Origin of the sequence: Peptoniphilus ovalis, from assembly GCF_018919265.1 — a bacterium.
Lineage (GTDB): Bacteria > Bacillota > Clostridia > Tissierellales > Peptoniphilaceae > Peptoniphilus_A > Peptoniphilus_A ovalis.
Map to the genome: position 1 here is coordinate 1 of NZ_JAHLQO010000001.1, position 115,343 is coordinate 115,343.

Genomic DNA, 115,343 nt, shown 5'->3' on the forward strand with positions numbered 1-115,343 from the left:
ATCTGTCATGTAGTGTTTTTGTTATTGCTGCTGTAAGTGTTGTCTTACCGTGGTCAACGTGACCGATTGTTCCAATGTTAACATGTGGTTTATTTCTTTCAAATTTTGATTTAGCCATTTTATCCTCCTCGAGTTTTATAGATATTTTCATAATACATCAAATCTCACTTTTTTTCAAGATTTTAGAGATTTTAAGTTAAATAAGGTCTAGTTTTTTCTTGACAAAAGTCCTCATAAAATAAATAACAAATAATACCGATGCAAACTCTGCAATAGTGTATCCCCACCATACTTCATTGATTGAGAAATATTTCACTGCGATATAAGCAACTGGAAGTAAGATTACAATTTGTCTTAGTATGGAATCGATTAAAGATAGTATGCCATTTCCAAAGGCTTGGAATATACTTGTGCCGACAATTGAAATTCCTGCAAAGATATAGGACGTTGCACAAATCCTAAGCATTGGAACACCTATTTTAATCATCTCATCAGTTGCAGAGAATATCGATAAGATTTCCCTTGGGAATATCATAATAATCGAAGAAACTACAATCATCATCACAGTTACTGCAGCAAAGGCAAGTTTAATTGTCTTTAAAATTCGATCTTTGTTTTTAGCTCCATAATTATATGCAATTATTGGAACGACACCGTTGTTTATACCAAAGGTTGGCATAAATACAAAGGACTGAACTTTAAAATATGCTCCAACAGCTGCAATGGCAGATGTGGAAATGCCTGATAATAATCTATTTAATACATAAATTGTAAATGATTGAATTGTAACAGTTATAGTAGAGGGAATTCCAACTGCATAAATTCCCTTTATAATTTCTAAATCAAAGCTTGGCTTTTTAATTTTAAGCTCCGGATTTAATTTGTATTCAAAAATTGCTCCGCAAATTGCTCCAATTATTTGACCAGTTACAGTTGCAATTGCAGCTCCCCTTACTCCCATTGCAGGTAGTCCAAAGTATCCAAATATAAAAATTGGATCTAGAATTATGTTAATCACTGCACCAATAAGTTGAGTTAGCATTGTCAAAACTGCACGACCTGTAGACTGCAAGACTCTTTCAAGAAATATCTGCATAAATACTCCCATTGAAAGACCCATTACAACTTGAAGATAGTCTACAGTATATCCTATGATTTCAGCATCATCGACTTGTGCTGATGCATAAGGAAGTGGAATAATTCTCGATAATAAAAATAATATAATTCCGTAGCAAAGTCCTAAGAAAAGTCCAACTTCTGCAACTTTATTTGATTTTTCAAAATCTTTCTCCCCTAAATGTCTAGAGAGCAGTGAGTTCATACCAACGCCTGTACCAACTGCAACTCCTACCATTATGTTTTGGACAGGAAAAGCAATTGAAATCGCACTAAAGGCAGCTTCACTAATTTTTCCAACATAATATGAATCCACAAGATTATACATGGATTGTATAAACATAGAGATGACAATTGGAAAGGAAACTTGAAATAGCAACTTAGGAATGGGCATAGTTCCCAATTTATTTTCTTTATTCTCCATCTTTTCACCCTTTCAACCATTTTATTATATATGAATATATATCTTTTTAAAAGAGCTTGAAATAATATAAAGAACTCTAAAATTCTTTAATAATTTATCAATAAGAAATAATTAAAATTTTTATTTATTTTTATCGATAAATTAATATATGATACAATGTATTCGAGGTGATTAAATGAAATTATTAATTACAAGCGAAATACCAGAAAATATATACAAAGAGCTTGAGGAAAATTTTGAAATAACTTACCACGATTCAAATATTCCTCTAAGTCATGATGAAATTAAGGAAAAGATTAAGGGTCATGATGCACTTCTTTGTCCACTATCAGATAAAATCGACAAAGATATTATCGACTCATCTGAAAATCTTAAAATAATTGCAAATTATGGTGCTGGATTTGACAATATAGATATAAATTATGCAAGAGAAAAGGGTATAGTTGTAACAAATGCACCTGCTCCTGCTTCTGCAGTGTCTACTGCTGAACTTACTTTTGGACTAATGCTTGCAGCTGCAAGGAAAATTGTATCAGGAGATAAGGTTACTAGAGCAGGAGAATTTTATGGTTGGAGACCTACATTTTATTTAGGATCTCAACTTGAAGGCAAGACTCTTGGCATTATAGGTCTTGGAAATATTGGAAAAAATCTTGCAAAAAGGGCTTGTGCCTTTGGCATGAAAGTTTTATACTATTCACGAAATAGGAAAGAAGATTTTGAAAAAGAGTTTCCCGTTATTTACAAGGATAAAGATTATGTAATTGCAAACTCAGACTTTTTAAGTCTTCACACAGCATATGTAGATGAGGTTCACCACATGATTTCAACTAAGGAACTGGAAATGATGAAGGATTCTGCGATTTTAATAAATGCTTCAAGAGGACCTGTCGTAGATGAAGAAGCTCTTGCTGATGCATTAATTAATAAGACAATTGCAGGTGCTGCTCTTGATGTTTACGAATTTGAACCAAAGGTAAATGAAAAACTTTTAGATTTAGATAATGTAATTCTTGCACCTCATCTTGGCAATGCAACTTTTGAAGCAAGACTTGAAATGGGAGAAAATGCAAAGGACAATCTAATCCAATTTAAAAATGGAGAAACTCCTAAGAATAAAGTTAATTAATAGAGGTGTTAAATGATTAATTATTATAGTCCACAAGATATGTCAGTTTGGTCTGGCCGTGTTGATGATGAAAACGACTACTATTCTTATAGATGGCATCAATGGGTTGAACCAATTGATTTAAATAGTGAAGACAACGAACCCTTCACTGGTAAGCTTGGCTTTGGAATTTTAGGATTTGAATCTGACCAAGGTATTGAGCTTAACAAGGGAAGATTTGGTGCAGCAGCTGGACCTGAAGCAATTAGAAAGGAACTTGCAAAACTTCCTTGCCAATTTTCTCAAGAAGTTAAAATCTACGACTGCGGAAATGTTTCAAGTAAATTTACAACACTTGATGCAAGTCAAAAAGAACTTGGAAGAGCAGTTGAAGAAATTTTAAACCTTGGACTATTCCCATTAGTTCTAGGTGGCGGACACGAAACTGCTTATGGTCACTATCAAGGCCTAAGCAATTACCTTGATGATAAAGATGACAAAAAACTTGGAATAATAAACTTTGATGCTCACTTTGACCTAAGACCTTATGAAAAAGGCAAGGGTACAAGTGGTACAATGTTTAGACAAATTGCAGATTACACTAAAGAAAAGGGAACTGACTACGGTTACTATGTGTTAGGAATTCAAAGACATTCCAACACTCTTTCACTTTTTGAAACTGCAGAAGAATTAGGTGCAAAATATGTACTTGCAAAGGATATAATCAATGGAGATTTCTTCCACATTGTACATCAACTAGATAGATATATTGCAAAGCAAGATCATCTATACGTTACAATTTGTATGGACTGCTTTACTTCTTCCTTTGCGCCAGGAGTATCTGCTCCACAACCACTTGGTCTCGACCCAGAAAAGGTAATACTTTTCTTAAAACACATTTTCACTTCTAATAAGCCAATTAGTTTTGATATTTGTGAAGTATCGCCAAGATTTGACCACGACTCTGTAACAGCAAACTTAGCTTCTATTTTAGTTTATACAGTAGTTACAGCATCCGCTCAGTTTATCCTTGGAGAAGACAACGATAAGTTCATTCACACAAGTAAACCAAGTAGAATAGATTAAAAAAATCTATTATTTATATACCCTCTTTGCTTAACAAAATAGTAAGGAGGGTATTTTTATGGAAATACTTAAAAATAATTGACAACAACTTTTGAAAGCATTATAGTTTAATTAAATAAATCGGTAAATTTTTATTAAAGGATTATTCTATGATTAAAAAAGTTCTTATTTTGACTTTTATTTTAATTTTTACAACATCTTGCTCAAAAGCTAATTTATATTCTTTAAAAACTGACTTAAGCCACAAGGAAAAGGTCGAAAAATTAATAAATCAATTGGATTGGGAGAACAAAGACCCCTACAAAATAGAAATAAAAGATAAAACAATTACCATTATTTTTGACAATGATGAAGATTATTATAAAATGAATTTAAAACCCTATTTTGTGAATTCATTTTACCTATTAATATTAACAGATGCAAGGGAAATAAATTATAAAAATAATGTTGGAACTATATTTTCCTTTGATGATTACTTAGCAAATGAATTTTTATCTTACCAAACTAAAAAGAGCATAGATGATTATAAAAATAGCGAAGAAGAATTCCACAAATTAGAAAAGTTTATGAAAAATTTAAAAGTCAATTAATAATTCTATATTCTAGAAAGCTTAAAATTTTTTGAGTTTCTGCTCAAATGTATAGTAAAAAGAAAATAATTTTTGAATTAATAAGAAAACCTCTCTTCCATATAAAATGGTTGAGAGGTTTTTTAAGATTAGAGAGAGTTTCCTGACTCAATACTTATTTCATAAAATTTATCAAGTATATCATCTAGATTTGTATTTTTCTTTTCTTCGCCAGATTTATCCATAACTGCGTGGCCCTTGTGCATCATTAACATTCTGTCGCCATATTTTAGAGAGTATTTAAGATTGTGTGTTACCATAAGTGCTGTCAGATTTTTTTCTCTGACAATTTTATTTGTCATTTCCATTACTATATCTGCAGTCTTTGGATCAAGAGCCGCTGTGTGCTCATCTAGGATTAAGAATTCTATAGGCACAAGTGTCGCCATAAGAAGTGCAACAGCTTGTCTTTGTCCACCTGAAAGGGAACCAACTTTATCTTCAAGTTTATCTTCAAGTCCAAGACCTATTGGTCTTAACATTTCCTTGTACTCGTCGATTTTCTTTTTGTTGATTCCTCTAGTCAAATTCCAAGGTTTTCCTTTGTTATCAGCCATTGACATATTTTCAAGAAGTGTCATTGAGGGTGATGTTCCAATTTTAGGATCTTGAAAGACTCTACCCATTAATTTATATCTTCTGTGTTCTGGAATTTTATTTAGATTTTTGCCATCCACATAAATTTCGCCAGCATCAGGTAGAAGAGATCCACAAATTAAATTAAGCATCGTACTCTTGCCTGATCCATTGGATCCAATTATGCTTACAAATTCTCCCTCGCCGATTTTTAAATTAAAATCATTGAAAAGAGTCGTCTCATTAACTGTTCCTATATTAAATGTTTTATCAATAGATTTTAGTTCAAGCATTTTTTGCCTTCTTTCTATTCTTTCTTCCAATTACAAGAATTATTAAAAATATCATTGCAGTTATGAGCTTCATTGAATTTGTTGAGAAACCTATTGCTATTGCAATTGCAATTGATGCCTTGTAAAGAATTGATCCAATTAAAACCTTTGTAGTGTCTTTCATTACATAAAGATTTTGTAAAAGCTTCATTCCAAGTACTACTGCAGCAAGTCCCATTACCATTGAGCCTGTACCCATTGAGATTTCAAAAAATCTCTGCTCTTGTGCTACAAGTGCTCCACTAAAGGCAACAAGTCCATTGGAAAGTGCTAGTCCCAAAATTTTAACAACTCCCGGGTCGACTGCCATTGTTCTTACAAGTGTTTCGTTATCTCCACAAGCTTTAAGTATAAAACCTGCCTTTGTCTTTAAAAATTCATCAAGCAAAATTTTTACAATTATTACTATTGGAATCATAGTAATTAAAACTGTGTACTTGTTTAAATTCGCTGGAATTAAATTTGCAAGCCCTGTTGTGAAAATTGTTTCTTTGTTAAAAATTGGTACATTGGCTTTTCCTGCCACAGTAAGGTTTATTGTCCAAAGTGCAGTTTGCATTATAAGTCCTGCAAGTAGGTCTTGTACTTTTAATTTTATGTGAATTACTCCTGTAAGCATTCCTGCAACGGCGCCTCCCAAGAAAGAAAGCACAAGTGCAAGTGCTGGTGGGATTCCAGCTAGGACTGCAAAAACTGTAATTGCAGCTCCCAGTGGAAATGATCCATCTACTGTTAAATCTGGAAAATCTAAAATGCTATAAGCTATATAAAGTCCCAGTGCTAGAAATGAGTAAGTGAGCCCCTGCTCTATCACTCCTAAAATTATATCCATTATTCTTCCCTCTAATCTCTAGTTTTTAAAATTATTTTGCTTCAGGCGCAGAAATTTCTTCAAATAATTCTGTTGCTCTACCTGTAAGTGCATCTGATAAAGTTACTCCAAGATTATCTGCAACTTTTTTATTTAAATAAAGGTTTGGCTCAAGTATTGTTTCAAATGGCATTTCACTAGCTTTTGCTTCGCCCTTTAAAACTTTTGCAGCCATTTTACCAGTTTGATTTCCAAGAGAAATATATTCAATACCTTCAGATCCGATACATCCTATTCTAACTTGTTCAATTTCAGATCCATAAATTGGAATCTTTTTAGCATTAGCTTTGTCTAAAATTTGTGGAAGTGAATTAACAACTGTGTTGTCTAGTAAGTTTGTCATAACATCAACTTTTGTAAGAATGTTGTCAGTTGCTAGAGGAATATCAGAAGTTGTATTAATTGCTTCATCAACTATTTCAAAATTGTATTTAGGTGCAATTTCTTTATAAGTTGCAAGCATTGAATCTGAGTTTGCTTCACTTGAAGTGTGAAGTATTCCAACATTTTTAGCATCTGGTAGCATTTCTCTTATAAGTTTTAATTGAGCATCAACTGGAAGTACATCACTTGTACCTGTAATATTTCCAACAGATTTTCCATCTTCAGTTGCAAGCTGTGCTTCAACTGGATCAGTAACTGCAGTGTAAATTACTGGAATGTCAGTGTTCATTGCAGCATTATAAGCAGCCATTGCTGATGGAGTTGCAATAGAAATAATCATATCGTATTTATTTGATACGAAAGAATCAGCAATTTGAGAGTTGATTCCCATATCAGCTTGAGCATTTTGGTAATCAATTTCTAAGTTCTTGCCTTCTTCAAATCCAGCTTCTTTCAATCCTTCGATAACTCCAGTTCTACAGTTGTCAAGAGAACCGTGTTGAGCAAATTGAAGTATACCTACCTTATAAACCTTATCATCAGTAGCTGTAGTAGCCTCAGCCTTATTTGTTTCTTCTACCTTAGCATCATTTCCCTTAGGTGATGAGCATCCAACTAACATAAGCATTGCGATAATTAACATAATTTTTTTCATTTTTCTTTCTCCTTTTCTTTTTGTGTGAGAAGGATGGAATAAAAAAAGACTTCCATCCTATAATTAGGACAAAAGTCATAACTTCTGCGGTACCACCTAAATTTGCTTAAAGCACACCTCACATCAATACTATCATATTGGTCTTATTTTAACGGCTAAGTCCCGTCGGGTATTACTTTAAACTAAGTTTATTTCTTCCCGCCCTCAGAAGTCCATTCATTTAAAAAGCCTGTATACGATTCTCACAGCAAATGAATCGCTCTCTTAATACCTCTTTAAAAACTACTACTCTTCGTTATCGGTTTCGCTATTTGAAAAATATAATACTATCTTTTAAAAACTTTGTCAATACTTTTTGTTTTAATTTTTTATTTATTTTATCAGAACATTTAAAAAATGAATAAACTAAAAAACTGGTGTTATAAATAGCATAATAATTTTTATAAAAGCTTTCGTATTACAACGTCTTCTAAAAATCATCAATATAACCAATTTCCTTTGCCCTATTAATTGCCTGAACAGTATTACTTACATCAATTTTTTCGTAAATATTTGCAATGTGATTGTAAAGAGTTCTTTCACTAATAAATAAATCGCTTGCTGTTTCTTTTTTAGTTTTTCCTTTGGAAAGCTCTTTTAAAACTTCAATTTCTCTATCTGTAAGTCTATCAACTAACTCTTCTTCTTCAAAAATATTTTCTCCCTTGTAAACTTTATGAATTTCTGCGACAAGATTATCCACATCTACGGATTTATTTATAAAAGCATTTGCTCCATATTTATGTGCCAATTCTTTGTAATTCATCAAATCATAGGAAGTTAAAATAATTATTTTCAATTCTTCATTTAATAATTTTACATCTTTAATTAAATCAAGCCCTGTCTTTTTATCTTTTAAGTTTATATCAATAATAGCAATTTCATAGGTCGAATTTTTTAATTTACTTAAAAATAAATCGATATCGGAAACATAATCAATTATAAAATTTTCTTCCCGTTCTTCTAAAAGCATTTTTAGGCTCTCTCCGAAAATCTTATGATCATCTATAAAAATTATTTTCATTATTAATCCCTATCCTAACTTCAGTTGTAAGAATGTCTTTGTCCAATTTATATTTTATATCCCCTTTATTTTCAAGAAGAAGCTCAATAAGTAGAACTACTCTTTTTGAATTTTTAATCTTATCCAAATCTTTTTTATCATTGCCATTACTTTCAGTGTAAATATTTATATCATCTTCTATTGAAATCTTGTAGATTAAATAGTTCCCATTGGAATGTTTGTAAATATTGTTAATCAACTCTTTTGTAACAGTATTAACTATTTTCTTTAAATCCTTATTTTTAATGTTTTTAATTTCATCTGAAATAATTATTTCTATTTTAAAACTCTTATCTGGATATAAAATTTTAAGATTTTCAAAAATACTTACAATATTTTCTTTCAAGTCTAAATTTTCAAATAAGTAGTTTTGATAAAATTTCATAATATTTCTGGATTTTTCTTCTAAATTACTTAATATTTCCTTGGAATAATTAATGTCTGGATTTTTAAGAGATAGGTAATTTCTCGTCGCATAAATATCCTGTATAATATCATCGTGAATAATTCTTGCAAATTCATTTCTCTCCTCAGCCATATAATCAGAAAGATAATAAAGTTTTAAGTTTTTCTCGTAATTATTTTCTTTTTCAATTAAGAACAAATTAAAACATAATTCGAAAATTAAAAATATAATTTGATAAAAAATATTCATAATAAAAGAGTCTAAATTCAAAAAATAAATCAAAAGAAAACTAAATAAAACTAATGCAATAACAAAAAATTTAGTCATATTCTTAGAAATTGGAAGAATATTAAAATTATTTATAACTTTAAGGTCAATAAATTTTTTTGAATATATTGCGGTTAAAATTATGCTAATAAAAATTAAAATAAAATTAATTTTTATTAATTTTAAAACACTAATTGTAACAAGTAATAAAGATAGCAAAATCAATAAGTTTGAAAATTTAAAACTTTCTTTTTTTGAAATTTCTGCACCATAAAAAAAATATATAGAAAAAAATAGAGTTATCGAAGCTAAGTTTAAAACTCCTTCATTTTCAGTTATTATACCTAACTTAAATAAAAAACTCCAAAACAAAATTATGAATATGTGGATAATTGTAATTTTAAATAATCTATTTTTCATTAATAAAAACTCACTATAATCCTTTCGATGTCAGTTCTCTTTACATAAAACCTTAAAATTAAAAACAAAATTAAATACTTACTAATCATATATAATTCTATTATATAAGTTGATGTATAAATTATCACTGAAATCATCAAAATTATTATATACATAAGTAAAAAACGAGTTTGCAAGGAATTTATTTTATTCATATCTATCGTTGATAATATTTTAAAAATTAAAATAAATACATAAATAGCTGTTACAAATATAAAATTTAAAGAAAAAGCTAACCCTAAATTTAAGCTAAATAAACATAATGAAGGAAGTAAAATTATAAATAAAGTAGTAAAAATTACTACAAAATATGACCTTACTATTTCATTTTTTGAAACTCCGTTTGCAAGGACGAATTCTAATCTCTTACTTATTTTATCTTTAACAACTGTACTTTTTGCAAGCTCAATAGAAAATATTACAGCTAAAAAAGTAAAACCTTCAAATTTCATTAATTTATCAAAACTTGTAACTGTCTTTGAAGTATTTATCGCATATAAAATAGACAAAAAAGCAATAATTCCCATAAAAATAGCGTTTTTATCAAACAGCTTTCTATACAATTTAAGATCTATCATGTCCATTCCCCTTTTGTACTAATAATTTTCTCATTATTTAACTTCTTCAAATTATAAAAACTTAATAATGCAAAGATAAGTAAAAATAAAATATTAAAAGCATTTATAAAATGAATCAAATCTATGTCATAAACATTGAGAAAATTAAGTATATTTTCAGAAAATGTCCCAACTGCATAAATTGAAATTGATGTCGCGAAGAATAAAATATTTTTAAAGAATTTAAAATTTTTTTGATTTAGAGAAATTATATTAAAAAATAAAATTTCAAAATATAGCATTGCTGCAGCTGATATATAATTTAATATAACTCCACTAGGTCTTGTGAAATCATAGATAAAATATGTAAATAAAAACAAATAGTAAGTTGATACAGATGAAATTCTCCACATTTCAAATGTGTAAGTCTTAATTAAGTCCTTAACATCTATCCCTGAAGATAATATAAATTCAATTCTATTCTTTAGTTTGTCTTTTACAGTTAAATCAATAATCATTGAATTTGAAATAATTAATGTAAATCCAATAATTAATGTCCATAAGATTAAAGTTATAGATTTTTCGCCTCTATTATTTAAAAATCCTTTATAAATTATGTATTCAAACCCTAAAATCATAATTCCAAATAAAATAATTACTGAAATTACATCCTTACTCCTGCAAATATAAAATCTAGTAGCTTTTCCAATATTTTTCTTTTTCATCATTTTAATCCCTCTTCAATAAATAATTCTTCTAAACTTTCCCCATTAATGTCTAAAATACCTTTTGTAAATAAAAGCTTTCCATCTTTAATCATTGAAACATAGTCTGCGACTTTCTCAATTTCTGCTAAGTCATGAGAAGTGATAACAACCGTCTTTTTGCTCTCTTTTAAAATTGAAATAATCTTTCTTATTTGGACTCTTGAAATTGGATCTACACCACTGGTAGCTTCGTCTAAAAAAATAATATCTCTGTCCATCAAAATAATTATTAGAAGTGACAACTTTCTTTTCATTCCCTTAGAGTATGTAGAAACCTTTCTATCTAAATCTTCATTAAGACCTAGTAAATCAGAAAAATTTTTGTATTTATCCAAATTATATCCAAAATAAAACCCATAAAGTTTGAGATTTTCAAATCCAGTTTTATCTTCATACAAATAATCATTTTCTAAAAGCATAGAGTGAGTTCCTTCTACTACAACTTCTCCACTGTCCTTTTTATAAAGTCCTGTTAAAATTCTAAGAAGACTTGTTTTTCCAGAACCATTTGGTCCTACAATTGCATGAACTGTATTTTTCTCAATTTCTATTGAAAAATCCTCAAATATTACCTTATCATTAAAAGATTTACTCATGTTTCTTACAATTACTGATTTCATTAATACCACCTCTTTATTTAAATTTAATCTAAAATCATGAATAAATCATGAGTAAAATCTGCAATTTTTGCAAAATAATAAACTAAATTTAGTATTTAAATATTATAAAAATCCTATTTTTAGACGAATAAAACGTTGACAACCTTTAATAAAAGTAATATTCTAATAATATAAGTTTGTATTTAAGTTTTTCATTCTTATATACGGATATTGTGCATTATTTTAGGAGGTTATTTATGACAAAAAGAATTATTTTAAATGGTACTTCATATCACGGAAATGGTGCTATTAAAGAAATAGTCCCAGAAATAAAAAAAAGAGGATTTAAAAAAGCCTTTGTTGCTTCTGACCCTGACCTTGTTAAGTTTAATGTTACTTCAAAGGTTACAGATTTACTTGATGCTGAAAATTTTCCTTACGAATTATATTCTGACATTAAACCAAACCCAACAATCGAAAATGTCCAAAATGGTGTCAAAGCTTTTAAAAATTCAGGAGCTGATTTTATTATTGCAATAGGTGGAGGTTCTTCTATGGACACTTCGAAAGCTATTGGAATTATTATTACTAACCCAGAATTCGAAGATGTGCGTTCACTTGAAGGTCTTTCTCCAACTAAAAAACCTTGTATTCCAATAGTAGCAGTTCCAACAACAGCTGGAACTGCAGCAGAAGTTACAATTAATTATGTAATTACAGATGTTGAAAAAGAAAGAAAATTTGTATGTGTTGACCCACATGATATGCCTATAATTGCTGTTGTAGATTCAGAAATGATGTCCTCCATGCCTAAAGGCTTAACTGCTGCAACTGGAATGGATGCTCTTACTCACGCAATTGAAGGATATATTACTAAAGACGCTTGGGAAATGACTGATATGTTCCATATAGAAGCAATTCGTTTAATTGGAAAACACTTAAGAGGTGCTGTTGAAAATACTAAAGAAGGTAGAGAAGGAATGGCTCTTGCTCAATACATTGCTGGTATGGGCTTTTCAAATGTAGGACTTGGAATTGATCATTCAATGGCACATACTCTTTCAGCTCATTATGATACACCTCATGGAGTTGCATGCGCAATGTTTTTACCAATTGTTATGGAATTTAACAAGGACTATTCCGGAGAAAGATATAGAGAAATTGCAAGAGCATTAGGAATAGATGGAGTCGACAAAATGACTCAAGAAGAATATAGAAATGCAGCAATTAATGCTGTTTCAAAACTTTCAGAAGATGTTGGTATTCCAAAGACGCTTGATAAAATTAAGGAAGAAGATCTTGATCAACTTGCAACTGATGCTCTTAATGATGCTTGCTATCCAGGAAATCCTAGAGAAGCAACAAAAGAACAAGTAATTGAAATGTTTAGAAAATTAATGGTATAGATAAATATAAAAACCTCTCCTATTATTTAAAATAATTTGGAGAGGTTTTCTTAAATTAAGTCTTCATCTTTGAATTTTGTATACTCAAGGGCATCTTCAATTATATTTTTATGCTTATTTAAAATTTTTAAAATTTCATCAAATTTTTCTTTATCACTTCTATAAGCGGGTACAGAAACGCTCATGGCACTAATTACCTTATTATCTTTTACAATAGGAACAGCTACACACATTGAGTCTAAACTAGTTTCTTTTAAATCATAGGCATATCCATTAACTCTAACTTTATCTATTTCCTCTAAAAACATATCCATATCTGTAATTGTATTTTCTGTAAGTGGTGTCATTTCATTTCCAATAAGTTTTCTAATTTCATCATTAGTCATATTTACAATTAAAACTTTTCCCAGTGCTGTTGAATATAGTGGTAAAAACTTCCCTACATAACTCACTAGCTGAATAGACTGTTTAGGTTCTTTCTTGGCTATATAAAAAACTTTGTCTTGTTGAATAATACCTAATTGACAGATTTCATTGCATTCTTTTACAATTTCATTCATATTTGATTTAATCATCTCAAGAATAGAAGTGCTTTCTATATAGGTTTCTCCTACTACAAAAGTATTAATTCCTGTTTTATATTTCTGGTCATCTTTTTTACTTAAAAATTTCATTTCAACCATTGTAGAAAGAATTGGCGAAATTGTGCTTTTTGGGATATTAGTTTTCTCAGAAATTTCTGTTAATGTTAATTTTTCTTTTTCGGATGCTAAAGTTAAAAGTATTTTAAGAACTCTTTCAGTTGGTTTGTGCATAATTCTCCCCTTAATTTTTATTTAATTATTATTATAAACAATTTAAAGTTTAAGTCAATAAATGCGATTTTATAAATTAATTAAAAAAGAGCCCTAAGGCTCTTTAAATATTTTATACAAAGTTAGCTGCTCTAGCTATAGCTGTCTCAGTATATCCAAAAACTTCTGACTTTGTAAGCTTTCCATTTGCTACTTCAATTAGTTCAGAAAAAAGCTCCTCTCCTTGTTGTTTCATTGTCTTTTCGCCATAAATCACAGGACTTGCATTGTAATCTAAATTATCTTTCATTATTTCCCATGTTTCCCTATTTCCAGTAATCTTTACAACTGGTGCTAATGGATGTCCTGTAGGTGTGCCTCTACCTGTTGAGAAAAATACAACTTGAGCTCCTCCAGCAATCATTCCTGCTACAGAAGAAGGATCATTGCCTGGAGTATCCATTATAACAAGCCCTTCCCCTTTATTCATCATTTTTCCATAGTCGTAAATATTATTTACAGTAGTAGTTCCACCCTTGTGGATACATCCTAGTGATTTTTCTTCTAGTGTTGTAAGTCCACCCTCTTTATTTCCTGGAGATGGATTGCCTTCTCTTACTGATAATCCTGTATTTCTATCAATATGATCTTCATATCTATAAATAATCTCATATAATCTATCATGAACTTCTTTGTTTTTAGCACGTCTTGCTAATATATGTTCTGCTCCAATAAATTCTGTAGTTTCAGAAAGTACAGCTGTTCCACCTTCTGCAACTACCAAATCACTTAATTCTCCAATACTTGGATTAGCTGCAAGTCCTGATGTCGGATCTGAACCTCCACACTCAGTAGCCACTATAAGTTCTGATACTGGGAATTCTTCTCTTCTCAATTGTACAGCTTCTTGAACCATTTCTCTTGCTATATTTGTAGCTTTTGCAATAGTATTTAATGTCCCGCCCTCTTCTTGAATTATTAAAACTTTTAAAGGTTTATTTGTCTTCTTCTTTATTTCTTTTTCAACTAATCTAGCTTGATGATTTTCACAACCTAATCCTACGATTATAGTTCCATATACATTTGGATTAGCAGCATATCCTGAAACAACATTCATAGTCCATTCAAAATCTTCTCCTAATTGTGAACATCCCAATTGATGATTGAATGAAACTGCTCCCTCAACTTGATTAGCTATTATTCTAGTAGTATCTGATGCACAAACACTTGCTGGCAAAATTAAAACATGATTTCTAATTCCAACTCTGCCATCTGATCTTTTGTATCCCCAAAAAGTCCTTGTCATATCTTCACTCCTTATCTTTTAAATCTTCTCTTCTACCTTCTGTATTCGATGTATGCACATGATCGCCTTTTTTTATATCTTCAAGAGCTACTCCTATATGTTCGCCATATTTAATAATATTTTCTCCCTTTTTTATATCTCTATCTGCAATTTTATGATAAATCTTAGTATCATCATTTGCTTCAAATTTCTTTTCTGTTCCATCCAAATCTCTGTAGTTTATAATTTCTCCTTTTGTAATATTTTCTATTACAACCACTACATTATCTTTCTCACTAATCTTCAAAGCATTGATCATATTAACCTCCCAAAACTCTAATTAATTTATTTTAATAATCCTAGATTGTTTAAAATTGACATACCATGCTTATATTTATCTTCATCAATGTTTTCAAAAGGGAAGAATGTATAAGTGCTACACTTGAATTCTTTTTCATTTATAATCTTCTTAAATAAAAGAGAAAAATTACTATCTACTGAATACAATTTCATCAAGCTATCAATTTCTCTCATCTTTTTAGTTACATCATCAAATTTCTTATTATTTACAGCACTTACAAGCTTAGCCCAATAACTTGGTATTATATTTGATATAGCTGATATACAACCAGATCCACCAGATATTGCATTTATTAAAAAATGATTGTCAAATCCTGAATAAACTTCAAAATCTTTATTTATCATGTGAGATTTATATATAACCTCTTTAGTATGTTCTGCATCTGAAGTTGAATCTTTTAAACCTTTAATATTTTTATGTTTTTTAATGAGTTTTACCACATTATCCGCACTTATATTAAATCCTGATCTCGCTTCAAAGTTATATATATAAATGTTAGCTTTTGTATTTTTTGCTAATTCATCATAATAATGAAATCCTTCTTCTTGACTCATAGCAAAATAGTAAGGTGGAATCACTAAAACTCCATCAACCCCTAAATCATAAGCAAAGTTTGAAAGTTCTATAGTTTCTTCAAAATCCATAGAGCTTGTTCCTGCTATGAGTTTTATTCTCTTGTTATTTTCTTTTACATATAAGTCTATTAATTTTTTCTTTTCTTCAAAACTTATAAAAGGAAATTCTCCTGAACTTCCAAGTGGAGCTAATCCATCCACTCCATTATCTATTAAATAATTAATAAGCTTTTTATTATCTTCAATATTTATAGTTTTGTCTTCATTTAAAAATGTCACTGTTGGCGTAATTATATTACTTCTCATTATTCCTCCCTATAATTTTACTTAAAACTCTGTCCTTCTAAAGGCGCCTTAGGTGCCCCATGTTTCTTTACCCACCAAGCTGTTAAGATTGGAACTAATATAGCTGATAGTACTGCTGAAGCCGCTACTTGAGTAGTTGCTACTTCTACTATAGGCATAAGTGTTGGGTCTGCTGCTCCTACCATCGCAGGAACTGCTATAGCATTTCCCGCTGTACTAGCAACTGCCCATCCTGCATAACCAGGTCTTTTATTTATTTTTCTATCACATAAAACTATAAAAGCTCCACCAATAAATACAGTTACTAGACCTAGTATTAGACCAGACGCTCCACCTCCTAAAATGTTTTTTATATTCATTCCTGCTCCAAGTGTTATTCCAACAAACGGTAAAAGTAGTCCAACACCTGGTTCTAAAAATTCTTGCATTTTTTTATCTATATTACCTATCAACATTCCAAATAAAATTGGTACAATTACTGCAACTAATGCCATAATTGGAATGTTTGCCAATCCTGAAAGCCCTAATGCTAATAATGTAAAGAATGGTCCATCATTTATTGCCAATAAACTCATAGATGTTTGATCTACTTCATCTCCATACTCTGTCATAAGAGCTAAGTACATACTTCCATTTGAATTAGTAACCGCACAAATTATAGCCATGCTTGAAAGACCAAAAATACCAAGTGGTCCAAATATGTATCCAACGCCTATACCTAATATCGCCCCTATAAAAAACTTTGATAACAAAAGAACTCCGCCTCTTTTTAAAACTTTAAATAATTCATCTACTCTAAGTTGTGCTCCCATACATATAAGTTGCACTCCTAATATTGCTGCCATTCCTTGAGATGTAAAAACAGCTGTAGTAAAAGAACCTATCTGCAATATTTCTGGGAAAAATGTGTTTATAATTGCAGATATAAACATTGGAACTATCATCATTCCAGCAGGAACTTTTTTTAAAAAATTAATTATCATATGATTACCCTCCTTAATAATTCTTCTTTTTTAATTTTACTACCAATAGAAAATCTTCACATTATTATAAAAGATTTTTCACTTCCATTGTTTGTATTTACGTTCAATAAATGCATTTACGAATTTAATTAGATTATATACATCCACTTATTTTCTGTCAATATATTTTTTTAATTTTAATATGTTATCTTTGTATTTATATGTTTTACTAAAATATTTCAATTTAAAAAAGATCCCATCTACTATCTAGATAAGATCTTAAATAACTCTATTTTATTTATTTTTGTAAAAATTATATTGTTCTTCTAATTCATCTAATTGATGATTTTCCCAATACACTAATTCGTCATATAATTTCTTTGCATATGGATATTCTGATTTTTGTGAGGCTTTTATATAAAATGCAATCATTGTTCTCTTGATTTCCATTCCAATTGCAAATACATTTAGTGCTGCTGTAAGTTTATAGTCTTCTATTTCTCCCCAGTTGTATCTGTCGTCATCCTTATTTTTCTTTTTATCAACGAAGTCTTTTATTTTATCTATAAATGATTTGTCTTCGTATCCTTCAAGGGTTTTCTTAATTCCACTGAGATATGATACATGTTCATCTGATTGATGTGAAAGTGATTTGAAAACTTCTTCTGCATTGCCAAAAAGCATTTCTGCTGCTTTATCATAAAATTTTATGCACTCTTCTTCTATTGCAAGTGCTTCTTCAACAATTGACATATCGTCTTCGAAAATTCTATCATCTTCTGAATCTTTATATCTTTTCAATTCTTGCAAATATGCTATATCTTTTTTATCTTCTTCAGATAATTCCACATTTTCTGATATTAAAATTTCGTACTTACTATCTTTTGCCATAATGACCTCCTACTATTATTTTTCTTATACCCAATCTCTTGTTAAAATTTGACTATTTTACAAAAAAGTTGTATATTATTAGCAGATACTTTAATTGAGTGCTAATTAGAAAGGTGATCAAATGAAAAAGAAATACAATGCACAAACTGAAAGATTAATGGATCTAATGATTCATTCTATATACACAAATAAAGAAATATTCTTGAGAGAATTAATATCTAACGCATCTGATGCAATGGATAAGATGTACTACATTGCATTAAATGACAAGGATGTTAAATTCGATCACGATGATTATTACATTAGAATTGAAGCTGACAAAGATAACAGAACTATTACTATTTCTGATAATGGTATTGGTATGACTGAAGATGAGCTTGTTGAAAACTTGGGTACTATTGCAAAGTCAGGCTCTCTTGATTTTAAAAATGAAAATGAAAAATCTGAAGACCACGAAATAATTGGTCAATTTGGTGTTGGTTTTTATTCTGCCTTTATGGTTGCAGATGAAATTGAAGTTTTAACTAAGTCATACAAAGAAGATGAGGCACATATTTGGAAATCAAAGGGTGCTGATGGCTACACAATTGAAGATGCTAAAAAAGATGATCATGGTACAAGTATTAAACTTCATCTAAGAGAAAACACTGAAGATGAAAACTATGACGAATTCCTAGATGAATACAGAATTCGCGAGCTTGTAAGTCACTATTCAAACTACATCTCATATCCAATTAAGATGAAGGTCAACAAGAAAAGACCTGCAGCCGATTCAACTGATGACGACCCTAAGTTTGAAGATTATACAGAAGATGATGTGCTTAACTCATCTGTGCCAATGTGGAGAAAAAATAAAAATGAATTAAAAGAAGAAGACTACAACAATTTCTTTAAGCAAAGACATTTTGGATTTGAAGATCCTCTTGCCCACATTCACATTAGCGTTGAAGGAGTTATTTCCTTTAAGGCAATTTTGTACATTCCTTCAAGAAGACCTTTTGACTTCTACAATCCTGACAAGAAATCAGGACTTGAACTATATTCAAATGGCGTGCTAATAATGAATAAATGCGAAGATTTACTCCCAGATTATCTTTCATTTATAAAGGGTGTTGTTGATTCTGAAGATATTTCATTAAATATATCTCGTGAAATGCTACAAAAAACTCGTGAGCTTGAAATTATTAAGAAAAATCTTGAAAAGAAAGTTCTTGCTGAACTTGAAAAGATTCTTAAAAATGACAGAGAAAAATACGAAGAATTCTTTAAAAACTTTGGAGTTGTATTAAAATCTGGAGCTTATGAAAACTACGGTGCCGATGCAGATAAATTAAAAGATTTATTTATCTATCCATCTACAAAAAGAGATTCAGTTACATTTGCAGAATATAGAAAAGATATGAAGCCAGATCAAGATTTAATCTATTACGCAAATGGCGATTCAGCTGATGAAATTAAAAAACTTCCTCAAATTAAATCATTTATAGATAAAGACATTGAAGTTCTTATTTTAAAAGATGCAATTGATGAATTTGTAATTAAGATGATTGACGCATATGATGAAAAAAAATTTAAATCAATTTCTGAAACTTCAGCAGATGAAAAGGATGATAAAGAAGAATCACCTGAATATATTAAAAATATGAAAGAACTTTTAAAAGATGAAGTTGTAGAAATCAAGGAAAATAAAAATCTAACAGATGATGCAGCTTACCTCTCAAGCAAGGGCGAAGTTTCCATCGATATGGAAAAAACTTTTAAAAATATGCCAGGAAACCAAGGATTCAAGGCACAAAAAGTACTTGAACTAAATCCAAATCACCCAGCAGTAATGAAACTAAAAGAACTTTCAAAAGATGATGAAAAATTTAAATCTTATACAAATTTACTTTACAACGGCGCAAGACTTCTCGCAGGGTTATCAGTTGAAAATAAAATAGATTTTGTTAAGGAAATTTCAAAATTAATGTAAGAATATAAAAATTAAGACCACTTCAACGAGTGGTCTTTTTTGATGGATAAATGTAAGTACATCTGCTTTAAAAATTCTAAAGTTTTATAAACTTCTCAATGCCTAGAGGACAGCCCCTTTTTATCAATTTAATTTTTAATTAATTAAATTTTCTAAAGATTACATTTTTCTATTATTAACAAGGGACAGCCCTCTACATCTAAGTACTTCTAATTTAAAAATTCATTAGCTTTTCAGACTTCTCGATGCCTAGAGGACAGCCCCTTTTTATCAATTTAATTTTTAATTAATTAAATTTTCTAAAGATTACTTTTTCTATTATTAACAAGGGACAGCCCTCTACATCTAAGTACTTCCAATTTAAAAATTCAAAAGTTTTTCACACTTCTCAATACCTAGATAACAGCCCCTTTTTATCAATTTAATTTTTAATTAATTAAATTTTCTAAAGATTACATTTTTCTATTATTAACAAGGGACAGCCCTCTTTTTTTGCCCCTCCAAGCCTCCTCAAAACATCTTGACGCCGCTGAAAGTACAAAAATAAAACCCTTGCTAAATTTATAATTCTTCAATTGCCTCTAATATATTGCCATCGGGATCGTAGAAGTATATTGCTTTACTCTTTCCAAAGCCATCTCCTGTCATATCAAATTCTTGTGGTTCAGAGATTACTTCAATTTTATTTTCTACTAATCTTTCATAGAACTTTTCTATATCATCTACTCCAAAACAAATTTCAGAAATTGATGTTTTAAATAGGGATGGTTTATCTTTTTCTACTTCTAAGCTTTCATATTTTATAAGTTCCAATGTTGGTCCATTTGAATCTTTGGGTTTTAAATATGCAAGGCTTACATATAAGTCTTTTGCATCAAATAATTTATCTGTGCTTTCGCCTTCCATATGTGTTCTTCCAATAAATTCAAGTTCTAATACATCTCTATAAAATTCAATTGATTTTTCTAAATCTGTTACAGTTACTCCAATGTGTGCAAAATTTTTAATCATTTGTACCTCCTATTAATTACATACCCCATTAAAAAATAATAATTTATGATTTAAATTTTTTGCTAAAATAAGCCCCTAAAACAATGCTTATCCAGTAAGCAAATTCACCAATTATAGTTATAATAATTAAATTTATGTAATTTTCTTTATTTTCTTTAAAATTTAAGAGCGCCAAGGTTATCCAAAAAAGTAAAAAAATAATATTTAAATAAATTCCTCGTTTAATGATATATTTCATATTTACTCCAAATAATTCATAAATAATAATTCTTATCATATATTTTATTACATCTTCACTGATAAATCAAAATCTGCAATTAAAAAGAGCTGTCATGGAACAGCTCATATTTTTAAACTTCTAGATAATCTATTAATGCCATTGTTGTTTTAAATAAATCATCTAATACTATATATTCTTCTTTTGTGTGGACTTTTTCCATTCCCACTCCAACTATAAGTGAGTTAAATCCTTCCTCTGCAAAGAAGTTTGCATCAGATCCTCCACCTATTACAACTTCTTTTGCATCTACGCCAACATTTTTATATGAGTTTAAGATTTCTTTTGAGAAGCTCATATCTGTTGGCCTAAGTGCTGGATAGTCAAGCGTCTTTTCAAATTCATAATTTTCTGTAAGATTTTTTACAATATTTTCGTATTCATCGAGAATTTCAAATACATGGTCTTCATCATGACCTCTAATTTCTCCAGAAAACTCTACATAATCTGGCACAACATTGCTAGGGAAGTCAGATGAAATTTTTGAAATATTTGATGTTGTAAATTCATCTATTCTCAAAGTCCTAAACTGAGATAGAGCCTTAGCTGCAAGTATTATTGCACTAATTCCCTTTTCAGGTTCTATCCCTGCGTGAGCAGATTTTCCTCTTATTTTAAATGTAAAGGAATATGATGTCGGTGCCTTGTATGCAACTTTGTCACAAGATCCAGCATTATCTACTACTATCATATTTTTTGCAGGATTCATATTTTTATAAACTTCATCCCAATTAATATTTCTTGCTCCAAGCATTCCAACTTCTTCGCCCGGTGTAAATATTGCATAAATATCTCTGTGTTTAATATTATTTGTAATTATATGATAAATTGCATATAGAATAGCTGCAACTCCACCCTTGTCATCTCCGCCAAGAGTAGTATTTCCATCAGTCTTCCAAATTTTATCATCTTTAATAATTTTTAAATCTTTATTAGGTTCGATTACATCCATATGACTTGAAAATGTAACTCCCTCGCCTTCGCCCTTAAAGTGAGTAAAAATTGTAGGTGCATTTCCGCCGTATTTATCATAAGATTTGTCTAAATAAATTTCTCCGCCAAGCTCTTTTACAAAGTCGATAATGTATTTTGCTACATTTTCCTCTTTATATGAAGGTGAGTGAATCATTAATAATTCTTCAAAAATTTCTAAGAGCTTTTCTTTGTTAAAGTTTTTCATAATTCCCCCTATGAATTCTTGTTAATTGTTTCAAGTTGAGTTCTTGCAAAAAATATTGATGAGAAAACTGTCACAAGTGTAATTAAGAATGTTGCATTAAATGGTATAAGTGCAACTATCTTTGACATTACAAAAGCAATGACAAGTGCAAAAATTCCTGTTTTAAATGATTTTACAGAAAATTGTGCAAAGATTCCTCCATAAAGTGCAGGAATAATTAGTGTTAAAACTTCTTTGATATTTTCTGGAAGATTAACTATTACAGTTTGTGCAAAAATTGTAGAAACAATTACAAAAAATGTCGCAACATAAATTGAAACTGCAATTCCCATTGTTCCCATCATTGATCCTTCGTCTGTTCCTTGTTTATATCCTGATCCTGCAATTGCAGATACTGCTGCAGGTATTTTTAAGTTTACACTGTTTCCAGAAAGAATTGACATATAAAGTCCTGCGGCTCCAACTATTGGATAGTTAGCAATTGGTTCTGAAAAATAAAATGCTCCTGAAACTGAAATTTGTGAAATTGCCCCAGTTATAATTGCTGTAATTCCTGGATTAAATCCGAAGTAAAATGTCATTAGCATTGGTGGAAGAAGTACAGCTATCATACCTAGTACCATAGATAGTCTTCCAAAATTGTGAATTGATTTAGAAAATTTTTCGTAAGCTGTCATTTCATACCTCCTAAAATATTAATTGAGACGCAATTGCACCGATAAACATTGCAAATGTAAGTCCCCAGTCTCTAAGCCATGTGTATTTCTTACCAAGTTTTTGGCAGATAAACATAATTATAAAACCAAAAACAGTTGCAAAAGTAACTTTTGGATTTGTGCTAACTTTTGAAATATTATCTACGCAAAAGTATGCGAAAGCTCCTAGCATTGCTCCAACAGAAACTGCTGGAAGAAGTGCTTTTCTTCCTCCTGTAAGCACATGGTTAACTGATTCCATTTTATGACCAAATAAAACCATAAATATTAGCCAACCCATTACTCCAAGTGCTGGAGTCCAAAGGGCATTTGTAAACACTATAGGATCCATTGTTGTAGCAAGTTCTGCTCCCATTGCCTTTGCACCAAAGTTTGCAGCCATTGTTTCATAATTTGTTCCACCGATAACTGACATTCTAAGTGCAGTTACTGGTGCTCCTAATGTAACTATAAGTGCTAGTATTGAGCCACAAATTCCAAGTGCTGGTCCAATTGATGCTACAAGTGCTGTTGTAACACCTTTTCTAATTCTCTTTTTGTCCATTCCCATCTCTTCAGATGCCTTAAGTGCCTTTCTTAGTAAGTATGTTCCTTGGAACAACACTAAGATAATTCCCACTGAACATGCGATATACATCAGTGGATGATTTGCATAAAACCATTGATCTTTCATTTTCCATCCCTTTCTTTTTTTGAAATTTATATTTAGTTTAACACAATAATTATTGTGTTAAAAATAAATAACATGTTAATATATTTAAAATTTGTTTAATTCTGGATACAAAAAAAGATGCTGCAAATGCAACATCTTTAAAATATTTTCTATATATGGACATTCCCATATAAATCTCAAGACTAATCTTTCGATTTACTACCATTATAAAACTTTTGCCAAGAAACTTTTTGTTCTCTCGTTTTGTGGATTTCCAAATACTTCTTCTGGTCGGCCTTCTTCTACAATATATCCGCCGTCCATAAATAGTATTCTGTCTCCAACTTCTCTAGCAAATCCCATTTCATGAGTTACAACTACCATAGTCATACCATCATGAGCAAGGTCTTTCATTATATCAAGAACTTCTCCTACCATTTCAGGGTCAAGTGCAGAAGTTGGCTCGTCAAAAAGCATTACCTTTGGATTCATTGCAAGGGCTCTTGCTATTGCAATTCTTTGCTTTTGTCCGCCTGATAGCGAATTTGGATAAGAATCTCTCTTATCAGGTAGTCCAACTCTATTTAAAAGTTCCATTGCCTTTTTTTCTGCTTCTTCTTTAGATTGTTTCTTAACAAGTGTTGGCGCAAGTGTGATGTTGTCAATTATATTTAAATTGTTAAATAGGTTAAAGTTTTGGAATACCATTCCCATATCTTCTCTAACCTTGTTGATGTCAATGTCCTTTGTTGTTATTTCTTTATCGTCTACATAGATGTGGCCCGATGTTGGCTCTTCAAGTAAGTTAAGACATCTTAAAAATGTGGACTTACCCGAACCCGAAGGTCCAATGACTACAACTACTTCGCCATCTTTAATTTCTTCATCAATTCCCTTTAAGACTTCTAGAGAGCCAAAGGATTTTTTTAATTTTTCAACTTTAATCATTTGCTAGTCTCCTTTCTAAAAGTCCAAGAGCCTTTGATAAACTAAATACCATTATAAAGTATACAACGGCTGTAAATACAAATGGTCTTACGAGTTCATAAGATCCTGATGATATACTTTTACCTGCATACATTAATTCTCCAACACCTACAGTGTATGTTATTGATGATTCCTTTATAAGTGTTATAAATTCATTTACTAGAGCTGGTAAAATATTTTTAATTGCTTGTGGAAGTATAATATTTTTCATCGCTTGATTTTTGTTAAGTCCAAGTGAACGAGCTGCTTCCATTTGTCCCTTATCAATTGAATTAATTCCCGCTCTTATTATTTCTGCAATATATGCTGCAGAGTTAAGTGATATTGAAAGAGAACACAAGAACATTGGTGCTGTAAGTAGTGTGAAACTTTCAGGAATTATTTTCTTTAGTCCAAAGTATACAATCATAATTTGAACTAGCATAGGGGTTCCTCTAACAACTTCTATATAAATGCTTGAAAGTATATTTAATATCTTTACTTTTGAAGTTTTCATAAGAGCTAGACATACACCAAATGTAAATCCCAGGATTACACCTATAAAAGAAAGCTGAACTGTCGTTATTGCTCCATTTAAATAGGCTGGAAAATATCTCTCTATGAAACTAATTTGATTTGCTATAAATTCCATAATTACCTCAATTCCTAAAATAAAAAATTCCCCACATGATGTAGGGAATATTTAGTTACTATTTTGCAGCTTCCTTGTTAGATAGTTCAATATACTCATCAATCCATTTGTCGATTTGGTTTGAATCTTTTAATCCTTTAACTACTTCTGAAATAGCTTGAGTTAAGTCATCATTTCCTTTTTTAACAGCTACTGCATTTCCATCTTCTTTTGGAAGACCAATATCTCCAACTATTGCAAGACCATCTGCAATGTTTACAAATTGCTTTGCTGGAAGTTCAGAAAGTAGTGCAGCATCTATGGACTTGTTTTTAAGTTGCTCGATAATAACATTGTTAAGATCGAATCCCTTGCAATTGTCTCCAAATTTTTCTAATCCATATTTTTGTTGGATTGTTCCAAGTTGAGTTCCAACGATTTTTCCATTTAGGTCATCAACTGTTTTATATTTGTCTTTATTTTCTTCTAAAGTTACAATTACTTGATCCCCACTGAAATATGGTTCTGAAAAATCAACTTGCTCTTTTCTGTCAGCATCAGCTTGCATTCCTGCAATTACCATGTCAACATCTCCAGCCTTAAGAGAACCAATAAGTCCTTCAAAAGCCATGTTTTTAACTTCAAGTTCAACTCCTAGAGAATCAGCAATAGCCTTTCCTAGTGCAATATCAACTCCGACAAATTCTTCCTTGCCATTTTGGAAAGAAATCCATTCCATTGGAGGGAAGTCAGCTGAAGTACCCATTACAATTTTACCCTTTTCTTTAATGGCATCAATTGTAGGTCCCGTTGCTGTTACTTCAACTTTAACCGCTTCTTTAGCTTCTTCTGCAGGTGCTTCTTCTTTTTTGCCACAACCAAATAATAGAGTAGCAGCCATAAGTATAATTGCAATGTTAAATATCTTCTTCATAATAATCCTCCTTTTAAGTACAATGTCTTGGATTTTTGCCCAAGACATTTAAAATAATATTTTATAAAGATAAATTACAGTATATTATAAAGGAAAAAATATCCTAATGCAATGATTTTTTTATTCTTTTTCACTTTATATGATTAAAACTCTAATAATTCTCCTGCATTTACTTTTTCAATTTGCATCATAGGATCTTCGACAGATTTTTCTACTGGTTTTTCAACTGGCTTTGGTGCAGGCTTTTCTTTCATAATTCTTGAGTATTGATAAAGTCCCCAAGATTCTAATTCATTATCTGTTCCAAGCCAAACTGGTGCTCCAACAGGAACTATTGGGAATACATAATTTTCTATGTCGTAATTAAACATTCTAATGCATCCATTGGAATAATACCCTCCAATTTGATGAGGTTTAATATTTCCATGAATTCCGTATCCATTTTGTCCAGGAATTCTAAGACCCATCCATCTCTCTCCAAGTGGATTATTTGGATCATCTGCAGCAACTGGAGTGTATTTACCTCCCATGCCGCCCCATGCAGGGTTTTTGTGTTTGTTTTGCATTTTCGCCTTTGCACTAGGTGTTGGTGTTGCATTTGTCCCAAGTGTTACTGGGTACTTGCCTTGTGATTTTGAACCCTTGTATAATGTTAAAGTTCTTCTAGATTTATTAATTGCAATCCAATATCCCTTAGAAGGCGGATTTTTTATTTCATCATATGCTTCGTAATTTTCCGTGTAAAGAGCAGTCTTTGTCTTTTCATCAAGAGTTCCAGTGACAGGCAAATTCATAAGCGCCTGCCATCTCTTTAACTCATCTCTTCTCTCAACACCTGATTTATCCATAAAATTATTTTGTCTTACAAATCCCTTTGCAAAGGCAAAGTTTGATATGCAAGCTAAAAATACTGTTAAAAATATAATTTTTCTAATATTTTTCAAATTAATCCTCCAATTTTGGCTTTAAAAACTTTCCAGTAAAGGAGTCTTCACAATTTACTATTTCTTCTGGAGTTCCAGTAAATACAATTGTTCCGCCGCCATCTCCACCATCCGGTCCTAAATCAATTATATGATCAGCACATTTAATTACATCTAAGTTGTGCTCAATTGTAATTACAGTGTTTCCCCTTTCAACTAATTCATCTAGCACTTTTATAAGTTTGTTAATATCTTCAGCGTGAAGTCCAGTTGTAGGCTCGTCTAAGATATAAATAGTTTTACCAGTTGGTCTTTTTGAAAGCTCTGTTGCAAGTTTAACTCTTTGTGCTTCTCCACCTGATAATGAAGTTGATGATTGACCAAGTTTAATATAAGAAAGTCCAACATCTCTTAGCGTTTCAAGTTTTCTTAGGACTCTCTCATGATTTGCAAAATAGTCAATTGCTTCATCCACTGTCATTTCTAAAACATCAGAAATATTTTTGCCCTTGTATTTAACTTCAAGAGTTTCTCTATTGTATCTCTTGCCCTTACAAACTTCACAAGGCACGTAAACATCTGGCAAGAAGTGCATTTCGACCTTTAGGATTCCATCTCCCTTACAAGCTTCACATCTTCCGCCCTTCACATTGAAGGAAAATCTTCCCTTTTGATAGCCCTTCATCTTTGCTTCATTAGTATTTGCAAAAATATCTCTTATCATGTCAAAGGCACCAGTGTAAGTTGCTGGGTTTGAACGAGGAGTTCTACCAATTGGAGATTGGTCAATATCTACAACTTTATCTACATTTTCAAGTCCTTCAATGCTTTTATACTTTCCAGGTTTTATTCTAGATTTATTTATTTTTTGTGCAAGACTTTTGTATAAAATTTCATTGACAAGAGATGACTTACCTGAGCCTGAAACCCCTGTGACAACTACAAATTTTCCAAGTGGAAATTCAACATCCACATTTTTTAAATTATTTTCAGCTGCTCCAATTATTTTAATTGACTTGCCGTTTCCCTCACGTCTTTTCTTTGGAACTTCAATTTTCTTTCTGCCACTTAGATAAGCTCCCGTAATCGATTCAGAAACTTTCATTATCTCTTCCGCAGTTCCTTGGGCGACTATTTTTCCTCCATTAACTCCAGCAAGTGGTCCAATGTCTACGATTTGGTCAGCTGCAAACATTGTGTCTTCATCATGCTCTACAACAATTAAAGTGTTGCCAATATCAGTCAAATCTCTAAGAGATTCTAAAAGTTTTGAGTTGTCTCTTTGGTGAAGTCCAATGCTTGGCTCGTCAAGTACATAGATTACGCCAACAAGTTGGGAGCCAATTTGTGTTGCAAGTCTAATTCTTTGTGCTTCTCCACCTGAAAGTGTGCCTGCCATACGTGAAAGTGAAAGGTATTCAAGTCCAACATTTAATAAAAATTCAAGTCTTGATTTAATTTCTTTTAAAAGTTCCTCTGCAATTATTGATTCGCTCTTTGAAAGTTCAAGCTCATCAAAGAATTTAAGGGATTTGTCTATTGATAGCTCTGTTAGTTCATGAATGTTTAGTCCTCCAACTTTTATTGCAAGTGAGGAGCTTTTAAGTCTTGTGCCATGACATTTAGGACATGGTACTTCTTCCATAAATTCATCGATTCTATCGAGCATTCTATCGGAACTTGATTCAGTATATCTTCTCTTTAAATTTTTTAAAATTCCTTCAAAGCCACCGGAATACTTTTTATTTCCAGAGAAATAAGAATTAAAAGTAAAGGAAAGTTTACCGTCATATCCGTGTAAAATTGCATCCATAAATTCTTTTGGTGCATTTTTTATCGGCTCTTTAGTGCTAAAATCAAACTTTTTAGCAATATGAGCAATTATTTCATAATAATAAGTTCCTTTAGAATTTGAGTAACATGCAACTGCACCTTCATCTATTGAAAGTTCTTTGTTTGGAATTACTAAATCTTCTGAAACTTCTTTGGAAAATCCAAGTCCCTTACATTCATCACAAGCTCCAAGCGGAGAGTTAAATGAGAAGGATCTTGGAGTAACTTCTTCTATAATAATATTGCAGTGAGGGCAAGCAAGTTTTGTGGAAAAAATCATATCTTCCCCATCAATTACATTTACCTTTGCAATCCCTTCGCTCATATTTGTTGCAAGTTCTAAAGAATCTGCAAGTCTTGACTGGATTCCTTCTTTTACAATAATTCTATCTACGACAATATCTATATCGTGATTTTTATTTTTATCAAGTTCGATTTCATCAGAAATATCCATCATTTCGCCATCGACTATAACTCTTAAAAAGCCTTCTTTTTTTATTTTTTCAAAAACTTTTTTATGTTGGCCCTTTCTGTGTCTTACAATTGGAGAAAGAATTTGAATTCTAGTTCTTTCTTCAAGTTTTAAAATATCATCTACCATTTGGTCAATTGTATAGGATGAAATTTCTTCTCCACATTCAGGACAAAAGGCATGACCAACTCTTGCATACAAAAGTCTCAAATAGTCATAAATTTCTGTAACAGTACCCACAGTGGAACGTGGATTTTTTGATGTAGTCTTTTGGTCAATTGATATAGACGGACTCATTCCCTCTATATAATCAACTTCAGGCTTATCCATTTGTCCAAGGAATTGTCTAGCATAGGAAGACAAGCTTTCTACATATCTCCTCTGTCCCTCTGCATAAATTGTATCAAAGGCAAGAGATGACTTCCCGGAACCTGATAAACCTGTGAAAACTACAAATTTATTTCTAGGAATTCTAAGGTCAACATTTTTAAGATTGTTGACCCTAGCACCCTTTACTATAATATCGTCTTTCAATTAAACACCTCTATCTAAATTAGAGCTTCTTTTTTCTTCTCTTTTAATTCGTTGATTTTATCTCTAATTTCTGCAGCCTTTTCGAAATCAAGTTCTTCTGCTGCCTTGTACATTTCAGGTTTTAGAGCTTCAATCATTTCATTTAATTCATCTTTTGTAAATTCAGCATCATTTGCTTCAAAGTCTAGTTCTTCTTCAGCGGCAATTGTTGTGTAGATTACATCTCTTACACTCTTTTCAATTGTCTTTGGAGTTATATTGTGCTCTTCGTTGTACTTTTGTTGAATTTTTCTTCTTCTTGCAGTTTCATCAATTGTTATTTGCATTGAGTTTGTAATTTCATCTGCATACATTATAACTTTTCCGCCCACATTTCTAGCAGCACGACCTGCTGTTTGAATAAGTGATGTAACTGAACGAAGAAAACCTTCCTTGTCTGCATCAAGTATTAAAACTCTTGAAACTTCTGGCAAGTCAAGACCTTCTCTTAAAAGGTTTATACCTACTAGCACGTCAACTTTTCCAAGTCTTAAATCTCTTATTATCTCCATTCTTTCAAGAGTGTCAACATCTGAGTGCATGTAAGTTACTTTGTACCCAATTTCTTTTAAATGCCTTGACAAGTCCTCTGACATTTTCTTTGTAAGAGTAGTTACAAGGACTCTTTCTTTTCTCTCAAGTGCTCCATTTATCTCATTAATTATATCATCAATTTGATTTTTAATTGGTCTAACTTCTATAATTGGGTCGAGAAGTCCTGTTGGCCTAATGATTTGTTCAACTTGCTGCTCAGTGTGTTCAAGTTCATAAGGACCAGGAGTTGCAGACACGTAAACGCATTGATTCATCATTGATTCAAATTCAGTAAATCTAAGCGGTCTGTTATCCAATGCTGAAGGTAGTCTAAATCCATAGTCAACTAGAGTTTGCTTTCTCGATCTATCTCCATTAAACATCCCTCTAATTTGTGGAATTGTCTGATGGGACTCGTCAATTATTGTCATAAAATCCTTAGGAAAATAGTCAATTAATGTATATGGTCTTGAATTAGGAGCTCTTCCTGATAAATGTCTTGAATAATTTTCTATCCCAGAGCAAAATCCCATTTCATCAAGCATTTCTAAATCGTATCTCGTCCTCTGTTCAAGTCTTTGCGCTTCTAGAAGTTTTTCTTGATCTTTAAGTTCTTTAAGTCTTTCTTCAAGCTCTTCTTCAATTGTAACAATGGCTCTTTTTACTTTTTCTTCTGAAGTTGCGAAGTGAGATGCCGGAGTGATAAAGGCGTGATTTAAGTATCCAATCACTTGCCCTGTAAGTGCATTAACTTCAGTTATTCTATCTATTTCATCTCCGAAAAATTCTACTCTTATGGAATTTTCAGAAGATGCAGCTGGAAAGATTTCTAAAATATCTCCCCTAACTCTAAAAGTTCCACGGGTAAAATCATAATCATTTCTAACATATTGAATGTTTACAAGCTTAGTCATTATTTCGTTTCTGTCTCTAATCATTCTAGGTCTTAGAGAGATTGCCAAATTTTCGTAATCAATAGGGTCTCCCAAACCGTAGATACATGAAACAGAGGCTACAATTATTACATCTTTTCTCTCAAATAAAGCCATTGTGGCAGAGTGGCGAAGCTTATCTATTTCATCATTAATTGATGAATCCTTTTCTATAAAGGTATCAGTCCCAGGCACATAAGCTTCTGGTTGGTAATAATCGTAGTATGAAACGAAGTACTCAACTGCATTTTCAGGAAAAAATTCCTTAAGTTCTGAGCAAAGCTGATAGGCAAGAGTTTTATTATGTGCAATTACAAGTGTTGGCTTTTGAACTCTTTCAATAACATTTGCCATTGTAAAAGTTTTACCAGAACCTGTAACTCCAAGTAAATTTTGATGCTTATATCCCTTATTTATTCCATCTACTAATTTATCTATTGCCTGAGGTTGATCCCCAGTTGGTTTGTAATCTGAATGCAATTTAAACATTAAATCACCTTTTTTCTATTATTAATAAGCAAAAATATTTGAATCCGTTCTTTTTTCTGTGGCACCCATGTAAACATCGCCATTTTTTAGAATTATTTGACCTCTTCCCATATTTTTAAAATCATCTATTACATTGACATCGTGGCCAAAACTTTTTAGCTCTTCTATAAAATCCTTTGAAAAGTCACACTCAACATCTACGCTATTATCTTTGTTCCACATAACTCTTGGTGCATCAAGTGCAGCTTGTGGATTTAAATTAAAGTCAATCATATTCATCAACACTTGCACATGTGCTTGTGGCTGCATAAAAGCTCCCATAATTCCAAAAGCTCCAAGGGCTTCTCCATTTTTTGTCAAAAATCCAGGAATTATTGTGTGATAAGGAAGCTTTCCTCCGCAAAGTGAATTTGCAAGTCCCTTTTCAAAGTAGAAATTTGCAATTCTATTATTAAGTGCAATTCCAGTGTTCGGAACAACTACTCCTGACCCAAAACCTGAGTAGTTTGACTGAATCATGGAGACCATATTACCATATTTATCTGCCGTTGCAAAATAAACTGTGTCAGATGATTTGATGAGAGGACTTTTTGGAATTTGTGCAAAATCTGTAATGTCTTTTCTTCTCTTTTCTGCGTATTCATCTGATAAAAGTTCTTCCACTGTGATTTGCATATCATTAGGATCAGATACATATGCCTTTGCATCAGTAAGAGCGAGCTTAATTGCTTCTATTATCTTGTGATAAGTTTTGGCATCTCTATTTTTAAATTCATAATTTTCTAAAATATTTAAAGCCATTAAAACAGAAATTCCGTGTCCATTAGGTGGGATTTCCCACACATCTATTCCTCTGTAATTTGTTGTAATTGGCTCAACAAAACATGGCGAATAGTTCTTTAAATCATCTGTATTTAAAAATCCGCCTAAACTTTCTACATTCTTTGAAATTTTTTCTGCCAATTCTCCTATATAAAAGGACTCGCCTTTTGTGTCTCTAATTTCTCTTAAAGTGTTTGCAAAATCTTGGCATTTAAAAACTTCTCCAGCTTTTGGTGCATTGCCATCAATTGTAAAAGTTTTTAAAAGCTCATCATAGTCCTTTTCATTGCAGGCATTTTTGGCATCTCTATATTTTTTTATTTCTTCTCCCCAAAGATATGCAATTTGTGGTGTAACTGCAAATCCTTCTTCTGCGTATTTGATAGCAAGTTCAAAGATTTCATCAAGAGGTTTTGTTGCAAACTTCTCATGAAGCTTCATAAATCCACCGATTAGCCCTGGAGTGTTAATTACATTTGCTCCAAGATGAGGCATCTCTTTGCAGCCGCGATTAATTAATTCATCTATTGAAATATTTTTTGGACTTCTTCCCGATGCATTTATTCCATACATTTTCCCTTGATACCAAATAATTGCAAACATATCGGAACCAAGTCCATTTCCCGTTGGTTCTACAACTGGTAGAGTAATCGAAGCAGCAAGAGCAGCGTCAATTGCATTGCCACCATTTAAAAGCACCTTCGCTGCAGCTGATGTTGCATAAGGCGATGAAGTGGCAGCCATTCCCTCTCTTCCAAAGATTACTCTTCTCGTTGAAGGGTAAGGATATTTATTAAAATCAAAATTCATTTCTTCACTCATTTCATAAAAATTCACTAATTTAATTTTATAATTAAATGGTAATAAATTCAAACTTTAAAGGTCTTAGATACTTATTATACCCATTAAATATATTATTAAATATTTGTTCAATACAATCTCAGATTTTAATCCCCTTTATTTTTTATTAAATTGAGTTATAATTTATATATAAGATTTGATAAAAGTTATCAATAATCTTTATCAAAATTTTCTAAATCAAACATTTAAAAATAAAAAGGAGAATACTATGTGTACAACTATTCTTGTAGGAAAAAATGCTAGCTATGACGGTTCAACAATAGCAGCTCGTATAGAAGATTCTTCTGCTACAATGTTTAAAGCAAAAAAATTCATTGTAGTAAACCCAGAAGACCAACCAATAAATTATAAATCTGTGAGAACAGATTGCGAAATTAAATTACCCGACAATCCACTTAGATACACTTGCCTACCAAATGTAAATAAATGGCGTGGTGTATGGGGATGTTGTGGAGTAAACGAAAAAAATGTATCAGTTTCTGCAACAGAAACTTCAACAACTAATGAAAGAGTACTTGGAGCTGACCCTCTTATTGAATTTAAAGAAGGCGAAATCAAAAAAGGTGGCATTGGTGAAGAAGATATTGTAGCAATTGTCCTTCCATATATTAATACTGCAAAAGAAGGAGTAATTCGTCTTGGCAATTTACTTGAAGAGTACGGAACTTACGAAAGCAATGGAGTAATATTTCAAGATGTAGATGAAATTTGGTACCTAGAATCCATTGGTGGCCATCACTGGCTTGCAAGAAAAGTTCCTGATGATGCTTATGTAGTAAATCCTAATCAATTTGGCATTGACAGATTTGATTTTGAAGACGCACTAGGAGAACAAAAAGAATATATGTGCTCACCTGATCTTAAAGAATTTGCTGAAAAACATCATTTAGATTTAAGTTTAACTGATGAATTTGATCCAAGATCTGCTTTTGGATCTGACACTGCAAATGACCATGTTTATAACACTCCAAGAGCATGGGTTATGCACAGATATTTTAACAAAAATAATTTTGAATTTGATGGAGAATATGCTGACTACAGACCAGACAGCAATGACCTTCCATGGGCAATGGTTCCCGAAAAGAAAATTACCATTGCTGATGTAAAGACAATTATGTCAAACCACTACGAAGAAACTCCATATGATCCTTATATAAAACATGGAGACAAATCTCAAGCTGGAAAATTTAGACCAATTGGAATCAACAGAGATGATGTGCTTGCAATTGTTCAAATTAGACCATATATGCCTGAAGAAATAAGATCAGTTAAATGGCTTGCCTTTGGTTGCAATGTGTTTAATGCAATTGTTCCATTTTACTCAAATGTAAAGGACACTCCAGCTTATTTAAAAGATACAACTCTTACTCCAACAACAGAAAACTTCTATTGGATAAATAGACTAATTGCTTCAATGTCTGATTCACATTTTTCAGAAACAGGCGCTGCAAGAGATGCTTATCAACTAGAAGTTCACTCAAAGGGTTGTGAAATTTTAAATAAATACGATGAAGAATTCTTGAAAAATAAACCTGAAAATGTAGAAGGACTTTTAGAAAAAGCTAATGAAGAAATGACTGAATATTTAAAGACTAGAACTACTGAATATTTAGACGAAGTCCTATTTACTTCAAGTATGCTTATGAAGAATGCTTTTTCTAGATCTGATGCTTAAATTTATGAATTGAGGCGCTAGTTTTTGCTAGCACCTTTTTTTATTTTTGAAGTTTTAGGGCAGTCCCAAATTTTATTTATTTTTTATTTTTATTGCTTTTATTTTACTTAAAAATTTATTTTTTAAAAAAGTTTGGGACAGTCCCCATGCTGTTGCTCACTTCTTTGTGAGGTTTTGGGACAGTCCCCATGCTGTCGCTTACTTTTTTATTTTTGAAATTTTGGGGCAGTCCCAAATTTATTTATATTTTTATTTTTATACTTTTTATTTTAATGAAAATTTATTTTTTAAAACAGTTTGGGACAGTCCCCATGCTGTTGCTCACTTTTTTATTTTTCTTTTCATTATCTTTTTACTTTATTTTTTAGATTCAATAGATAGCTTTCTAAATCCTTCTATTCCACGGCATTAAAAAAGAGAGCTTATGCAAAGCTCTCCTTCTAACATTTTAAATCTTTTTTTAATAGGTTTCGTCCTATATTAAATTTTTAACATTTTAAATCTTAGGTATTCGTCCTAATTATTTATTTTTTTAATGGGACAGTCCCAAAATTAAATCCATTATTTTCTTATAATCTCTATAATCGCCTCCGTTATTTCACTACATTTTACAAAGTCTTTCCCGCTGGAAATGTCTTTTGTTCTCAAATTATTATCTAAAACTTTTTCAACTGCATTTCTAATTGTTTCTGCTTCCTTTTTCATATCAAAGGAATATTCAAGCATCATTGCAGCTGATAGTATTGTACCTATTGGGTTTGCCAAATCCTTGCCTGCTATATCTGGAGCAGATCCGTGAATTGGCTCATACATATTTACTCTGCTTACTCCAATAGAAGCTGATGGCTGCATGCCAAGTGAGCCCGTAATCATTGAAGTTTCATCAGATAATATGTCTCCAAAAATATTATTAGTTAATATTACATCAAATTGACTTGGATTTGCTATAAGTTGCATACTACAATTATCTACATACATGTAGTTAACTTCCACTTCAGCAAAGTATTTTGCAATTTCTCCAATTACTTTTCTCCATAGTTTTGATGAATCTAGAACATTTGCCTTGTCTACAAGAGTTAATTTTTTTCTTCTCCTCATTGCAGTTTTAAAGGCGTATTTTGCAATTCTTTTTATTTCATTTTCATTGTATTTTTCAATATCGTAAGCAGTTCTTATTCCGTCTTCTTCATAAGTTTTTCTTTCGCCGAAATAAATTCCGCCCACAAGTTCTCTTACTATTATTAAGTCAATTCCCTTTTCAACAATTCTATCTTTAAGAGGCGAATCATCTTTAAGTGCCGCATAGATTGTTGCCGGTCTTAGATTTGCGTATAAATCCAATTCTTTTCTCAATTTCAAAAGTCCTTGCTCAGGTCTTTTCTTTGGATCGACTTCATCAGAATCCCACTTAGGACCTCCGACTGCTCCAAGAATTATTGCATCAGAATTTTTACAAACTTCAAGAGTTTCATCACTTATAGGTGCTCCCTCGTTGTCGTAAGCAATTCCTCCCACAAGTCTTTCTATAAAATTAAACTCTTGTCCGAATTTCTTTGCAATTTCTTCGAGAACTTTCACTGCAGAGTCTACAATTTCTGGTCCAATTCCATCGCCCTTTAAAAGGACAATATTCTTACTCATGATTGTTCTCCTTTACGAAGTTAACAAGTCCACCTTTTTTAAGAATTTCATCCATAAATTCTGGAATTATTTGAGCCACATACTCTTCATTTTTTGTTTTGTTTTTTATAATTCCTTTTTTGTAATCTATTTCTATTTCATCGCCAGCTTCGATTTTTTCAGATGCTTCTTTTGATTCTAAAATTGGAAGTCCAATGTTAAAGGCATTTCTGTAAAAAATTCTCGCAAAGCTTTCTGCTATTACACATTCAATTCCAGAAGTTTTAATTACAAGTGGAGCATGCTCTCTTGATGAGCCTGAGCCAAAGTTTTTGCCAGCAACTATAAAGTCGCCCTTTTCTACTTTATTTACAAATTCTCTGTCAATGTCATACATTGTGTACTTTGCAAGTTCCTCTGCATCAGAAGTGTTAAGATATCTTGCAGGAATAATTACATCTGTATCAACATTGTCGCCATATTTAAAAACTTTTCCCATTATTTTTCTCCCCCTATTTCTTCTGGACTTACTAATTTACCTGCAACTGCAGATGCTGCTGCAACATATGGACTAGCCAAGTATATTTTTGAATCTTGGTGACCCATTCTTCCAACGAAGTTTCTATTAGTAGTTGAAACGCAAACTTCTCCTTCTGCAAGGATTCCCATGTGACCGCCTAGACAAGGTCCACAAGTTGGCGTTGAGAACACGCATCCTGCATCGATGAAAATATCTGCAATTCCTTCAGCCATACACTCTTTAAAAATCTTTTGAGTTGCTGGAATTATAATACATCTAACGTCGTCTGCAATCTTTCTTCCCTTTAAGATTTCTGCTGCTTCTCTCATGTCCTTCATTCTTCCATTAGTACATGATCCAATAACTACTTGGTCGATTTTAATTTCTTCTTTGACTTCATCAACTGTCTTTGTGTTTTCAGGAAGATGTGGGAAAGACACTGTAAGCTTTAACTCACTTAAATTAATTTCAATAACTTCTGTGTATTCTGCATCAGCATCAGCTTCAAACTCTTTCCAAGAATTTTCAGCCACTCCGTGATTTATCATATATTCTCTAGTTTTATCATCAACTGGAAAGATTCCGTTTTTTGCACCAGCTTCAATTGCCATGTTACAAATTGCAAGTCTGTCGTCCATTTCAATTGAGTGAACACCTTCTCCAGTAAACTCAATAGATTTGTATCTCGCTCCATCTACTCCAATTTTTCCAATTAGATGAAGGATTAAGTCCTTTCCTGACACGTACTTTGGAAATTCGCCAGTTAAATTAACTTTAATTGCACTTGGTACTTTAAACCAAGCTTTTCCAGTTGCCATGCCTGCTGCCATATCAGTTGAGCCTATTCCTGTTGAGAAAGCTCCAAGAGCTCCGTATGTGCAAGTGTGTGAGTCGGCACCAATTATTACATCTCCAGCTTTTACAATTCCCTTTTCTGGAAGAAGAGCGTGTTCTACACCTGACCTTCCAACTTCATAGAAGTGAGTGATGTCTTGCTCCTTTGCAAAGTCTTTACAAGCTTTAACTTGCTCAGCTGATTTAATATCTTTTGCCGGTACAAAGTGGTCCATTACAACAACAACCTTGTCCTTGTCAAAGATTTTTTCTTTTTCCATTTTTCTAAATTCATTTATTGCAACTGGTGTTGTAATATCATTTCCAAGCACTATGTCAAGATTTGCCATGATAAAGTCATCTGCTTTTACAGAATCTCTTCCTGCTGCTTGTGCCAAGATTTTTTGAGTCATTGTCATTCCCATAATTTTTCCTCCCAAATAGATTTATATTATTTCTTTTCTTCTCTCGCTAAAATATTCCATGTGATTGACTGCATTTATATATGCATCAATACTTGATTTAATTATGTCATTGGAAAGTCCCTTGCCTGAGTATTTTGAACCATCCTTTGAAATAATAATTTTTGTTTCGCCAAGTGCATCTCTTCCCTTAGTAACAGAATTGATTTTGAAATCTTCTAGTGTAATTGATCCTCCGAATAATTTTCCTAAACTGTCGAAAGCTGCATCAATTGGTCCTCTTCCTGATCCAACAACTTCAGTTTCTTCATCATCTTTTGAAACTTTGATAATTGTCTTTGAATCTTTTCCTTCACTTGTAGTTGTTTGATAATCAAGAAGTTTGTATCCGCCCTCAACTTTTGCCATTTCACCAATCATTAATGCTTCAATATCTTCATCAAAGATTTCTTTCTTTTCATCTGCAAGATTTTTAAATTTATCGAAAATGATGTTTAATTCTTCATCACTTATTGTATAGCCAAGTTCTTCGATTTTATCTCTAAGTGCATGCTTGCCTGAGTGTTTGCCAAGTACAAGATTTGTCTTTGTAAATCCTACTGACTCTGGTGTCATAATTTCGTAAGTTTGTTGATTTGCAAGCATTCCATGTTGATGTATTCCCGATTCGTGAGCGAAGGCATTTGCACCAACTATTGCCTTGTGAGGTTGAACTTTAACACCTGTAATAGTTTGAACAAGGCTTGATGCCCTTGCAATTTCTGTAGTCTTTATATTTGTCTTGTCTTTGTATACGTCGTATCTAGTTTCAAGAGCCATAACCACTTCTTCCATTGCTGTGTTTCCAGCTCTTTCCCCAATTCCATTAATTGTACATTCGATTTGATTTGCCCCTGCCATTACACCTGCAAGTGAATTTGCAGTTGCCATTCCAAGGTCGTTGTGGCAATGAACTGCAAGAGTTATGTCATCAATTCCCTTTACATTGTCCTTTAAAGCTTTAATCATCTTGTAGTATTCAAAAGGTTCAGTGTATCCAACTGTGTCAGGGATATTTACATTAGTTGCTCCAGCTTCTATTGCTGCTTCAACCATTTCAATTAAGAAGTCGATATCTGTTCTTGTTGCATCTTCACAAGAGAATTCAACTTGATCGCAATAGCTTTTAGCATGTTTAATTGCTTCGATTGCCATATTTTTACATTCTTCTCTTGTAATTTTTAATTTGTATTCCAAATGAATGTCAGAAGTTGCTATAAAAGTGTGAATCATTGGATGTTTTGCATGCTTAACTGCATCCCATGCAATGTCGATATCTTTTTTAGTCGCTCTTGAAAGTGAAGCGACTGTTGCATTTTCTACGACTTCGGCAACTTTAGAAACCGATTCAAAGTCTCCCTTACTTGAACAAGCAAATCCAGCTTCGATAATGTCAACACCCATCTTGTCCAGTTGTCTTGCAATTTGTAATTTTTCCTCTAAATTCATTGAACATCCTGGAGATTGTTCGCCATCTCTAAGTGTCGTATCAAATATTTTTATCATTTTCTTCCTCCCAAACATTTAAAATTAAGTATAAAAAAACGTCTCTGCAAAATACAGAGACGAAAGTTCGCGTTACCACACTGTTTCCCATAATAAATTATGAGCACTCAAATCTTTAAGGCAGATATACCTCACTTCTTACTGATTTCAGAAATGAACTGTAATAGGCGAGAAATTATTTTTCCAGACTGCTGACTTTCACCAACCGTTAGCTCTCTAAAAGTCGAAACAAATAATGCTCCTATTAATTAGTTTAATTAATTATAAATTGTATTAGTAAATAAATTACTGATACTTTGTAAAATTATTGTATAATTTTCATACAATCCTTTTTTTGATGTTAGAAAGTATTTTAACACAGAGAAAAATAAATGCAAGCACTTTTTTAAAATTTTTTATTTTTTTTAATTTAAATAATTTAGAATATAAAAATTAAAAGCTTAGCATATTTAAGGACTGCTGTGTATCCTGTGGGTATCTCTGACAAGAAAAATTGGGACTGAACCCTATGAAAACACAAGGTACAGTCCCATAACATCATAAATATTTAAACCATATCTGCCACAGCAAGATAAAGTAAAATAATTGACCAATCATATAAAATATGCACCACATAAGTCACAGTTAAATTTTTCGACAAAATATAACTCATAGAAACTGCAACTCTCACAAGAGAAATCACAACAAGTGACTGTGCAATATTAAAATTATAAGTGGAAAGATGCATTGCTCCAAAAATTACAGAAGAAAAAATTAGTGCAACTACAACTTTTAAAAATTCATTTTCAGTCTTCATTTTATTTATCACAAATAAAAATGGAACGATAAATAAAATTTCTTCAGCAATAAATTGAATGCAAGATGCAATAAAAAACTCCATTAAGTTTTCATCATTAAGCATATCAAAAATTGGATTTGCTGAGGTTTCTATATTCCACTGACTCATTAAAATTGAGAGAAGCATTATCCCAAATATTGAAATTAAAAATCCAACTATTGTGATAATTATATCCTTACCCTTTGGCAACAAAAATACTTTCTTTGCAAAGTTTTTATCTATGATTCTTAGCGACAATAGACAAAGTATTGATAAAATAGCTGCAATAATTATTTGATTTTTGATTTTAAAAATTACTGCAATTAAACCAGTTACAAAAATTATTGCAAAATATGAAATCATTGCGAGAATCCAGCGCCAAGTTTTAGCTTCTATTCTTGGAAATTCACGTTTCTCCATTAAAAGTTCACAAGTCCTTCATCTGTTATGAGATAATCAAGTTTTTTGTCATACTCTTCATGTGGCACTTCTTCAACTTTTTGATCTGAATAACCAATTCCCATTTTAATTGTTTTCACTTTTTCAAAAAACTTATCGTAATAACCTCCACCGTATCCAAGTCTGTATCCGTCCTTATCGAAGGCAAGTCCTGGAGCAAGTGTAAGGTCAATATTAGTTTCAGGCTCTCCATCTTCTGGCTCTAATATTCCCATTTTATTTGGCTTTAGGTTCTCAAGTGATTTTATCTCTACAGCAATCATTTCATCTCCCTTTACAATGGGAACATAAACTTTTTTGCCATCTTTTAAAATCATATTTATAATTTCTTTTGTGTTCACTTCAGTTCTGTAAGAAACAAAAATAAAAATTGATTTGGAATTTTTATAAATTTCTAAATTTTTTAAATTTTCTAAAATCTTTTTTTCTTTTTCTTCTCTATTTTCAATATTTTTTCTAACTTCAGTGTATTTTTTTCTAAGCTCCTTCTTGCTCATTTCTTCCTCCTTTTAAATTTTTACATATATCTGTGTAATTGCAGTATTTGCAGTCACTTTCTGATTCGAAGTTTCCACTTTCAACTTCACTAACTAGTCTATTTATTTCAACTGTAAATTCTCTTAAAAGATTTTTTATTTCCCCATCACTCATATAAGATTTTTTCTGATCATTCTTAGCCAAAATATCTTGATTTTTTATAACTGTTGAAATTTCTCCTCGCTTTATACTTCCATAGCTTGCCTTTGCAAATTTTTTACCTTTAGCAACTCTTGATATTGCATAAATTGGCATTTGAAAAGATTTTAAATCTGTAATTTCTTTTTTTGTTTTAACAGAACTTCTCTTGTAATCAACAAGGCCTTCTCCCTGTTGATTTGAGTCAATTCTATCGATTCTTCCTACAATCTTTACTCCATTTAAATCCATTTTAAAACCTTCTTCAAAAGCACTAGGATATAAATTATCTTTTTTCTGCTCTTCTAAATCAGCTTGAATATAATCTTTTAAAATCTCATAAGTGTTTTGGCAGTCAATCTTTTCAAAAAAATCCAGTTCAGAATAATTTCTACCCTCTCCAATTTCTTTTAAGATTAAATTTTTTAAAGTCTTTTCAGAAAATTCTTTCTCCAGCTTAAAATATTTTTCTAAAATATTGTGGTACCTATCTCCCATTTTCAAATAAAACTTCTCGTCGTATTCCTTTGCAAGCTCCTCAAGTTTGTACACTCTTTCGAAAATAAATCTCCTTGGACAGTCCTTTAAAATGTCAAAATCTGTGACAGAATAATATCTATCTTTTATTTTTTCTCTGATATTTTCGTAATTATTTCCTCTAAGGTTGTAATTATTTTCATCTCTATTAAAATCAATATCCAAATCAGAAGTATTGTATTCTTTTATAAATTCGCAAGCTTTAAAATTCAATTTATTTATCAAAGTGTTTAAAACTTTGGAATAACCCTTTTCTTCGTCCTCCGTTAAAATCAGAGTATTTTCTGAATTCAAAATCGCATAGACAAGAGTTATGTAGTCAATTTCAAATTCATCTTTAATAATACCAATTTCTGTCATAAATTCTTCAGTGTCTCTGTTGTAGATAAAATTATTTTTTGAAGATTTTTCAAAATTATTGTCAAGACCAATTAAAATTAGATTTTTAAATCTTCTGTAGTAATTTGCCTTTAAATCTGAAAGCTCTATTGCCTCAAGATTTGTCACCCTTTGAGTGCTTGACTCCTCAATGTATTTTCTAAGAAGTAGGATATATTCTGAAAGTGAAATTTCCTTGTAAAAAGGCTTTAAACTTTTCATGTTATCTAAAATTTGAATGAGTTTATCCTTGTAAATAAAGTCTCTTAAAAAAGTTGAATCTGGATTTAATTTTACTTCAGATTCAATTTTTTCTGATGCAAATTCAATATAATTTATAAAAAAGTTTGAATAATAATCAATGCTTTCACTTTCCTTTAATTTTTCAGACTGCATAAAGTTTACTGCATCATAAAAATTATCAAAATCTGTTTTTTCGCCATCAGCTTCAGTCATTTTCGAAAAATCAATTTCATCTAAATGCAAAAAATCTGTTGCAAGCATAGTTTTTTCTGCACTTAAAATATTAGTATTCACTGAAAAATATTTAAGCCTTAATCTTGCAATTGAATTTTTCTTGTTTTTATTTTCAAAGTAATCGAGAAGCTTTAAAAATTCTCCTCGAAGCATTGCATTTTCTTTTTCCTTAAAATTAAATTCCAGTCCTTCAAAATCTTCACGAACTTTAATACTCTTTGCAAGTTTTTTTGATGAATACAGAATTTTTAAATCGCTGTAATTATTTTTCTCCAAAATCTTTTTAACTTTTGTGAAAAACAAATTATAAAAATTATCTTTGGAATAGAGGACTTTTAAATTTTTTACACTTTCTTTGTAATCAATAAATTCATCTCTAATTATTTCAAAATTTAAATCTTCTAAATTTCTTAGAGTTTCATCAAGTAAATCTGATTTTATAAAATTAAAGGGCATGTGAATATAGATATTTTTATCTTCCATTAGCTTTTCAATTAATTTGTATTCAGATCTTCTAAAGGCAGCAAATCCTGAAATAATAATTGTGTCAAAATTTATCTCACTTGGAACTATGCTCTCTATCCCAGGAGAAAGTCTCTGATTTTTACTTTTAAAATAGTTATTGTAGTCTGTAAAAGATTTTTCTAATACAGATACAATTTTTGAATCAAATTTAGAAATTTCTTCACTTCCCAAATAATTGTCAATCATTGAATCGAAAAAATCCAGCACAATATCAACAGTTTCTGGAAAAATTTTTATATTGGAAAGATTATTTTTTAAAATTCTACTGAGCACGATAAACTTTGTCACAGAATCGGGAGAACTTAGTTTTCTGTACTTTTTTATAATTTTATCAAAAGTTTCAAACTCTGTATTTCTAATGTCTATTTCATTTTCTAAAAAATCTCTAATAGTAAAATTAATTGCAGACTCTTGAGGTAGAATGACAAGAGTCTTTTCTCCCTTAAATTCTTCAAAATTAAATTTGTCTTTCGAATTATTAAAAAATACTTTTTTCATTTAAGATTTCTCCCAAGTCAACATCAAAAATTTCCTCTGCAATTGAAGTCATCTTTTCATTTGGAAGGAAAATAAAATTCTTTCCCTTTAAATTTTTAAGCTCATCAATATTAAACTTAACTTCGTAGTTGTGAAGATACTGCGAATCAAGTCCCATATTTCTAAATTTATTATTTTCCGCTGCACTTCCATATTTTCTGTCGCCAATTATACTAAGACCCTTCTCTTTAAGAGAAGCTCTAATTTGATGAGTTCTTCCAGTGATTAGATTAACTGCAATTAAAGTGTAGCCCTTTCTTCTTGCAAGCACTTTAAATTCAGTAATTGATTTTTTGCCGTCACTTGATTTAACCATTACATTATTTCCAGTTTTCTTTAGATTAATTTCAACATCAAAATCATCTTTCACTTCTCCTGAAACAATTGTGATGTAGTGCTTTTCGACTTCGTGATTTTTTATCCCCTTATTCAAAACTTGCAGCGTGTTTAAATTTTTCGCACCAATTAAAATCCCCGAAGTATTTCTGTCTAGTCTATTGACAAAGGCAGGTCTAAAGGATTTTTCCATCCTTGGATTGTACTCACCATTTGCAATTAGATAATCCACCATTCTATCAAGGGCATTGTCCTTATAAGCACCGCTGTCGTTATGAGTCAGCATGTTTATAGGTTTTTTTACGAGTATCACATTTTCATCTTCGTATAGCACATCAGGTCTTTTAGAATTTTTTGATACCTTGACTGATTTTTTAAATTTATCAATTGTATCATCTGCAATGTATAGCTTAATAACATCTCCAGTTTTTAAAATATCTTCTGGAGATGCTTTTTTGTCGTTTAATTTTATATTTTTCTTTCGCAAATTTTTATAAATAAAAGACAGTGGCGCCTTTTCGAAATAAATTTTTAAAAATCTATCAATTCTTCTTCCACTGTCGTTTTCATTTATCTTAATTTCTCTCATCTTATCGCCCACTTTTATTTCTTTAGCATTCTTGATATAATTATATCAAATAGATTAGAAAAGAGGTTTATTTTGAATAATTTTAACAAGAGATCTATTATATTAAATAAAATCTTTCGTCTACTTTTATTGCTAATATTTTTCTTAGCACTAGTCTTCATTATTAAATGGAGAATTGACAATATGTACTTAAAATCTATGGGTAAAGAAAAAACTTCAATTAGTGCAGTAGAAGAATTTAGAAATATAAAAGATGAAATAATGATTGCCACAGGAATGAAAGAAGAAAAAGTGAACACTCCTGTTGCAGTAGATGAAGAGGATATAAAAAGTAAAGAAAATATTCTGACAATTCCAGAAGGAACTGATGGAGATGCACTTGGCACTATCTTAATGGAAAAGGGACTTATAACTGATATAAATGCTTATAACTTTTTGCTAGATGATATGCAAATAAGAGATAAAATAGTTCCTGGAAATTATGAAATACCTGAAGGCATAAAGGCAAAAGAAGTCCTTGCACTTGTAACAAATACAGAACTTAAAACGTACTCTTTTACCATTCAGGAAGGTGCAAGCATTGAAGATGTAGGTAGAATGTTTAAAGACCTTGGAATAATTGAATCACCTCCAGATTTTGTAATAGCTTGTAATAATCTTGGAGTAACACAATTTAAACTTGGCGAACATACAATTGTTAAACCTACAAGAGTTAATACGATTATTAATGAGTTAAAAGCAAATTAAGAAAAATTAAACCACTGGAATCCAGTGGCTTTTCTTTTTATTTTTATTAAATCTAAAAAATATATTTTAAATAACTATCTTTAATTAAAATTATGAGGTCTGCAACTTTGTATAAAATAAGCAAAAAAATTGCCCTTGCGTAAAAAATTTTCAACTTGTTTGAGCGAGCGAAGCGAGTAAGTTTTGAAAATTTAGCAAGGGTGATTTTTTTGGACTTTCAGTGCGTCGTGGGGTGTTTTGGGGTGGCTTGGAGGGGCAAAGGGGCATTACAAGACGCCCCTAATGCCCCTCCAATAAAAATAAAAGTTTTCCAATTTAATAATAATTCATTAATATATTATTTATTAAATAATAAAATTATCTCCTAACAGAACCATCTGATTCCATTGTTATTATATCCCCAGTTTTTATTTTATCTGTTATTCCATCTACTCCAACAATGGCTGCTTTTTCTAATGATATTGCAGTGATTGCGCCATGTGATGTAAATCCTGCTTCTTCTGTTATAAATCCTGAAGATTTTTCCATAAAGCTAATCATGCTTGCATCTGTAAATCTCGTTACAATTATATCTCCATCAAAGAAGTTTTCTAAATCTTTTTCTTCTCTTATTACAATAGCTCTTGCTTTCTTTTTCTTCTTTCCAATTGCAGTTCCGCGTCCAAGTATTTCCGATACATTTTCTATTTTTAAAAGGTTAGTTGAACCCGCAATTCCTGCTGGTACTCCGGCAGTTAATACAATTAAATCTCCTGATTTTAAATAACCTTTACTCACTGCTACATCAATTGATGCGTCAATTAAATTGTCAGTATCTTTAAAACTTGGCACCTTCACAGGATTTACGCCCCAAACAATGCTAAGTTGATTTTTAATTTTTTCAAATGGTGTTGAAGCAATTATTTCTGTCTTAGGTCTAAATTTTGCAATTGCCTTTGATGTATTACCTGAAGTTGTGGCAGTTATAATCGCCTTTGCATCAAGATCCTTTGCAACTTGACAAGCTGATTTGCCAATGGAATTAGTCATTGAAGTTTCCACATCTTTCATTCTATTTTTAAGAATTTCATCGTGGTCAATAGTCCTTTCAGTGTATTCCAAAATCTTTCTCATAGTTCTCACTGATTCAACTGGATATTTCCCACTTGCAGTTTCACCTGAAAGCATAACTGCACTTGTTCCATCTAGCACCGCATTTGCAACATCATTTGTCTCAGCTCTAGTTGGTCTTGGGTTTCTCATCATTGAGTCAAGCATTTGTGTCGCCGTTATTACAAATTTTCCTGCAATATTACATTTTCTAATGATTTCTTTTTGAATAATTGGCACAGCTTCTGTTTCGATTTCAACTCCAAGATCGCCTCTTGCAACCATTATTCCATCGGAAACATCAATTATTTCATCAATTAGTTCAACTGCTTTTTTTGATTCAATTTTGGAAATAATTTTAGTAGTGTAGTCTTTTGATTCTTCTAAAACTTTTCTAATTTCTATTACATCTTCCTTGCTTCTAACAAAGGAAGCTGCAATAAAATCCACATCTTCCTCCACGCCAAACTTCAAATCAGAAACGTCTTTTTCTGTAAGTATTGGAAGATTTAAGTCAGCTCCAGGCACATTAACTCCCTTGTGAGAAGAAATAAGTCCTGAGTTTTGAACTTCTGTGACAATGTCTTCGCCTTTAATTGCAGTAACTTTAAGCTCAACAAGTCCATCGTCAATTAAAATTCTATCTCCGGTTTTTATGTCTTTGTAAAGTTCCTTGTAGGAAATGCTTCCAATATTTTCATCGCCCATTATATCTCTTGGAGTTAATGTAAATTCCTTTTCAGGTTTTAAAAGTATTTCTCCTTCAAAGTCTCCAAGTCTAATCTCTGGTCCCTTTGTGTCAAGCATTATTCCCATTGGAATGTCTAATTCTTTTCTAAGCTTCTTTATAAGAAGAATCTTTTTTCTGTGTTCTTCATGAGTTCCGTGAGAGAAATTAAGTCTACAAACATTAATTCCCTCGTCTATTAATTTTCTAAGAACCTCTTCATTTTCACTTGCAGGCCCAATTGTCGCAACAATTTTTGTCTTTTTCATCACTCACCTCTATATTGAAACAGTCTTTAGAATTTCAAGTAAATCTTGTCTAAATTTTTTCTTTATATTAAATACATCTTCAAAGCTTTCCATAATAATTTTGCCCTTTACACTTCCAAGTGCTCCAGACTTTTTATCCTTTGCAAAATAAACTGCGTGATATCCAAATTCCGATGCCAAAATCCTATCAAAAATACTTGGAGCTCCACCTCTTTGAATGTAGCCAAGAACTGTAACTCTCGTGTCAATTCCAGTTAGCTTTTCAAATTCTTTTGCAAATTCAAAGGCCGAACCGCAGCCCTCTGCCATAATTATTATGTGATGTCTCTTGCCTCTATTTTTTCCAACAAGTGCCTTTTCTGCAATTTCATTTATATTCATTGGAAATTCTGGAACGATAATTGATTCTGCTCCAGATGAAACTCCTGAGAAAAGTGCAATGTCTCCGCACTCTCTTCCCATAACTTCAACTACATTTGCCCTGCCGTGAGCTTCTGTAGTATCTCTTATATTTGAAATAGCTTCTGTTACGGTTCTAACTGCAGTCATAAATCCAATTGTGTAATCAGTATAACCCATGTCATTATCTATGGAGCATGGAATTCCTACAACATTTATTCCTGCTTCGCAAAGTTTTTTAGCACCCCTTAAACTTCCATCGCCACCAAGGACAATTAAAGCATCAATTTCAAAAATCTTTAAAGAATTCAATGCCTTTTCAAAGCCCTCATCTGTTTGAAATCTCTCTGAACGAGTTGTAGAAAGTATTGTGCCGCCTCTTTGGATGATGTCAGCGACAGATGCTTCAATTAGCTTTTCAAATTTTGCATCGATTAGTCCTTCGTAGCCGCCCATTATTCCATAAACTTCAATACCTTCAAAGATACAAGTTCTGACAACAGCTCTAATTGTAGCATTCATGCCTGGTGCGTCGCCACCACTTGTTAAAATTGCAATTCTCATAAACACCTACTTTAAAATTATTTTATCCATATTGTTTTCAGTAAAGTTAACTAATTTATATTTGAGCTCATCGAGAGATTTTTCATCAATCCACAAATCTGAATCTGTTCCAAATCCTTTTCTGCTCCTTTCGTCAAAAAGAACTACGGGCGTGTTTCCGCTGTATTCTTTTAAAATATTTTTCACATTAAATAAATTTTTATCTTCCATTGAAGAAAGTGAAATGTATAATTTCTTGTCGCTTGGAACTTTCACTCTGCTTAAGGAATCTACTAAAATCTTCGGATCTTCAACTTCTGACTCTGAGAAATGTCCTTCAACTAAAAGCACAATTTCTTCCTGAATTAAGTCTCTATATTTTGAAAAAACATTTGGAAAAATTACAAGTTCAATAACTCCATATAAATCTTCTAAAACTCCAAAGGCCATCATTTTATTATTTTTCGTAATCATTGACCTCTTAGATTTTAAAATTCCGACAATTTTTACCTTGCTATTTCCAAGTAAATTTTCTCTGTATTTTTCAAAAATTTCATTTGTGTTTGTCGTATTTAGCTTTTCTATAATTTCTCTGTAAGGATCAAGTGGATGACCAGATATATACATTCCTATGACTTCTTGCTCCATGTCGAGCTTGTCCTTTTGAGAGAAGTCTTTTAGTTCTGGCAAATCTTCATTCATCTTAACATCTTCAAAAATTGAAAATTGTCCCGTTACATTATTTTTTGCCGTTGATGATGAAGAAGATAGAACTTTTTCATAAATTGCAAGATATTGTGCTCTATTTCCTTTAAAGTCATCCATTGCACCGCATCTAATTAGGGATTCAACTGCTCTTTTGTTAAGAGCTTGCTTGTCATAAGCATTAATTCTGTCGACAAAATCTTTAAGTGAAGTGAATTTTCCATTTTCACGAACTTTTTCAATTGTTCTAATTAAATTATTGCCCACATTTTTTACAGCTTTAAGCCCGAATCTTATTTTACCATCTTCAACTGTGAAGTTTTTATAGGAATAATTAATATTTGGCGGCAAAATTTCAATATTTAATCTCTTAATCTCTTCAATATAAAGACTAACCTGCTTTATATCTTGAGTGTAAGTTGAAATTTGCGCTGCCATAAATTCCTTTGGATAATAATATTTTAGCCAAGCAGTTCTGTAAGCAACAACTGAATATGCAACAGAGTGGGATTTGTTAAAGGCATAATCTGCAAAGTCTATGATTAAATCGTAAATTTCATTTGCAGTCTTTTCATCTACTCCATTTGCAATGGCACCGCACACTCCTTCAGCAGCATTTCCATAGATGAAGTTTTGTCTTTCCTCTTCCATTACCTTCATCTTTTTCTTAGAAATTGCACGTCTTACAATGTCGGCTCTGCCAAGGGAGTAACCACCAATTTGTTGCACGATTTGCATAACTTGTTCTTGGTAAACAATACAGCCATAAGTTGATTTAAGTATTGGCTCAAGCATTGGGTGTAGGTATGAAATCTTAGATTTGTCGTGCTTTGATGCTACAAATTTAGGAATTTGCTTCATTGGTCCTGGTCTGAAAAGAGCATTGGCAGCAACTAAGTCAGAAAATTCATCAGGTTTTAGTTCTTTTAAGAATGCTCTCATTCCACTAGATTCAAATTGAAAAACTCCAAGAGTATTTGCACGTGCAAACATATCAAGTACTTTTGCATCATTGTAATCGAAGTTGTCAAAAGAAATTCTCTTGCCATAATTTTTTTCGATTAAATTTAGTGCATCTCTAATTACAGTAAGAGTTCTAAGCCCTAAGAAGTCCATTTTAAGTAGCCCTAACTCTTCAAGTTCAATCATATTAAATTGAGTGGCAATTATCTTGTCATTTCTCGTAAGTGGAACATATTCAGTTAGCTCATCTTTAGAAATTACAACACCTGCTGCATGAGTTGAAGTGTGTCTAGGAAGTCCCTCAAGCTTTAACGCCATGTCAATTAATTCTCTTGAATCCTCTTCTTCGTCGTAAATTTTCTTAAAGGATTCAGAAATTTCCAGAGCCTTTTCTAAAGTCATGTTGAGAGCATGAGGGACTTGCTTTGCAATAAAATCAACCTTTGCATAGCTCATATCCATGGCACGACCCACATCTCTTATTGCATTTCTTGCAGCCATTGTTCCAAAAGTTACAATTTGTGCAACATGGCTCTCGCCGTATTTTCTATTTACATAATCAATAACTTCTTCACGTCTTTCGTAGCAGAAGTCGATATCAATATCAGGCATTGAAACTCTTTCAGGATTTAAAAATCTTTCAAAAAGCAAATCAAACTTTAGTGGATCCACATCAGTTATACCAAGGCAAAATGAAATCATACTTCCAGCAGCTGATCCTCTTCCTGGCCCAACTTCGATTTGGTGCTTCTTTGCATATCTTATAAAGTCCCAAACTATTAAGAAATAATCCACATAGCCCATATTTTTAATTGTGTTAAATTCAAATTCAAAACGCTCTTTTATCTCATCAGTAATATTGTCGTAGCGCTCATTCATTCCATCTATTGCAAGCTTTCTTAGATACTCTTCATGAGTGTAGCCTTCAGGCACAGTAAATTCTGGAAGGTGCAAATCGTGAAATGCAATCTCTACATTACATCTATTTGCAATTTTCACTGTGTTTTCTAATGCTTCAGGATGCTCTGGAAAAAGAGCCGCCATTTCATCGGGTGATTTTAAATAAAACTCATCTGATGGAAACTTCATTCTGTGATCGTCATTTAAAGTTTTGCCTGTTTGAATGCACAAAAGCACATCGTGACTTTTTGCATCGTCTTTATTTAAGTAGTGGACATCATTTGTAGCAATTAGAGGAATATTTAATTCTTGAGATAATTTTGAAAGCTCTCTATTAACTCTTGCTTGTTCAGGAATCCCGTGATCTTGAAGCTCTAAAAAGAAATTATCTTCTCCAAAAATATCTCTGTATTCAAGAGCGGCAGCCCTTGCTTCTTCCATATTTCTGCTTGAAATTTTTCTCTGAACTTCTCCACCAAGGCAAGCTGAAGTTGATATAATTCCCTTAGAATATTTTCTAAGAACATTTTTATCAACTCGAGGCTTATAATAATATCCATCAACAAAGCCAACAGATACGATTTTCATAATATTTTTAAAGCCTTCGTTGTTTTCAGCCAAGAGAATTAAGTGATATCTCTTATTTGATTTATCTTTAAAGGTCATGTCCTTTTCAGAAACATATATCTCACAACCAATAATTGGCTTTACATCTTGTTTTAAACATTCTTTGTAAAAGGCAATCATTCCATACATATTGCCATGATCAGTTAAGGCAACAGAGTCCATATTCAGTTCTTTAACTCTCTTTGCAAGCTCTGATATTCTCGTTGATCCATCTAAAAGAGAATACTCGCTGTGCAAATGAAGGTGCACAAAATTATTCATATTATCATCCTCTATCTTTCTTAACTATATTTTATCAAAGGCTTCAGACAAATAAAAGGACATGAAAAAAGAGTTTTTCAAAGTCCTTTATAAAGATTTTTTTATTTAATTTTATTAAAGATTATATTTTTGTTTTTATTTGGAGGGGCATTAGGACGTTGCGATGAAGCCCTAGCCAAAATCTTTGATTTTGATGCAGGTCTCATGCCACTATTTGTCCAAATCTATGATTTGGTTACAAATATCGGCTCGTCCTTTGCCCCTCCAAGCCACCCCAAAACACCTTGACGCTCTGGAAGTCCAAAAAAATAGGTCATGCTAAATTTTCAAAACTCACTCGCTCCGCTCGCTAAAACAAGTTGAAAATTTTTAACGCATAACCAATTTTTTTGCTTATTATATACAAATTTGCTTCCCTTACAATTTATTTATGCAAGGGTAATTTAAATATTTAAATTTAAAGTATTATTTTAAAAAATTATAAGATACTATGTACGTGGCAAGACCACATCAAATATTAACAAAATCTTTTTCTATAATATGAGTAAGTCTTGCAACGGCTTCTTCTTCATCTGGACCTTCTGCATATATTACTACTTCTTCGCCATTAAATGCACCTAATGACATAATTCCAATAATACTTTTCCCGTTAACTTTATCACCATGAGCCTCTAAGTTTATATCGCAAGAAAATCTATTAGCCTCTCTTACGAAAAGCGCCGCGGCTCTTGCATGAAGTCCATCTTCATTGTTAAGAACAACTTTATTACTTTGCATCTTGAACACCCCTTAACTTATTTGCAATTCTTTTTAACTTCTTAAATCTGTAGTTTATTGTCGACTTAGATACCTTTGGCTCTAAAGAATTTGCAATATCACTAAGACTCATAGATCTATTATTCATCCTTATATCTGCCAACAATTTTAATTCATCATCGAGATTTTCTAGTCCAATCTCTCTATCTATTAACTTAATATCCTCTACTTGATCCAAGGAAGACTTAACTGTCTTATTTAAATTTGCTGTCTCACAATTTACAATTCTATTTACATTATTTCTCATCTCTTTTAAAACTCTAATATTTTCAAATTTTAAAAGAGAATTAAAAGCTCCAATCACCGAAAGGAAATCAGAAATTTGTTCAGCTTCCTTGATATAGACAATATATTTATCTTTTCTAGTTGTGACCTTAGAATTAAGTCCAAAATCATTAATCTTTTCTCTTAAGAAGTCCGCATTTTCTTCGTCACTACACACAAATTCCAAATGATAAGATTTTTCTGGATTTGTTATAGAACCTGCTCCCAAAAAAGCTCCTCTAATATATGCTTTTTTCTCTCTAATACTTTTTGTAATCTCCACAGGTCTGTAGTTTTTTATAAATACGTTTTCATCCCTAATATATTTTAACTCATCTAAAAGCAACCTGCAAGATTCATCTTCATCAACATTTATAATGTATAAATTTTTCTTAAGCTGCTTCGACTTTGCATTTCTTACTTCAACATCAAAACCAAAGGACTTTCTTAGAAATGTAAAAATTCTCCTTGCAACAGGAGCATTTTCCGTCACATATTCCATTGAAAGGTTGAAATTCTTGTATTTCAAGACTCCACACATTGGAGTGATGCCTGCTAGTTCGGAAATAATAATATTATAATCTTCAACGCGAATTTTTGCAACTTCATTTTTTACATCAGATGAAAAACTCATAGAGTCACCTCTTTCATCTATCACACACTAATCTAGTTTTTATTATAACAGATAATGAAATAAAATGATAAGCTTTTCTCTCAATTTATTTAAAACTTTTTTATATTCTTTACAAAAAAATTTTTTAAAAAAAGAAGACCCGAAGGCCTTCTTGATTTTATTTTGCTTTTTCTGCAGTTTCTTTTACTTCTTCAGTTGCTTTGTTTGCAGCTTTATTTGTTTGTTGCTCAGCTTCTTTGACTGCTGTATTTGATTCTTTTTGAGCTTCTTGTTGTTTTGATTTGCCATAGTTTTTGTATTCTTCTGGAACTTCAAAGTCCTTAGAAGGATCTACATAGTTTTTAGTCTTTGATTTTTTTGTTAAGTCTTCCATGTATTTTTGGAATTTTTCTTGTTGTAAAGTTGCTTTAATTTGATCTTTAACTGCATCAAATTCTGCTGGTTTCTTTTCTTCAAGTTTAATTACATGGTATCCAAATTGTGATTGGATTGGTTCAGAAATTTCTCCAACCTTCATTTTTTGAATTGCTTCGTCAAATTGTGGCACCATTTGTCCGTTTTTAAATTCTCCAAGTGATCCACCATTTTGAGCTGAACCTGTATCTTTTGATTTTTCTTTAGCAATTTCAGCGAAGTCTCCACCTTTTTGGATTTCTTTTCTGATTACATTAGCCTCTTTTAAGTTATCTACTAAAATATGAGATGCCTTAGCAGTATAGAATTTGTCTTTGTTGTCTTCGTAGTATTTTTTAACTTCATCTTCAGTTGGTTCAAGTTCTTTTTGCTTAGTTTCTACATATTTTGAAAGTAGCATTTGGTTTTTAAGATTATTAACTACAAATTCTTCTTCTAAACCATTGTCTTTTAAGAATGCGTTAAAGGCTTCTTGTCCGCCAAGTTGAGCTTTAATTGCTTCAAGTTGTTTGTTTACTTCTTCATCTGAAACAGTGATTTTAGATTTTTCTGCATCTTGTTTTACCATTTCGATTTGTGTAAGGTCTCTTAAAGCATTTTCTCCTAAAAGTTGTTTATAAGTCTTTTGTGTTGTAGGTTCCTTTTCTGCAAGGTAATCTTCTCCATATTGTGCTACTAATTGGTTAGCACTTGCAGAGTAAGATTTGTAGAATGATTCTATTGGAATTTCTACTCCATTAACTTCTGCAGCAACTCCTTCTTTTTTGCCACATCCTGCAAGTGAACTTATTAATACAGCTGATAAAGCTATTGTGCCTAATTTTTTAAAAAACATAATTCTCTCCTTTTCTTACTTTGTTTTATTATACACTAGTTTTCCGTTGTTTTTGTGTCCATTTTGTGTAAAATTAAAATACTTATAAGTTTTTTTAACTCTTCTAGAGGATATTTTAATTTTGTAAGAACTATTTCATTTTCTTCTCCAAGTGAATAAGAAATATTTTCAAATTCATTATTTAATTCAAGTACTGTCTCGACAGAAATTTCTCCATCTAGTTTAATTCTAAACTCGCCATTTCTCTCTGTAATTGATTTAACATTCGCTCTTTGAGCTCTATTTTTTAGAAAAGCTATATCCATAAGGTTTGAAACTTCTTCTGGCAAGTCTGAAAATCTATCTATTAATTCATCTACTAAATCAGAGTATTCTTCATCACTTGATATAACGGAAATCTTTTTATAAATTTCAAGTCTAATTCTGTCATCTTCTATATATTCTTTAGGAATGAAAGAGTTGATTTTAATATCAATTGATGTTTCAACTTCTTCTTCAACTTCAATTCCCTTTAATTTAGAAATTGCATCTTTTAAATATTTCATATATAGGTCATAACCAATTTGGTCGATGTGACCTGATTGTCTTGATCCTAGTATTGAACCCGATCCTCTAATCTCCAAGTCTCTTTGTGCAATTTTATGGCCAGATCCAAATTCTGTAAATTCTTTTATTGCCGAAAGTCTTTTTTGTGCAACTTCTGAAATTGATGAACTCTTGTCATAGGTAAAATACGCATAGGCAATTCTTGATGACCTGCCAATTCTACCTCTTAATTGATAAAGTTGTGAAAGTCCAAGTCTATTGGAGTCGGTAATAATCATAGTATTTGCATTTTTTACATCCATTCCCGTTTCTATAATTGTAGAACAAACTAATACATCAATTTCTCCATTTATAAAATCAATCATGGTATCTTCCAAAACTTTTTCGCTCATTTGACCATTTGCCATGGCAAAAGTTGCCTCTGGCACAAGTCTTCTAAGTTCCAAAAGTTTATTTTCCATATTTTGTACTCTATTATACAAGAAGTAAACTTGTCCATCTCTGTCGATTTCTTTTAAAATCGCTTCACGAATCATAAGATCATTGTACTCTAAGACATAAGTTTCAACTGGAAATCTCTCTTCAGGTGGATCTTCAATAACAGACATATCTCTTATACCAATCATAGACATTTGTAAAGTCCTTGGAATTGGAGTTGCAGTAAGAGTTAAAGTGTCCACATTTTCTTTTAACATTCTAAGTTTTTCTTTATGGCGCACTCCGAATCTTTGCTCCTCATCAATTATTAAAAGCCCCAAATCTTTAAATTTAACATCTTTTGATAAAAGTCTGTGAGTTCCAACGATGATGTCGATGTTTCCATTTTTTAGGCCTTCTAAGTCTTCTTTAATTTCTTTCTTACTTCTGAATCTTGAAAGAAGGCCAACTCCCACTGGGAAATTTTTAAATCTATCAATAATTGTGTTGTAATGTTGCTGAGCAAGTATTGTAGTTGGCACTAAAAATGCAACTTGCTTGCCATCAAGTATTGCCTTAAAAGCAGCTCTAAGTGCAACTTCAGTCTTTCCGTATCCAACATCTGCACAAAGAAGTCTATCCATTGGAACTGGTCTTTGCATGTCCCTTTTTATTTCTTCTGATGAAACTAACTGACCATTTGTCTCTTCGTAGATAAAGGCATCTTCAAATTCTCTTTGATACTGACTGTCTTCGCTAAATTGATAGCCTTCTGTGTTTTCACGAACTGCGTAAAGTTTAATGAGTTCATCTGCCATGTCGTCAATGGATTTTTTCGCCCTTTGCTTTTTCTTGGACCATTCAAGAGAATTTAGTTTGTTGACCTTTGGCTTTGAATTTCCATCATGCACATATTTGTAAATTAAATCTAAGGATTCAATTGGAAGGAATAATTTATCCTCACCGCCATATTCAATGACTATATAGTCTCTAGAAATCCCTGAAACTTCAAGCCTTTCTGTGCCAACATATTTCCCTACACCATGGGTTTCGTGAACTACATAATCTCCAATTTCTAAGTCCTCGAAGTTTAGTTGTTTTTTCTTTTTTACCTTAGGCTTTTTCTTTTTGGAAATTGAGCCATAAATTTCAGAGTAATTTATAAAGACAATTTTAGAGCTTGTAAACTCAACTCCAGAATTTATTGAGCCAGTTGTGACAACTAAGTCCGAAGATTTTTTTGTATCGTCATAAGTTTTTGCAAAGTCAGGGGAATATCCAAGCTCTACAATGTGCTCAAAAAGTCTCTTGGCTCTTTTTTCTGTGGCACCAAGTAAAATCACCTTGTAATTATTTTTTCTATAATAATCTAAGTCTTCTTTGAAAAGTTTAATCTTAGACATGTAATTAGTTACATTTTTTACTGTAATATTTACAATGTCTTTTGGCTTAAACATCTTAGGTGGTTTTAAAAGTGCATTAAAAGTCGCTATCTTTTCTTCATTTAGTCTTTCGACAATATCAAGATAATTTATAACTGCATCTTCGTGAGACTTTGTGACTTCTCCACTTTCACAAAGTGCTGCAATTTTTTCATTGTTGTTTACAAAGATTTCTTCTTCTCTTTCAATAATTCTAGTTGGCTCATCTATAAAAAATATAAAATCATCTAAGTAATCTAAAAATGATGAGTATTCGCCTACATAGGGAAGTATTAAATCCTTATTTAGTACATTTTCTCCGTTTTCAAGCTTGTCAATATATTTTAGAAACTTCTCTGAAAGTCTATCTCTTTCTTTTCCTTCAAGTTTAGATGAGTCTAAATCATTTCGTATTCTCTTAGAAATTTCTAATTTTTCCTTGGAATCTAATATTAAATCATCAATAGGAAAAATATTTATCTCATCAAGTTTTTCAATTGACCTTTGACTTTCAATTTCAAAGGTTCTTATTGAATCAACTTCGTCATCAAAAAGTTCTATACGGTAACTCGTGTCATGAGTTGCAATATCAATAATTGAACCTCTTATCGAAAATTGCCCTGCACCTTCAACAAGAGGATATCTTTCATAACCCATATCTACAAGTTTTTCTCTAATTTCTTCAATATCAATTACAGAATCAAGAGATATTTCTATTTTATTTTGTCTAAACTTATCAGGCGTTGAAATCTTTGAAGTCAGTGCATCAAGTGTTGTAATAACAACCTTCGCATCACCAGTAACAGTCTTCTCCATAGCATGAAGTCTAAGCTTTGTGTTTTCCTTAGACTTTGAATCTCTGTCGTAGAAAAATAAGTCCTTCTCAGGATAATAAACTGTGACTTCATCTATTAGATTAGAAATATCTTCATAAGTTTTTCTTGCAGAAATTCTATTTTGACTGATTACGCAAATCTTTTTTCCTTCATCTGAAAAAGCAGAAGAAAGAAGTGATATAACAGATTCTTCTGAACCAAAGACACCAGTATTAGAAGAGCTTTTTAGAGAATTATAAAGATCTTTAAAAGCCTTTGTAGATTTTACAGTTTCTATTAAAAAACTCAAAAAATCACCTCTAATATATATTATTGTTATAATTATTCATTGCAACATCCACTCCATCTCTAGCTGCAAGAATTATTGCATCTGCACATGCATCTACTGCATCTTCAATATGCTTTTTGTCCTTTGACGGAAAAGTGGACAGCACAAAATTTGCCAAATCTTCATTGGGGTGTTTTTTTCCAACACCAATTTTAAACCTGGCAAAGTCTTTACTACCTGTTAAATTTACTATTGATTTAAGTCCATTGTGAGTGCCTGCCGACCCATTTTTCTTAATCTTAATCTGAGCAAACTCAATGTCTATATCATCAACTACTACTATTAAATCTTCTGGTTTTAATTTATAGAAATTTAAAATTTCAACTATTGACTCTCCGGAATTATTCATAAAAGTATGGGGCTTTAGAAGAATTACCTTATCTCCAGCAATTCTTCCTTCACCTACAAGCCCCTTAAATTTAATCTTATTAACTTTTATGTTTAATTTGTCCGCAAGCACATCTATAGTCTTAAAACCTACATTATGTCTGGTATCCTCGTATTTTTTACCAGGATTACCAAGGCCTGCTATTATATACAATTATTTCTCCTATCTATTATTCAAACATTTCACTTACTGATGTAGAAGTGTTAATTCTCTTAATTGCTGATGCAAAAATTGGAGCAACTGAGACAATATCTATATTGTCAATTTTCTTTTCTTCAGGAAGCTCAATTGTATCAGTAATTACAAATTTTTCAAGAGAAGAATTTTTAATTCTCTCAATTGCAGGACCAGATAGCACTCCATGAGTTGCTGCTGCATATACATAAGTTGCACCATTTGCCTTTAGAGCATCAGCTGCCTTTGTAATAGTTCCTGCAGTATCTGCAATATCATCAACTAAAATTACAGATTTACCATCAACATCACCTATAATGTTCATAACTTCACTTACATTTGCCTTTGGTCTTCTCTTTTCTATAATTGCAATTGGAAGATTTAATTCATTGGCAAATCTTCTAGTTCTTGTAACTCCACCTAGGTCAGGCGAAACTACAACGAAATCGTCTTTTTTAACAATATCTTTAAAATATCTTGCAAGATATGGAATTGCTGTTAAGTGATCAACTGGGATGTCAAAATATCCTTGGATTTGTCCAGCGTGAAGATCCATTGCAACAACTCTATCAGCTCCAGCCTTAGTTAAAAGGTCTGCTACAAGTTTAGATGTGATTGGTTCTCTTGCCTTTGTCTTTCTATCTTGTCTTGCATATCCGTAATATGGAATAACTGCGTTGATTCTACCTGCAGAAGCTCTCTTTAATGCATCGATTAAAATAAGAAGCTCCATTAAATTATCATTGACAGGTGAAGAAGTTGATTGAATAATATATGCGTCCTTACCTCTTACAGAAATTCCAATGTCAATGGAAATTTCTCCATCTGAAAATGTAGAAACGCTACATGCGCTCTTTTCAATTCCAATATGTTCGCAAATTTTGTCTACCAGACTAATATTAGAATTTCCAGTAAATACTACAATATCACCATTAATTGTGCTCATTATGTCCTCCTATTTGACAAATCCTTTTTTCTCTACCCAGCCATCTATATTTTTTTGAGGGGCTCTCTCCACTGAAAGTTGTCCCTTAAAAACTTTTTTAGTAATTGTAGAACCAGCTGCAACATAACCATTTTCTTCAACTTCAACTGGTGCAACTAAATTTGAATTAGAACCAATAAAGGCATTGTCGCCTACAGTAGTTCTAAACTTATCACGTCCATTGTAATTTACAAAAACAACTCCGCATCCAATATTTACTCCACTTCCAATGTCAGCATCGCCAACATAGGCAAGATGACTCATCTTAGATCCATCTCCAACATTTGAGTTTTTCACTTCAACAAAGTTTCCAATTTTACAATTTTCTCCAATGTTTGAATTAGGACGAAGATGTGCATATGGCCCAATAGTTGTTTTTTTGCCAACCTTTGAATCTTCAATTTCAGAAGAGCGAATAAGAACATCTTCAGAAATAGTGGAATTTTTAATAGTCGAATTTTTAATTACAGCACCCTTTTTAATCACAGAAAATCTATCCACATAAGAATTAGGATAAATCATAACATCTCTATCTATTTCTGCACCGTATTCAATATAAGTGCTCTTAGGGTCGATTATGCCAACTCCATCAAGCATATAAGTTTTATTTATATTTTCTCTTAAAATCTCTGCAGCATTTGCAAGCTCAAATCTTGAATTGACACCAAGAATTTCTCTAGTATCTCTTAAAATAAAAGAGCCTACTTTTTTGTTTTCATCAACTAAAATCTTTAAAGCATCTGTAACATACATTTCGCCTGCAGCATTATTAGTATCTATTTTTGAAATTGCATACTTTAAGGCATCTCCCTTAAAGGCAAAAATTCCAGAATTAATTTCTCTAATTAGCTTTTGCTTTTCAGTTGCATCTTTTTCTTCAACAATGGCAACTACATTTGCATTTTCATTTCTCACGATTCTTCCATAATTAGTAGGGTCTTTCATATCTGCAGTTAAAACAGTTAAATCATTGCCCTTTTCCTCGTGAAACTTTAAAAAGCAACTTATAGTGTATTCAGAAATAAGTGGAGTATCTCCATTTAAAATAATTACAGTATCGTCGTCATTTATAGGTCCAAGAGCATTCTTCACAGCAAAACCTGTGCCATAGGGATATTCATCTCCAATAGGTTGCTCAATAAAATCAATATCTTTATCTGCTTCAAAGGCGCCACGCACCTTTTCCTTATTGTGTCCAACAACAACAAGATTTTTTTCAATCTCTGCATTTTTACAAGAATTTAAAACGTAAAAAAGCATTGGTCTTCCCAAAATTTCGTGAAGCACCTTAGGAGTGTCAGACTTCATTCTCGTTCCCTCTCCCGCAGCCAGGATAATTGAAACTCTCATACAACACCTCTTTTAATTTACTTATTACATTATAACTAAGAATACGTGTCATATTCAAGAAATAATTAAATTCTTTTGATTTTTGCTAAAATTCTTAGTAATTTATTAAATATTTTTGTTTGAAATTTTTTCAATTGGGAATATAATAAATATAAAGATTAAAGGAGCGATTAATATGTTTTATTCAAATTATAAAAATTTAACAGCTCAAGCATTCTGTTGTTGTTCTATAAAAATTTTATAGGACTTATTTGAATGTCTAATCAATATTTGTAAATGAATTTAAAGAGTATGTGATTATTCATGTACTCTTTTTTTATTGTAGTTAAAAAGTAAAAAGAAAAAGGAGAAGAAGAAATCATGAAAAATATTTTAGAAACAATTGGCAATACAAAATTAGTTAAACTTAAAAACATTGGTAACGGAAACATTTATGTAAAGGTTGAAAAAACAAACCCAGCTGCATCCGTTAAAGACAGACCTGCATATTATATGATTAAGGGAGCAATTGAAGATGGCTCACTCAAACCTGGAATGAAAATTGTCGAACCTACAAGTGGTAATACTGGAATTGCCATAGCATTAATTGGTAAAGCTTTAGGATACGAAGTTAATATTGTAATGCCAGAAGGAATGAGTGTTGAAAGACGTGCTCTTATTAAATCTTTCGGAGCAAAATTAATATTAACTGGCGAAGGTGGAATGCAAGCAGCAGTTGACAAGGCGAAAGAACTTGTTGCAACTGGAGAATACTTTATGCCAAATCAATTTGAAAACAAGTACAATGCAAAGGCTCACGAAGAAACAACAGGTCCTGAAATTTATGATGATTTAAAGGACATCACAGGATTTGTCGCAGGTATTGGTACAGGCGGAACTGTAACTGGTGTTGGAAGATTTTTAAAATCAAAAATTAAAGATGTAAAAATTTGGGGCCTTGAACCAGCTGAATCTCCACTTCTTACAGAAGGTCATGCAGGTTCTCATAAGATTCAAGGAATTGGTGCAAACTTCGTGCCAGGAGTTTTGGATAAAACTGTACTTGATGATATAATTACTGTAAAATCAGAAGAAGCAATAGAAATGGCAAAAAGACTTTCTCGTGAAGAAGGACTTTCAGTTGGCATTTCAGCTGGTGCCAATGTAGTTGGCGCATTAAAAATGCAAGAAAAATTAGGAGGAAATATTGTGACAGTTGCACCTGACACTGCAGAAAGGTATATGTCAACAGATTTATTTAAAGATGAGTAATTTTTTTAAAGAGTTAAAATCCTATGGCGAGTTTATCTTAACAAAGGACCCTGCCTGTAAAAATTTATTTGAAGCAATTTTTATGTATCCAATTGTATCTTGTATGATAAGATACAGAATTGCTCATTACTTTTACGAAAGGGGCAACACAACTTTTGCAAGGTGGATTTCTCAAAGAGCGCGAAAGAAAACTGGAATTGAAATTCATCCCGGTGCAAAAATTGGCAAAAATTTATTTATAGATCATGGAATGGCCGTCGTAATTGGAGAAACGGCTGAAATTGGCGACAACTGCCACATGTATCACAATATAACTCTTGGAGGAACTGGAAACGAAAAAGAAAAAAAGAGACACCCCACTGTTGGAAACAATGTAATAATTGGAACTGGTGCCACTGTCCTTGGTCCAGTTGTCATTGGAGATGGTGCAAAGATTGGAGCAGGCGCATTAGTCTTAACTGACATTCCTCCAAACTCAACTGCAGTAGGAGTTCCTGCAAAGGTTGTTAAATATCACGACCCTGCAGAAAATAAATTTCACTAGGAGGTACTATGTTTGTAATAGGATGCCATCTTTCAACTTCAGGTGGTTACGAAAATATGGGAAGAGACGCCCTTTCAATAAATGCAAATACATTTCAATTTTTCTCGAGAAACCCTCGTGGCTCGAGAATGAAGAAGTTAGATGAAGGTGACATTAATTCACTAATGGACCTTGCAAGAGAAAATAATTTTGGACCACTTCTTGCACATGCTCCCTACACTTTAAACCCTTGCTCAAGTACAGAAAGTGTTAGAGAGTTTGCTAATATAGTTTTGAAGGAAGATCTTGAAAGATTAAAATATTTCAAAAACACTTATTATAATTTTCATCCAGGCTCACACACTGGAATGGGTGCAGAAAAGGCAATTGAAATAATTGCAGCGCAAATTAATTCCGTTATGACTGAAGAACAAGAGACAATAGTTCTACTTGAAACAATGGCTGGAAAGGGAACAGAAGTTGGATCAAAATTTGAAGAGATTGCAGAAATTATAAAAAGAGTAAATCTTAAAAATAAAATTGGAGTTTGCATGGATACTTGTCACATTCACGAAGCAGGATATGACATTGTAAATGATTTAGATGGAGTTCTTCATGAATTTGACGAAGTGGTGGGACTTGATAAACTCTATGCAATTCACTTAAATGACAGCAAAAATGAAATAGGCGCCCATAAAGATAGACACGAAACAATTGGAGAAGGCCATTTAGGACTAGAGACCATTGAAAAAATTATAAATCACGAAAAATTAAAAGACCTTCCTTTTTATTTGGAAACACCAAACGAATTAGAAGGCCATAAAAAAGAAATAGAACTTTTAAGAAGTCTTAGAAAATAAGTAAGCTCTGCAATTGCAGAGCTTTTCTTATTCTTCCATCAACACTAATATTTTACCATCTATTACAAAACCATATTGATAGACATATGATTCTTCATTTTCTGGAGTGTAGACTTCTTCAAATTCATCATTTTCCATGGCTTCATCAAAATTATCCATGTCAAAAATTTCTACTTTTGAATTTTCATCAAAGCCATAATCTTTTAATTGAAAAATATCTTTTAATCTTATGATTCTCCTTGAATTTCTTTCTTGTCACTTTTTAATTTGTAAAGTATATAAATTAAAATAGGAACCATTAACATACATATTATATCAAAAACATTGTAAAGTCCTGGAAAAATATCGTCTAAATCATAGATAACTGTTGACAGAAAGTTGTTTAAAAAGTGAATAATTATTGTCACATAAATTTTTCCCGTTCTTTCGTAAATGTATGAGAAAATTATTCCTCCAATTGCAGCATAAATTCCCTGCACTAAAATTCCGTGCCAAATTCCAAATAAAATACCAGTTAAAATAATTGCAGCGTATCTATTTTTTGTGAGAATCTTAATTGAGTTATGGAAAATTCCTCTAAATAAAAGCTCTTCCATTAGAGCAGCAAGAACTGCCCCATAAATTATTGAGATTAAATAATTTGCACTTCCATCTGTTCCAAGGTCCATTGCTTGATTAAAAGTATCAAAGCTGTTTTTAAAATAAGGAATTGCAACTAAAAATTTGTCTACGATAAATAGCCATATTCCAGTTAAGCCTGAAAGCCCAAGTGCAATAAGTATGATTTGATAAAGCTTTAAAGACTTTCTTTCGTAATTTGCATCCATTTTATTTAAAAGAGGATTGTCTTTAAAAACAAAGTAAAATACAGCAGCAAAAATTAAAAATTCAATTAAAGAGCCCATCATTGCAGTGAAGTTTGGATCAGTTGATATTTTTTGAAAATATTTGTCTAGGTATTCGTAGTTTATAATATTAAAAACTTGATCAAAAATTCCTAGAAAAACTGCTAAAAATAAGTAAAAAAATCTATTTGATTTCATAATAACCTCCTTGTTGATTTTATTTTACTATATTGGATATAAAGATTGAGTTAAGAAAAATAAAAAAACTACTAGATTTCTCTAGCAGTCATAGTTTTTGCGTAAGAAAACCCACCATAAAAGCGAAATCCGATAAGCGTTATAGTGGGTTTTTATATATATTAGGTACTGGATTTACCTAGTATTTATTTAAAACTTAGCAACTTCTTTTGCAAATTTTATTGATTCTTCTAGCATATCTGTTGATATTTGATGTGGCACGTCTTCAAACTTTTTAAATTCTAAAAGTTCTTGTTTTTCGTATTCGCAAGATATTTTTTCGACGAAGCTGTGTTGTCCTTCTGGATCAATTACTTTATCTTCTGCTCCATTGTATAAAACCATTGGTCTATCTTTAAATAAATATCCAGCATTCATTGGATCCATATCTAAGAAAAATTCATCAACTCTAAATACTTCATACTTTGTAGATTTTTCATCTCTAATATTATTAAGCCACTTAACCATTGCTTCCCAATTATTTATTCCATTGTAGATAAATGCCATCTTCAAATCTTTTTTAAATCCGTAAAGTCCTCCAGCAGTTATTGCTCCCATGGAATGTCCAGCAACTGCTATTTCACTTCCAGGATAATTTTCTTTGATGTAGTTAAAAATTGATGGAGATTCTTCGATGCTGTGCATTATTACTCTAAGCAGTAAATTTGCAGAGACTTTTTCATCTTCATAATCAATTTCTTCCTGTATTCTTTCGCCGTGAAATTGTGCATCAGGAAGGATTACTCTATATCCATAGCTTGCAAAAATATTTGCTCTAAAGATTTGATTTTCTTTGCAAGAACCCCAACCGTGATAAAATACAATTGTGTTTACAACTTCATCTGTCTTTGGCTCAACTATAAGTGCAGGATTTCCTGCAATCTCAACTTTTTTTATCTCTGCACCTTTTATTTCTAAATATTCCATAATTCACCTCTTTTACTTCACAATCCAACTTGGTGGATTTATATTATTCTCTTCTAAAAATTTATTAGCACGAGAGAAAGGCTTTGATCCAAAAAATCCTCTATTTGCAGATAGTGGAGATGGATGAACTCCCTCTATAATCAAATGTTTTGGGTTTGTTATAAAACTCTTTCTCTTCTTCGCGTGATTTCCCCAAAGTATAAATACTATTGGTTCTTCTTTTTCATTTAGTTTTTCTATTACTGAATTTGTAAAAATTTCCCATCCGATTTTTGAATGACTCATCGGCTCATGAGCTCGAACTGTAAGTGTCGTGTTTAAAAGCATTATCCCTTCATCTGCCCATGATTTTAGATATCCCGTTTGAGGAATTTCAAGTCCCAAATCAGTGTTAAGTTCCTTGTAAATATTAACAAGAGATGGAGGGATCTTAACTCCCTTTTTTACTGAAAATGCAAGGCCATGAGCTTGGCCTACATTGTGATAAGGATCTTGACCTAGTATTACAACTTTTACATCACTATAAGCTGTGTATTTAAAAGCGTTAAAAATATCCTCAGCCTTTGGAAAAATTTCGTGAGTTCTGTATTCATTTATTAAAAGTTTTCTAAGCTCTTTGTAGTAATCTTTTTCAAATTCACCTTTTAGAATCTCTGTCCAATCATTATTAAATATGTCTTTCAAAATATCATCTCCTAAAGAATTCAAAGATGCTCTTCTGTAAATCTGGATGAATTAATTTTTCAAGTTCCTTTCTGCTTTCATTTGTGCAGAAAATTACAAGTCTGTCGCCTTTTTCAATTTTCGTATTCCCCCTAGGAATTACTGCAGAGTTGTCATATCTAATAATTCCACCGATAATAATTTCATTGTGAAGGTCGATTTCTGATAAAGTCTTGCCAATATATTTAAAATCATCAGGGATTTTAATTTCATAAACTTGCGCCTTGCCACCAAACATAAAGTTAATTGAAACTTTCATTTCATCAGAAATTATCTTTATAATTTCATTTGCGATTAAAACCTTAGGGTCAATTATTCTTTGAATATCTAAAAAATCCAAAGTCTTCAGATAATTGTTTTCGTATTGGAATACTATATTTCTTTCTATTCCGTGGTTTTTTGCCATAATTCCAAGTACCACATTTAGTTCATCGTTGTGAGTATTTGCAATAAAAACTGCGTCCTTTGAAATATTTTCATCTTCGAAGAAATTATCGTTTTTAAGACTTCCGTTGACTACAAAAGCATTTGAAATTTTGTTCCTCATCATTGTGAACTTATTTCTCTTTGGCTCAATTATTTTTAAGTTAACATTTTTTAAATTGGAAATTAATGAATTAAAGATTTCATTTCCCGATGCAATTAAAACTTCTATGTCTTCTTCTTTTTCTTTGATTTCAAAGTATTTGTATTTAAAGTTTCTTATATCTTTAGAAAGACCCATTAGATAGATGTAATCTCCGGGGAAAAGTTCAATATCTCCATGAGGCACAATTAAATTTCCATTTCTTAAGATTGCAACAACAAGCATTGTAGAAATTGCACCAATGTCTTTTAGCTTATGGTTTGCAAACTCATCTTCAATATCTACTAAATGACCTGCAACTTCAATTTTTCCCTTGCCAAAATAATCTGCCTTGTAATAATTTGAATTTCCAATTAATTTTATAGCAAGCTTTGCACTTTCAAGACTTGTGTTAAATACATTTTCAATGTTTTTAAAATTGCTCTTAATATAATTAATTTCAGAAATATTTTCCATTTCATCAAGTCTTAAAATAATCTTTGTGTCCAAGTCTTTTAATATTGATGTGATTATTAAATTTGTCTTGTCGCTATCTGTTGCAACAATTGAATAATCATAGGATTCCAAATCAAGTGTCTTAATAAAATTTTCATCAAGTATGTCGCCCTTAATTTTATTGACAGCACTTGTAATATTTGAAAAATTTTCTTCAAATCTATCTATAATATCTATTTTATATTTTTCAAGGCTCAGAGTATTGGCAATAGTTGAGCCTACCTTCCCTGAGCCTATAATTAAAATTTTCATTATAATTTAATGATTTCCTTTCTGTGATTTCTCGAAGCAAAAAGTGCCATTATTGTGAAAAATTCTAGTCTTCCTAAAAGCATTAAAATGCTAAAATAAATTTTATATAAATCTCCATAAAATTCAAAGTTATTAGTTGGGCCTACGAGATTAAATCCAGGACCTACATTTGATAAGCATGTTGCCACAGATGAAAATGCAGTTATTACATCAACGCCTGAAAGAGTTATTATTCCCGTAGATATAACTGAAATTACAAAATATGTTCCAAGGTATGCGTTAATTCCCATTACAACACTGTCATTTAAAAACTTTCCATTAGATGAAATTGGAAGCACTGCCTTTGGATGAGTGGCTCTAATCATTTCTCTTTTTATAAGTTTTAAAAGCACAGAAATTCTTATAACCTTAATTCCACCACCAGTTGAACCTGCACAGCCTCCTATTAACATCAGTATTAATAAAACAAATTTAGAAAAGTTTGGCCACAAATCGTAATCTGCGTTGGCAAATCCCGATGTTGATGAAATTGATGTAACTTGAAAGAAGGAATCTCTAATTGCCATTGCAGCAGAATCATATCCATTTGTAAACAAATTCATTGCAATAAGTACAGTTGATCCGAAAATGATTACAAGCCAAAGTTTTAGCTCATCATTTACAAAAATATCTTTAAATTTCTTCTTGCTGATAAGTGCATAAATCGCAAAGTTTGTAGAACATAAAAACATAAATATCGCCAAGATATAATGCACAGTGTATCCGTCATAACTCATTAGAGAATCATTATAAGATGAGAATCCTCCTGTACCCACAACTCCAAATGTGTGAATAATAGAATCGAATACTGGCATTCCTGCAATTTTTAGGCATATGAATAATGCTACTGTAAGCACTATATAAATAATGTAAAGTCTTTTTGATGATTGAGAAATTGTTGACTCAATTTTTCCTGCAACTGGTCCTGGAGATTCCGCCTTATAAATTTGAAATCCTCCTACTCCAAGTTTTGGAAGTAGTCCAACTGTAAATACAAGAATTCCCATACCGCCAATCCAGTGAGTTATTGATCTCCAAAAAACAACAGACATTGGAAAGGATTCAATACCATTTATTACTGTTGCTCCAGTTGTAGTGAATCCTGATACAATTTCAAAAAATGAATCTACATAAGATATTCCACCACTTAATGTAAGTGGGACTGCTCCAATAATTGAAATTAAAACCCAAGTCGCAGTAACTATTAGGATTCCGTCCCTTGGAGAAAGAGATTTTTTGTCTGCGTTAATTCTTGTAAGTATTAATCCAAGGACTATTGATATAATCATTGGAATTAAAAATCCATTTGCGCTTCCATCCTTTGAATACATTGCTATAAAAAGAGATGGCGCCATAAAAACCGTCTCTATTAAAAGAATGAATCCAAGTATTTTGGATATTAGCTTATAATTCATCTTTATTTCCCCTATTTCTAATAGTATTAATCATGTCATTTATTTTGCCTTCAGAATAGAAAATTTTCTTCATCTTAGGTGCTTCATCATGTTTGCAAAATATAATTATTCTATCTTTAGGAAGAAGTCTTGTCTTACCATTTGGAACTATCATCTCGCCATCTCTTACTATTGCTATGATAAGTATGTTTTCAGGCAAATTAAGTTCTTCGATTAATTTATTGCTAACTAAGTGTTTTTCTTTAATTATAAGTTCAATTGTTTCAACTTGACCATTTAAAAGAAGATGAATTGAAAGTGAGTCCTTGCCTCTTACTTCTTTTAAGATTTCTGCAGCTGTTATATAAGATGTGTTAAAAACTGCATCAATATTAAGTTTATCTAAGACTTTGTCGTAATTAGTCCTTGAAATTTTGGCAACAGATTTATAAATTCCACTTTGTTTTGCGACAAGTGCCATTAAAAGATTCGCCTCGTCAATTCCCGTTGCAGCAACAAAAGAATCGTAAGTGTGTACCATTTCTTCTTCAAGAATATCTATATCAGTTCCATCTCCATTTATGATTTCTGCTTCTGGAACCATTTCTTTTAAAAGCAAGCATCTATCTCTATTTTGCTCAACAATTGTCACATTTACATGCTCTCTAATAAGAAGCATTGCAAGGTAAAGTCCAGTTTTTCCACCACCTAAAATCATTGTTGACCTAAGACTTCTCGTTCTGTTGATACCAGTGTGTTCCTTGTCAAAATTTTCTATATTTTTAGATTTGCCTGCAAGGATAATTACATCATTTTCTTTTAAGACAGTAGAACCATTTGGAATAATTGCCTCGCCTTGTCTTGATATTGCGGCAATAAGTAAATCATTTATATTTTTAATATCCATGATTTTTTTATCAATGAAGTTTTGGTCATTTCCAATATTAAATTCAACTAGAGATACCTTTCCGCCTGCAAACTCATCGGAATATAGTTGATATCTTTTCATTAAGTATTTGACAATTGATCTTGCCGTTGCATAATCTGGATTGATTATCTTATCTATTTCAAGTTCTTCTGAAATAAAATTCAGATGTTTTCTATATTCTGGGTCACGAACTCTTGCTATTGCATACTTCGCTCCTAGTTTTTTTGAAATTGTGCAAAGTATTACATTTGCTTCATCATTTGTCGTTGTTGCAATTACATAATCGTAAGTTGAAATATCTAACTCTTCTAAGACTCCAAAGTCAAGAGCATTTGCGTTAATGCTCATTACATCAAGTGAGTTAGAAATATTTTCAATTACATCTTCATCATAATCTACAGCAGTAACTTCATAATTTTCATCTATTAGTGAAGCTGCTATTCTGTAGCCTAGTTTACCAACACCTACAACTAAGGCTTTCATAATTCCTCCTAAAAAATTGCGTCAAGTGCAATTACAAAATTATAATCTTTGTAGATAGATTTTAATTTATCTTGTAGCCCATTTTTTAGGGCATCTAAATCTTCCCTTTTATTTATCGCATCTGCGTTATAATCTACATCTATATAAATAGTACCATCTTCCATAACTATGTCGTGGAAGGAATATAAATTCACGTCTTCTCTTATGATTTTTCTCAAATCATTTGCAATAGATTTTATCATCTCGTTGCTTGAACCAAGTGGATCTGCGTGAATAATTAGAGTAATTCCAAGTAAGTTTGAAACTTCTCTTTCCACTCTGTCTACGATATTGTGAGTTTCTTCAAGAGTCAAGTCATAATCAAGAGCAGCATCAATTATCACAATAATATTATCTGGACCAAAGTCTGTCACCATAATATTGTGAGCATTTGAAATTCCATCATAACTTGCAACCATGGATTTTATCTTGTGTTTGATTTCAGGATCAAGTCCACGTCCAAGTATAATTGAAATAGTTTCATAAATTAAAGTCATGGCTGTGTATAAAATAAATAGCGCCACTAAAACTCCAACATATCCATCAAGAACATAACCTGTAAACTTCTGTACAACAATTGAAATTATAACAACTGCTGTAATTAAAGTATCACTTAGTGAATCTTTCTCCTGAGCCTTTAGCGTAACTGAATCAATGGCTCTTGCCACATTTGAATAAAGTGCAGCCTGCCAAAATTTTATTAAAACAGATAACACTAGAATGACTATAGTATAAATTGGATAGACTACTTTTACAGGATTTATAATTCTTCCAATTGATGACCTTAAAAACTCAAATCCCACTGCTAAGATTATTCCACTAACTACTAGAGAAATCAAGTATTCTATTCTGCCATGGCCATAAGGGTGCCCCTTGTCCTTTGGCTTTTGTGCAAATTTAATTCCCACAATGGAAATAATAGAGCTCGCACAATCTGTTATATTATTTACAGCATCGGATAAAATAGAAATAGAACCTGTAAAGGCGTATAAAAACACCTTTGCAAGGGCTATTAATAAATTAGACAAAAGACCAAGAAAAGAAGTCTCCTTTGATACCTTTGCCCTGTCATATCCATCTTTACTTTTTCCTCTTTTAAGAATAAGTTTCCAAAACATATTTACCTCATATTAAAAATAAATCAAAATAATCAAAATGTGAATATTACTATTATAGCATTAGAGAAATAGTAATTAAAGAAAAGTCTTATATTGTAACCTTCTTCGAAATCTCTAAAAATATTTCAACAAATTTATCCATATTTAGTTTGTTTGAATTCTTATAAACAATGTCAAATTCTCGACTTAAATCTGTCTTCATATAATTAATACCATCTAGTCTTTCAATTATATCTGGAAGAAGTGCAATTGCATTTTTTGAAATAATCAGTGAATTAATTGTATCTAAATTTGTCGCTTCAATAATATCTTTAACTTTTATATTATTTTTATCGATAAATTCATCGGATAAATCCCTTAATTTTGATCCCTTGTGCATTGTAAGGAGATTATGATCCTTATTTTTTAAATCTTTTTCTTTAAAATTTTTGGGCATGGCCAAAACTAGTTTCTCTGAAAAAAGTGTTTTGTGTTTTAAATTATTTAAAATAGGTGTTGGCATAAACCCAATATCTAAATCACCCTTAACAATATCATCTTCTAAATATTTAGAAGTATCTTCTTTTATATTTACTTTAACCTCAGGATTTAGTCTAGATATGGAAAGGAGAATTTGATTTAAATAATATTTTCCATAAAATTGACTAATGCCAATATTTAATTCATCTGTATCCAGTTCTCTTTTAAGATAATTTATATTTTTTTCAATTTCTACTGCATATTTTACAAAAATTTCTCCCTTTTTTGTAAGATTAAAATCTTTATCAAATATAGTTATACCATAAGTTTTATCTATTCTCTTTAAAGCTTGAGATAGTGCAGGTTGAGAAATGTATAAATTTCTTGCAGCTCTAGAGACATTTTTCTCTTTTGCCACTTCCAAAACATAGGAAAAGTTTATTGTGTCCATTTAATCACTCCATAACTTTTTGTTATATTTAAATTATATTTTAGTATTATAATCTTTTCAACTTTTATGATATATTTTTGACAAAGAAAAGGTTTTAGGAGGTATTATGTTATTAGCTTATGTGGGTTGTAGAACAACCAAAGAAAGAAATGCCAGAGGAGAAGGTATAACTACCTTTGAAATTAAAGACGGCAAATGGGAAGAAATAAATCTTACAAAAACTTTGGAGAATCCATCTTATCAAGTGCTTCATCCGAATAAAAAATTCTTGTACTCTGTTCATGGAGATATTACAAAAATTTCAAGTTACGAAATTAATGGAAGTGATTTAGAATTTAAAGAAAGCTTTGACATTGGCGGAAAAAACCCTGTTTTTATCGATATTGATAAAGGTGAAAAACATCTAATAGTTGCTGCACTTCAAGGTGGTGTTTTATATTCAATTGAGTTTCAAAATGAAAAAATAATAGAGATTAAGGACAAATTGGAATTTAAAACTGAGACTGGACTCTCTTTTGCTCATCAATGTTATTTCGACAAAACAAAAAATTACATATTCATTCCATGCCAAGGTAGAGATAGAGGAGATTCCGGTCTTTATGTTGTTAAAATAAATGATGGGAATTTCGAGATTACAGATTATTTTAAGGCAAGAAAACATTCCGAGCCAAGACATTTGGTGATTTCATCAGATAATAAGCATTTGTACTTAATAAATGAATGGGGAAATTATGTAACATTTTTTGAATTTGATGAGGAAAATGGAAGGCTTAATCCAAGAGAAAATATTTCAACACTTCCAAATGATTATACTGGCCATTCACAAGCAAGTGCAATAGTATTAAGTCCCGATGAGAAAGTATTAATTGGGTCTAATAGAATTTTTAATCACTTAGTTTTATACGATGTGCATGCAGATGGAACTCTTTCTGAAAGAGATTATGTTAAAACTTTTGGAGAAACTCCTAGATTTATAACTTTTTATAAAAATAATCTCTACGTGCTAAACGAAGATAGCGATACAATTATTGAATATGAATACAAAGATAAAAGTCTAATTAAAAAGCAAACCATAGAAAGTCCATCTCCTGTTTGCCTTAACTTCTTGGAGGTGTAAAATGCTTGCAATAGTTACTTTTGTGGCACTTCTTGTCGCCATAGTTACTGGATTTTTAAGAAACATAAACGTTGGTATTGCTTCAATTGGGCTTGCTTTTATAGTTGCAACAATTTTAGGAGTTAGTGTTAAAGAAATAATGTCAGGTTTTAACAGTTCATTATTCCTTACAATGCTTGGAGTTAGTTATTTATTTGGAATAATTAATTCAAATAAGACCTTAGAAACTCTTGCAAAAAAATTAATCTCTCTAACTGGAGGAAGAGTTTATTTAATACCACCAACAATTTTTATAATAGCAGGTCTTATGACTTTTGCAGGTCCTGGAAGTATTCCTCTTCTTGCAATAATGCCAATTATCTCAATTCCAATTGCACTTAATTGTGGGTACAATCCAATTATGCTTTCACTTATCGGAGTAAGTGGAGCTATGGCTTGTAGAATGAGTCCAATAACTCCTGAAGGAATTTTAGTTCACGAACTTCTTGCAAATCAGGGAATAAATGACGCTGTTGTCCCTGTTTTTATAAACATGTTTATTGCAGGACTAATAGATGCAATTGCAGTTTTTATTTTCTACAAAGGTTATAAAGTCAGAGGAAAAATCGACCTTCCAAAGGAAACTTTTACAAGAGATCAAGTAATTTCAACAATTGCCCTTGTGTTAATGGTAATAGGCGGTTTAGTATTTAAGTTAAATATTGGACTTCTTTCATTTTTCTTGGGATTTGTATTAATTGTAATTGGCGTTTGCGATGAAAAAACTGCACTTAAGTCAATCCCATGGAATGTACTTTTAATGGTAGTGGGAGTTGGAATTCTAATGAAGTTAATATTTATTTCAGGTGGAATCGATTTAATGGTTGATGGACTATCCAAGCTAATGACAACTAAAACAGCTGCTCCAATTATGCTTTGTCTTGGAAGTTTGATGTCTTTCTTTAGTTCAGGTCTTGGAGTAGTTTTCCCTACACTAATTCCTACAGTTTCAGGAATTGTTTCAAACTTAGCTGGAAATGTAAGTCCAATCGAACTTGCATCAATGGTTGTTATTGGAGGAACTATTTCCGGTGTAAGTCCTATTTCAACTGCAGGAGCTTTGATACTTAGTGGAGTTTCTTCAAATGAAGAGGCAACTCAGCTTCATCCTGAAAATAAAATGTTTGTGGAACTTTTTGGATGGGCAATAGCAACTCTTGCACTTAGTTTAATAGTATGTGTTATTGGAGTTTATAGCTTCGTATCTTTTAATTTTTAACTTAAAAAGACAACATCATTTTTGATGTTGTCTTTTTTCTAAACCTTTTTCATTCTTAAATCTAAATTTTTCTTATCTATTTTGTATTCTGTGTATTCTTTTAGAAGTTCGTAAATTGTTGAGAATAATGGTATGAATCCCCACATTCCTACAACTCCAAATAGTGATCCACCAACTGTAATTGCAATTAATGTCCAAAGTGATGGAAGTCCTACTTCTCCACCTACAAGCTTTGGATATACAATGTTTGATTCAAGCTGTTGTAAAATTATAATTAAGATTACAAATCCTACTGCCTTTGCTGGTTCTTCTATTACTATCATTAAAAATCCCATTGCCCCACCAATAAATGGTCCAATAATTGGAATTAAATCTGTTACTCCAACTATTACACCAAGTGTTGCTGCATTTGGCATTTGTAGGATAAAGCAGAAGATAAATGTTGCGATACCCATAAATGTTGAAACTGTAATTTGTCCTCTGATAAATCCGTAGAAGTTATCGTGCAATATATGCGCCACATGGACAATTTTATTCGCTGTGTTATTGTCAAAGAATGAATAAAACATTCTTGTAAATTGATATCCAAGTCTTTCCTTTTCAGACAAAATATAAATTGATGTAATAATTCCTATGAAGAATGTGACAACTCCGCCAATTATATTTGATGCTGTGGCAAGTGCTGTTGAAAATATTTGCGAATTGTCATCTGATTTTATAAAGCTTTCAATTTTTTGGAAAATTCCATTCCAACTTAAGCTGTCGTATTGTTTTTGAAGTTCATCTGAATACTCATTTATATAAGGTATCTCACGAGTTTTGTCAATTGCCATTTGTAAGAAGCTTGGAAGTGAATCTCTAAGTCCATAAAATGAATTGACAAGTTGTGGTAATATTATTGCGATTATTAACCAAACAGCAAGAATTATAAGTATAAATGATATTGCTATTGAAATTGGTCTTTTAAATTTTTGGAACTTTTCACTTTTTATCTTGTCAAATAATTTATCCTCTAAGAAGTTTAGAGGTATTTTCATAATAAATGCAATTACTGCACCTAGTATGAAGGGAATTATAATTCCAAGGAGTTTTCCTAAATAATTATAAATGCTGCCACTATTTGTAAATAAAAATGCTACAAAAAGTATGGCAAAACCCATTAGAAATCCCTTTTTATAAACTTCATTTTTAAAGGAAACTCTCGAAGTCTCCCAACTCTTATCGATATTATTATCTTCTATCTTTTTTTCATCCATTATCTTCACCTTCACTACTATCTAACATCTTCTCGATTAATTCAAAATAATTGTCTGCCATATCCTTTTGCATCTCTAAACTATCTAGCATAAAGGAGTTGGATATGTCATAGGATAACTGGGCTTGTCTCTTTATTAAGTCTCTATAAATTTTTTGAAGTTCTAAATATTCTTTTTTGAAGTCATCTTCTCTATTCATTGGAAGATTTCTCTTTCTCTTCTTTTTCTTTTTACTATCTTTAGAACCGGGGCTTACTTCAAAAATCAGCTCAAATCCTTTATTTTCTGAATCATCATCTTTTTTCGTATAATCAATTTTTAAACTTTCCATGGACTCCTTGTCAGTGAAGTCAATTTTTACATTTGATTTAGCCATTAAGTATCTATCAGGATTTAGGGCAAGGGATTTTCCTGCAGGTTCTGTGAAGGAAATCTTGCCGCTATCTTGATTTTCTTTTGTATTATTTATAGAAGTATTTTCAAGATTGTGTTTGTCTTTCACAATTCTCTCCTTTCTAAAAACCTCTCAGCACATCTGGTCTAAAGCTCTTTTTCTTTAAAGTCTTATCTATTGCTTCTATTAAATCTTCCCTGTCTTCGTTTAAAGTTCCTGCAAGAAGAAGGTAATTTGAAGCGTGATTTGATCTAAATACTGTGCCCTCAGAATCTACATTTTCAAGAAATATCTTCATCTCTTCGAGAATCTGTGCTGCATCTGGCATATTAAATCTTCCAGCTTGATAGTCTTCATAAAGAGGAGTATTCTTGTAAATTCTCATTGTAAGATAACCTAAGAAGTCGGGCTTAGTTTCTGAAACTAATTTGGCAGTTCCAATGGCATTTTTTTTCATACCTTCAACTCCACCAAGTCCTGCGATTATTGTAACTGAAGTTTTAAATCCAGCTTTTTTTGCCTTATCCATTGCAGTTACATATTCTTCATAAGTTATATTTTTATTAATTTTAACTAAAAGGTCAGGGTCTCCTGTTTCAAAACCAATGTATAACATTTCAAGACCATTTTCTCTCAGTGCCTTTAATTCTTCTAATGACTTTCTATTTATATCTTGAGCTGTTGCATAAGATGAAACTCTCTCTACATTTGGATAAAGTTCTTTAATAGTTTTTAAAATCTCTATTAAATCTTCAGTTTTTAAAACTAACGCATCTCCATCAGCTAAGAAAATTCTCTTAAAATAATCTGAATAAGATGACATTTCAACTAAGTCTTTTTTGATATCTTCTAATTTCCTAATTCTAAATTGATCTTCTCTATACATATAACAAAATGTACATTTGTTATGTGAACACCCAACAGTTGCCTGTATTATTAAAGACCTCGCCTCACTTGGAGGTCTAAAAACATTTCCGTAGTACTGCATATTTCTCTCCCTTAATTAATTTCTGCCATGTTTTTTTAATAAACTATCTTTAAGTTGCCATAATTTTTCAGATAAATCCACTATATATTCATTTGGATTGTCTAATCTTTTAGTTTCATCCCATAATGTGTCTAGCTCTCTTTTTGTCTTTTCTCTAATTTCATCAAGACTAGGAAGTTCGTAGACAAGTTCTCCCTTTTCATAAATTGGAACTAAAACTTTTCTAATTTCATAATTGCTTATAGTCTTTCTCTTCCAAGTATAAATTGGATGGAAGATTTCGTAATTATCTTCTGGAATAACTTCATCTCTTAGTGCAATTACATCTGCAATAGCTTTTTTACTATCTTTATCATAAAATCTGTATAACTCTTTAAATCCAGGTGTAGTTATCTTTGCAACATTTTCTGAAATTTTAATCTTTGGAATTATTTTGCCATCGTCAGATACATTTGCTACAAGTTTATAAACTCCACCAAATACAGGGGATGACTTTGAAGTTATAAGTCTTTCTCCAACTCCAAAGCTATCAATCTTTGCTCCTTGATGTAGAATTGTTCTAATTGTATATTCATCAAGTGAGTTTGACGCCATAATTTGTGCATCAGGATAACCTGCATCATCTAACATTTTTCTTGCCTTATTTGTGATATAAGTAATGTCTCCTGAGTCAATTCTAATTCCCTTAGGTCTATATCCTCTTGGCACAACTTCTTCATCAAATACTTTTATTGCATTTGGAATTCCTTCCTTTAATGTGTCGTATGTGTCTACAAGTAAAAGACAGTTTTCAGGATAAACTCTTGCAAAGGCTCTAAAGGCTTCTAATTCTGTGTCAAACATTTGAACCCATGAGTGAGCCATTGTGCCAAGTGCTGGAACTCCAAACATCTTATCTGCAAGAGTATTTGCTGTACCTGCACATCCGCCAATGTAAGCTGCTCTTGCTCCAAGATTTGCCGCAGAGTAGCCTTGTGCTCTTCTTGAACCAAACTCAACAACAGGTCTTCCTTGTGCTTGTCTTACAATTCTTGTTGCTTTTGTAGCAATCATTGACTGATGATTAATTGTAAGAAGTACCATTGTCTCTAGCATTTGCGCCTGTATTGCGGGACCTCTAACTGTTAAAAGTGGCTCTCCTGGAAAGGCAAGTGTACCTTCAGGCATTGCCCACACATCACATTGAAATTTGAAATTCTTTAAGTAATCTAGGAATTCTTCGTTGAAGATATTTTTTCCCTTTAAAAATTCTATGTCATCATCAGAAAAATGAAGATCTTCCATATATTCAATTAATTGTTCAAGTCCTGCAACGACAGTATATTCTCCATTATCAGGGACTTGTCTAAAGAACATGTCAAAGATAACAATATTATCTTTCATTCCACTTTCAAAAAATCCATTTGCCATTGTAAGTTCATAAAAATCTACAAGTAGCGTGAAATTTTTTACTACATTATAATTTACCATACTATCCCCTGTTTCTTTTTTATAAATTATATCATATAGAATCATCAATTAATTCATTAGAAGATTTATACCCAATATTTTTAATATTATTTTAAGCTATCTTTTTAAAAAGAAAATCATCTATGCTATAATAATTTATAAGATTGGTTAAGGTGAAAATGAATAATTCAGAAGAAAAAATTAAAAGCATTTTAGATATTGAAAGGTCAATTATTAAAACTTATAGAAGGGATATCTACAAAAAATTTGTTAAAGCAGTAAATAAATATGAACTAGTTGAAGAAGGAGATAAAATTGCAGTTGCTATTTCTGGCGGCAAAGACTCTCTAACTCTTGCAAAATTAATGCAAGAACTTAAAAGACATAATAAGGTTAATTTCGAGCTAGAGTTTATAGCAATGGATCCAGGCTATCTTCCTGAGAATAGACAAAGACTTGAATACAACTGCGAAAAACTTGGCATACCAGTTAAAGTTCACGACTCAGATGTATTTGAAGTTGCGAATAAAATGTCTGCAGGCGGAAGTCCATGCTATATGTGTGCGAGAATGAGAAGAGGAAATCTCTACAACAGAGCGCAAGAACTTGGATGCAATAAGCTTGCTCTTGGCCATCACTTTAATGATGTAATTGAAACTGTTCTTTTAAATATAATTTTTGCAGGAGATTTTAAAACTATGATGCCTAAACTTAGATCTCAAAACTTTGAAGGTCTTGAACTTATTAGGCCAATGTATTTAGTCGAAGAGGAAGCAATTATTAGATTTATGAAATCAACTGGACTTTCTGCCCTTGACTGTGCCTGCACAGTAACTCAAAAAAAATCTGGCAATAAGAGATTTTTTATCAAGGATTTAATTGAAGAGCTAAAGAAAGAAAATAAAAATGTTGATATAAATATACTGCGTGCTACTGAAAATGTTAATATGGAACAAATCTTAGGCTTTAAATCTAAGGGAGAAAGACACGATTTTACGGAATTTTATTAGGAGGAGATATGTCAGAAATTAAGATGATTTCTTGGAATGTAAATGGACTTAGGGCAGCTGTGAGAAAGGGATTTATGGATTACTTTAATGACCTTGATGCCGATTTATTTGCACTTCAAGAGATAAAGCTTCAAGAGGGACAAATTGAAATGGATTTACCTGGATATTATGAATTTTATAATTATGCAGAAAAAAAAGGCTATTCAGGTACTGCAATATTTTCAAAAAAAGAACCTCTAAGTGTTTCTTATGGTTTAGGAATTGAAGAACATGATAATGAAGGAAGAGTTATAACTTTAGAATTTGAAAAATTTTATTTTGTTACAGTTTATACTCCAAATTCTAAAAGACAACTTGAAAGACTTTCATATAGACAAGTTTGGGAAGATGATTTTAGAGATTATTTAAACGATTTAAAATCAAAAAAAGAAGTAATAGTTTGCGGAGACCTAAATGTTGCTCACAAGGAGATAGACCTTGCAAATCCTTCAACAAATAGAAGGTCTGCAGGGTTTACTGATGAAGAGAGAGAAAAATTTACTATTCTTTTAGACAATGGTTATATCGATACTTTTAGATATTTCTATCCAGATTTAGAAGATGAATACTCTTGGTGGAGTTATTTTGCTAAGTCTAGAGAGAGAAATATTGGCTGGAGGATTGACTATTTTGTAGTAAGTGAAGGTCTTAAGGATAATTTAGTGGATGCTAAAATTCACCAAGAAATTATGGGCTCAGATCACTGTCCAGTTGAGCTCAAAGTAAAATTTTAATTTTAGGAGGATATAATGGAAAACTTATTGTCAGTGCCAATTAAAAATGACATTTATTATATAGGGACTAACGACAGAGAAACACCTCTATTCGAGGGAATGTGGCCACTACCAAATGGAGTTTGCTATAATTCTTATCTAATAAAGGGCGAAAAAAATATTATCATAGATTTAGTTAGAGCTAATACTACAACTGATTATGTAAATAAAATTAAGGAGATCATTGGAGATGAAAAGATTGACTACATCATCATCAATCACATGGAACCAGACCACACTTCTTCAATTGGATCAATACTTGAAATTTATCCAGATGTAAAAATAGTTACAAATAAAAAGGCAATAGCACTTTTAGATGCATATTACCATGTTGAAGATAATATTATCGAAGTAAAAGAAGGGGAAACTTTAAAACTTGGAGACAGAGAATTTACTTTCTATATGACTCCAATGGTACACTGGCCAGAATCAATGGTAACTTATGAAGAAAAGACAAAAACTCTTTTCTCACAAGATATTTTCGGCGGATTTGGTACACTTGATGGTGGAATCTTTGATGATGAAGTTGAATACGACAGATTTTATCTTGAAGAAACTACAAGATATTTTATCAATATCGTTGGAAAATATGCAGGTCAAGCTTTAAAAGCATTAAATAAATTAGGCGGACTTGATATTGAATTAATTTGTCCAGTTCACGGACCAGTTTGGAGAGACAACCCAGAAAAAATTATAGATATCTACACTTCACTTGCAAAGCAAGAGACAATTGATGGCTGCGTTGTTATATATGGTTCAATGTATGGAAACACTAAGGTAATGGCTGAAGCTGTTGCAAGAGGTCTTTCTGAAGGTGGACTTAAAAATATCAAGCTAAGAGATATTTCAAAGACATCTCTTTCTTATCTTTTATCAGATATTTGGAGATACAGGGGAGTTATCCTTGGCTCATGTTCATATGACAACAACTTATTCCCACCAATGGAATATCTATTAACTGAAATTTCTCACCAAAGAATGAAAAATAATATTTGGGGAATTTTCGGTTCATACTCATGGAGCGGTGGCGCACTTAAAAATCTTAAAAAATATATGGAAGATGGCAAGTACAATGTGCTTGATACTCAACTTGAAATTAAGGGTACAGCAAATCATGATGAGTTAGAAAGTTTAATAGACTTTGGTAGAGAAATGGCAAATGAAATTTTAAATAAATAAATTTTGAATAAAAAATTATCCCTGACAAATTGATGTCAGGGATTTTTTATTTATAAACACATTTACTATAAATTTTTTTAAATTTCTTCACCTTCAACCACTATTTTATCTGCATCAACACTATCTCCATACACTGGTTTTAATGTCTTTTCATATCCTTCGTGGAAGAAGTTTTCTTTTCCAAGTGATTTTATTTCTTCGTTAAGCCAATTTAGAAGTGTTTCATTTCCCTTTGATACCGCTGGTGCAATAGTATCAATATCTCCAAGGCTTTCTATTCCTACTGTAAATCCTGGGTTTTTAATTGCCCATGCAAGCACTTCTGTGTTATCAGTTGAGAATGCATCTCCTCTGCCATCAAGTAAGGCATTATAAGCTTCAGTGTATTGGTCATATTTTTGAAGCTTTACATCAGGATAATTTTTTGTAAAATAAGTGTCTGCAGTTGTTCCCTTTGCAACTATTAAAGTCTTGCCCTTTAATTCTTCTGGGTCTTTTATTAAAGCCTTATCAGGTGATACAACTCCAAGAGCAACCTTCATATATGGAAGTGCAAAATCTACAACTTCTTTTCTTTCATCAGTTACTGTAAAGTTTGCAAGGATTAAATCAACTTTTCCAGTTTCTAAAAACTTTGCTCTGTTTGCAGCTTCTGTTGATACATATTCAACTTCAACTCCTAAATCTTTTGCAAGTCTATCTCCTAGCCAAATATCATAACCTTGGTATTTACCATTTTCATCAACATAACCAAATGGGTTTTTGTCAGAAAAAACTCCCACTACAATTTTTCCACTTTCTTTAATTTCATCAAGAGTTCTATAAACTTTTTTATCTCCTGCATTTGCTGTTTCTGTAGCTTTATTATTTGAGCCACATGCTGTTAAAAGTCCTACTATTAAAGTTAATGCTACTAATAATTTAATTTTTTTCATCTTTTTCACTCCATTATTTTTTCTCAAATGTAAATGTGTTTAAAAATTCTTTAGCTCTATCTGTCTTAGGATTTGTGAAGAACTCTTCAGGCTCTCCTTCTTCTACAATATGTCCTTTTTCCATAAAAATCACTCTATCTGCAACTGCTCTTGCAAAGTTCATTTCATGAGTTACTATAATCATAGTAGAGCCTTGCTTTGCAAGTTCAAGCATTACATCAAGCACTTCTCTAACCATTTCAGGATCAAGGGCCGCTGTCACTTCATCAAAAAGCATTATCTCAGGCTCCATTAAAAGAGCTCTTACAATTGCAACTCTTTGCTTTTGTCCACCTGATAACTCCCTTGGATAAGAATTAATTTTATCTAAAAGCCCAACTCTATCAAGAAGTTCTTTGGCCGACTCTTCTACATATCTTTTATTTTTATTTTGAACCTTTGTGGGTCCTAAAGTTATATTTTCTAAAATCGTCATGTGTGGAAATAATTCGTAATTTTGAAAAACCATTCCTATTCTTTGACGAACTTCAGACCAATTTATACTTTCATCATTTATCTTTTCGCCTTCAAGAAGAATTTCTCCTCCTTGAATTTTTTCAAGACCGTTTATACATCTAAGAAGAGTACTCTTCCCACAGCCAGATGGTCCAATAATTACAAGCACTTCTTTTCTATCTACATCAATTGAAATTCCATCTAATACAGGACCATTGCCATAATCTTTTACTAAATTTTTTATTTCTAAAATCTTTTCTTCCATTAATTATTCCACCTTCTTTCAAGTAAGCTTGCCAATTTAGAAATTGGAAAACAAATTACAAAATAAAGTATAAATATTGTCACATAAATCCAAAGTGCCGCATCAGGAACTTCGTATCTATTTGCTTCAATAATTTGTTGAGCAACTTTTAAAACTTCTTCCACACCTATTAATACAACAAGAGTTGTAGTTTTTATAATCCTCGTAGTTAGATTAATTGCAAGAGGAATTAATCTTCTAAGAGTTTGTGGAATTATAATATATCTGTAAACCTCCGTCTTTGATAAACCAATTGCACTTGCTGAATCGTATTGATGTTTTGGAATTGAGTTAAGTGCTCCTCTAACTAAATCTCCCATCTCAGCAGTTCCCCAGAAAGTAAAGACTATTATGGCTGAAGTCTTACCAGTAAGGTTTAGTCCAAAGGATGTTGTAAATCCAAAGTAGACTATAAATAAAAGCACAAGCTGTGGCATAATTCTTACAAACTCTAAATAAATCTTTGTAATAGCTTTTACTATTTTATTCTCACTTCTCATTATAATTCCAAGAATTGTACCAAGAATTATACTTAGTATTACAGAAATAATTGAGATGCTAATAGTCACCCAAAGACCATTTAAAAGCCTTTCAAAATTATTTCCCATTGTAAGAACTTTAAGACCCGAATGCACCATAAGAAATCCTCCTTTCTATAAATCCTCCTATTATTGAAATAGGAAGTAAAATTATCAAATAAGAAATCACAAGCATTAAAAGTGCCTCATCAGTTTTGTAATAAATTCCTATTAAGTCCTTAGCAACATACATTAAATCAGCAATTGCCACCACTGAAAATACACTTGTCTCTTTTATTAGAAAAATTACATTGGCAAGAATTCCTGAAAAGGAAACTGTAAAGGCCTGTGGAAGAACAATATATCTCAAAATTTGTTTCTCCTTTAAGCCAATGCTCAGTGCCGATTCAATTTGGGACTTACCAACAGATTGAAGTCCTGCTCTTATGCTCTCTGCCATATATGATCCTCCAAGAAAAGTTAGCCCCACAACTGCACAAGCCGATGAACTTAAAACTATTCCAAGCTTTGGAAGACCAAAGTACAACAAAAATAGCTGAACAAGAAGCGGAGTGTTTCTCGAAAGTTCAATATAAATTGAGGAAATTTGTTTTAATACTGGTACTTCTTTATACATTATTATCGCCACAATAATTCCGACTATAATTGATAAAAGGATTCCTATAAAACCATATCCCATTGTGAGGACTCCCGCCTCAATGTATTCTGGAATATGTTCTATCATAAAATTAAAATCCATCTAACCCACCTTTCACTAAAAAAATGCAATAAAAAAAGGGAGGCAAGCCTCCCAAAAAATCATTACAATAAACTCAAGAGTACATGCTAAAAATTTGTATGCAAAAAAGTGACATTTCCATGCCACAACAAGTACACATTGAGTTGTTATTTGCATAATTAAAATTTTTCATGTCATTAACTCCTTAGTAAATTAAAAAAATTATAACACCACATAAAAACTGTGTCAACCTTAAATAAAAATTAATAGTCAATTCTTTTGCTTTTAAAGTAACCTATTAAATTATAAATTTAATCAGAAATTTATAATTTGTCTTCCATATCTAAACTTAAAAGTGCTCCGTGAATTGCAGAATTTGCTCCAAGCCTTGGAAGAGTGATGTATGAATCGATATTTGGAATCTCTATGTAATTATTAAAATTATCCAAAAATTTATCCTTTACCTTTTCGATAAGACCTGGTGTGTTCATAACTCCTCCGCCAATTGTAATATTTTCTGGCCTGCAAATCACAGTAAAGGCCATGATGCCTTGGGCAATATAATCAGAAATAAATTCCCAGATTTCGTGAGTATCTTGAAGTTCGTTTCCCTTAATTCCATATCTATCTTCAATGGAAAATCCACAAGCCATTCCTTCAAGACAATAATCGTGATAAGGACAAGATCCCTTATAATCATCCTTTGGATTTGGAATTACTTTAATGTGACCCATCTCTGGATGACCAATTCCTCGCAAAATATTTCCCTTATAAATATATCCACCGCCAAAACCTGTTCCTACAGTAATATAAAGAAGAGAATCCTTGCCAATTCCATTGCCCATATAAAACTCGCCAAGACCTGCAAAATTTACATCAGTATTAAAAGTGTATTTTAAATCTGGAAATTCTTTTTTAAGAGTTCCTAAAAAATTAAAATTGCTCCAATGTTTCTTTGGAGTGTCTTTAATAAATCCATATGTATCACTTTTTTTATTAATATCAATGGGACCAAAGGATGCAATCCCAATTCCTTCAATCTCTTTGCCTTTAAAATATTCTACGACATTTTTCATCGTCTCATTAGGTGTTAGAGTTGGAAAACTTTTTGTTTCAAAAATATTTCCCTTCTCATCGCCAATTCCAAGAACAAATTTAGTTCCTCCTGCTTCAATTGCGCCTCTCATGATGCCCTCCTAAAGTTATTATCTATATTTCACATTAAGTTAGGCTAAATTTAAATATACACATAAAAAAAGAATGTCAAATAATTAATAAATAAAAATCGACATTCTTTTAAAAATCTAATTCCATCCAATGATAACTTTTTGGTTCTATCACATCTATCACCTTAATTCTTAATTTATTCTCCTAAGCCTATATAAATAAATATTTCTCGAAATTCCAACTCTAAAATTTCGTATCAATTTATATAAGAATAGCAAGAATTTTCTACTTAATTTATTTCCTTCTAACTAAAACTTTTAATTTCTACTCATCTATAAATAAAATTGAGAAATTCAATTTAAATTCAAGTAAAATCAAATACATTCTAACTTTTTAATTGGATGGAATTATTTAGTTTTAACAAAATAATTTATTAAGATAATTCGATAAACTATTTTGTACTATTATTATACCACGTTAAATTAATTTATAAACACTTTTTATAAAATTTTTAAAAAGTTTTTTTATATTGTATAATCATTGTAAAAGGAGTTGATTTTATGACAAAATTAATAGGATACAAAAAGTGCAGCACTTGCAAAAATATAGAAAAGATGCTAGATGAAAAAAATATTTCTTACGAATACAGAGAAATTGACAAGGACCTTCTAAGTGTAGATGAATTAAAAGAAATTCGCGAAAAAGCAGATGTAGATATTTTTAAATTATTTAATACTAGCGGCATGCGTTATAGAGAACTTGGACTTAAAGACAAGAAAAACGAAATGACAGAAGAAGAAATTTATGAACTTTTATCAACTGATGGGATGTTAGTAAAAAGACCTATTCTTTTAAAAGATAATAAAGCTTATGTTGGTCCACAAGTTAAAAAATATTTAGAAACTTTATAAAAATAAAAAAGCCTCGGTCGCCCGAGGTTTTCTATGTACATAAGTACTTAAATTTGTAAAAAAAGTAATTTATATTCATATATTTTAGCCTTTAAAATATATTTTTCTAATTATAACATCTCAAATTTTTACAGTCAAGATTTTTTTAATGGTTAAAAAATTCATCTATTTCCATTGCATCTTCTGATTTTTCAAGCACTAGGACTTTATCTCCAGGCATTATTATATCGCCTGCTCCTGGCACAAGTTCAAAATTATCTCTCTCAATTGAAATAATAATTATATGCTTTGGAAATTCTATTTCTTTTAATGTTTTTCCAATTAGAGTAGAATTGTGTGCAATTGTGTATTCAAATAGTGAATAGTTTCCAAGTTCTTTTTCCTTTGGTGAAAGGAGATTTTTATTTTTAAGTTGTCTTTCAAATAATTTGTCATAAATTGGATCAACTTTTAAAAGTTCTGCAACTACATAAGAAGTCACAACTACTACAGAAAGTGGTAAGAGATGTTTGAATGTTGAAGTCATCTCTGATACTAAAATTATTGAAAGAATTGGACTTCTCACAACTGATGCGAGTATGCCGCTCATTCCAAGAATTATAAAATTAACATAATAAATTTCAACTGGTAAAGTCTTTTCAACTAATAAATACATTAAACTTCCGCAAGATCCGCCTATTACTAAAACTGGAAGAAAAATTCCGCCTTGTACCCCTGATCCATAGCAAAGTGCTGTGTAAATAATTTTTCCAATTAGGACGGCAATTAAAAATGCTGCACTAAATTTTCTCTTCGCCATTTCTTCAAGAAGTCCATGACCTCCTCCTGTAATGTCAAAGAATAAAAATCCAACAGCAATTGCAATTGTCATTAAAAATCCATATTTTATTACAGGCGATTTAAATTTTGCAAATAAATCCTGGCTTTTAAAAATTGAAACATTGTATATTCCACCAATTATCCCTGTGAAGATTCCTATTAATATTGCAATCCAAATTAAATGAACTGGAAGTGATGATGTTGCAAAAAATGAAAAGGAAGTCTCCTCTCCCATTAATAAAAATGAAATATAATTCGCAGTTATTGATGCCACAAGTGATGGAAGTAGTACATATTTAGAAAAGGACTTGTGAAGTTCTTCCATTGCAAATATGCATCCTGCCATAGGCGCATTAAAAGCAGCTGCAAGTCCTGCTGCAGCTCCTGCTGTAATCATATATTTTAATTCATCTGGTGGTCTTTTTAAAATCTTTCCAATAGTCTTTGCAAAAGCTCCACCCATTTGAATTGACGGACCCTCACGGCCTAGAGAAAATCCCATTAAATTTCCAAGTCCACCACCTATTATCTTTGAGAAAAGTGTTAGCACTTCATCCATGTTAAACTTGCCAAGGATTTCTCCACGAATTTGTGGAATTCCACTTCCACCAGATAGAGGTGCAAGTTTTAATAGTTTGTGAATTATAAAAGATATTACAATTGCAAAGATTATTAAAATCCCTAGAGATTTAATGTTAAACTCGCCATATAAAAACCCTCTAAAATAATCCATTTTGCTAATTATAAATCTGTATAAAACAGAAAATAAACCTGCAAACAACCCTACTATTAGGGAATCGATTAATATATTAAAAATCAATCTTCCCTTTCTATTAAAAACTTCCTTCACTAATGTCACCTGATTTCAATTTTGCCCAATTTTCTTGGTCTAGTTTTAATAATTCTATATAATTTTTTTCCTTGGTTATCTTTTTTGCATTTGTATCCAAGTTAAAATTAATCTCGCTGTATTTCATTCCATCTAAGCTGCTAATTACTTTTAAACTTTTTGATTTTACATTTTCTAAGACGAATAATTTGACGCTTGAATACTTGTCTCTGTAAATTAACTTTTTAGAGTCTGGATAATAACTCATTCTGAAAATTCTGTTGTCAATTCTTCCCTTCACTGTGTTGAAAGTATTATTTTCTTCTGGCTCTATAAAAATATATCTTCCTGGAATCTTTAAAGTAAATTCATTTCCTATCTCTAGATTGTACTTTTCATCCTTTGAATAGAGTTTAAAAATATTTTTTTCTTCATCTGTTTCAAGATAGAAAACTAAATTTTTTGTAAATCTTAAATTTTCAAGAATATTGTCCTTATCTCTTACAAGCTTATTTGAAAGATAGGAGTATAAGTTGTTGTCCTCTCTCTCGTAAAATTCATAAATTTTTTCTACAAGGTCTTCTAAGTCCTCTGTTTTTACACGAATTTCATATTTATTTTCAGAGATTTCAGAAACTGCAGTGGATCTTAAAATTTTATTCCACTCTCTTTTTATATATTTTTTAAGATTATTATTTTTTTCAAGAATTGTAATGGGATAGGGAAATAAATTCTCATCGAGAGGATTTATCCCCAAATCCTTTAATGCAGTTGAGTTATCAGAAAGTGCCTTAATATTGTTATTGTCAATATAAAGAGGTGTCTCTGTAATCTCAGGTCTGTAGAGATAAACTTCGTTATTTATAATTTTCTCGCCCTTTGTTTTTATTTCTTCATTTTCGTTTATTTTACTGTAAAATAATCTCGATTTATTTGAAGCATTTTCAATATTGTAGACACTTACCATTGGTCTATGATTTTTCTTCATCTCTACAGAAAATGTATAATCGCCAGTATCTTTTATCTTAAAATAAATGTCCTTTAGTCCAAGTCCTGTAAAATAATCATCAGTAAAATTGAGAATTCTATCGTCAATTGTATATAAAATAGTTGCCACAACTTTTTTTGGATATCTGTTGAATCTCTCCACAGAAAAAACTGCTAGAAGTATTAAAATTATGACAATAAAAAAATTTTTCTTCTTCATTTTATCACTCTTTTATTTTGATAATTATAGTTTACAATACTTGGAGTGTTTATTGCAATTAATCCTTGAAAATAAAAAATAAGAGCAGATTTCTCCGCTCTTAAACTACATTTTTCTTCCAATTTCCAAACTTAAAGTAAATCGCCATAATTATAAAACTTATTAAATAACTTACAGGATAAACAACACTTATTACTCTAATTGAGTTAAATATTGGCATTGCTATATAAACTATTATAAGTCTTAAAATACAAATTGAGAAAAGTGAAATAATCATTGGTCCCATTGCATTTCCACTTCCTCTTATAAATCCTGAAAGAGTTTCAGAAAGTCCAAAGGACCAAATTCCAAGACTTATTATCTTTAAGAAATCCGCGCCATACTTAACTACATCTGGATCAGAGTTAAATATCGCAATAAGTGGCTCTGCAAAGAAAATTGCAATTACTGATAAAACTGCTGAAATTGCTCCAACAATTATAAGAGAAACTTTTACTCCATCTCTTAATCTTTCAAATTTTCTTGCGCCGAAGTTTTGTCCCGAGAAAGTTGTGGCCGCAAGTGCAATTGCTTGAAGTGCCATAAATAAAAATCCATCAATTCTTCCCTCAGCAGCAATACCTGCAATGGCAGCTGATCCAAAGGAGTTAATCTTTGCTTGAAAAATTACATTTGTAAATGAAAGAAGTGAAGTTTGAATTCCAGTGGGAATTCCAATTTCAAAAATCTTTTTCATTTCATCTTTATGTGGCTTAATTTCTTCTCTTCTAAGTTTATATGAAGCGTCAGTTTTAAGTAGTGAATAAGTTACAAGAACTGCCGAAGCAATTTGTGATGCAAGAGTTGCAAGTCCTGCCCCTACAACTGACATGTGAAATAATCCTACAAATATTAGGTCGAGAACAATATTTACAACAGCTGATACACATAAGAAGTTAAAAGGTCTCTTTGAATCTCCTGTTGCCCTAAGTATTGATGCTCCCATGTTATAAATCAAAATTGGAACTGTACCTAGGAAAAATATTCTCATATAAGTTATCGCATCTTCCATAATTTCTGGCGGAGTATCTAAAACTCTTAAGAAAAATGGAGTAGTTAATATTCCAAAAATTGTAATTAATAGTCCCGATGCAAGTCCCAAGAAATATGCACATCCTACAGATTTTCTAAGAGCTGCTCTGTCATTAGATCCGTAGTAAAGAGAAATTATTACAGATGCACCTGTAGTAAGCCCAAGGAATAATCCAATAAGTAAATTGGAAAGTGGACCAGTTGCTCCAACGGCAGCCATTGGATTTTTTCCTGCAAATTGTCCTACAATCATTAGGTCTGCTGTGTTATAAAGTTGTTGCAAAAAGTTTGTAAGTAGAAGTGGTATGGCAAATCTTATTATGCCTTCAGCTATTGGGCCTTCTGTCAGATTTATATTTCTACTTATTTTTTTACTCATCTTTAAACCTCACAATCCCTATATAAAGTTTCTTAATCTCGCCAACACTGGAGTTTAAAGTCTCTCCAATTTTAATATCAGAAATTGCATAAGTTACATTTGCCGCCACACAATTTCCATATTCTTCTCCCGTATCTGCGTCCATGCCACTTGGAATGTCAACAGAAACTATATAATTTCCATGTCTGTTAATAATATCTATGACATCAACATAAATTTCATCGAGATTTCTATTGAGTCCAATGCCAAAAATTGCATCAACGCAGACTTCATTAACTTCAAGAGATTCTATTAAATCGTCGTAATCTCCCTCTTTTATATAATTTATATTATTAGATAATTTTTCTAAAATTTCTAAATTGTTTGAAAACTCTTTTGTTTTTGAATTTCCAATTATAAAAATTTCAACAGACTTTCCTGTCAAAATTAAATGTCTGGCAATTACAAGGCCGTCTCCTCCATTATTACCACATCCGCAGATTATAGTAAAGGAGTCCTTGTCCTTTATTTCATTAAAAATTGCCATCCCTGCATTTTCCATTAGGATCAAAGAGTCAATTTTATATTCTTCTATTGTTCTCTTTTCAAGTGAGCTCATTTTTTCCTTAGAAATTGCCATTATATCCCCCGTTAATCTCATTAAAAACATACTTACAATTCTATAATAGTACAAAACTCTTAAACTAACAATGAAAACTGTTAGCTTTTTACTTATTATAATTTATTTTTATCCTTTTAATATTATATTTTAGTATAAATAAAAAATAATATTAGAAAAGTTTTTGATTTTTTGTAAAATTTTTATTTCTTAATTATGACTTAGTTTATGAATGATATTCCTTTTCATTTAAATCTTGATTTTTAATATAACTTTAAAAAAGTATAACCTTTTTACTATAAACATTGATTTTTTTGAAATTTATAAGTAGAATTAGTTTAGGAGGTTTTTATGACAATAAGAGATTTAGAAATATTTATCGAAGTCGTTAAAACTAAAAATATGTCAAATGCTGCCAAAAATTTAGAGATTTCACAACCTACTGTTTCCCATGCAATTTCTCAAATATAAAATGAATATGGTGTTAAATTATTTGACAGAATTTCGAAAAAGCTTTACATAACTGATGTTGGACTTAGGCTTTACGATTTTGCAATAAATATATTAGAACAATTTGAAGATACAATTATTTTTCTGCAAGGCTCTTCCAAATCCCACAATATAAATCTTGGAGTGAGTTCAAACTTTAGCTCTGATTTTCTTTTAAAGATTATCGACGAGTATGAGAATCTAAATTCTTCTGCAAGCATTAGAGTTTATGTGGACTCAAGAGAAGAAATTTTAAAAAAACTAAATAATGGCGTTATTAGTCTTGCAATTTTAGAGGATGGAAGTGGAATTGAAAAGGATAACTCAGTTGCTTTTTTCCAAGATGAGCTTTTGATTATCTCCTCTGAAGAAGATGAATTTGAAGGAAAAACTATTCTCGATTCAGATGATTTAAGCGAAAAGAAATTTGTACTTGGTGATTTAGATGAATATTCCAAAAAATTATTCTTAAATTATCTAAGAGATAAAAATATTCCAATTGACCTTAAATTTATGTGCCAAAATAAAGATATGGTTTTAAATATTGTTAAAAATTCTGATGCCATATCCCTTGGTTCAAACTCTTTCTTTAAGGGCGAAGACATTGATATGTACAAGGTTAAGGATTTAGAGATTAAGAGGACTTTTTTTATAGTTTATAATAAGGATCAATTCCTTAAAAATGATTTAAAAAATTTTATTCGTTTCATTGACGAAAGGTTTAATATAAATAATGGAAATTAAATTTTTAGAGCTTTTGCAAAAATTGCACAATCCTCTTTTTGATTTTCTCATGACAATTATTACAACTCTTGGCAACGGTGGAATTATTTGGATTGCAATAGGAGTATTCTTTTTACTTCAAAAAAATCCAAAGGAAAAAAGACTGGCAAGTACAATTTTTATAGCTCTAATTATTTTCGCAATTATTGGACTTGTAGTTTTAAAACCTATAATCGCAAGACCTAGGCCTTGTTGGGTTGTCGATGTTAATCTTCTTATTTCAAATCCAAGGGACTATTCCTTCCCATCAGGACACACTGGTTCTTCCTTTGCGGCCACAACTGTTATTTATAATTATAATAAAAAGTGGGGAATTTATGCAGGTATCTTTGCAAGTGTCATTGCCTTTTCAAGGCTTTATCACTTTGTTCACTATCCAACAGATATATTAGGCGGACTTATCTTAGGAATAGCTTGTGGCGTGGCAGCTATTAAAATTACAAATTTTTTTAAAAATGCTTAAAAAAACTCTCAATCCAATTAAACTGGACTGAGAGTTTTTTTATTTTTCTGCAATTTTTATATTTAATTCTTCTTGAAGTGAACCATAAATTTCTTCGTATTCTTCGTAAACATTTTTTAGTCTATTAAGATTAAAATCAATGGCATCTTTATCTTCAAGTAAATCCAATTGATTTAGTGGAAATCTTCCGTAATAATAAGAAAGTTCTTCTTCTAAAGCATCTCTTAAATCTTGGAGCTCATCTTCTGTAAACTCAATTATCTTTGGCTTATCTCTTCCCAAAAATTCTAAAAGAGAGTCCACATCATAGCTGCTAAAATAAAGTCTTGCTTCTTCAAATTTACTTTCAGAAAAGTCGTTTAGTTCAGGGCTAAATCTAAAGATAATTTCTCTAAATATATCTTCAGCATTTCTTTTTCTTTCATCATCAACTTCTATTAAATTTACAATCTCTTTTTCTCTCTTTTCTTCTTTTGAGTCACCAAATTCATTTAAAATTTTAGCTTCAACTTCTTCAAGAGAGTTTTTCTTCACAAGATCTATTTTTCTTCTAAGCATTCTAATATTTAAATTTAAATCATCTACAAAATGTTCTAAATCTCCAAAAAGTTCGTTGTATCTAGTTCTAGTTTCTGGTATTAAATTTATTAAAGTGTCTTCTTTTATAAAGATAAGTTCAGATACTAAAAATCTTAAATAGGATTTATCCATTTTTTCACCTTCAATTCTCTATATTGAAAATATTATAAGAGTAAATAGGAAGATTTGCAAATCCATTTAAATCATTGTAATCAATATAAGATTTGCTCTTGTACCAGCCATCGTAGACATGTAAAATTTTAATCTTCATTTTCTTGTAATAATATATTGAATAACCAAAGATCACTAATGAGTGATTTTTGTAAAATCCATATCCTAAGTTCATCATAACTGGTCTTAAATTATTTATCTCATCTTTTATGTGAGAGTAAAAGTTGCCTAGATAAATTCCCCTACACTTTCCATGAATTCCCTTTTTCTTGAAATATGAATTTGCAATGTGTGATATAAACATTGGTATAGTTCCAATTCCCTCAAAATACCCAGTTCTTATAGCAATTTTCATCACATCTCTATAGACTTCTTCTTTATCTAAGTCTTTGAAATAATAATTTATAATTCTAACAATACTTGCAATAGAGCAGTTATTGCTTCCTCTTTCAAAATCTCTTTGCAAAAAGTCTGGCACTTCAAGCTCAGCACGCTCAATTAAAAATGCCCCAGGATATTTTTTATCTATGTATCTATCTAAATTTGAAATTCTTTTTTTGTCCATTTTCTTCACCGATTTATTTATACCCTATTTTGTAAAATAAAAATACCCCTTTAAAATAGGTATTAAAATGTTGACAAAATAAATAACCACTATAAAAACAAACCATATTGAGCTTTCTGTACTAATTCAATTCGAAAACGAGCGTCCGAAAAACGCACTGTTTGAGCGTCAGCGAGTTTGCGTTTTTCAGCGAGTTAAGAATTAGAATTTGTAGAAAGCGAAATCCGGTGAGCGTTATAGTGATTTTGTATACAACTTCAATATCCCTTTAAAAGAGGTATTATTTTAGTCTATTCATTTCAGGAAGATCTTTCCAATATTTTTTTGGCATATTTGAAATTCTAAGCTTTTCGTTTTTGCGTTCTTCGATTCCAATTGAATCATAAAACTGTCTCCAAAGGTCTACATATTCATCTTCTATTTTAAAGTCTTTAGCTTCTGTAAAATCTAAAAATTCACCGTGGCTTCCATTATGAAGCACTGCCTTTTTTCTTTTAGTATCAGCAATTATGAACTTTTCATTTTTAAGTCTCTTTTTAAAATGATTGTAGACATAATTTAAGATATCATTTTCTGGCGTAAACTTTGCAAATAAAATTCCGTCGTATTCATTAAATCTAAGAAGCCCCTTGTATGCATGGACTTCTCTTGAAAGTCTCTGTAAAATATTTCGAAATTTTACTACATCAGAATCGGCGGAGTTGATATATGAAAATCCGTGAGTATAGAGTTTTTTTAAAGTCCTTGAAATTACAATTTCCTTTTCTTCATTGCATGATGAAAAAGCTCTAATCATGTCGTTATAAAAAGAAAACTTAAAATTTTTAATCACAGAATTTTTAACTCTCTCAGCTTTTTCTTTATCAGCTTCCACTTCAATCTTATCTGCAAAAAAGTCAATTTGTCTTGTTTTTTCAGAAATTTCATCTACATCTTCAAGAACTTTATAACTGTCAAAAATTACAGTTAAAAGCCCCTCAAAGCTTCCATCATAAATATAAATCATTATATCCCTCAATCAAAAAATGACAACTGTTCTGCACTTTCTCTATCTAAAATAATGCTTCTAAGTGCATCAATTGAATCAAATCTCTTACCATAATATTTTCCAGAAACTGTAATAAAATTAATCGCCCTTTTTGTTGAAATTCTAAGCTTCTTTAAATCTTCAAAACTTAAATTAAAAGATCTTCTCGCATTGATTATCTTCCTTGCTGACCTTGGACCAAAACCCGGCACCTTTAGCAGTTCATCAAGACTTGCTTTGTTTATGTCGACAGGATTATTGTAGTGATCTATTGCCCAATCCATCTTTGGATCAAGATTTAAATCTAGATTTTTCTTTTTTTCTGAAAGCAAATCATTCGCCCTAAATCCATAAAACCTTAGCAAGAAATCTGCCTGATAAATTCTATGCTCTTTTAAAAGCGGAGTCTTAATATTGGGAAGAATTGTGTTCTTGCGAACTGGAACATATGCTGAATAATAAACTCTTTTAAGCTTATAATCATCATATAAACTTTGCGAGCGATTAAGCACATCTAAATCATTGGAGTCTCCTGCTCCTACAATCATCTGCGAAGTTTGTCCTGCTGGCAGAAACATATTTGCATGCTTGTATTTCTTTCTCTCCTCTTTATTAATCGCAAGAGTTTTTGAAACCACATCCATTGGTTTTGTTATTTCATCTATATTTTTTTGAGGTGCAAGAAGTGCAAGGCTCTTTTCCGTTGGAAGCTCAATATTTATGCTCATTCTGTCCACATAACGCCCTAGCTCTTTTATTAAGTGCTCACTTGCTCCAGGGATTGCCTTCATGTGAATATATCCATGAAAGTTTTCCTCTTCTCTTAATCTTTTTGCAACCTCGATAAGTTTTTCCATCGTGTAATCACAGGATTTAAAAATTCCAGAAGATAAGAATAAACCTTCTATATAATTTCTCTTGTAGAAATTAATTGTGATATTTACCACCTCATCAACTGTAAAGGCAGCTCTTTTTGAATCAACAGATTTTGCATTAATGCAATAATTGCAGTCATAGATGCAATGATTAGTAAGAAGAATTTTAAGAAGCGATATACATCTTCCATCTTCACTCCATGAATGGCAAATTCCGCCCATGCTTGCATTTCCTATACCATTTTTATTTTTTCTGTTTGAACCTGATGATGAGCAGCTAACATCGTACTTAGCCGCGTCTGAAAGAATTTTCATCTTTTCTTTTAAATCCATATTATCACCATTTTTATATTATCATTAAAACTTTTGTTTGTAAACAAATATTCTGTTCAAAATTTGCAATAAAAAACCTCGACATGCGAGGTTAATTAGTTTGCTAGCTTTGCTGCATTTGAAATATATGATGAAATTCTTTCGATTGCCGTAAGAGTTTTTTCATAAAGAAGTCCACTTTCAGGATTGCAAATTTTTTCTCTCATTCTAATCATGTGATTATTTCTAGAGATAGAAGCTTCTTTTTGAACTTTATCATTGGAAGCTCTCATGAAAGTAACTTTTTGTGCCTTGTCGATTTCACTAAAGACTGTTTTAAACATTTTTTCAACTATTTCGTTTAAGTCCTCAAGCTCATCATAAGTTTTGTCAGTGAAGATTAAATTTTCTTCTGATTTTAATTTTGCAACATCGGCAATACTCTTAGAGTGATCTCCAATTCTCTCTAAGTCTCTTGAAATTCTAAGATATGCTGCAAAGTTTGAAGAAGTTTCTTCATTCATTGAAAGTCCAAGGGAATCAATAATAAATGCAGAAATTTCTTTATTTAAAAAGTTTATAACCTTTTCTCTGTGGAAAATTGTTTCATATTTTTCGTCGTCAAAATTCTTTAAAAGATCAATTGCATCATCGTAATTTTCTGTTGCTATATCAAGCATTCTTCTGACTTCTGCTCGTACATCTGTAAATACAGCTGGTGCTTCTTTTTTAACAGCCTTGTTGATGTATCTAAGTGACATTTCAGCTTGCTCCTTATCAGCTCCTGGAATAAGCTTAAAGGATAAATCTGCGAGCTTTCTAGAAAATGGAAATAAAAGCACTGTTGTTGTTATATTAAAAATAGTGTGAAGATTTGCAATTTGTGCCGCCGGCAAATCTCTTGAGAAATGCACTATCCAGTCCTCAATAGGAACAATATATGCAAGTGTAATAAATATAATAGTACCTATTACATTAAATAAGACGTGGACTAATGCAGTTCTTCTTGCATTTTTTGAAGATCCAATGGAAGATAAAACAGAAGTGATACAAGTTCCAATATTAAATCCAAATACAATATACATTGATGAAGCAAGGGGAATAATTCCTTGATTAGCTATTGCTTGTAGGATTCCCAGCGAAGCTGAAGATGATTGAATAATTGCTGTAACAGCAGTTCCCACTAAAACTCCGAGAATTGGATTTTCAAACTTTGTCATCATTGTTACAAATCCTGGGTATTCTCTAAGTGGCTTCATAGATTCAGACATAAATTCCATTCCCATAAATAAAAATCCAAGACCTATGACAGCCATACCAATGTATTTCTTTTTCTTATCTTTGGAAAAAGTATTAAGAACAAAACCAATAAAGGCAATAATCGGAGCAATTGCAGAAATATTTAGTGCAACAAGTTGACCAGTGATAGTTGTACCAATATTTGCTCCCATAATAATTCCAACTGCTTGATAAATAGTCATAAGTCCCGCATTTACAAAACCGACAACCATTACAGTAGTGGCAGAAGAAGATTGAATAATAGCAGTGACAATCGTCCCAACTAAAATCGACTTAAAAAAGCTAGAGGTCATCTTCTCGATAATAACTCTAAGCCTATCCCCTGCAACTAATTCCAGACCATTACTCATCATCTCCATGCCATAGAGAAAGAGAGCTAGGCCCCCTAAAAGTTCAACAAAATAATTAATAGACATATTTCCTCCAGATATTTATTATTACAATCTAATATTACAATAAAAATCTGGTTTTTTAAAGAGAAAGTAAATATTTTGTAAAGTTTTTGTAAATAAGATTGCATAAAAAAAGAGCGAGTTCCCTCGCCCTTAATTTTTAATATTTTTATACTTTCGCAGCGCATCTCTGTATGCAAAAACTATAGCTTTATCTGAAGATGCAAAGTATCTATTGGTTATTTCATGGATTATAACTTTTTCATCTTCTATAAATTTCTTGCCATTAAATATATTTTTTATAAAGTCTCTAGTAAGCTCTAGAGTTGCATTGCAATCGGTGTTTAATATTTTTTCTGACTCTGTATCAATTTCAAATGCCATATAAAAGATTCCATATATCTTTGTGATTGCATTGTCCAAATTTGTTCTTGCCTCTCCAGTTATATAAATCGTTTTATAATTCATCTTTTTAAAACTCCTAGCTCATCGTATATTAACTTAGAAATTCTGCCAATACTTTCCTGTGCATCTGCATTTGAATCTGCATCATTTATTAAGACAACTAAGATATAAGGATGATTTTCTATTAAGAATATCCCACCATCATTTTCTAAATTATCTAAATCGCCAGACTTATTTGCAATTTTTACATCTTCTGGCAAAAATCTTTGAAGTCTTTGTCTCTCGTGCTGTCTTAAAAGTATATCAAGCATAGTTTCGCAGTATATTTCATCTACTACTTCTTTATTGTAGATTTTTTCTAAAATATTTGCAATATCTTTTGAACTAGTGAAGTTATCTAAGCCCCTTTTTGCTGCATCTGAGTCCATCATTTTTCTTTGAAGAATTGTACTTTCTAAATTTAATTTTTCAGCTCTTTTATTAATTCTATCCTTTCCAACTAAATCTATAATTATATTAGTTGCAGAGTTATCGCTTACTATAATCATAAGAGTTAAGAGCTCTCTTAGTGAAAATTTATGTCCCTCTTCAAATTCTTTTAATATTCCAGATCCGCCAACGATTTTATCTTTATTTATCTCTATCTTATCATCTAAAGAAAATTTCCCTTCTTTGACAAGTTCAAAAGTCTCAATCATTATAAGAAGTTTTATCATACTTGCTGATGGAACTTTATTCTCTTCATTAAATCCAAATCCATTATTTTCTTTTAAGTCATAAAAAGATAGAGATATATTTCCAGAGCTTTTTTCAATAATTTTTTTTACTCTTTCTTTTAATTCATTATCCATAATATTTTTCAAAATTTAGAACATTTTTAAGATTTGTCCCATTCCAATTCCAAAGAAGTTTCCTACTGCTGCTCCAAGTACTCCCATTAGTACACCTATACCTGCATAAGATGGATCATAAGCTGATGCAACAATTGGTGCAGAAGCAGACCCTCCTATATTTGCAAGGGAAGCTGTAGAAACCATGCATAAATCCCAACGGAAGAATTTTGAAAGGATAAACATTAATACTACGTGAATTGCCAAGATAAATAATCCATAAACTATCCACATTGGAGCAGCCATTAAGTCAACTATTGATGCAGTAGATGCAAGTAGTGAAACAACTGCATATAGATAAACATTTGATAATTCTTCAACTGCTGGAAGTTTACCAATTGGAGAAAGTGCACAGATAAGTCCTAAAATTGTAACGAATAAAGTTGTTATAGTGCCCTTGTCAAACATCCCAAGTCCCATATTTGTAAACACATCTGACATTTTTGCTCCAACAAATTGAGAAATTGCAGAAACTATAAGTGATAAACCTATTAAGAAAATCCAGTCAGATGAATCTGCATGTTTCTTGCCTTTAGCGACTTCTTGAACTGCTGCATCTGCAACCGCTTGAAGTTTTGTAGTATCTGCATTAGTTGCCTTGTTCCATTTTGGAGCATATCTTACTGCAAGAAGTAAAAGAGCAATCCAAAGTGAATAACAAACTGTATCAAGTGCAAGTGCACATGAATAAGCTCCTGCATCTACTGGGAGAGCTGCTTGCATTGCCGCCATATTAGCTGATCCTCCAACCCAAGATGCGTAAAGTGCTGCAACTGCTGCCCATGTATCTGTTCCAAGTGTTGATTTAAAAATTGGATAACCTATTAAAAATCCAACAAAAAGTGTCAAGGAACAACCTAAAAATATAGCTACCATTCTTCCACCAAGTTTTGCAAGTTTTCTAAAGTCACAACGAAGTAGCATTACAAATATCATTGCGTATAGCAAATTATTTTTCAAAACCGAATATGCATTGGAGCATGCTTCAGAATTATATAGTCCCATCGTGCAGAAAATCATATTAAGTACGTAAATAAATACAAGTGGTGGCACTACATTAAAAACTTTCCATTTTGTGTATTTTTCTAGTGCTAAAAGTGCTCCTGCTATAAACATTAAAAATGCAATATAAGTAAAACCATTATTAATAACCATACTCACTTATCCTTTCTCTCAATAGTTTTTAATCAAAATATTTTATTCCTTCAATTCCTTTAATTCCAAGTCCAGGTTCATTTGATACAGTGATTTCTTTTTCATTAAACACTGCCCCACCTTCAATTGGATCTTCTAGGCAAAGCACAGGTCCATCTAAATCGATTTTTGTGATTACACTCTTAGCACATGCTAGGTGAACTGCTGCGTTAACACTTACTTTGGCTTCAAGCATACAACCTATCATGCACTCTATTCCAACAAGCTCTGCCATGCTTGTAATTTTAAGTGCATTGTAAATTCCTCCGCATTTCATTAGTTTAATATTCACTAAATCTGCTGCCTTCATTTGAAGAATTGTCATTGCATCTTCTGCAGAAAATACCGCTTCATCTGCAAGAACTGGCACATGTGAGTGATCAGTTACATATTTTAGCCCTTCATAATCTCTTGCAAGTACTGGTTGCTCAACAAGTTCAATATTTAGATTTTTTTCTTGCATTTGATTTAAAATTTTAACTGCTTCTTTTGGTTTCCAAGCTTGATTTGCATCGATTCTAATATCAACGTCATTTCCTACAGCTTTTCTAATTGCTACAAGCCTTTCTGTATCAAGTGATGGATCAATTCCAACCTTTACCTTTAAAGTATCATAACCTCTTTCAATGGCATTAATTGCATCTCTCGCCATTTCTTCAGGATCATTGACACTTATTGTAATGTCTGTAATAATTTTATTTCTGCTGCCACCTAAAAGTTTATAAACAGGAATATTGTAAAGTTGTCCATATAAATCCCATAGCGCCATGTCACAAGCTGCCTTTGCAGATGAATTTTTTACGATACAGGAATTTAATGCCTTCATATTTTCTTCGAAGTCTTCAATATCTCTTCCGACCATAGTCTTTATGATATGGTCTTTAAATGCCCCTATAATTGAAGCAGTTGTCTCTCCAGTGATAGCTCCTGTTGGAGGTGCTTCACCATATCCAATATTTCCTGTGTCAGTGTGAATTTCAACAATAATATCTTCAACACTACTAACTGATCTAAGAGCAGTTTTAAAAGGAACTCTTAGTGGAACTGAAATCTTGCCTAATTTGATGTCTGTAATTTTCATTTTATTCCCTCACTCCTTTAAGTATGCAATCGTTTTTGTGAATTATGTGAGTATCAAAAAAATCCCGCAAAACGCCAATTTTTGTTTTACCGGGATTCATATTGTTTATTGAATTAGTGCTAATAATTCACGCAAAATGATGCAGTTACTCTATTAAATTATTAAAGTTATTATATGAAAATATTTTCAAATTGTCAATATTTTAAAACAAAAAAGCGGTTTAACCGCTTCTTTTATATAAACTCTTTTAATTTGTGTAGAAGAAATCCCTTAGAAACTTCTTCTGCTTTTTCTTCTGATGCAAGTTGTTTTACAACTTCTACTGCAAGTAGAACTGCAAGGGCTGGTCCCATTGCTGTTGTAACATTTTTTTCAACTACAAAGGCTTTATCTTGTGGGTCTTTGACTTGTAGTCTTTCTTCCACACCTGGGTAGCATGTAAACTTTCCGTCTTTTAAGACTTTTGCTCTGTCAAGAACTTGTGGTCCTGCACATATTGCAATTACTTTTTTCTCATCGTCGTTAAATAAGTTTACACATTCTACAACTCTCTTATTGTTCATAAGATTTGTAGCACCAGGTTGTCCCCCTGGAATGTAAAGTGATTTGTAATCATCAATATTTATTTCATCAAAGACTTTATCTGCCTTTACCACTACATCGTGAGCACCTCTAACTTCAGGTCTATCATTAATTGATACTAAATCAACTTTAAGTTCTGCACGTCTTGCCATGTCAACTACAGTTAGCGCTTCAACTTCTTCGAATCCATCTGCCAAAAATACCAATAAATCCTTCATAATTCCTCCTAATTCTTCATTATAGAGTCTACTGCATTTATCACAGAAGATCTAAATCCATCTTCCTCCAAACTTTTTAATCCCTTTATTGTCGTACCTCCTGGAGTTGTAACTTGATCTTTTAAAACTCCTGGGTGAAGTCCACTTTCTTTTACAAGGCTTGCTGCTCCAAGCACTGCTTGTGAAATGCATTTATAAGCCATTTCTCTTTTCATTCCATTTAATACAGCTGAGTCTGCTGCAGCTTCTATAAACATGTATACATAAGCTGGCATGCAGCCACAAACTGCTTCATATATTTTAATATTTTTTTCTTCAATTATTTCAGTTTCGCCAAAGGCTTTAAGTACTTCTCTAATTTCTTTTAGTTCATCTTCTGAGATATTTTTCCCTGGGCAAATTCCTGTCATTGATTTTAAAATCTTTGCAGGTGTGTTAGGTAGTGCCATTAAAAATTTTTTATCTCCAAGTTTTGCTTCTAGCTTTTCTAGGTCATAGCCGCTTGTCACAGAAATTAAAATTTGATCCTCTACTTCATCTTTTATCTTATCTAAAACTTCATCATATGCATAAGGCTTAACTGCAAGAATAATTGCATCGGAATTTTTTACAACTTCAATTTCACTTTCTACAATTTCAGCACTTTCATATTCTTTAAAGCTTTCTCTCTTGTCAGCATTTCTGTCATAGAGATATGTTTTTATATTTTTATCTAAAAGACCTGTCGCCATAGCAGAACCCATGTTGCCAAGTCCTATAATTCCCATTTTCATAGAAAACCTCTCCTTTAACTCTATTATACATTAATTTGTGGAATTTTAAAGCTTTTGATATAATTGATGAAGTGAAGGAAAGGTGATGTAATGAAAGATATATCTTTATTTAAACTCTTTATGACTTTTTTTAAGATTAACGCCATTACTTTTGGCGGAGGCTATACAATTGTGCCTGTAATTAAAGATATTTTTGTATCAGATTTAAATTTAATAGATGAAGATGAAATGTTAGATATTGTTGCAATTTCTCAGGGTGGACCTGGTGCTATGGCAATATCTTGTTCTGTTTTAACGGGATATAAATTAAAGGGACCTGTTGGGGCAGTGACTTGCCTTGTGGCATCTTCTCTTCCATGTCTTATAATCTTATCAGTGATTTCAAATTTTTACCAAGAATTTAAAAGTAATTTTTATATCAACGCAGCTCTTGAAGGAATCAGTGGAATTATTTCTGCAGTGCTTTTTATAACTGTATTTAATATGGCTAAATCATCATATGCTAAAAATCCAAGATTTACTGTAATTATGATGATTGCAAGTTTTATACTTGGATTCTTTACAAATATTAATACTGGACTTATTATTTTATTCTGTGCAATAGCTGGAATTTCTTATTTTGGAGCAATGGAGAGATCAAAAAATGTTTAATTTATTTACTGTATTTTTTAAAATTGGATGTTTCGCCTTTGGTGGCGGATACGCAATTATACCACTCATTTCTAAATATGTTGTAGAAGAGCATGGTTGGATTAGTCCAAGAGAATTTATTGACTTAATCTCAATTTCTCAAATGACTCCTGGACCAATTGCAATTAACTCCGCAACTTTTGTAGGTCAAACAATTCACGGACTTCTTGGAGCAATTGTCGCAACAACTGGACTAGTTATGCCGCAATTTATACTTATGATGATTCTTGGATACTTTTTATTTAGCAAGAATAAGAAGTTTAAGATAATGGACTATTCCCTACTTGGAATTAAGGCAGGAGTTGTTTCACTTATATTTATAACAACTCTAAATTTATTTAGAACATCAGTCTTTCCCAATGGATTTACCTTAAATAATTTTAGCATTGCAGCACTTATTTCTTTTGTACTTGGATTTATTTTGTATCTAAAAAAAATAGACCTATTTAAATTAATAGGCCTTGGTGCAATTATTGGAATTGCAATAAAATCATTTATAACATTTATTTAAAGTGTAGGATTATCTACACTTTTTTTAATATCCCTTGTCAAAGTCAACAATATTTCTAAAATCTCCATCATTTTGTAAAGCCTTTAAATTGTGATAGGCTGTACTAAATTGTCTCTTTTCCAAATCTTCTGAGATAAAAGAAATGTGTGGATAAATATAGACATTTTCCATATCCCAAAGTGGAGATGATTTTGGTAGCGGCTCTTCTTCGAACACATCAAGAGATGCTCCCTTAACTCTACCTGATTCAAGTGCTTTTATTAATGCATCTTCATCAACAGTTGGTCCTCTAGAAATATTTACTACAACTGTACCTTCTTTTAATTTATTAAATCTATCTTCGTTTAAGAAGTGATAAGTCTTAGAAGTGTGAGGAAGACACATTATTACATAATCCATTTCAGAAATAACTTCATCAAGTTCTTTTATTGAATAGACATTGTCAAAGGGCTCAACTTTTCTTCCATCAGTGTTAAATCCATTAAGCTCCATTTCAAATCCCCTAAGTCTTTTGGCTGCTGCAACGGCAATTGTTCCCGTTCCTAAGAAAAGTGCCTTCTTGCCATAAAGATTAAATCCCTTTGTTCTTCTGTTCCACTCTTTTCTCTTTTGATTTTCAATATTTAACATATCATTTTTTTCAACTTGAAGAAGTCCATAGACTATCCACTCTGCAATTGGATCATCGTAAGCTCCATTGTTGTTTGAAAGAATAATATTATTTTCTCTTATATAATCTAAATCTAAAAAGTCTATTCCAACAGAAGTTAAAAATATATATTTTAAATTCTTGTGATTTTTATAATCTAAATCTTTTAGATTAATAGCTCCAATTAAAACATCTTCGCCATAATCTTCTTTTTCATTGGGATTTTTTTCTGAATATGTCACTAATTCATATCCTAATTCAGTAATTTCCTCTCCAAATTTTCTTGCAAGTCCTTCATTTGTAAGAACTTTCATAATATCCTCCTTCTAATTATTTCTCTGCATATTCTTTAATGTATTTTAAAACTGTATCGAATCTATCTGTAAGTGGTGAATGTCCACAATTATCTAGTCTTTCATAAATTGAACCTGTAATTCTTGCAAGTAGCTTTCCCTCGATGTAGTTTATAACTAAATCATCGTAGCCATGCAGTATTATGCTGTCAAATTTTAATCTGCCTTTATTATATTTATACTCAGATAAAATATTTGCAACTTCATCTACATTTCTCTGTTGAAGTGCGGCGTATACATTTCTTTTAAATTCATCTCTATGCGGATTTTTTACATTATAAATCACGTGATTAAATAAATTTGTTACTGAAATTGCTCGAAAGCTATTACCATTTATTACATTATAACCCATAAATCCCATGTTAAAATTTATAATATCGCTAAACAAATCTAAATTTCCCATATCTGGTCCATGATTTACAAAGGGTTTGTATCCAGCTGGAGATATAAATACTGCATTTTTTATTCTATCTAATACTTCTTTATCATTTGCAAGCTCTAGGGTAATTGCCCCTCCAAAGGACCAGGATACAATTGAAAAGTTATTCAAATCCTTTTTTAAAATAAATTTTTTAATATCATTTTTAAAATCATCAATTGATGTCACCTCTTTGTTGTAAGTGCTATTTCCGTATCCTCTCATATCTATTGCAAAAATTTTTTTATCTTTTAATTCTTTTATTAAATTTAAAAAGCAAACTGATGAACTCATATTGCCGTGTATAAATAAAATAACTTTATCTGATGAAACATCATTTTCTAAATAAGCTATCTCTTCTTCATCTATTTTAATTTTGTCGTATTTAATCTCCATGAATTCACCACATCCTTTCAAAGTTAATTATATTCTAAAGCTTTAATTTAGTAAATCCTGGGAAACATCACAAATATTGTAAAATTTCTCTTACTATATTATAATTAAAAAATAGAAAGGAGTCTTTATGAGTATTTTTAGGACTTTGCCTACAACAATTAAATTTAATCCTGAAGAAAAAGTCCAAATTGCAAGCGCTGAGCTTGTGAGTGGAGTTTTTTCAATTGCAATTGATGTACTAAATACTTCTGACACTTTCATCGACAATATTGAATTTGCAGTAAAATTTAAGTCCATTGATAAAGCATACTTATTTAATGGCAGTGAATTTTATTTTTCACAAGATGTAAATGTTGAGCCTTTTAAAAGATATTATTTACATCCAATTTTATTAGACGAAAGATTTGAAAATGCTAGAGCCATTGAGTTATACATTTCTAAATACACATCTGGCTCAAAGACTGTCACACTAACTGACAAGCCATATTCTATTTCACTTCCAGTTATCCCAGAGAGAAAACACGACAAAATCAAAGAAACTCTTGGCGATGAAATTAAAACTTACGGTGAAAATCAAATTAATTTTTGGAGATGTGTCTGCGGTAATATTAATAATAGCGATGTAACTGAATGTCACTTCTGCGGAAGAAATAAAAACTTCGTGTTAAACAATTTAACTGAGCCACTTATTAATTCTAAGATATTAAATGTAATTGAAAATACAAAATCAAGCTCTATAGAACATTTAAAAAGGCTTGAAACTCATTTGACTCAGACAAACTTATCAAAGATTGCACCTAATATCGAATCAATAAAAGAAGATAGAACTAATGATGTAAAGCTTTCGAAGAAGAAATTTCCAATCAAGCAAGTTTTTATGACGCTAGTATTAATTTCACTCTTCACAGTTTTATCTTTCTTCTTGTACAAGAATTTTATAAATTACAGAGACAAATCAAAGATTAAAGATGCCGAAGCTTTAATAGTTGAGGGAGAATATAAAGATGCACTTGAAGCCTTTGATTCCGTAAGCTCAAAGAACAAAGATAGAAACTTAAGCTCAGAAATTGAAACAACAAAAAAACTTCTATTATCAGATGAAAATTACAAAGCTGGACTTAAAAGTTATGAAGAGAAAAATTATCTAAACGCAGCAATTAATTTTAAAAAGGTAATTGCTGAAGATGAAAAGAATTATAAAGATGCACAGGAAAAACTTCTTTCTATTGAAAAAATTACAATTCTTCATGCAGAGGATCTTGTAAAAGAAAATAAAAGAGAAGAAGCTTTAGTTCATCTAAATGCCTTTTTAGAAGTCGTACCAGGCTCTGCCAATGCGACAAATCTTAAAAATGAAATTGAAAATAGAATTTCTACAAATATTGACAGAGATAAAAATTCTGATGAAAATTATGAAATCAAAAAAGATGAAAATGATGCATCAGAACTTTCTAAGAGATCAACTGCCCTACTTCACAATTACAAAAAAGTAATCACTGAAAAGGCAAACTTAAGACAAGAACCAAGTACAGAATCAGATATAATTAAAATTTTAGAAAATGACACAGAACTTTATATCTTAGAGACAAAAATTGAAGGCACTAAGAGAATTTGGTGTTATGTCGAAGTTAAAAATGACGAGACAAAGGAAAATCTAAAAGGTTGGATTTCCGATAGAACATTGAATTAGGAGTCTGAAATGAAAAGAAAATTAATTGTTTTAAAAGATTCTTTTGTAAGTAGAATTAACAAAAAGAGAAAAACTTGCGAGTTTTTCTGCATAAAAAAATATTTCGCAGGCTTTTTAATCTTATTTTTGTTTTTGATTTTAGTTTTAGTAAAATTAATAAAATATATTTTTCAATGAGACTCTTTTAGAGTCTTTTTTTTTACAAAAATTTTTATCCTGAAAATTTAAAAAACTAAATAATAAAATATTCTGTAATTTATTTAATTAAAGTTTTAATTTATTAATGTTGTGATATAATAAATATAGATAATGTTAATTAAAGTGATTAAATTGAAAGGGTGGGAGCTATGTCAAATATAAAAATTATTGAAAAGATGTACGATGAAATTAAAATCGGAGATGAAGCAAGTATTTCTAAAGTAATAACTGATGAAGATATTGTTAAATTTAGTGAGGTTTCCCTTGATAAGAACCCTCTACACCTTGATGATGAATTTGCAGAAAAAACAATATTTGGCAAAAGAATAGCGCATGGATTTTTAGGAGCATCGCTAATTTCTGCTGTGTTAGGTACTAAGCTTCCTGGAATTAATACGATATATATGTCTCAATCACTTAAGTTCTTGGCCCCTGTTTTTATAGGAGATGAATTAACAGCAACTGTAAAGGCAAGTAAAAAGAGAGACGATAAAAATATGATTACTTTTGAAACAACTGTAGTTAATCAAGATGACAAAAAAGTTATATCTGGAGAAGCTATTGTTAAAAAAGACTAATAGAAAATAGAAGGAGATGAAAAGATGAACAACATGTTTAACAATTTTTTTGAAAATCAAAAGAATATGATGGATTCATGGACAGATATGATGAAGAATTATCAATCTAATTTCTTCAACATGAATGATTTCTACAAAGGCAAAAATCCATTTGAAAACTTCTACAAAATGTACAACCAAAACTTTTTAAATTACACAGGCTCACCTAAAGAAGTGTGGGCAAATCTTCAAAAGAGCTCTCAAATCTACTACGATATGTATGAAGTTTACAAGAGCTTTGTTGAAAAAAATATGAAACCACAAGCTGATTTAATTAAGAAAAACCTTGAAGATTTTATGGAAAAAAGCGGAAACTATATTGATGATTTTTACAGTGCTATACTTCCACAAGAATTTTATGCAGTTTTTAAACAAAGCATGGAACTTAACCAAGCTATGCAAAAATCTTTTAATTATTTTTACCAACCACTTCTTAGCAGCTTAAATAATTTAACTGATGCATACTTTACTGGAATGTTTAAAGACCCAGAAGGATTTTTAGATTTCTTTGAAGATTGGAGAAATAATTATCTAAATACATTTAGCAAAATTCTTGAAATGCCTATGATGGGTATCTCTAGAGAATCTCAAGAAGGAGTTTTAAAAGCTACTGATAGATTTATAAAGATGATCGCTTATCAAATGGAATTAATCACAAGAATTGTCATCTCTTCTAATAAAAACACTGTTCAAGTATTTGAAGATATGATTACAAGAGCTGAAAAGGGCGAACAAATTAAAAGCTTCGAAGAATTTTATCAAGCTTATAGAAGTTCACTTGATAAAGCTTTTGACCAATTATTTTATTCAGATGAGTTCTCTAAACTTTTAGCTGCAGTTCTAGATGCCAGTATGGAATTTAAGATGATTAATGACAAGATTCTTGAAAAACAATTACAAGCATTCCCTGTAGTTTTAAAATCAGACATCAATAGTTTCTACAAAACTGTATATGATCTTAAAAAAGAAGTTAGAGCTTTAAAAGAAGAAATAAAAACTTTAAAAGAGGCTCCAAAGAGCACTACAAGAACGAGAACTAGATCTACTGCAAATAAAACAACTGATTCAGATAAGAAGGAGTGATGAGATTTGGATAATAAATTTAACGATATGCCAATGATGAAAGCCATGTATGATTATTTAGATGCGCAAGAAAAAATTTTATCAGGCTTAACAAATTTAATGGATGTTGATTATTCAGGTTCTGATTCTACTGAAAAAGAATTAGTTTTTGAAATGGATAAAATGAAGCTATATCACTACAAGCCTAGAGTTGCAAAGCCAAACAAATACCCTATGCTTATAGTTTATGCTCTAGTTAATAAACAATATATGATGGACTTACAAGAAGATAAATCACTGATTAGAAATCTACTTGATGGCGGACAAGACCTATATATAATCGATTGGGGCTATCCAACTCAAGAAGATCAATACCTGACAATGGGCGATTATATAAATGGATATATAGATACTTGTGTTGATATAATTTTAGAAAGACATAAATTAAAACAAATCAACTTACTTGGAGTTTGCCAAGGCGGAACTTTTTCACTGATTTACACAGCACTAAATCAAGAAAAAATTAAAAACCTTGTGACTCTTGTAACACCACTTGATTTTTCAACTAATGATGGACTTCTATTTAAGTGGGGTAAATATCTAGACGTTGGAAAAGCTGCCGAAGCTTACAGAGTTATCCCAGGTGACTTTATGAACATGGGATTCTTAATGCTTAAGCCTTTTGACCTTGCAGTGGATAAATATTTAAATATCATTCCAATTCTAGACGATCCATTAAAACTTTCAAACTTTTTGAGAATGGAAAAATGGATCTTCGACTCACCTGCCCAAGTTGGAGCAACTATTAAAGAATTTACAGAAGAAATGTATCATAAAAATTCTCTTTACAAAGGAGAATACGAACTTGAAGGCGAAAGAGTTGATTTAAAAAATATCACTTGCCCAGTTTTAGTAATTCTTGGACAAAAGGACAACCAAGTTCCACCAGCTGCAACAAGACCAATTATAGAAGCAGTTGGCTCAACAGATAAGGAACTTGCAGAATTTAACACAGGTCACATTGGAATCTTCGTAAGCGGCAGAAGCCAAAGAGAAGTTGCGCCAAAGATAAACGACTTCTTAAACGAAAGAAAATAAAATAATTTTAAGAGGCTCTTCGGAGTCTCTTTTTTTACATATTTTTAATAAATTTTTAATTTAAATGAACCTTTTTGGTATTAGAATAGTCTTATATATAGATGCATCTAAAGGGGGTGCCCATGGACTTAGAAAATGCTAAAAAAATTGTAAATGGAATAAAAGCAGGAGACAAAAAATCTTTTGACGAGCTTTATGAAGAGTATTACTTGATTTTATTTAGAACTGCTTACTTAATACTTGGAAATAAAGAAGACTCAGAAGACGTGCTTCAAGACACTTTTGTTTCAATTTATACAAATATAAATAGATTAAAAAATCCATCAAAATTAAAATCTTGGATTTTCACAATTTTAAAAAATACAGCCTACACAAAATATAAAAATAGAAAAAGAGAATTCCCTGATGATGAAATTTCTAATAAAGTCGATGTAGAAATAAATTCAAATTTAGAAAATGAAATCGCAATAAAATCAGACCTCAAAAAATGTCTTATGGCACTTGGACCCAAGGAGCGTGAGGTAATAGTCCTATATTACTTTAATGAATTTAGTATTAGAGAAATTGCAAAAATCCAGAGAACTTTTGAAGGCACTGTAAAATCAAGACTCTATAGAGCGAGAAAGAAACTAAAAAAAGAAATTGATGATTTAGATGAAAATTTTTTGAAGGAGAGTATTTATGAATAACTTTGATAAGAAATTGAAAAATGAACTTAATAAAATTGCAGAAGATACTTATCCTTCTGATTTTGTTAAAAATAAAATTGATTTAAAAATTGAAAATATGAAAAAGGGAGAACATAAAATGAAAAAGAATAAACTTGCAATTGTAGCTTGTGCGGCTCTTGTACTTTCTATTGGAGTCTATGCCACTGGTAAAATCACTGGCACTATCTCAAGTTCGTCATCAAATTATAATTACACAGAATACATTGACGTAGAAAAAGCAGAAAATAAAGCAGGCTTTGATGCAGAAATTCCTGAAAACTTAGGTGATTATAAATTTGACGGAATAACAATGGTTAAGATGGCTGATTTAGATGAAAAAAATAATGAAATAAATAAAAGAAAAGCAATTGATGTAGCTTATAAAAATGAATCTGATAAGGAAATCACATTGCATATAGATAGGATTTTTGACAATCAAGAACCATTATCTAAAGAACCTCATATGGAAATGAGAAATATAAATGGAATTAATTTTTACTACACTAGGCTTGAAAGTTTATTCCTATCAAATGGAGCTGAATTAACAGATGTGGAAAAAGAAAGAATGGAAAAAGATCCTTTCTTCAATGTTGGTTATGGTGATATTGATGGAGAAAGAGAAAAAAATTTCTCTAAACACATTTTATTTGAAAAAGATGGACTTAAATACTCACTAATGACTGATGATAGTATGGATGTAAATGAATATTTTGACATTGCATCAAGCATAATTAAATAAGATTAAATCATTTTAAGGGACTAGCAATAGTCCCTCTTTTTATGTAATATTTATATATATTAAGGAGGAAGTTATGAAAGTTAAGGATATAAAAAATATTGGTCTCGTTGGAGGAGGACTTATTGGTGCAAGCTTTGCACTCGCCTTTTCTTTGGGAGGACTAAATGCACATATATACACAAGAAGCAAAGAAACCCTTGATGCTTCAGAGGAGATTATTAAAAATTCACTTGATGAGCTCATTAAACTCGGAGTAAAAAAAGAAGATGAGAAAGATGAGATTTTAAAAAGAATTTCTTATACAAATAATTTAGAAGAAGCGATTAAGGATGCAGATTACATTCAAGAGTCTCTAAAGGAAGACTACGATATAAAAAGAAAAGTATTGGCAGATGTGGAAAAAATAATTTCACCAGAAATTCCCATTGGCTCATCTACATCAGGACTAAAAGCCACAGAAATTGCACGAGACATGAAACATCCTGAGAGATTTTTTGTCGCTCACCCTTGGAATCCACCACATCTAATTCCGCTAATTGAGCTTTGCAAAGGCGAAAAAACTGATGATAAATATATTTATCTTGCAAAAGAACTCTTTGAAAAAATTAAAAAGACTCCAATAATTTTAGAAAAAGAAGTTCTCGGTTTTGTTGGAAACAGAATTCAAGCTGCAGTATTTAGAGAAGTGCTAAGTCTTGTGCTCAATGGTGTTGTTTCCATGGAAGATGCAGACAAGGCCGTTACCTTTGGACCTGGAATTCGCTGGGGAATTATGGGACCTTCATTAAT

General features: G+C 31.4%; 110 protein-coding genes and 2 other annotated features (1 of these 112 running past the window's edge). Of the genes, 29 read left to right on the forward strand and 81 right to left on the reverse strand.

Going from position 1 to position 115,343, the window contains the following annotated elements; all coding sequences use genetic code 11:
* Both KQI68_RS00005 and KQI68_RS00010 read right to left on the reverse strand, forming a co-directional pair.
* A partial coding sequence (locus tag KQI68_RS00005) for a GTP-binding protein (RefSeq protein ID WP_216548503.1) occupies nt 1–118 on the reverse strand: 118 nt, incomplete at its 3' end.
* Nucleotides 119–196: 78 nt separating this feature from the next.
* The gene (locus KQI68_RS00010; RefSeq protein ID WP_216547863.1) at nt 197–1,540 is read right to left on the reverse strand and encodes an MATE family efflux transporter; all 1,344 of its coding nucleotides are present in this window, start codon (nt 1,538–1,540) and stop codon (nt 197–199) included.
* A gap of 175 nt (nt 1,541–1,715) precedes the next feature.
* On the opposite strand from KQI68_RS00010, the gene KQI68_RS00015 reads away from it, so the two are divergent.
* From KQI68_RS00015 to KQI68_RS00025, 3 genes are all read left to right on the forward strand, one after another.
* On the forward strand, nt 1,716–2,669 hold the full coding sequence (locus KQI68_RS00015) for a 2-hydroxyacid dehydrogenase family protein (protein WP_216547864.1): 954 nt from the start codon (nt 1,716–1,718) through the stop codon (nt 2,667–2,669).
* Between the two features lie 12 nt (nt 2,670–2,681).
* A complete protein-coding gene (gene hutG / locus KQI68_RS00020; RefSeq protein WP_216547865.1) occupies nt 2,682–3,734 on the forward strand; it encodes a formimidoylglutamase in 1,053 nt (350 codons plus the stop codon).
* Between the two features lie 149 nt (nt 3,735–3,883).
* Nucleotides 3,884–4,324, forward strand: a complete 441-nt coding sequence (locus KQI68_RS00025) for a hypothetical protein (RefSeq protein ID WP_216547866.1) — start codon at nt 3,884–3,886, stop codon at nt 4,322–4,324.
* Nucleotides 4,325–4,452: 128 nt separating this feature from the next.
* Here the strand turns inward: KQI68_RS00025 and KQI68_RS00030 are convergent, their stop codons facing one another.
* From KQI68_RS00030 to KQI68_RS00065, 8 genes are all read right to left on the reverse strand, one after another.
* On the reverse strand, nt 4,453–5,232 hold the full coding sequence (locus KQI68_RS00030) for an ABC transporter ATP-binding protein (RefSeq protein ID WP_216547867.1): 780 nt from the start codon (nt 5,230–5,232) through the stop codon (nt 4,453–4,455).
* Nucleotides 5,225–6,103, reverse strand: a complete 879-nt coding sequence (locus KQI68_RS00035; RefSeq protein ID WP_216547868.1) for an ABC transporter permease — start codon at nt 6,101–6,103, stop codon at nt 5,225–5,227. The genes KQI68_RS00030 and KQI68_RS00035 overlap by 8 nt, the downstream gene beginning before the upstream one ends.
* A gap of 31 nt (nt 6,104–6,134) precedes the next feature.
* On the reverse strand, nt 6,135–7,181 hold the full coding sequence (locus KQI68_RS00040) for an ABC transporter substrate-binding protein (RefSeq protein ID WP_216547869.1): 1,047 nt from the start codon (nt 7,179–7,181) through the stop codon (nt 6,135–6,137).
* Between the two features lie 61 nt (nt 7,182–7,242).
* Nucleotides 7,243–7,489 (reverse strand) — a binding site (T-box leader).
* 161 nt (nt 7,490–7,650) lie between these two features.
* Nucleotides 7,651–8,244 (reverse strand): response regulator transcription factor, encoded by a 594-nt coding sequence (locus KQI68_RS00045; protein ID WP_216547870.1) that lies wholly within the window; start codon nt 8,242–8,244, stop codon nt 7,651–7,653.
* Nucleotides 8,222–8,938: a hypothetical protein gene (locus tag KQI68_RS00050; RefSeq protein ID WP_216547871.1), complete on the reverse strand. Its 717-nt coding sequence runs from the start codon at nt 8,936–8,938 to the stop codon at nt 8,222–8,224. Before KQI68_RS00050 ends, KQI68_RS00045 begins: the two co-directional genes overlap by 23 nt.
* A gap of 437 nt (nt 8,939–9,375) precedes the next feature.
* Nucleotides 9,376–9,993, reverse strand: coding sequence for a hypothetical protein (locus KQI68_RS00055; protein WP_216547872.1), 618 nt, complete (start codon nt 9,991–9,993; stop codon nt 9,376–9,378).
* Entirely contained in the window at nt 9,990–10,700 is a 711-nt protein-coding gene (locus tag KQI68_RS00060) for a beta-carotene 15,15'-monooxygenase (protein WP_216547873.1), read from the reverse strand. Before KQI68_RS00060 ends, KQI68_RS00055 begins: the two co-directional genes overlap by 4 nt.
* Nucleotides 10,697–11,359, reverse strand: a complete 663-nt coding sequence (locus KQI68_RS00065; protein WP_216547874.1) for an ABC transporter ATP-binding protein — start codon at nt 11,357–11,359, stop codon at nt 10,697–10,699. Before KQI68_RS00065 ends, KQI68_RS00060 begins: the two co-directional genes overlap by 4 nt.
* A 236-nt stretch (nt 11,360–11,595) precedes the next feature.
* On the opposite strand from KQI68_RS00065, the gene fucO reads away from it, so the two are divergent.
* Entirely contained in the window at nt 11,596–12,744 is a 1,149-nt protein-coding gene (fucO, locus tag KQI68_RS00070; RefSeq protein WP_216547875.1) for a lactaldehyde reductase, read from the forward strand.
* A 50-nt stretch (nt 12,745–12,794) separates the two neighbouring features.
* Here fucO and KQI68_RS00075 read toward each other — a convergent pair whose 3' ends face one another.
* The 6 genes from KQI68_RS00075 to KQI68_RS00100 form a co-directional block, all read right to left on the reverse strand.
* Nucleotides 12,795–13,559, reverse strand: a complete 765-nt coding sequence (locus tag KQI68_RS00075; protein WP_216547876.1) for an IclR family transcriptional regulator — start codon at nt 13,557–13,559, stop codon at nt 12,795–12,797.
* A gap of 112 nt (nt 13,560–13,671) precedes the next feature.
* Complete coding sequence (locus KQI68_RS00080; protein WP_216547877.1) at nt 13,672–14,844, reverse strand: UxaA family hydrolase; 1,173 nt, start codon at nt 14,842–14,844, stop codon at nt 13,672–13,674.
* 4 nt (nt 14,845–14,848) lie between these two features.
* Entirely contained in the window at nt 14,849–15,142 is a 294-nt protein-coding gene (locus KQI68_RS00085) for a UxaA family hydrolase (RefSeq protein ID WP_216547878.1), read from the reverse strand.
* 26 nt (nt 15,143–15,168) lie between these two features.
* Nucleotides 15,169–16,065, reverse strand: a complete 897-nt coding sequence (locus KQI68_RS00090) for a dihydrodipicolinate synthase family protein (protein ID WP_216547879.1) — start codon at nt 16,063–16,065, stop codon at nt 15,169–15,171.
* A gap of 17 nt (nt 16,066–16,082) precedes the next feature.
* Nucleotides 16,083–17,048: a 2-keto-3-deoxygluconate permease gene (locus KQI68_RS00095; RefSeq protein WP_216547880.1), complete on the reverse strand. Its 966-nt coding sequence runs from the start codon at nt 17,046–17,048 to the stop codon at nt 16,083–16,085.
* Between the two features lie 273 nt (nt 17,049–17,321).
* On the reverse strand, nt 17,322–17,918 hold the full coding sequence (locus KQI68_RS00100; protein WP_216547881.1) for a ferritin family protein: 597 nt from the start codon (nt 17,916–17,918) through the stop codon (nt 17,322–17,324).
* Between the two features lie 121 nt (nt 17,919–18,039).
* On the opposite strand from KQI68_RS00100, the gene htpG reads away from it, so the two are divergent.
* Nucleotides 18,040–19,890 carry a molecular chaperone HtpG gene (gene htpG, locus KQI68_RS00105; RefSeq protein ID WP_216547882.1) on the forward strand — a complete coding sequence of 617 codons (1,851 nt, stop codon included), beginning with the start codon at nt 18,040–18,042 and terminating at the stop codon, nt 19,888–19,890.
* A gap of 561 nt (nt 19,891–20,451) precedes the next feature.
* On the opposite strand, the gene KQI68_RS00110 is transcribed toward htpG, so the two are convergent.
* From KQI68_RS00110 to KQI68_RS00165, 12 genes are all read right to left on the reverse strand, one after another.
* Nucleotides 20,452–20,901, reverse strand: a complete 450-nt coding sequence (locus KQI68_RS00110) for a VOC family protein (RefSeq protein WP_216547883.1) — start codon at nt 20,899–20,901, stop codon at nt 20,452–20,454.
* Between the two features lie 43 nt (nt 20,902–20,944).
* Nucleotides 20,945–21,139: a hypothetical protein gene (locus KQI68_RS00115; protein ID WP_216547884.1), complete on the reverse strand. Its 195-nt coding sequence runs from the start codon at nt 21,137–21,139 to the stop codon at nt 20,945–20,947.
* A gap of 112 nt (nt 21,140–21,251) precedes the next feature.
* A complete protein-coding gene (locus tag KQI68_RS00120) occupies nt 21,252–22,358 on the reverse strand; it encodes a M20/M25/M40 family metallo-hydrolase (RefSeq protein WP_216547885.1) in 1,107 nt (368 codons plus the stop codon).
* A gap of 8 nt (nt 22,359–22,366) precedes the next feature.
* Nucleotides 22,367–23,035, reverse strand: a complete 669-nt coding sequence (locus KQI68_RS00125; protein WP_216547886.1) for a hypothetical protein — start codon at nt 23,033–23,035, stop codon at nt 22,367–22,369.
* 10 nt (nt 23,036–23,045) lie between these two features.
* Entirely contained in the window at nt 23,046–23,747 is a 702-nt protein-coding gene (locus KQI68_RS00130; RefSeq protein ID WP_216547887.1) for a DUF5058 family protein, read from the reverse strand.
* 204 nt (nt 23,748–23,951) lie between these two features.
* On the reverse strand, nt 23,952–24,674 hold the full coding sequence (locus KQI68_RS00135; protein ID WP_216547888.1) for an amino acid ABC transporter ATP-binding protein: 723 nt from the start codon (nt 24,672–24,674) through the stop codon (nt 23,952–23,954).
* On the reverse strand, nt 24,667–25,344 hold the full coding sequence (locus tag KQI68_RS00140) for an amino acid ABC transporter permease (RefSeq protein ID WP_216547889.1): 678 nt from the start codon (nt 25,342–25,344) through the stop codon (nt 24,667–24,669). The genes KQI68_RS00135 and KQI68_RS00140 overlap by 8 nt, the downstream gene beginning before the upstream one ends.
* 58 nt (nt 25,345–25,402) lie before the next feature.
* Nucleotides 25,403–26,257, reverse strand: a complete 855-nt coding sequence (locus tag KQI68_RS00145; protein ID WP_246541190.1) for a transporter substrate-binding domain-containing protein — start codon at nt 26,255–26,257, stop codon at nt 25,403–25,405.
* Nucleotides 26,258–26,400: 143 nt separating this feature from the next.
* On the reverse strand, nt 26,401–27,201 hold the full coding sequence (locus tag KQI68_RS00150) for a L,D-transpeptidase (protein WP_246541191.1): 801 nt from the start codon (nt 27,199–27,201) through the stop codon (nt 26,401–26,403).
* Nucleotide 27,202: 1 nt separating this feature from the next.
* Nucleotides 27,203–30,019, reverse strand: a complete 2,817-nt coding sequence (gene uvrA, locus KQI68_RS00155) for an excinuclease ABC subunit UvrA (RefSeq protein ID WP_216547890.1) — start codon at nt 30,017–30,019, stop codon at nt 27,203–27,205.
* 14 nt (nt 30,020–30,033) lie between these two features.
* On the reverse strand, nt 30,034–32,013 hold the full coding sequence (uvrB, locus tag KQI68_RS00160; protein WP_216547891.1) for an excinuclease ABC subunit UvrB: 1,980 nt from the start codon (nt 32,011–32,013) through the stop codon (nt 30,034–30,036).
* 21 nt (nt 32,014–32,034) lie between these two features.
* Nucleotides 32,035–33,645 carry a gamma-glutamyltransferase family protein gene (locus tag KQI68_RS00165; RefSeq protein WP_216547892.1) on the reverse strand — a complete coding sequence of 537 codons (1,611 nt, stop codon included), beginning with the start codon at nt 33,643–33,645 and terminating at the stop codon, nt 32,035–32,037.
* A 259-nt stretch (nt 33,646–33,904) separates the two neighbouring features.
* Between KQI68_RS00165 and KQI68_RS00170 the strand changes: the two genes are divergently transcribed.
* On the forward strand, nt 33,905–35,371 hold the full coding sequence (locus KQI68_RS00170) for a C69 family dipeptidase (protein WP_216547893.1): 1,467 nt from the start codon (nt 33,905–33,907) through the stop codon (nt 35,369–35,371).
* A 561-nt stretch (nt 35,372–35,932) separates the two neighbouring features.
* On the opposite strand, the gene leuB is transcribed toward KQI68_RS00170, so the two are convergent.
* The 8 genes from leuB to KQI68_RS00210 all read right to left on the reverse strand — a co-directional run bounded on the left by leuB (nt 35,933) and on the right by KQI68_RS00210 (nt 45,642).
* Complete coding sequence (gene leuB / locus KQI68_RS00175) at nt 35,933–37,012, reverse strand: 3-isopropylmalate dehydrogenase (RefSeq protein ID WP_216547894.1); 1,080 nt, start codon at nt 37,010–37,012, stop codon at nt 35,933–35,935.
* Entirely contained in the window at nt 37,005–37,490 is a 486-nt protein-coding gene (leuD, locus tag KQI68_RS00180) for a 3-isopropylmalate dehydratase small subunit (protein ID WP_216547895.1), read from the reverse strand. The genes leuB and leuD overlap by 8 nt, the downstream gene beginning before the upstream one ends.
* On the reverse strand, nt 37,490–38,770 hold the full coding sequence (gene leuC, locus KQI68_RS00185; RefSeq protein WP_216547896.1) for a 3-isopropylmalate dehydratase large subunit: 1,281 nt from the start codon (nt 38,768–38,770) through the stop codon (nt 37,490–37,492). The genes leuD and leuC overlap by 1 nt, the downstream gene beginning before the upstream one ends.
* Nucleotides 38,771–38,791: 21 nt before the next feature.
* Complete coding sequence (locus KQI68_RS00190; RefSeq protein WP_216547897.1) at nt 38,792–40,312, reverse strand: 2-isopropylmalate synthase; 1,521 nt, start codon at nt 40,310–40,312, stop codon at nt 38,792–38,794.
* A gap of 52 nt (nt 40,313–40,364) precedes the next feature.
* Nucleotides 40,365–40,570: a binding site (T-box leader), on the reverse strand.
* A 289-nt stretch (nt 40,571–40,859) separates the two neighbouring features.
* The gene (locus tag KQI68_RS00195; protein WP_216547898.1) at nt 40,860–41,549 is read right to left on the reverse strand and encodes a CPBP family intramembrane glutamic endopeptidase; all 690 of its coding nucleotides are present in this window, start codon (nt 41,547–41,549) and stop codon (nt 40,860–40,862) included.
* Nucleotides 41,549–42,085: a 5-formyltetrahydrofolate cyclo-ligase gene (locus KQI68_RS00200; RefSeq protein ID WP_216547899.1), complete on the reverse strand. Its 537-nt coding sequence runs from the start codon at nt 42,083–42,085 to the stop codon at nt 41,549–41,551. The genes KQI68_RS00195 and KQI68_RS00200 overlap by 1 nt, the downstream gene beginning before the upstream one ends.
* Nucleotides 42,066–44,678: a PD-(D/E)XK nuclease family protein gene (locus KQI68_RS00205; RefSeq protein ID WP_216547900.1), complete on the reverse strand. Its 2,613-nt coding sequence runs from the start codon at nt 44,676–44,678 to the stop codon at nt 42,066–42,068. The genes KQI68_RS00200 and KQI68_RS00205 overlap by 20 nt, the downstream gene beginning before the upstream one ends.
* A complete protein-coding gene (locus tag KQI68_RS00210; protein ID WP_216547901.1) occupies nt 44,659–45,642 on the reverse strand; it encodes an RluA family pseudouridine synthase in 984 nt (327 codons plus the stop codon). The genes KQI68_RS00205 and KQI68_RS00210 overlap by 20 nt, the downstream gene beginning before the upstream one ends.
* A gap of 183 nt (nt 45,643–45,825) precedes the next feature.
* Here KQI68_RS00210 and KQI68_RS00215 point away from each other — a divergent pair, with 183 nt between their 5' ends.
* Nucleotides 45,826–46,389, forward strand: coding sequence for an endolytic transglycosylase MltG (locus tag KQI68_RS00215; protein WP_216547902.1), 564 nt, complete (start codon nt 45,826–45,828; stop codon nt 46,387–46,389).
* Between the two features lie 357 nt (nt 46,390–46,746).
* Here the strand turns inward: KQI68_RS00215 and pyk are convergent, their stop codons facing one another.
* From pyk to glmU, 10 genes are all read right to left on the reverse strand, one after another.
* Nucleotides 46,747–48,474: a pyruvate kinase gene (gene pyk, locus KQI68_RS00220; RefSeq protein WP_216547903.1), complete on the reverse strand. Its 1,728-nt coding sequence runs from the start codon at nt 48,472–48,474 to the stop codon at nt 46,747–46,749.
* 9 nt (nt 48,475–48,483) lie between these two features.
* Nucleotides 48,484–49,437 carry an ATP-dependent 6-phosphofructokinase gene (locus KQI68_RS00225; protein ID WP_216547904.1) on the reverse strand — a complete coding sequence of 318 codons (954 nt, stop codon included), beginning with the start codon at nt 49,435–49,437 and terminating at the stop codon, nt 48,484–48,486.
* Between the two features lie 6 nt (nt 49,438–49,443).
* Nucleotides 49,444–52,872, reverse strand: coding sequence for a DNA polymerase III subunit alpha (locus tag KQI68_RS00230; RefSeq protein WP_216547905.1), 3,429 nt, complete (start codon nt 52,870–52,872; stop codon nt 49,444–49,446).
* A 510-nt stretch (nt 52,873–53,382) separates the two neighbouring features.
* Nucleotides 53,383–53,649, reverse strand: a complete 267-nt coding sequence (locus KQI68_RS00235) for an HPr family phosphocarrier protein (protein WP_216547906.1) — start codon at nt 53,647–53,649, stop codon at nt 53,383–53,385.
* Nucleotides 53,639–54,586, reverse strand: coding sequence for a DNA-binding protein WhiA (gene whiA / locus KQI68_RS00240; protein ID WP_216547907.1), 948 nt, complete (start codon nt 54,584–54,586; stop codon nt 53,639–53,641). The genes KQI68_RS00235 and whiA overlap by 11 nt, the downstream gene beginning before the upstream one ends.
* A 157-nt stretch (nt 54,587–54,743) precedes the next feature.
* Nucleotides 54,744–55,835 carry a peptidylprolyl isomerase gene (locus tag KQI68_RS00245; protein WP_216547908.1) on the reverse strand — a complete coding sequence of 364 codons (1,092 nt, stop codon included), beginning with the start codon at nt 55,833–55,835 and terminating at the stop codon, nt 54,744–54,746.
* 35 nt (nt 55,836–55,870) lie between these two features.
* Nucleotides 55,871–59,344 (reverse strand): transcription-repair coupling factor, encoded by a 3,474-nt coding sequence (mfd, locus tag KQI68_RS00250; RefSeq protein ID WP_216547909.1) that lies wholly within the window; start codon nt 59,342–59,344, stop codon nt 55,871–55,873.
* 10 nt (nt 59,345–59,354) lie between these two features.
* Nucleotides 59,355–59,924 (reverse strand): aminoacyl-tRNA hydrolase, encoded by a 570-nt coding sequence (gene pth, locus KQI68_RS00255; RefSeq protein WP_216547910.1) that lies wholly within the window; start codon nt 59,922–59,924, stop codon nt 59,355–59,357.
* A 16-nt stretch (nt 59,925–59,940) separates the two neighbouring features.
* Nucleotides 59,941–60,891, reverse strand: coding sequence for a ribose-phosphate diphosphokinase (locus KQI68_RS00260; protein WP_216547911.1), 951 nt, complete (start codon nt 60,889–60,891; stop codon nt 59,941–59,943).
* Between the two features lie 9 nt (nt 60,892–60,900).
* Nucleotides 60,901–62,280, reverse strand: a complete 1,380-nt coding sequence (glmU, locus tag KQI68_RS00265) for a bifunctional UDP-N-acetylglucosamine diphosphorylase/glucosamine-1-phosphate N-acetyltransferase GlmU (protein ID WP_216547912.1) — start codon at nt 62,278–62,280, stop codon at nt 60,901–60,903.
* A 360-nt stretch (nt 62,281–62,640) separates the two neighbouring features.
* On the opposite strand from glmU, the gene cysK reads away from it, so the two are divergent.
* The 3 genes from cysK to KQI68_RS00280 are packed head-to-tail and all read left to right on the forward strand — an operon-like array spanning nt 62,641 to nt 64,914.
* Complete coding sequence (cysK, locus tag KQI68_RS00270) at nt 62,641–63,531, forward strand: cysteine synthase A (protein ID WP_216547913.1); 891 nt, start codon at nt 62,641–62,643, stop codon at nt 63,529–63,531.
* On the forward strand, nt 63,524–64,075 hold the full coding sequence (epsC, locus tag KQI68_RS00275) for a serine O-acetyltransferase EpsC (protein ID WP_216547914.1): 552 nt from the start codon (nt 63,524–63,526) through the stop codon (nt 64,073–64,075). Before cysK ends, epsC begins: the two co-directional genes overlap by 8 nt.
* A gap of 8 nt (nt 64,076–64,083) precedes the next feature.
* A complete protein-coding gene (locus tag KQI68_RS00280) occupies nt 64,084–64,914 on the forward strand; it encodes a deoxyribonuclease IV (protein ID WP_216547915.1) in 831 nt (276 codons plus the stop codon).
* 27 nt (nt 64,915–64,941) lie between these two features.
* Here the strand turns inward: KQI68_RS00280 and KQI68_RS10390 are convergent, their stop codons facing one another.
* The 9 genes from KQI68_RS10390 to KQI68_RS00320 all read right to left on the reverse strand — a co-directional run bounded on the left by KQI68_RS10390 (nt 64,942) and on the right by KQI68_RS00320 (nt 73,890).
* Nucleotides 64,942–65,073 (reverse strand): hypothetical protein, encoded by a 132-nt coding sequence (locus KQI68_RS10390; RefSeq protein ID WP_281422225.1) that lies wholly within the window; start codon nt 65,071–65,073, stop codon nt 64,942–64,944.
* Nucleotides 65,074–65,141: 68 nt separating this feature from the next.
* Nucleotides 65,142–65,957: a CPBP family intramembrane glutamic endopeptidase gene (locus KQI68_RS00285; RefSeq protein ID WP_216547916.1), complete on the reverse strand. Its 816-nt coding sequence runs from the start codon at nt 65,955–65,957 to the stop codon at nt 65,142–65,144.
* 189 nt (nt 65,958–66,146) lie between these two features.
* Nucleotides 66,147–66,923, reverse strand: coding sequence for an alpha/beta hydrolase family protein (locus tag KQI68_RS00290; protein ID WP_216547918.1), 777 nt, complete (start codon nt 66,921–66,923; stop codon nt 66,147–66,149).
* A gap of 12 nt (nt 66,924–66,935) precedes the next feature.
* Nucleotides 66,936–67,607: a uracil-DNA glycosylase gene (locus KQI68_RS00295; protein ID WP_216547919.1), complete on the reverse strand. Its 672-nt coding sequence runs from the start codon at nt 67,605–67,607 to the stop codon at nt 66,936–66,938.
* Between the two features lie 4 nt (nt 67,608–67,611).
* Entirely contained in the window at nt 67,612–68,979 is a 1,368-nt protein-coding gene (locus KQI68_RS00300) for a TrkA C-terminal domain-containing protein (RefSeq protein WP_216547921.1), read from the reverse strand.
* Nucleotides 68,979–70,433: a TrkH family potassium uptake protein gene (locus KQI68_RS00305; RefSeq protein WP_216547922.1), complete on the reverse strand. Its 1,455-nt coding sequence runs from the start codon at nt 70,431–70,433 to the stop codon at nt 68,979–68,981. The genes KQI68_RS00300 and KQI68_RS00305 overlap by 1 nt, the downstream gene beginning before the upstream one ends.
* Nucleotides 70,423–71,823, reverse strand: coding sequence for a Trk system potassium transporter TrkA (trkA, locus tag KQI68_RS00310; protein ID WP_216547924.1), 1,401 nt, complete (start codon nt 71,821–71,823; stop codon nt 70,423–70,425). The genes KQI68_RS00305 and trkA overlap by 11 nt, the downstream gene beginning before the upstream one ends.
* 8 nt (nt 71,824–71,831) lie before the next feature.
* A complete protein-coding gene (locus KQI68_RS00315) occupies nt 71,832–72,980 on the reverse strand; it encodes a cation diffusion facilitator family transporter (protein ID WP_216547925.1) in 1,149 nt (382 codons plus the stop codon).
* Between the two features lie 88 nt (nt 72,981–73,068).
* Complete coding sequence (locus KQI68_RS00320) at nt 73,069–73,890, reverse strand: LysR family transcriptional regulator (RefSeq protein ID WP_216547927.1); 822 nt, start codon at nt 73,888–73,890, stop codon at nt 73,069–73,071.
* Nucleotides 73,891–73,996: 106 nt separating this feature from the next.
* On the opposite strand from KQI68_RS00320, the gene KQI68_RS00325 reads away from it, so the two are divergent.
* Nucleotides 73,997–75,007, forward strand: coding sequence for a lactonase family protein (locus tag KQI68_RS00325; RefSeq protein ID WP_216547928.1), 1,011 nt, complete (start codon nt 73,997–73,999; stop codon nt 75,005–75,007).
* Nucleotide 75,008: 1 nt separating this feature from the next.
* A complete protein-coding gene (locus KQI68_RS00330) occupies nt 75,009–76,265 on the forward strand; it encodes an SLC13 family permease (RefSeq protein ID WP_216547929.1) in 1,257 nt (418 codons plus the stop codon).
* A 38-nt stretch (nt 76,266–76,303) separates the two neighbouring features.
* On the opposite strand, the gene KQI68_RS00335 is transcribed toward KQI68_RS00330, so the two are convergent.
* From KQI68_RS00335 to KQI68_RS00350, 4 genes are read right to left on the reverse strand one after another with little or no spacing between them, the layout of a single operon-like run.
* Entirely contained in the window at nt 76,304–77,521 is a 1,218-nt protein-coding gene (locus KQI68_RS00335) for an AI-2E family transporter (protein ID WP_216547931.1), read from the reverse strand.
* Entirely contained in the window at nt 77,514–78,023 is a 510-nt protein-coding gene (locus tag KQI68_RS00340; protein WP_216547932.1) for a hypothetical protein, read from the reverse strand. Before KQI68_RS00340 ends, KQI68_RS00335 begins: the two co-directional genes overlap by 8 nt.
* A gap of 13 nt (nt 78,024–78,036) precedes the next feature.
* Nucleotides 78,037–78,903 (reverse strand): radical SAM protein, encoded by an 867-nt coding sequence (locus KQI68_RS00345; protein ID WP_216547933.1) that lies wholly within the window; start codon nt 78,901–78,903, stop codon nt 78,037–78,039.
* 15 nt (nt 78,904–78,918) lie between these two features.
* Nucleotides 78,919–80,373: a nicotinate phosphoribosyltransferase gene (locus tag KQI68_RS00350; protein WP_216547935.1), complete on the reverse strand. Its 1,455-nt coding sequence runs from the start codon at nt 80,371–80,373 to the stop codon at nt 78,919–78,921.
* Between the two features lie 158 nt (nt 80,374–80,531).
* Between KQI68_RS00350 and KQI68_RS00355 the strand changes: the two genes are divergently transcribed.
* Genes KQI68_RS00355 through KQI68_RS00365 form a run of 3 tightly spaced genes read left to right on the forward strand, consistent with a single transcriptional unit; the run spans nt 80,532 to nt 83,353 of the window.
* Nucleotides 80,532–81,362: a tRNA lysidine(34) synthetase gene (locus KQI68_RS00355; protein ID WP_216547936.1), complete on the forward strand. Its 831-nt coding sequence runs from the start codon at nt 80,532–80,534 to the stop codon at nt 81,360–81,362.
* A gap of 17 nt (nt 81,363–81,379) precedes the next feature.
* Complete coding sequence (locus KQI68_RS00360; RefSeq protein ID WP_216548506.1) at nt 81,380–82,135, forward strand: exodeoxyribonuclease III; 756 nt, start codon at nt 81,380–81,382, stop codon at nt 82,133–82,135.
* 15 nt (nt 82,136–82,150) lie between these two features.
* The gene (locus tag KQI68_RS00365; RefSeq protein ID WP_216547938.1) at nt 82,151–83,353 is read left to right on the forward strand and encodes an FprA family A-type flavoprotein; all 1,203 of its coding nucleotides are present in this window, start codon (nt 82,151–82,153) and stop codon (nt 83,351–83,353) included.
* 77 nt (nt 83,354–83,430) lie between these two features.
* On the opposite strand, the gene KQI68_RS00370 is transcribed toward KQI68_RS00365, so the two are convergent.
* The 5 genes from KQI68_RS00370 to KQI68_RS00390 form a co-directional block, all read right to left on the reverse strand.
* Complete coding sequence (locus KQI68_RS00370; protein WP_246541193.1) at nt 83,431–84,288, reverse strand: cysteine ABC transporter substrate-binding protein; 858 nt, start codon at nt 84,286–84,288, stop codon at nt 83,431–83,433.
* Between the two features lie 13 nt (nt 84,289–84,301).
* Complete coding sequence (locus KQI68_RS00375; protein ID WP_246541194.1) at nt 84,302–85,048, reverse strand: amino acid ABC transporter ATP-binding protein; 747 nt, start codon at nt 85,046–85,048, stop codon at nt 84,302–84,304.
* Complete coding sequence (locus KQI68_RS00380) at nt 85,048–85,725, reverse strand: amino acid ABC transporter permease (protein ID WP_216547941.1); 678 nt, start codon at nt 85,723–85,725, stop codon at nt 85,048–85,050. The genes KQI68_RS00375 and KQI68_RS00380 overlap by 1 nt, the downstream gene beginning before the upstream one ends.
* On the reverse strand, nt 85,706–86,365 hold the full coding sequence (locus KQI68_RS00385) for an amino acid ABC transporter permease (RefSeq protein WP_216547942.1): 660 nt from the start codon (nt 86,363–86,365) through the stop codon (nt 85,706–85,708). Before KQI68_RS00385 ends, KQI68_RS00380 begins: the two co-directional genes overlap by 20 nt.
* Nucleotides 86,366–86,667: 302 nt before the next feature.
* Entirely contained in the window at nt 86,668–87,531 is an 864-nt protein-coding gene (locus KQI68_RS00390; RefSeq protein ID WP_216547943.1) for an ROK family protein, read from the reverse strand.
* A gap of 540 nt (nt 87,532–88,071) precedes the next feature.
* On the opposite strand from KQI68_RS00390, the gene KQI68_RS00395 reads away from it, so the two are divergent.
* Complete coding sequence (locus KQI68_RS00395) at nt 88,072–88,422, forward strand: Spx/MgsR family RNA polymerase-binding regulatory protein (protein ID WP_216547944.1); 351 nt, start codon at nt 88,072–88,074, stop codon at nt 88,420–88,422.
* 145 nt (nt 88,423–88,567) lie between these two features.
* Here the strand turns inward: KQI68_RS00395 and KQI68_RS00400 are convergent, their stop codons facing one another.
* The 4 genes from KQI68_RS00400 to KQI68_RS00415 all read right to left on the reverse strand — a co-directional run bounded on the left by KQI68_RS00400 (nt 88,568) and on the right by KQI68_RS00415 (nt 93,346).
* A complete protein-coding gene (locus KQI68_RS00400) occupies nt 88,568–90,091 on the reverse strand; it encodes a chloride channel protein (protein ID WP_216547946.1) in 1,524 nt (507 codons plus the stop codon).
* Nucleotides 90,075–91,277 carry a hypothetical protein gene (locus KQI68_RS00405; protein ID WP_216547948.1) on the reverse strand — a complete coding sequence of 401 codons (1,203 nt, stop codon included), beginning with the start codon at nt 91,275–91,277 and terminating at the stop codon, nt 90,075–90,077. Before KQI68_RS00405 ends, KQI68_RS00400 begins: the two co-directional genes overlap by 17 nt.
* 100 nt (nt 91,278–91,377) lie before the next feature.
* Nucleotides 91,378–92,727, reverse strand: a complete 1,350-nt coding sequence (locus KQI68_RS00410) for an MATE family efflux transporter (RefSeq protein WP_216547949.1) — start codon at nt 92,725–92,727, stop codon at nt 91,378–91,380.
* Complete coding sequence (locus KQI68_RS00415) at nt 92,720–93,346, reverse strand: NAD(P)H-hydrate epimerase (protein ID WP_216547951.1); 627 nt, start codon at nt 93,344–93,346, stop codon at nt 92,720–92,722. Before KQI68_RS00415 ends, KQI68_RS00410 begins: the two co-directional genes overlap by 8 nt.
* Nucleotides 93,347–93,676: 330 nt before the next feature.
* Between KQI68_RS00415 and KQI68_RS10285 the strand changes: the two genes are divergently transcribed.
* From KQI68_RS10285 to KQI68_RS00425, 3 genes are all read left to right on the forward strand, one after another.
* Nucleotides 93,677–93,796: a LysR family transcriptional regulator gene (locus KQI68_RS10285; protein ID WP_246541195.1), complete on the forward strand. Its 120-nt coding sequence runs from the start codon at nt 93,677–93,679 to the stop codon at nt 93,794–93,796.
* A gap of 150 nt (nt 93,797–93,946) precedes the next feature.
* The gene (locus KQI68_RS00420; RefSeq protein ID WP_343221640.1) at nt 93,947–94,558 is read left to right on the forward strand and encodes a substrate-binding domain-containing protein; all 612 of its coding nucleotides are present in this window, start codon (nt 93,947–93,949) and stop codon (nt 94,556–94,558) included.
* Between the two features lie 49 nt (nt 94,559–94,607).
* The gene (locus KQI68_RS00425) at nt 94,608–95,060 is read left to right on the forward strand and encodes a phosphatase PAP2 family protein (protein WP_246541196.1); all 453 of its coding nucleotides are present in this window, start codon (nt 94,608–94,610) and stop codon (nt 95,058–95,060) included.
* A 39-nt stretch (nt 95,061–95,099) separates the two neighbouring features.
* Here KQI68_RS00425 and KQI68_RS00430 read toward each other — a convergent pair whose 3' ends face one another.
* The 11 genes from KQI68_RS00430 to proC form a co-directional block, all read right to left on the reverse strand.
* Entirely contained in the window at nt 95,100–95,771 is a 672-nt protein-coding gene (locus KQI68_RS00430; protein ID WP_216547954.1) for a hypothetical protein, read from the reverse strand.
* 10 nt (nt 95,772–95,781) lie between these two features.
* A complete protein-coding gene (locus KQI68_RS00435) occupies nt 95,782–96,375 on the reverse strand; it encodes a C39 family peptidase (protein ID WP_216547955.1) in 594 nt (197 codons plus the stop codon).
* Between the two features lie 280 nt (nt 96,376–96,655).
* Nucleotides 96,656–97,381: a TIGR03915 family putative DNA repair protein gene (locus KQI68_RS00440; protein ID WP_216547957.1), complete on the reverse strand. Its 726-nt coding sequence runs from the start codon at nt 97,379–97,381 to the stop codon at nt 96,656–96,658.
* 8 nt (nt 97,382–97,389) lie between these two features.
* Nucleotides 97,390–98,610 (reverse strand): putative DNA modification/repair radical SAM protein, encoded by a 1,221-nt coding sequence (locus KQI68_RS00445; protein ID WP_216547959.1) that lies wholly within the window; start codon nt 98,608–98,610, stop codon nt 97,390–97,392.
* A 95-nt stretch (nt 98,611–98,705) separates the two neighbouring features.
* Entirely contained in the window at nt 98,706–100,304 is a 1,599-nt protein-coding gene (locus KQI68_RS00450; RefSeq protein ID WP_216547960.1) for a Na/Pi cotransporter family protein, read from the reverse strand.
* A 129-nt stretch (nt 100,305–100,433) separates the two neighbouring features.
* Entirely contained in the window at nt 100,434–100,748 is a 315-nt protein-coding gene (locus KQI68_RS00455) for a DUF3870 domain-containing protein (RefSeq protein WP_216547962.1), read from the reverse strand.
* Nucleotides 100,745–101,548 (reverse strand): serine hydrolase, encoded by an 804-nt coding sequence (locus KQI68_RS00460; RefSeq protein WP_246541197.1) that lies wholly within the window; start codon nt 101,546–101,548, stop codon nt 100,745–100,747. Before KQI68_RS00460 ends, KQI68_RS00455 begins: the two co-directional genes overlap by 4 nt.
* 3 nt (nt 101,549–101,551) lie before the next feature.
* Nucleotides 101,552–102,730 carry a DUF819 family protein gene (locus KQI68_RS00465; RefSeq protein ID WP_216548509.1) on the reverse strand — a complete coding sequence of 393 codons (1,179 nt, stop codon included), beginning with the start codon at nt 102,728–102,730 and terminating at the stop codon, nt 101,552–101,554.
* A gap of 28 nt (nt 102,731–102,758) precedes the next feature.
* On the reverse strand, nt 102,759–103,850 hold the full coding sequence (locus KQI68_RS00470) for a dipeptide epimerase (RefSeq protein WP_216547964.1): 1,092 nt from the start codon (nt 103,848–103,850) through the stop codon (nt 102,759–102,761).
* A gap of 233 nt (nt 103,851–104,083) precedes the next feature.
* On the reverse strand, nt 104,084–104,650 hold the full coding sequence (locus tag KQI68_RS00475; RefSeq protein WP_216547965.1) for a DJ-1 family glyoxalase III: 567 nt from the start codon (nt 104,648–104,650) through the stop codon (nt 104,084–104,086).
* 8 nt (nt 104,651–104,658) lie between these two features.
* On the reverse strand, nt 104,659–105,423 hold the full coding sequence (gene proC, locus KQI68_RS00480; RefSeq protein ID WP_216547967.1) for a pyrroline-5-carboxylate reductase: 765 nt from the start codon (nt 105,421–105,423) through the stop codon (nt 104,659–104,661).
* 90 nt (nt 105,424–105,513) lie between these two features.
* Here proC and KQI68_RS00485 point away from each other — a divergent pair, with 90 nt between their 5' ends.
* Nucleotides 105,514–106,074 carry a chromate transporter gene (locus KQI68_RS00485; RefSeq protein WP_216547968.1) on the forward strand — a complete coding sequence of 187 codons (561 nt, stop codon included), beginning with the start codon at nt 105,514–105,516 and terminating at the stop codon, nt 106,072–106,074.
* Nucleotides 106,067–106,624, forward strand: coding sequence for a chromate transporter (locus tag KQI68_RS00490; protein WP_216547970.1), 558 nt, complete (start codon nt 106,067–106,069; stop codon nt 106,622–106,624). Before KQI68_RS00485 ends, KQI68_RS00490 begins: the two co-directional genes overlap by 8 nt.
* 24 nt (nt 106,625–106,648) lie before the next feature.
* Here KQI68_RS00490 and KQI68_RS00495 read toward each other — a convergent pair whose 3' ends face one another.
* Both KQI68_RS00495 and KQI68_RS00500 read right to left on the reverse strand, forming a co-directional pair.
* The gene (locus tag KQI68_RS00495; protein WP_216547972.1) at nt 106,649–107,587 is read right to left on the reverse strand and encodes a phosphoglycerate dehydrogenase; all 939 of its coding nucleotides are present in this window, start codon (nt 107,585–107,587) and stop codon (nt 106,649–106,651) included.
* A 16-nt stretch (nt 107,588–107,603) separates the two neighbouring features.
* Entirely contained in the window at nt 107,604–108,440 is an 837-nt protein-coding gene (locus KQI68_RS00500) for an alpha/beta fold hydrolase (RefSeq protein WP_216547973.1), read from the reverse strand.
* 127 nt (nt 108,441–108,567) lie between these two features.
* Between KQI68_RS00500 and KQI68_RS00505 the strand changes: the two genes are divergently transcribed.
* The 8 genes from KQI68_RS00505 to KQI68_RS00540 all read left to right on the forward strand — a co-directional run.
* A complete protein-coding gene (locus tag KQI68_RS00505) occupies nt 108,568–110,130 on the forward strand; it encodes an SH3 domain-containing protein (protein WP_216547975.1) in 1,563 nt (520 codons plus the stop codon).
* A 9-nt stretch (nt 110,131–110,139) separates the two neighbouring features.
* Nucleotides 110,140–110,307 carry a hypothetical protein gene (locus KQI68_RS00510; RefSeq protein ID WP_216547977.1) on the forward strand — a complete coding sequence of 56 codons (168 nt, stop codon included), beginning with the start codon at nt 110,140–110,142 and terminating at the stop codon, nt 110,305–110,307.
* A 170-nt stretch (nt 110,308–110,477) separates the two neighbouring features.
* Nucleotides 110,478–110,906, forward strand: coding sequence for a MaoC family dehydratase (locus KQI68_RS00515; RefSeq protein ID WP_216547979.1), 429 nt, complete (start codon nt 110,478–110,480; stop codon nt 110,904–110,906).
* 24 nt (nt 110,907–110,930) lie between these two features.
* Entirely contained in the window at nt 110,931–112,028 is a 1,098-nt protein-coding gene (locus tag KQI68_RS00520) for a poly(R)-hydroxyalkanoic acid synthase subunit PhaE (protein WP_216547981.1), read from the forward strand.
* A 6-nt stretch (nt 112,029–112,034) separates the two neighbouring features.
* Entirely contained in the window at nt 112,035–113,105 is a 1,071-nt protein-coding gene (gene phaC / locus KQI68_RS00525; RefSeq protein WP_216547982.1) for a class III poly(R)-hydroxyalkanoic acid synthase subunit PhaC, read from the forward strand.
* A gap of 122 nt (nt 113,106–113,227) precedes the next feature.
* Nucleotides 113,228–113,794, forward strand: coding sequence for an RNA polymerase sigma factor (locus KQI68_RS00530; protein ID WP_216547984.1), 567 nt, complete (start codon nt 113,228–113,230; stop codon nt 113,792–113,794).
* Entirely contained in the window at nt 113,787–114,554 is a 768-nt protein-coding gene (locus tag KQI68_RS00535; protein ID WP_216547986.1) for a hypothetical protein, read from the forward strand. Before KQI68_RS00530 ends, KQI68_RS00535 begins: the two co-directional genes overlap by 8 nt.
* Before the next feature lie 73 nt (nt 114,555–114,627).
* Nucleotides 114,628–115,343: the 5' portion of a 3-hydroxyacyl-CoA dehydrogenase family protein gene (locus tag KQI68_RS00540; protein WP_216547988.1), read on the forward strand. Its footprint extends 247 nt past the window's final position; 716 of the gene's 963 nt are visible here — the first part of the coding sequence; it begins with the start codon at nt 114,628–114,630; its stop codon lies beyond the right edge, outside the window.

What these genes read in the sequence shown, in the direction of transcription:
- KQI68_RS00425 (WP_246541196.1), top strand. Translation starts at nt 94,608, where the DNA reads ATGACAATTATTACAACTCTTGGCAACGGTGGAATTATTTGGATTGCA.
- KQI68_RS00165 (WP_216547892.1), bottom strand. Translation starts at nt 33,645, where the DNA reads ATGAATTTTGATTTTAATAAATATCCTTACCCTTCAACGAGAAGAGTA.
- KQI68_RS00205 (WP_216547900.1), bottom strand. Translation starts at nt 44,678, where the DNA reads ATGAAAAAAGTATTTTTTAATAATTCGAAAGACAAATTTAATTTTGAA.
- proC (WP_216547967.1), bottom strand. Translation starts at nt 105,423, where the DNA reads ATGAAAATGGGAATTATAGGACTTGGCAACATGGGTTCTGCTATGGCG.
- KQI68_RS00085 (WP_216547878.1), bottom strand. Translation starts at nt 15,142, where the DNA reads ATGATCAATGCTTTGAAGATTAGTGAGAAAGATAATGTAGTGGTTGTA.
- KQI68_RS00490 (WP_216547970.1), top strand. Translation starts at nt 106,067, where the DNA reads ATGTTTAATTTATTTACTGTATTTTTTAAAATTGGATGTTTCGCCTTT.
- KQI68_RS00135 (WP_216547888.1), bottom strand. Translation starts at nt 24,674, where the DNA reads ATGATTAAAGTTGAAAAATTAAAAAAATCCTTTGGCTCTCTAGAAGTC.
- KQI68_RS00025 (WP_216547866.1), top strand. Translation starts at nt 3,884, where the DNA reads ATGATTAAAAAAGTTCTTATTTTGACTTTTATTTTAATTTTTACAACA.
- leuD (WP_216547895.1), bottom strand. Translation starts at nt 37,490, where the DNA reads ATGGGAAAAGTTTTTAAATATGGCGACAATGTTGATACAGATGTAATT.
- KQI68_RS00500 (WP_216547973.1), bottom strand. Translation starts at nt 108,440, where the DNA reads ATGGAGATTAAATACGACAAAATTAAAATAGATGAAGAAGAGATAGCT.
- glmU (WP_216547912.1), bottom strand. Translation starts at nt 62,280, where the DNA reads ATGAGAGTTTCAATTATCCTGGCTGCGGGAGAGGGAACGAGAATGAAG.
- KQI68_RS00125 (WP_216547886.1), bottom strand. Translation starts at nt 23,035, where the DNA reads ATGACAGCTTACGAAAAATTTTCTAAATCAATTCACAATTTTGGAAGA.
- KQI68_RS00055 (WP_216547872.1), bottom strand. Translation starts at nt 9,993, where the DNA reads ATGATAGATCTTAAATTGTATAGAAAGCTGTTTGATAAAAACGCTATT.
- KQI68_RS00530 (WP_216547984.1), top strand. Translation starts at nt 113,228, where the DNA reads ATGGACTTAGAAAATGCTAAAAAAATTGTAAATGGAATAAAAGCAGGA.
- KQI68_RS00505 (WP_216547975.1), top strand. Translation starts at nt 108,568, where the DNA reads ATGAGTATTTTTAGGACTTTGCCTACAACAATTAAATTTAATCCTGAA.
- KQI68_RS00445 (WP_216547959.1), bottom strand. Translation starts at nt 98,610, where the DNA reads ATGGATTTAAAAGAAAAGATGAAAATTCTTTCAGACGCGGCTAAGTAC.
- KQI68_RS00035 (WP_216547868.1), bottom strand. Translation starts at nt 6,103, where the DNA reads ATGGATATAATTTTAGGAGTGATAGAGCAGGGGCTCACTTACTCATTT.
- KQI68_RS00345 (WP_216547933.1), bottom strand. Translation starts at nt 78,903, where the DNA reads ATGCAGTACTACGGAAATGTTTTTAGACCTCCAAGTGAGGCGAGGTCT.
- trkA (WP_216547924.1), bottom strand. Translation starts at nt 71,823, where the DNA reads ATGAAAGCCTTAGTTGTAGGTGTTGGTAAACTAGGCTACAGAATAGCA.
- KQI68_RS00300 (WP_216547921.1), bottom strand. Translation starts at nt 68,979, where the DNA reads ATGAAAATTTTAATTATAGGCTCAGGGAAGGTAGGCTCAACTATTGCC.
- KQI68_RS00040 (WP_216547869.1), bottom strand. Translation starts at nt 7,181, where the DNA reads ATGAAAAAAATTATGTTAATTATCGCAATGCTTATGTTAGTTGGATGC.
- KQI68_RS00100 (WP_216547881.1), bottom strand. Translation starts at nt 17,918, where the DNA reads ATGGCAAAAGATAGTAAGTACGAAATTTTAATATCAGAAAATGTGGAA.
- KQI68_RS00260 (WP_216547911.1), bottom strand. Translation starts at nt 60,891, where the DNA reads ATGAGCACAATTAATGGTGATATTGTAGTATTTACTGGAAATTCTAAT.
- KQI68_RS00470 (WP_216547964.1), bottom strand. Translation starts at nt 103,850, where the DNA reads ATGAAAATTACAGACATCAAATTAGGCAAGATTTCAGTTCCACTAAGA.
- KQI68_RS00075 (WP_216547876.1), bottom strand. Translation starts at nt 13,559, where the DNA reads ATGCACAAACCAACTGAAAGAGTTCTTAAAATACTTTTAACTTTAGCA.
- KQI68_RS00210 (WP_216547901.1), bottom strand. Translation starts at nt 45,642, where the DNA reads ATGAGAGAAATTAAGATAAATGAAAACGACAGTGGAAGAAGAATTGAT.
- KQI68_RS00280 (WP_216547915.1), top strand. Translation starts at nt 64,084, where the DNA reads ATGTTTGTAATAGGATGCCATCTTTCAACTTCAGGTGGTTACGAAAAT.
- KQI68_RS00465 (WP_216548509.1), bottom strand. Translation starts at nt 102,730, where the DNA reads ATGGTTATTAATAATGGTTTTACTTATATTGCATTTTTAATGTTTATA.
- KQI68_RS00435 (WP_216547955.1), bottom strand. Translation starts at nt 96,375, where the DNA reads ATGGACAAAAAAAGAATTTCAAATTTAGATAGATACATAGATAAAAAA.
- KQI68_RS00375 (WP_246541194.1), bottom strand. Translation starts at nt 85,048, where the DNA reads ATGGAAGAAAAGATTTTAGAAATAAAAAATTTAGTAAAAGATTATGGC.
- KQI68_RS00515 (WP_216547979.1), top strand. Translation starts at nt 110,478, where the DNA reads ATGTCAAATATAAAAATTATTGAAAAGATGTACGATGAAATTAAAATC.
- KQI68_RS00395 (WP_216547944.1), top strand. Translation starts at nt 88,072, where the DNA reads ATGACAAAATTAATAGGATACAAAAAGTGCAGCACTTGCAAAAATATA.
- KQI68_RS00485 (WP_216547968.1), top strand. Translation starts at nt 105,514, where the DNA reads ATGAAAGATATATCTTTATTTAAACTCTTTATGACTTTTTTTAAGATT.
- KQI68_RS00195 (WP_216547898.1), bottom strand. Translation starts at nt 41,549, where the DNA reads ATGGAGAAACGTGAATTTCCAAGAATAGAAGCTAAAACTTGGCGCTGG.
- KQI68_RS00190 (WP_216547897.1), bottom strand. Translation starts at nt 40,312, where the DNA reads ATGATAAAAATATTTGATACGACACTTAGAGATGGCGAACAATCTCCA.
- cysK (WP_216547913.1), top strand. Translation starts at nt 62,641, where the DNA reads ATGAAAAATATTTTAGAAACAATTGGCAATACAAAATTAGTTAAACTT.
- KQI68_RS00325 (WP_216547928.1), top strand. Translation starts at nt 73,997, where the DNA reads ATGTTATTAGCTTATGTGGGTTGTAGAACAACCAAAGAAAGAAATGCC.
- KQI68_RS00065 (WP_216547874.1), bottom strand. Translation starts at nt 11,359, where the DNA reads ATGAAATCAGTAATTGTAAGAAACATGAGTAAATCTTTTAATGATAAG.
- KQI68_RS00380 (WP_216547941.1), bottom strand. Translation starts at nt 85,725, where the DNA reads ATGGTGCATTCGGGTCTTAAAGTTCTTACAATGGGAAATAATTTTGAA.
- KQI68_RS00390 (WP_216547943.1), bottom strand. Translation starts at nt 87,531, where the DNA reads ATGAGAGGCGCAATTGAAGCAGGAGGAACTAAATTTGTTCTTGGAATT.
- KQI68_RS00145 (WP_246541190.1), bottom strand. Translation starts at nt 26,257, where the DNA reads ATGAAGAAGATATTTAACATTGCAATTATACTTATGGCTGCTACTCTA.
- KQI68_RS00520 (WP_216547981.1), top strand. Translation starts at nt 110,931, where the DNA reads ATGAACAACATGTTTAACAATTTTTTTGAAAATCAAAAGAATATGATG.
- uvrB (WP_216547891.1), bottom strand. Translation starts at nt 32,013, where the DNA reads ATGTTTAAATTGCATTCAGATTACAAACCAACTGGGGATCAACCTCAG.
- KQI68_RS00170 (WP_216547893.1), top strand. Translation starts at nt 33,905, where the DNA reads ATGTGTACAACTATTCTTGTAGGAAAAAATGCTAGCTATGACGGTTCA.
- KQI68_RS00090 (WP_216547879.1), bottom strand. Translation starts at nt 16,065, where the DNA reads ATGAGAAGTAATATAATTACGCCAACAGTGACATTTTTAAATGAAGAC.
- KQI68_RS00095 (WP_216547880.1), bottom strand. Translation starts at nt 17,048, where the DNA reads ATGATAATTAATTTTTTAAAAAAAGTTCCTGCTGGAATGATGATAGTT.
- KQI68_RS00050 (WP_216547871.1), bottom strand. Translation starts at nt 8,938, where the DNA reads ATGAATATTTTTTATCAAATTATATTTTTAATTTTCGAATTATGTTTT.
- KQI68_RS00440 (WP_216547957.1), bottom strand. Translation starts at nt 97,381, where the DNA reads ATGATTTATATTTATGATGGAAGCTTTGAGGGGCTTTTAACTGTAATT.
- KQI68_RS00030 (WP_216547867.1), bottom strand. Translation starts at nt 5,232, where the DNA reads ATGCTTGAACTAAAATCTATTGATAAAACATTTAATATAGGAACAGTT.
- KQI68_RS00130 (WP_216547887.1), bottom strand. Translation starts at nt 23,747, where the DNA reads ATGAAAGATCAATGGTTTTATGCAAATCATCCACTGATGTATATCGCA.
- KQI68_RS00450 (WP_216547960.1), bottom strand. Translation starts at nt 100,304, where the DNA reads ATGTCTATTAATTATTTTGTTGAACTTTTAGGGGGCCTAGCTCTCTTT.
- KQI68_RS00200 (WP_216547899.1), bottom strand. Translation starts at nt 42,085, where the DNA reads ATGAGCAAGAAGGAGCTTAGAAAAAAATACACTGAAGTTAGAAAAAAT.
- KQI68_RS10285 (WP_246541195.1), top strand. Translation starts at nt 93,677, where the DNA reads ATGACAATAAGAGATTTAGAAATATTTATCGAAGTCGTTAAAACTAAA.
- KQI68_RS00370 (WP_246541193.1), bottom strand. Translation starts at nt 84,288, where the DNA reads ATGAAAAAAATTAAATTATTAGTAGCATTAACTTTAATAGTAGGACTT.
- KQI68_RS00330 (WP_216547929.1), top strand. Translation starts at nt 75,009, where the DNA reads ATGCTTGCAATAGTTACTTTTGTGGCACTTCTTGTCGCCATAGTTACT.
- KQI68_RS00285 (WP_216547916.1), bottom strand. Translation starts at nt 65,957, where the DNA reads ATGAAATCAAATAGATTTTTTTACTTATTTTTAGCAGTTTTTCTAGGA.
- KQI68_RS00110 (WP_216547883.1), bottom strand. Translation starts at nt 20,901, where the DNA reads ATGATTAAAAATTTTGCACACATTGGAGTAACTGTAACAGATTTAGAA.
- KQI68_RS00335 (WP_216547931.1), bottom strand. Translation starts at nt 77,521, where the DNA reads ATGGATGAAAAAAAGATAGAAGATAATAATATCGATAAGAGTTGGGAG.
- whiA (WP_216547907.1), bottom strand. Translation starts at nt 54,586, where the DNA reads ATGAGTTTTTCATCTGATGTAAAAAATGAAGTTGCAAAAATTCGCGTT.
- KQI68_RS00215 (WP_216547902.1), top strand. Translation starts at nt 45,826, where the DNA reads ATGTACTTAAAATCTATGGGTAAAGAAAAAACTTCAATTAGTGCAGTA.
- pyk (WP_216547903.1), bottom strand. Translation starts at nt 48,474, where the DNA reads ATGAAAAAGACAAAAATTGTTGCGACAATTGGGCCTGCAAGTGAAAAT.
- KQI68_RS00015 (WP_216547864.1), top strand. Translation starts at nt 1,716, where the DNA reads ATGAAATTATTAATTACAAGCGAAATACCAGAAAATATATACAAAGAG.
- KQI68_RS00495 (WP_216547972.1), bottom strand. Translation starts at nt 107,587, where the DNA reads ATGAAAGTTCTTACAAATGAAGGACTTGCAAGAAAATTTGGAGAGGAA.
- epsC (WP_216547914.1), top strand. Translation starts at nt 63,524, where the DNA reads ATGAGTAATTTTTTTAAAGAGTTAAAATCCTATGGCGAGTTTATCTTA.
- hutG (WP_216547865.1), top strand. Translation starts at nt 2,682, where the DNA reads ATGATTAATTATTATAGTCCACAAGATATGTCAGTTTGGTCTGGCCGT.
- KQI68_RS00475 (WP_216547965.1), bottom strand. Translation starts at nt 104,650, where the DNA reads ATGAAGGATTTATTGGTATTTTTGGCAGATGGATTCGAAGAAGTTGAA.
- fucO (WP_216547875.1), top strand. Translation starts at nt 11,596, where the DNA reads ATGACAAAAAGAATTATTTTAAATGGTACTTCATATCACGGAAATGGT.
- leuC (WP_216547896.1), bottom strand. Translation starts at nt 38,770, where the DNA reads ATGGGAATGACAATGACTCAAAAAATCTTGGCACAAGCAGCAGGAAGA.
- KQI68_RS00290 (WP_216547918.1), bottom strand. Translation starts at nt 66,923, where the DNA reads ATGGAATATTTAGAAATAAAAGGTGCAGAGATAAAAAAAGTTGAGATT.
- KQI68_RS00010 (WP_216547863.1), bottom strand. Translation starts at nt 1,540, where the DNA reads ATGGAGAATAAAGAAAATAAATTGGGAACTATGCCCATTCCTAAGTTG.
- KQI68_RS00405 (WP_216547948.1), bottom strand. Translation starts at nt 91,277, where the DNA reads ATGAAGAAGAAAAATTTTTTTATTGTCATAATTTTAATACTTCTAGCA.
- KQI68_RS00410 (WP_216547949.1), bottom strand. Translation starts at nt 92,727, where the DNA reads ATGAGTAAAAAAATAAGTAGAAATATAAATCTGACAGAAGGCCCAATA.
- KQI68_RS00415 (WP_216547951.1), bottom strand. Translation starts at nt 93,346, where the DNA reads ATGGCAATTTCTAAGGAAAAAATGAGCTCACTTGAAAAGAGAACAATA.
- KQI68_RS00120 (WP_216547885.1), bottom strand. Translation starts at nt 22,358, where the DNA reads ATGAAAAACTTTAACAAAGAAAAGCTCTTAGAAATTTTTGAAGAATTA.
- KQI68_RS00140 (WP_216547889.1), bottom strand. Translation starts at nt 25,344, where the DNA reads ATGGAATTTATAGCAAATCAAATTAGTTTCATAGAGAGATATTTTCCA.
- KQI68_RS00045 (WP_216547870.1), bottom strand. Translation starts at nt 8,244, where the DNA reads ATGAAAATAATTTTTATAGATGATCATAAGATTTTCGGAGAGAGCCTA.
- KQI68_RS00225 (WP_216547904.1), bottom strand. Translation starts at nt 49,437, where the DNA reads ATGAGAATTGCAATTTTAACAAGTGGTGGCGACGCACCAGGCATGAAT.
- KQI68_RS10390 (WP_281422225.1), bottom strand. Translation starts at nt 65,073, where the DNA reads ATGGATAATTTTGATGAAGCCATGGAAAATGATGAATTTGAAGAAGTC.
- KQI68_RS00365 (WP_216547938.1), top strand. Translation starts at nt 82,151, where the DNA reads ATGGAAAACTTATTGTCAGTGCCAATTAAAAATGACATTTATTATATA.
- leuB (WP_216547894.1), bottom strand. Translation starts at nt 37,012, where the DNA reads ATGAGTAAGAATATTGTCCTTTTAAAGGGCGATGGAATTGGACCAGAA.
- KQI68_RS00430 (WP_216547954.1), bottom strand. Translation starts at nt 95,771, where the DNA reads ATGGATAAATCCTATTTAAGATTTTTAGTATCTGAACTTATCTTTATA.
- KQI68_RS00355 (WP_216547936.1), top strand. Translation starts at nt 80,532, where the DNA reads ATGAATAATTCAGAAGAAAAAATTAAAAGCATTTTAGATATTGAAAGG.
- KQI68_RS00455 (WP_216547962.1), bottom strand. Translation starts at nt 100,748, where the DNA reads ATGAATTATAAAACGATTTATATAACTGGAGAGGCAAGAACAAATTTG.
- KQI68_RS00115 (WP_216547884.1), bottom strand. Translation starts at nt 21,139, where the DNA reads ATGAAATATATCATTAAACGAGGAATTTATTTAAATATTATTTTTTTA.
- KQI68_RS00535 (WP_216547986.1), top strand. Translation starts at nt 113,787, where the DNA reads ATGAATAACTTTGATAAGAAATTGAAAAATGAACTTAATAAAATTGCA.
- KQI68_RS00230 (WP_216547905.1), bottom strand. Translation starts at nt 52,872, where the DNA reads ATGAATAATTTTGTGCACCTTCATTTGCACAGCGAGTATTCTCTTTTA.
- KQI68_RS00305 (WP_216547922.1), bottom strand. Translation starts at nt 70,433, where the DNA reads ATGAATTATAAGCTAATATCCAAAATACTTGGATTCATTCTTTTAATA.
- KQI68_RS00320 (WP_216547927.1), bottom strand. Translation starts at nt 73,890, where the DNA reads ATGGACACAATAAACTTTTCCTATGTTTTGGAAGTGGCAAAAGAGAAA.
- KQI68_RS00315 (WP_216547925.1), bottom strand. Translation starts at nt 72,980, where the DNA reads ATGTTTTGGAAACTTATTCTTAAAAGAGGAAAAAGTAAAGATGGATAT.
- KQI68_RS00245 (WP_216547908.1), bottom strand. Translation starts at nt 55,835, where the DNA reads ATGTTTTTTAAAAAATTAGGCACAATAGCTTTATCAGCTGTATTAATA.
- KQI68_RS00235 (WP_216547906.1), bottom strand. Translation starts at nt 53,649, where the DNA reads ATGCAAAGTAATAAAGTTGTTCTTAACAATGAAGATGGACTTCATGCA.
- KQI68_RS00510 (WP_216547977.1), top strand. Translation starts at nt 110,140, where the DNA reads ATGAAAAGAAAATTAATTGTTTTAAAAGATTCTTTTGTAAGTAGAATT.
- KQI68_RS00350 (WP_216547935.1), bottom strand. Translation starts at nt 80,373, where the DNA reads ATGGTAAATTATAATGTAGTAAAAAATTTCACGCTACTTGTAGATTTT.
- KQI68_RS00080 (WP_216547877.1), bottom strand. Translation starts at nt 14,844, where the DNA reads ATGACAAGGACTTTTTGGGGATACAAAAGATCAGATGGCAGAGTTGGA.
- KQI68_RS00385 (WP_216547942.1), bottom strand. Translation starts at nt 86,365, where the DNA reads ATGGATTTTAATTTTATGATAGAACATATTCCAGAATACATTGAGGCG.
- htpG (WP_216547882.1), top strand. Translation starts at nt 18,040, where the DNA reads ATGAAAAAGAAATACAATGCACAAACTGAAAGATTAATGGATCTAATG.
- KQI68_RS00060 (WP_216547873.1), bottom strand. Translation starts at nt 10,700, where the DNA reads ATGATGAAAAAGAAAAATATTGGAAAAGCTACTAGATTTTATATTTGC.